Here is a 113,518-nt window from a genome sequence, read left to right on the forward strand (position 1 = left end):
CTGAGCTCGATGCTCTTCACTTCCTTGCGGTCCACGTTCACGCGCTGGTTCGGGTCGGTGAGGTCGGTGTTGAGGGTCACGCCGTCGCCGCTCAGGTTCACCACCACGCCGCTCATCACGCTGCCGTCGTTCTTGGTGACAATGATCGGAGCAAACTGCTCGTTGATGACCTTGCTGGGGTTGATGATGTTGTCGAGCAAGTCGTGCGGGCTGTAGCGGCCGCCAGCGCCGGTGAGGTCCGGGCCGGTCATGCCGCCGGCATTGCCAAAGCGGTGGCAGGTGTAGCAGGCGGCGGCAGTGAACATTTTGCGGCCGTTTTCAAAGCTGCGGCCCTTCATGCCTGTCTTGGCGGCGGCGCTGAGTTCGTCCAGCGTCCACATCGTGGGTGTGCGGCCCACGAACATGGCACCGACGTTTTCGATGGCGGATTTGCGTTCGGGCTTCTTAGCGATCAGCTCCGCCAGCTCCGCGTTTTCTTCCGGCGTGAAGGTGGTCAGGCTGTCATTGCGGATGAACTCGATGAATTTGTCAAAGCTGGCGCCGCCTTTGTAGTTCGCCGCTTTCAGGAACCACTCAAGCTGCTGTGTGCGCAACTCCTTGGTCCAGCCGGTCTTCAGAAAGCGCAGGCTGCGTGCATATTCCATCTGCGGCTCCTGGCTCTCTGCTGCGGCAATGAGGGCCATGCCCTTCGCCGCAGCCTTCGGGTCCTGCAGGTAGCCCAGTGTTTCCGTGAGCAGCCAGTTGAGCTCAAAGTTGTCCGCCGGATACGCAGGGTCGAGCTTGGCGATGATCGCCGCCACCGTGGCATCGTCCGGATTGCCAAAGCGGTGCAGCACGATCTCGGTCAGGCGCACATAGGCCATGCGCTGCTCGTTATTCAGCTTTTTAAAGTCGCGCTTGAGCAGCGCGGCGAGGATTTCATCCCTCTTCGCCGTGTTCACCACGTAGCCTTCGGTGCGGTGAGTGGGGCACACGCCCGTCACGCGCGCCAGCGCCAGCAGCGCTTCAAGCTGCGCGGTGGCATTCTTTTCATTCAGCGCCTTGGTCTCCCATTCAGAGACAGGGTTGTGCTCCAGCACCGTGCGGGCGGCGGCGCGGATGTAGCGGTCCTTATGGCTCAGATGTGGCCAGGCGAATGCAACGGCTTTTGTATCCGCCTTGCCATGGAACGCCTCCAACTGCTGACGCAGTTTGGCACCTGCCGTGATCTGCGGTTCGTGTATCGCGGGTGCGGTCGATTCCTGGCCTGTGTATGTTACACGATACAGACCGCTCTGCACACGACGGCCGCCAATCGTGAAATACATCGCTCCGTCTGGGCCGATGATCGCATCGCTCACCGGAAGCGGACCTCCAGTCACAAACTCTTCCTTCGTGGCGGTGTAGCTCGCGCCGTCTGGCTTGAGATGCACGGCGTAGATTTTGCCCCAGCTCCAGTCCAGCGCGTAAAAGGCATCTTGGTATTTGGCAGGGAATTTGGCACCGTAACCAAAGGTGCAGCCGGTGGGCGATCCCGGACCGATGTTCAGCGTGGCGGGCAGGTTGTCATAGTAGAACTCGGGATACTTGCCCGCGCCGTTGCGCCAGCCGTACTCTCCGCCGCTGACGACGTGGTTGATACGCGTGGGGCGGTACCAGGAGGTGTTGAAGTCATACTCCATGTCTGCGTCGTACACGAAGAGCTCGCCCTCGCGGTTCACACCGCCGTCGTAGATGTTGCGGAAGCCGGAGGCAAAGATCTCGAACTGTTTGCCATCCGGTGAGAAACGGTAAACGATGCCGCCAGGAGCCATCACATGGCGGTTGTGGCCGCGGCCGTCCGGCATGCGCGGCAGCAGGTGGTCATCGCCCCAGAGCTTGGCCACAGGAGAGGTGTCCAGCGTGCCAGCCTTCGGCCCTTCCTTGAGCACGGCATTGTTTCCGCTGATGAGGTAGAGCCCCTTGCCGTCCGGCGTTTTCAAAATGGCATGCACGCCGTGGTCGCTGCCGGCGTCAAATTCGCGCAGCATCTCCACCTTGTCTGGCATGTCATCGTTGTTGCTGTCAGTGATGCGGTACACGCCGCTGGGGATCTTCTTTTCGTAATCGTTCACGCCGATGTAAAGAGCGCCAAAGGCGAAGAGCATGCCGTTCACTCCGCGAATTTCCGCAGCCACTTTCTGCACATCGGCAGCCTTCAGCGGCTGACCTGCGGCAGGCGGGTTGAAGCGGTACAGGCAGCCATACTGGTCGCTGGCATAGATGCGGCCTTTGTCGTCCGCGCAAAGATTCACCCAGGAGCCCTGCTCACCGCCGGGCACGGAGTAGAGCAGCTCCACTTTGAAATCTGGCAGCGTCTTGATGTTGCTGACCGGTGTGGCCACATTCGCGCCGATAGCCGGACCGACCGCATCCGGGCGCTTCGGCTTCCCCTTGGCGGCAGCATTCTTGCCCTTGGCATCACCCTTGGCCGGAGCAGGAGCTGGCGCAGGTGCCTTGCCTTTGCCCTTGGCAGGTGCCTTGGCTTCGATGATCTGCGCATCGCTGGGGATCGCGGACTTCTCAAACGAGATCACGCCTCCATCCGGCAGCTCCTTGAGCATTACGTCTTTGATCTGCACCCTCATGGCAGGGCCGCGATGAATCTGGAACGCGATCAGCCCTTCGAGTGCGCGCTTCGATTCCTCAAAGTCGAGCAGGTCGATCGTCACCTTGCCATCGATCTTGTGAATCAGGTGGTTTCCCTGCGCGATGACGGTGTACTCATGCCATTCGGCGATGTCCACCTTCACCGGCTCGTGCTCGGAGGCCAGCCAGCGTTTGCCCTCGGGATCGATCACCACCCCCTGCCCGTTTTGCACGATGATGCCTCGCCCGCGCTCTTCATACACCATCGCGTTGTTGGGATGGGCTGGATGAATGTCGCATTGATAGCCACCGATGGACCACTTGCCATTCTCCGGCAGCTCCTTGCTGCGGTACTGAATGCCCGTGTTGTTGCCGCTTTCCTTGATCTTCGCATGCAGCTCAAAGTTCTTCACCTTGCCGCCGCGCCAGATCAGAAACTGGTTGTACGTGAGCTGCTCCGGCCCGGTGGTCTTGCCCGTGATGCAGCCGTCCTCCACGCTCCACAGCTCCGGATTGCCATCCCAGCCGGTGAGGTCCTTGCCGTTGAACAAAGGCTTGAAGCCCTCCTGGGCGGAGGCAGAACCCAGGGCGGCGAGCAGGAGAGGTAGAAGAAGACGTTTCATGGTTGAGCGCGTGGATAAACGCACCCGTCTGTCAAAACCTACCGGCAAAGGATGTGTCGGATTCGGCAAAAGAGCATGAGGATCTTCTTTGAAATGGACAGTCTCATGGCAAAATGGTTCCCATGACCGCCGTCGTCACCCTCGACAAAAATGGCCGCTTCGTGATCCCCAAGGCCATGCGCGATCATTTGCACTTGAGTGCGGGTGACAAACTGCGCCTCGATGTCGTCGGCGGACGCATGGAGCTTAGCCAGGAGACACTGGAAGCCAAAATTGTCCGGAAGGAGAATGGATTGCGCGTGGTTGTGGGCTGGGAGGGCTTTGATGCAGCCAAGGCCGTGCGTAAAATGCGTGCGGACCAGGTGGCGAGACTGGAATCGCCTTTCCGCAGAAAATGACGGCATGTTCAGGCGTTCAAGCCTGCCTGCCATTTCTCTTCAAGTTCCACAATCCTCTGCCACATCGCCAGGCGAGGCACTCCCGCATAACCGGACTCCTGAGCGTCATTGATTTCGATGACGATCCAGCGGCCGTCGATGCACTGGGCCATGTCAACGACCACGAATGGCAAAGCTGCCCGCTGAGCGGCCTCTCCGGCCATTTTCATGGCATCTGCTTTTTCAGTTTCGGTCCACTGGTATTTGGCGAACTCCGCAAAATAAGGCCCGACTCCGACCAGATGGCCATGCCACCAGAATGAGCGAAACTCGAAGGATGCGGGAATGCGATGCCCCATGTCTGCCTGGATGGGGCGAAGACGTTCGAAGCGACGTATGACCACCTGCTGCCAGTGCAGCATGCGGTCTATGGCAAATGCTTCAACAGCAGCACGGTATTCGTCCGCATTGTGAATGATGGAGAGCTTGAACTGATGGCGGCTGGTCTGGCGGCTGCCTTTGATGAACAGCGGCCATCCGGCCAGCTCACCGGCAGTTTCTGCATCCGGGGCTTTGTCGAACCACCAGCTTTCCGGAGTCAGTCCCTCCAGCAGCGGATACCACTGGGGCAACTCACTGCAGAGCTGATGCTGTGCAGGCGAGTGGATGAGTTTGACGCCGTGCTCCAACAGTTCGTTGTAGAGGGCATCATAATCAACGACAGCGCCAAAGCGACCCACAGCGGTTACTTCATCGAGGCCGAAACGCGTGTGCGAGCAGGCCATGAGCTGGCCGAAGGCGAAGTCGTAGTTGGGGGATTGAATTTTAGCTTCTGCGATCCAGACGCTGCGCTCGATCTGGAAGACATCGATGTCGTCTGGAGTGTGCTGCATAAGGGTGAATGATCGGATGGCTGTGTGCAGCGAATCAATGCGTGCAGCGGGTCAGGCGCAACGTTGCTTTTGCGGGCCGGGCGCGGGGTGAGGATTGAGGACGCCACATACCCCGCGAAAGCGGTAGCTACGATGCAGGCTTGCGCCTTGCATCTTCGCGACCGCACTCCAAAACGCTGACGCGCTGCTAGTATATCTGCCCCTACTTCATCGGATGCAGCTTCAGCAGCTCATCCGTCGTGAACAGCATCATGCGGCCGGCGCTGGCGTCGCGGACGGCTTTGACTTCGGCGGCGGTCACAGGGTCTGCCTTGTTGCCGAAGTGATTGCGCACAAAGGTGAGCACGCTGGCGATTTCCTCGTCCTTGAGCATGCCGCCGAAGGGCGTCATGGGCACCTGGCCGTTGTATTCCTTGCCACCGACCTTGATGGGGCCCATCAGGCCGTACATGACGATCTTGATGAGGCGGTCGCGATCCGTGGTGACCCAGGGGCTGTTGACGATGCTGGGGAAGGCGGGATCGAGACCGGCACCATTCGGCTGATGGCAGGTGACGCAGTGGCCTTCGCGGTTGTAGATCTCCTGGCCCAGCTTGAACTGCTTCTTGGCCGCGTCGCTCAGGTAGGCGGGGGCGGGCACCACGGGGTGCTCGGGCTTCACGGTTTCCGCCACGCCAGCGAGGCGGTCGGCAGCAGTTTTGATGGCGGCCTTGTTCCAGTCATCCTGCGGCAGCTTGGCTGCGATGGCGACGATGTTCTTGGCGGCAGGAATGTTCGGCAGCCACGAGGCGGCCACGACGGCTTCGAGGCGCACGCGGCCATGCTCATCGGCGGCGGCTTTCTCCAGCAGCGCGACGTGATCGGCGATGCGGTGGGTATTGTAGCGCAGCACGCGCACGGCGGCGGCACGGGCATGGAAGTCGGAGGAGGCCAGCATCTCACGCAGCAGCCCCTCATCGGCCTCATTGAGACCCCAGGTGACCCACAGAGCTTCGAGCTTGGCGTGCGTTTCCTTCTGGTCAGCGGCCCAGGTTTTGATGGCAGGCAGCACTTCCTTGGCATCGCGGGCGCGCAGCTCGCGGCGGGCGCGGTAGCGGGTGCGCAGCTCGGGTTCCTTGAGGTCTTCTAAGAGCGTCTTAAGCGGCGCTCCAGCCACAGGCACGGGCTTCACCAGCGGGCGGCCGGGGTAGGTGATGCGATAGATGCGGCCGTGCACATGGTCGCGCAGCGGATCACGCGCATTGTGCTGCATGTGGCCGATGAGCACATTGTGCCAGTCGATGACGTAGAGCGAGCCATCCGGCGCGAATTCCAGATCCACCGGGCGGAAGTTGCCATCCTTGCTGGTCAGCAGGTCGTGGCGGTGAGCGGTCTTCCAGCCGGTGCCGTTGTCTTCGATTTTGACCTGCTTGATGCCGAGGAAGCCGATGGCATTGCAGTAAATCAGATCGCCCTGCACTTCATCGGGGAAGTGGCGGGAGGAGACAATTTCCAGGCCGCTGGTAGGGCGCACCTTGTGGCCATCTGGTACCAGGTCGGGGGCGGAGGGCGTCTTGCTGCCAAAGGTGGGCTTCACCTCTACTGGCAGGGCCCAGTTCATGGTGGTGCCGGAGGTGTGCAGCAGGAAGTCCTGGCCCCACTGGTCAAACACAAAGCCCCAGGGATTGGGGATGCTCATCTGGATGGTGCGCTCCAGCATGCCACGCTGCGGGCTGTAGCGGAAGAAGCCGCCGTCCACGCAGCGCACCGGCCCGTAGGGCGTCTCGACATTGGAGTGCAGGAAGACACCTTCGCACAGGATGAAGGCACCGCTGGGGTCTGCCGTGAAGGCGCTGATGGCGTGGTGCGTGTCATGCGTGTCAAAGCCGCCGAGCACGATCTCCATGCTGTCAGCCTTGTCGTCGCCGTTGGTATCACGCAGCAGCACGAGGTTCGGCTCCTGTGTCACATACACGCCTTCGGGGGTGAACTCAAAACCGATGGGCAGGTGCAGCTTGTCGGCAAAGACGGTTTCCTTGTCCGCCTTGCCGTCGCCGTTGGTGTCTTCGTAGATGAGGATCTTGTCGTCCGGCATCGCATCTCCGGGGCGGTAGTGCGGGTAGGTGGGCATGGTGGCCACCCAGAGACGGCCCTTGTTATCAAAGGACATCTGCATCGGGTTCGCCAGATTGGGGAACTCCTTCTCGCTGGCAAACAGCTCCACCTTGTAGCCTTCGGGCACCGTGAGGGACTTCAGGGCTTCCTCGCCGTAGAGATACTTCTCGCTGCCGTTCTTCACGCTCGGCACGTAGTTGGTCGGCACCGGAGGCAGCACGTGGGTCTTGCTGTCGTCCACCTTGAGGCTGGTGGTCTTGCTGGTGGCTACGGCGTGAATCAGGCCATCGCGCAGCACGGTCATCTCGCGGCTCTTCTGTACTTCATCCGGGTAGTTCTGCGGGCCATACGGATTGTAGCGGCGGCCATGCGCATGCACGCCATTGAGGATGTTGTAGTCTGTGTTCCAGAACCAGTCTTTCTCCTTCACCGCCTCACGCACCAGCTTGGGGTCGGCTTTGGACTCATGGCTGGCGTGGCCATAGAGGCCGGTGGCCAGCAGCTTGCCGATCTCTTCATAGCCCTTTTCCGTCGGGATGAATCCGCCGGTGGTGAAGAACTCGCCGCCCTTCGCCTCGATCTCCTTCGTCGGCGTGAAGAGGTCGACATAGGTCAGGCCGTGTTTCTTGGCCACTTTTTCGATCGCTCCTGCATACAGCAGCAGGTTGGCGTTTTCCACATCGCCCTTCGGCAGGTCACGCTTGGCGCTCTGGTTTTCGTAGGCGATGGGGCTCACGAGCACCACGCGCGGGGCGGCCTTGCCGTTGTAGGCCTTGCTCAAGGTGTGGACGACCCAGGCGTCCAGCTCGGCTTCGAAATTGCCCACCTTGCTGGGGCCGTCGAAGGACTCGTTGTAGCCAAAGAAAGCCACAATCGTGTCCGCCTTGAGATGAGTGAGCCACTGGTCCGGCGTGGAGAAAAAGCCCTGGCCGTTGTGGATGGTCTTGTCCGGATGGAATTTTTCAGCGCCGGGGAAGGCCCACTGCGAAGCGCGGGAAGGATGCGGGCGGAAGCCGGGGGTGTCACCCACATGGCCCATGTTGCGGAAGAAGAGCTCGCGGTCCGGGTAGCGCAGCTGCAGCTCGGTCTCGATCTGGCTGTACCAGGTGTCGCGTTCGGCGAGTCCGTTGCCAATGAGCACGATGTGCTCGCCTTTTTCCGGCGGAGCCACGGCCTGCGCCCGGGCGGTGGTGGCGGCGGCAGGTTCAGCGGTGGGCTGGTGCGGGGCCTTTACTTCCTCAGTCTTCTTGGCGGTGGCCTGCTTGGATTTCTCATCCGGCGTGCCCATGCTGGGGCTGCTGCCCGTGGCGAAGTCGCCGGGCTTCAGATTGCGCTGCTTGAAGTAAGCGGAGTCCTTGATGAAGCCGTAGGCGCTGGGCTTGAAGGGGTCGATGAAGGCCACGTCCGCCTTGGCAGGCACCGGCAGCTTCAGCAGGGAGTGCACCGCATTCACAATGAGGCGGCGCAGATTTTCGTCCGTGTAGTCCATCGAGGCACCCATGGTGGTGCAGAAGGAGCGGCCCTTGGCCTTGCCATCTGGGGAGGTGTAGTCATGCAGCCAGGCAATGGGCTGCATCGGCTCGTTCTTCGCGCCTGCGACCGCCTTGGACTTTGGGTCCAGAGACTCAGTCACCGCGCCGCGCAGCAGGATGGTGTCGCTCTCCGGCTTCACATCGGGTGCGCCGTACACATCCGTGGTGCAGAAGATCTCGCCCACACCGCTCAGGATTTCATTCTTGCCGTTGGCCTCCACCACCACGCTGCGGGTGCCTTCCTTTTTATGCTGTCCATGGTGGCTCACCCACTTCTCCCCGAGGATCTTCAGGCCAAACTCGCTCCACTTGAAGTCGCCCGTTTTCGCATTGCCGGTAAAGGCATGCGTGGCCGTGCGGAAGCCGATCACCGGCTTGCCCGCGTTCAGGAATTTCGCAAAATGCGCCAGGCTCTCGTCCGGAAGCTGGCGGAAGCGTGTGCCGATGATGAGCAGGTCCGCATCGTCGATCACCTCGGTGCCGCGGATGTTCTTCTGGTTGTTCGGATCAATGAAGCCGCCCTTTTCATCCGTGGAGAAAAGCACGATGCAGTTGAAGCCGTGCGTCTTGGCCAGGATCTTGGCCAGCATGGGCATGCTCTCCTCCGTGCGGTACTCCTCGTCACCGGCCACCAGGACGATCTTTTTGCCTTTGCCGGCGCCGACCGGATTGGCCGCGACTTCGAGATATTCCTGCGCGTGCGCGGACAGGGCCGAGCCGAGGAGTGCGAGGGTGAATAGGAGCTGCTTCATGGATTGGGGAAAAAACGAGCGGGAAAGCTAGTACCGCACAGGGCGGCGAAACCGGACAAGAAAAAATCGCAAGAGTTCGTACAAACCCACCACGGGGAGGCCCATGGTTAACTGTTTCGACTGTTATGAGATCAAGATACGCAGCTTCTGCGTCACTTCATCACGACTCAGCACGCCCGCAGCCACTCCAAGCGTGAGGCTTTCCCACGCATCCACATCCAGCTCCTCATTTTTCAGCAGACCATTCTCGCACAGAAACACAAGGCATGTGGCCAGCGCGACACGCTTGTTACCATCCACAAAAGGGTGATTGCTGCAAAGGTAGAAAAAGTAGGCCGCTGCGATTTCGATGGGATCAGACATCATGGTCTCACCCATCATCGTGGCCTGCGGAGCTGCGATCGCGGATTCCAGCAGCTCACGAGAACGCAGCCCTGGGCTGCCGCCATGCGCGGCGAGCACCTCGGCATGGATCGCCAGCACGGCATCAATAGTTGGGTGCAGGACTGGGCCGCTCATGAAAGTCGCCGGAACAGCTCGCTATTCTTTCCAATCAGGCGTTTGGCTGTTTCAGCGGCATTCGCTGCCTCGATCACTGGAGGCATTAAAGGCACGATGGTGATGGTGCCACCAGCATGCACTTCGACATTCACCTCATCTCCGACTTTCAGTCGTGCAAGCTGGAGCAGGGCGGAATCAAAAATGATCCCCTGGGAGTTGCCGATTTTGCTGATGGTTTTAACCATGCGTAAAACTATGTATTACATGGCGGGTTGTCAAACGTCACAATGCGCTCCTGGAAGCACTCCGTGTTCTTCACCTCGCCAGAACCGCGATCTCCTCATCGCTCAGCGCGCGATCCCAGAGGGCAAACTCGTCCATCGCCCCGCTTAGGAGGCGGATGGCCACGCCGCCGGAGCTGCGGCGGTCATTCCAGTTGCCGAGCTCGGCGATGCCGATCTTCAGTGGGGCGGTGTCCTTGAGCGCGGCGCGGGTCAGCAGCTCGCCATTGGCATAGTGGCGCACCTCCTTTGAGGCGGGGTCATACACCACGGCGAGGTGAGTCCAGCGGCCAAAGCGCTCCGGGGTAAAAAGCACAGGGGTATCATGATCCACATGCGCCGCGCCACCGCCGCCGGCAATGCCGAGGCGCACTCTCCCATCTCTCATGATCTGCCAGTGCGTCTTGCGGTCGCCCCAGCCTTCGGACATGAAAAGGGAATTGAAGGTGCGGTCCAGACCGTTCACGCGCACCCACACGGCCATGGTCAGCGCCTTGGTCTCGCCGGGAATGTTCAGCCGCACGCGGTCGCTCACATTGCGAAATTCCAGGGCGCGCTTGCCCGGCCAGCGGCCTGTCGTCCACGATGCACCGACAATGCTGCCATCGGCAATTTGAGCGCCGTTCACCGCATGGTTGCGCAGGGAGCGTGCCCCTTCGTCATCTTGGAAATCAAAGCGCAGGCGCAGCCCGGCATCGGCATTCAGCTTGGCGCTGGAGGCCAGCCATTTCTCAAACTGAAAGCGCTGGGACATCGCACTGCGCGCATCGATCTCATTCAGCGAGGCAAAGCTGGACGCATTCGCCGGAAGCACCGCCGTGTTCCCCGCGATGGCCATGGCCTGCCCCTCTTTCAGCGACTTCATCGTCACCGCAGGCTGGTGCAGCTCCACCTCGCCCTTGAACACATGCACCTCCGCATTCTGCGCGCCCACATCCAGGCCAAACTCGGTGCCGAGATCCACGATGGTGCCCTTGGGCGTGTTGATACGAAAGCCCTTGGCCTGTGGCGGCACCTGCGCGCTGAGCTTGCCACGCGTGCAGGTGGCCTCTCCGGAAGACACGAGCTGCAGCTCCGCAGGTCCTTCAATGAGCACACGCGCCCCTTGATAAAACTCGATCTGCGCGATGCCCGACTTCAGCCTCAGCCAGCCCGGCGACAGCGGCGTTCCGGGTGTGACGGCGGCAGATTCCCACTCCAGATTCACCCCACGTGTCAGCACCGCCACGGAGGCCGTGGTTTCCTCTTCAGCCTCGGGTTGTGGACTCAGGGTTTCATTGATCAACCACGCACCCATCAGCGCGATGCAGGCCGCCATGGCCGCCACACTGGTCACCGTGGCAAAGGTGAAGCGCCGCTTGGGCAGTAGCGCAGGGCGGGTTCCCATGCTCTCCACCACCAGTGGTTTGGTGGCACGCAGCATGGCGTCCATCTCAAAGTGCTGCAGCAGCCGCTCGCCTAGATCTGGGTACGTTTGCAGCAGCGCGTGCAGTTCCTCGGCCTCGCCGGTCGTCAGCGTGCCTTCGAGATAGCGTTGGATGAGGGTGTCCGTGTCAGGCATGCGCGTGTCCTCCCTGGCTGGCGGTGGTGCGCTCGATGCACTCGCGCAGTTTTTCCCGCACGCGGGAAAGAGCGCGGCAGACCGTGTCCGCCTTCATGTTGATCTGATCGGCGATCTGCGGAGTGCCGATGTCGTTGTAATAGTACAGCTCCACCAGCTCGCGGCTTTTTTCCGGCAGCTTTTGCAGGCAGCTGCGCAGCACGCTGATCTCCTCCTCGTAGCGTGGCGGTGCCTCGCGCTCCTCCGCCAGCAGGCGGATGTGATCGGCCAGCTTTTGCACCACCTCGGGCTGCTGTTTGGTGCGCTCGCGCCACTGCCGCAGCGCGATGTGCCGTGTCATCGTGGCCAGCAGCGGCCGGGCATCCGTGCTCAGATCCCACTGTGACTCCTTCGCCATGAACTCCAGAAACACCTGCTGCGCGATGTCCTCCATCAGCCCCGGCCACGGTGCATACTTCAGCGCCACCCCTCTCACAAAATCGTGATGGGCCAGGAAAACCTGCGCAGCCTGAGTCTCGTGCGTGTTCATGCGTCTGGCATTATCTCACACCGGCAGGGGAAACCGGACAGGATTTTTTGTGGAGGGCCGGGTTAAGGGAGAGCCATGTTGACCGCTGGGTTGGTTTCCGCTTTCTTAAAAGATAATATGCGGATGGCTCGATACATCGCTTCAGGAATTGTTTGTGCGTTGGGCATCGGCGTTCTCACGTTTCTTTTTACTGGAGCAGGTCATGGTTGGACATCAGGCGTCTATTCTGCATTTCCCAGTTTTGTTGGTGCACCGTTAGCAGCAGTGGCCTGGGCCAGTTCGCAAAAAGCCGTGACTCTGGCATGTTCCTCGATTGCGATATTAATTGGATTAGGCACCGATCTCTTTCTCTTCTTCAGCACCCTGGAAGAGGGCTCAAATTATCTTGGTCGAGTATGGGAAGCCATGCCGTTCTTGCTGGCTGTTTGGGTCTTGCTGTTTGCTGGCTGGCAGATGGTTGCTATTTCAGCCGCCTTCAAAAGGAGCTAGATTCACAACGTTCAGTTCAACACGATGTCCAACCGCACCTTTGTTTGCCTCGAATGCAGGACTTTGAAGGCTGGCGGGACCTTAGAACCTATTTGGCTGAATTAAAAGTCGGTGTTATCCCGCTGAGAAAGCCAAGACCTGCACTGAAGCCCAAAGGCATTCGCTCTCTGTTCCAACTGCCTGCCCGAAAACGAAAGTAGCCAGAGGCTTGGAACATTTAGAGAGCGTTGGCACCTCGGAGAAACTTACGATTTCTCAAGCCGGTTGCGGTCTTGCATGTGAAGCTCTCGTGCCGAAGGTCCAGCGGGAGCAAGAGAGACCGCCTCGTCCGCCGAGCGGAACCAATCTTCCAGCCAATGCCCATCCGCAGGCTGTTCTGCCGTCGGAAATGATGCATGAATTTCGATCACGGCAGTCATGGGCCAAAGATTCTTCACCGACACACCCATGTCAACCTTGCCTGGCAGTAGGCTGCTGCCAGGTGCATAGCCACTACACCTTCACAAAATCCCGCATCGTATTCAGCATCACCATCACGGAGCACGCACCGGCATCCGGGAATCCCAGGCACGCTTCACCCAGCGTCTTGGCGCGGCCAAACTGGGCGATCATGTTTTTGCTGGCTTCCTTGCCACCTTCAGCAGCAGCGGCCACGGCGGCGAGTGAGTCTGTCAGTGAGAGGCCGGCGGACTCGCGCGCTTTCTCAGCAGCGGGAGCGAGGGCGTCGATCATCGTCTTGTCGCCGGGCTTGGCACCGCCGCGCTTCATCACACCTTCGAGGGCGGCGGAGAGCAGGAGGGAGAGGCCTTCAGCGTCGAAGGTCGGGCGGCCGGCGAGGGCCTTGCCACCCGCGCGATAAACGGTACCAAAGATGGCTCCCGAGGCTCCGCCCATGCTCGTCATCATCGCGGTTCCGGTGGCCACAAAGACCTGCTCCACACTGGCAGGGTCCATGGGCTCCAGCTGGGCCTTCACCGCCTCCATGCCGCGCTTCATGCCGAGGCCGTGGTCGCCATCGCCGAGATCGCGGTCGGCCTGGGAGAGCATGGGTTCGGCGGCGATGATGGCGTCGGCCACCTGCAGCATCATGAGGCGCACTTGGTTGGGTTTGAGTTCCATGGTTTTGACGAGAAGGGAAGGGAGTGGGTGGGGTGGATGGAAGAAGGGGGATCAAGATGATCCCCCTCCTGTGAATGCGTTCAGACTGCTGGCGCTTACTTCTTCTTCAGCTCCTTCTTCTTGAGGTCGTTGTAGAGTTCGAAGGCCTTGTTGGCATTCAGACCGCCGTGCACCACGCCGTGCACTGCCTGCATCATGGAAACAGGGGCGTCGCTCTGGAAGATGTTGCGGCCCATGTCCACGCCGCTGGCGCCCTGTTTGATGGCGTTGGCGCACATCTTGAGAGCATCGAGCTCGGGCAGCTTCTTGCCACCGGCGATCACGATCGGCACCGGACAGCAGCTCGTCACCGTGTCGAATTCCTTCTCGGTGTAGTAGCACTTCACGATGTTGGCGCCGAGTTCCGCCATGATGCGGGTGGCCAGGCGGAAATACTGCGGCGTGCGGGCCATCGCACGACCCACGGCGGTCACGCCCATGACGGCGATGCCATAGCGGCTGGCGGCATCGACGAGGTCGGTGAGGTTCTTGAGGCTCTGGCGCTCGTAGGCGCTGCCGATGAAGACCTGCACGGCCAGCACGGCGGCATTGAGGCGGATGGCTTCTTCGATGTTGAGCGCGGTGCTCTCATTGGAGAGGGGCTCAAAGCCGGGGCGGCCAAACTTGATCTTCTTGCCGTCGAGCTCGCCTTCCCACTCTTCCATGGGGCTGATCATCGAGGTGCCGCCGGAGGCACGCAGGGCGATGGCCTTGGTGGTGGAGGCGGGGATCACAGAGCGCTGGATGCCGCGGGTGAGCATGAGGCAGTCGGCCCAGGGGGCGAGGGGGAGAATGGTCTGGTCCACGCGCTCCAGACCGGTGGTGGGGCCCTGGAAGTAGCCGTGGTCAAAGGCGAGCATCACAGTGCGGCCGTCCTTGGGGTTGAAGACCTTGGAAAGGCGGTTCTTGAGACCCCAGTCATACTGGTGGCAGCCCTTGAGGAAGAAGCCGGGGGCCTCCTGGGGGACGTCGGTGAAGAATTCCTTTTCCTTCTTGTCTGCTGCGCTGGTTTGGATGTCGGCCATGGTGTGTGTGTCTGTGGGTTGAGAGCGTGAACCCTTAGTCACTCCCCGCTTGCCGTCCATGCACGGGCTCGCCAGATTTGTGTCGGATTTTGCAATCGCATGCAGACGAAGAAAAGCATCCTCAGTCTCGTGCCCGCCGGTTCTGCGCATCGCGTGCAGGGCCAGCGGACGGTGGCGCTGCCCGGCGTCACAGTGGACATCCTGACCACGCGCAAGATCGAACTGCAGCAGTGGGAGCTGCGGCGGCTGAATGATCCCTACTGGCGGCTCTACTGGCCGGTGAGCGCGGGCGGCGTGGTGGAAATCGGCGGCGAGCAGACCCCGCTGGAGCCCGGCTTCATGTATCTGATTCCGCCACACACCACTTTCAGCACCACCACCACGCGGCCTTTCAGCAAGTGGTACGCGCACTTCAATCTGGGCCCGCTGGCAGACCGCGCCGCGCCGGGCATCCACCGCTTTCCCACCACCGCGCCGCTGCGCAGCCTGATCCCCAGCCTGATGGAGATGAGCCGGCAGGAGGAGGCGGTGAAGTTCCCATGGCCCACCATCCAGCTCGTCATCGCCGCCGTGCAGTGCCTGCCGGACACCGTGTGGGAAAAGCAGCACCTCGATGCCCGCGTGCAGCGTGCCATGGAGTTCATGCACCAGCACCTGGGTCTGAAGCTCACGGCCGAGCAGGTGGCCCGGCATGCCGGGCTGAGCCTGCGAAATCTGAACCACCTCTTTCAGCAGGAGCTGCAGCAGCCACCCATGCGCGTGCTGCTGGACTACCGGCTGGACGAGGCCTGCCGCCGCCTCAGGCATACCAAGGAGAGCATCGAGACCATCGCCGAGCAGTGCGGCCTCACAAATCGCTACTACTTCAGCCGCATGCTGCGCCAGTACCGCAATACCTCGCCGGCGATGCACCGGGACGAGAGCTGGGGCTGAGACGCGAAACCGCAGCAGTCAGTGGAATCACAAGCCGCAGCTGCCCATGACACCGAACGATTGAGAGTGGCATCATAGAGTGACGCAGCACTTGATTAAGGCAGGTCATCGTCGCCAGGTTTTAGCACCAAAGGTGCGGCCTAGCGTAGCCCAGGGCTAGCGAGCCTCGGCGAGCGCCGCCCTGGGTATCTGCACCAGCAGATGGACAGCAAACCCAGCGCCATCTTCACACGCCGCGTCCCCCAGCAGCGTCCTCCCGCCACGCCGCAGCAGGCCGCCTGTGTCTCCGTCACACACCACGCTCCGGCTCCAGCTTGCACAGGTACACCATTCGCATCAGTCCATCCCGCAAGCCTCAACAAAGACTGTGGAGGGAAGACAGACTTTCCCCTCCAGCTCATTTCTTCGGCCCGATCTCCAGCCCCGCCAGCCACGGTGCTGTGATCTGCGGCGGCATGCCACCAAACGGCTGGTACGCAGGGAGCTGGATCACGCTCATGCTGTGCGCCTGGGAGGCGATGAAAAAGAGCGCATCGGCGCAGTCCTCCGTCTGGATCATCGCGCTGCGATGCTCGGCGGTGGGCTTCACCGGGCGCTTTTCCACCAGCGGCGTCAGCGCCTCGCCAGGGGCGTATTCAGAGAGCACGATGCCATGCGCATTGAGCTGCATGCGCGCGGCAAAGAGCATGCCGTGCACCGCCCACTTGCTGGCGGTGTAGGGCACGCCGGCGTAGGAGTCATAGCCATGACCGGCGGTGGAGGAGACCACGACGATCTTGCCGCCGCCGCTCTCGGCCATCGGCTTGGACACCGCCTGGATCATGTTCACCACGCCCATCACGTTCACGTCCATCACGCTGCGCCAGCTCGCCTCGCTCGCCAGTTTGGCGGGGTCGGCATGCGCCATGAAGCGGTCCGGTGTGTTGATGCCCGCAGTGTGGATCAGCGCGGCGATGGGCCCGTGCTGCAGCACCTGCGCCACGGCGGTGGCCACGCTGGCGGAATCCGCCACGTCACACACGATGGAGATGATGTTGGGCGAGAGCGCAGCCGTGGCCTGCAGAGATTCCAGCGTTCTGCCAAAAATAAACGTCTTCGCACCAGCATCTGCAAACCGCTTCGCCGCGCTCTGTCCCATGCCGCCGCCACCTCCGGTGACGATGACGATCTTGTCTGTCCATTGTGTGTCCATCCGCCGACCCTAGCGGCACTTCGCGGGGCGTCGAATGAAGCGTGCGTTTTTGTGCAAAATTTTCAGCCGCGGGTGTTGCAAGGTTCTGATTGGAAACCACGCCGCCACCCGCCAAGATGCGCGTCATGATCCGCCGCCTCTCCGCCCTCCTGCTCGCCTTGCTCTGCCTGACCGCTGCTGCCGATGAGCCGAAATGGATCCCGCTCTTCAATGGCAAAGACCTCACCGGCTGGACCATCAAGATCGCCAAGCGCCCGCTGGGGGAAAATTATGCGAACACCTTCCGCGTCGAAGACGGCATCCTGAAAGTCAGTTACGACGGCTACGACAAGTTTGACCAGCAGTACGGCCACCTCTTCACCAATCTGGCCTACTCCCACTACATCCTGCGCATGGAGTACCGCTTCACCGGCACCATGATGGCAGACGCCCCAAAGTATGTGAACCTCAACAGCGGCGTCATGCTCCATGCGCAGCCGCCGCAGAGCATGCGCTTTGACCAGGGCTTCCCCTCCAGCCTGGAGATGCAGTTTCTAGCCGACGAAGGCAAAGGCCCGCGCTCCACTGGCAATCTTTGCACGCCCGGCACGCATGTGGAGATGGGCGGCGAGCTGATCACCAAACACATCGTCAAATCCAGCGCGCCGACCTTCCCCGCCGAGGAATGGGTGCGTGCGGAGGTCGAGGTGCGCGGCAATGACGAAATCATCCACCGCATCAATGGCGTGGAGGTCCTGCGCTACCAGCGCCCCCAGCTCGATGCCGCCTGCAAGATCGCCCCCGCCAGCGACATCGTCGAAGCGGGCGGCGATGTCATGCTAGGCTACGGCCACATCGCCCTTCAGGCCGAGGGCCAGCCCGTCTGGTTCCGCAAGATCGAGCTCATGTCGCTGGAGAAGAAGTAAGCTTGCGACCCGGAAGTACGATGGGCACTCCTGCCCGTCGGTCAGCGTTACCGCTGGCATGTGGGTTCACACTCGACATGCAGCGGGCACAGGCTCGATGCTTCTTTGGCAACCTGATCACAGTGCGGTTGGCGAAAGCGCTCATCGACGGACAGGAGTGTCCATCGTACTTTTGGCCTCACACCCCATCAATCGCCAGCGCCACCCGCCTTGCCGACCGCGTCGCCGCATCCTGTCCCCACGGCAGATTGTCATACGCAGCTCCCGCAAAGTGCACACGCCCCACCGGCTGGATGAGGTGCGGCCAGATTCGCGCCAGCTTGCCCAGCGCAAAGGCATGCCGCTCACAGCCAAAGGCCAGCGGCTCCTCCTTCCACCACTCATGCACGATGGCGCGCTCGATGCTGTCCTTGTTGTGGCCAGGATAAAACTTCCGGAAGGCGGCCAGCGCATCCTCCGCCGAGAGCACGGGTGGGCCGCTGCCCATCAGCACGCAGCTCTCTCCAGGCACCTCGCCTGCGCATTCATACACCAGCCCCATGGTGCTGTTCCCCGTTTCCAGGTTGATGCTTGGCAGCGTGTCGCCCTCCCAGAAGCGTGTCTTCGCCTGCAGTACGATGCGCGACTGCATGCCCATCGGCGTGTGCTCCAGCGCAAACTTCTTCGCCTCCGGCCAGCCTGGCGTCACCTGGATGCCCGCGATCATCAGCGGCGACACACACATCACCGCATAGTCCCCTTTCAGCGTCTGCTCCTTCTTGTCCGGCCCTTCGGTGAAGGTGACTGCGACTCCGCCCGCATCATGCGTCAGCGTGGTCACCTTGCAGTTCTTCCGCACGCGCTCACCGAGCAGCCTGGCAAAGGTGTCCGGCAGCAGCTGGTTGCCGCCCTTGAGCCGGAACACCTCGCGCTTAGACCTGTTCTCGAAAAGAATGTCCGATTGAACCGGCGAGCGCAGCGGCCCCAGTGGCAAGGCGGGAGCGCCGCCTGCTATTTGAAAATAACAGGCAAGCGACCAACGCAGCCAATGGGGCCGCTCCGCCGCCCGGGCAATGTGACAGGCTTTTCGAGAACTGGTATAAACACCGGCAGCCCGCGCATCTTCACAATGGATTCCTGCCAGATGCGGTACAGCGCCGAGACATCGCTCTCTGTGGCGGGCTTCTCCTTGCTGCTCAGCCGCGAGCCGCCGCAGAAGCCGCGCGCCGTTTCAGATGCGCCCTGCTCCGCCAGCCAGTCGCCCAGCACCACGTGGTCCAGCTCGTCCAGCCCCACGCCAAAGGGCTGGTACTCGTCCTTAAATTTCTCCGCCATCGGCCCAAAGAACAGGCGGGACAGGTTCTTCCACCCATGCTCCTGCATGTAGGCCACCTCGCGCTCGTTAAAGCCAAATTCCCGCTGCGTCTTCGCATCCGCCAGCTCTTCCTCCGTGCGCCATTTTCCGCGCACGTTGGAGTACATCTTCCGCCGCCGCTCATAGGTCAGCACGGGCAGGTCAAACTTTCGCACCCACTCGCGGTAGGTGTCATAGCCGGGATCGGTGAACTGCTCCGCCCCCACATCCGCATACAGGCCGTCTGGCAGCGGATCATAGATCGTCTTCACATGCCCGCCCGTGCGTCGTGCTGCCTCCAGCACCGTCACGTCATGCCCGCGCTCCATCAGGTCATACGCACAGCTCAGCCCGCCAATGCCTCCGCCGATGACGACGACCTTTTTCTTCGCAGGCACCGCTTGAGCCGCAGCACCCGCGAGCAGCGCCCCCGTGGTGGTTGCCGACGGGAGAGGACAGGGGGACAGGCGCGCATCCTCAAGATACGCGTGCAGACACGCGCATCTTGAAAAGCTGCCAGGGCCAATGTCAGAAAGCCTACGCGCCGATCAGCTTCCGCGCTTCAGCCAGTGCCGCATCCACCTTCGACACATCCTTGCCGCCGCCGCGTGCAAAGTCCGGCTTGCCGCCGCCCTTGCCGCCCACGATCGGCGCGATGCCCTGGATGATCTTCCCGGCCTGCACCTTGCCCTGATGCTCCTTCGCCACGCTCGCGATCAGCGCCACGCTGCCGCCGCCCGTGGCTCCCAGCACCACGATGCCGTTGAACGAGGCCTTCAGCGCCTCAGCCACGCCCACCGCGTAGTCCGCATCCACATCGCCCAGGTGCACCACGATGGCGTTGTTGATGACGGCTTTGGCCATCAGTTCCCGGGCCTTCGTGGAGGCTTCGCGCTGCTGCGCCGCCTTCAGAGCTTTTTCGAGTTCCTTCTGCTGGGTCAGAATCTGCTCCAGCTTCTTCTCCAAATCCGCAGCACCCTGCGCGCTCACCTTGCCGGCCAGCAGCTTCAGCAGCTCCGCATCAGCACGGGCGGCATTGTAGGCTTCCAGTCCGGCGATCGCTTCGATACGGCGCACCCCGGCGGCCACGGCGCTTTCTCCCACGAGGCGGAAGAGGCCGATCTCGCCCGTGCTGCGCGTGTGCGTACCACCGCACAGCTCCATGCTCCAGCCGTCCAGCTTGTTGCGCTGGCCGCCGATCTGCACCACGCGCACGAGGTCGCCGTACTTCTCGCCGAAGAGGGCCATGATGCCCTTGTTGGCCTTCGCTTCCACATACGGCACTTCCGTCCAGGAAACCGGTTCGTTGGCCACGATGCGCTCGTTCACCAGACGCTCGATGTCGGCGATCTGCTGCGCAGTCAGCGCGCCGCTGTTGAAGTCAAAGGTCAGCTTGTCCGGAGTGACGCTGGACCCCTTCTGCGTGGCGTCCTTGCTCACCACTTCATGCAGCGCCCAGTGCAGGATGTGCGTCACCGTGTGGTGGCGCTCGATGGCATGACGGCGTGGCGCATCGACGATGAGCTTCACGGTGCTGTCCACAGCGGGAGCTTCGTCACCATCCAGGAAGTGCAGCCAGGTGTTGCCCACCTTCGTCGTGGCATTGATCGGGTACGTGTTGGCTCCGAGAATGAGCTGCCCCGCATCGCCGATCTGCCCGCCCATCTCGGCATAGCAGGTGGAGACATCGAGCACGACGGCGGTCTTGTCTTTCATCGACACGACTTCGAGGACTTTGACGTCGGCTTCGAGAGCGTCGTAACCGATGAACTTCGTCGGAGCCTTGGTTTCGATTTCAGAGACGGAGACGACTTGCTTGTTTTTCTCGCCAGCTTTGCGAGCGCGTTCGCGCTGCTCTTCCATGAGTTCGTTGAAAGTGGCTCTATCAATGCCCAGACCTTGTTCTCGTGCCATCAGCTCGGTCAGATCGAAAGGGAAGCCTTCCTGGTCATAGAGTCGGAATGCGAGTTCACCAGAAATCATCTTGGTGGTGGAACCATCAGCGTTCTTTTTCGAGACGATCAGTTCGCCATCCTTGGTGCTATAAGTCAGGCCGTCAGAACCTTTTGATGGGGTGGTGTCGTTTGAACTTGCCAGCGAAACTGCTTTTTCAAACAGCGCGATACCTTTGTCCAAAGTCCGGTTAAAGCTCTCCTCCTCCAGCTTCAGCACGCTCTTGATCTGTTCCTTCTTCGTGCGCACTTCGGGGAACACATCCCCCATCTGCGCGGCCAGCACATCGACCAGCTTGTAGAAGAACGGCTCCTTAAACTCCAGTGTGCGGCCATACTTCACCGCGCGGCGCAGGATGCGGCGCAGCGTGTAGTTGCGGTCGCTGTTCCCGGGCTGGATGCCATCGGCAATCGCAAACGAAAGCGTGCGCAGGTGGTCGGCGATCACGCGGAAGGCCACGTCGATTTTTTCCTGTTCGCTCACTGGCACCACATGGCCCTGCTCATTCGCCTTCGGCAGCGTGCTCTTGTATTCCTTGCCGCTTAGCTTCGTCAGCTCGTCAAAGATCGGCTTGAACACGTCGGTGTCGTAGTTGCTGATCTTCGCGTTTTCAAAGTCGGTGAAGCCTTTGGTACCCTGGATGATCGAGCACACACGCTCAAAGCCCATGCCCGTGTCCACGTGCTTGGCGGGCAGCGGCTCGAAGGTGCCTTCGGGCGTCGCGTTGTACTGAATGAAGACGTTGTTCCAGATCTCGATGCAGCTCGCGTCGCTGCCGTTCACCAGCTTGGCTCCGGCGCGCTGGCGCTCTTCGTCCAGGTCACGCGGGCCGGGGGTCAGGTCGATGTGGATCTCCGTGCACGGGCCGCAGGGGCCGGTGTCGCCCATCATCCAGAAGTTGTCCTTCTTGTTCCCGTTCACGATGTGGATCTCGGGATCCAGACCGATGCTGCGGAACTTCTCCGCCCAGATGTCCCAGGCTTCCTGGTCGCGCTCGGCGGGGTCGTTCTTGGACTTGTCCGGCTGGTAGATGGTCGCAAACACGCGGGTCGGCGGGAACTTCCAGCGCTCAATCACCAGCTCCCAAGCCCAGGAGATGGCTTCTTTTTTGAAATAATCGCCAAAGCTCCAGTTCCCCAGCATCTCAAAGAGCGTGTGGTGGTAGGTGTCCAGTCCCACATCCTCCAGGTCGTTGTGCTTGCCGCCGGCGCGGATGCATTTTTGAGTGTCCGCCGCACGGGTGGGCAGTCCTTTGTGCAGCACGCCGGGCCAGGTGTCCACGTCCGCGCTGCGCTCGCCTAGGAAGATCGGCACAAACTGGTTCATCCCCGCATTGGTAAAGATGCGTGCGCCGTCGCGGCTGGTGTAGCCCACATTGTCACTGGGTACGATGGTGTGCTGCTTCTCCTTGAAGAAATCGAGGAAGCTCTGGCGGATCTGGGCGGCGGTGGGGACGGCGGACATGATTTGGCTGGGGAAAAGGGCGCGCATGGTAGCGGGCGCTGGCCGAAGGTAAAGCCGGGGTTTGCACAGCTCCTAAAAGCCTAGGTCAGCCCCTCGCCAAAACCCACGGAATAGGCCTGCGGACAGCCTGGTGTCCCGGCGAGCATGACAGAAAACAATTTGTAAAATTACTGTAACTAAGATAATATTTATAAAAGAATATGACTTTTGGCCATCGAAAACTCAAAAAAACCAGCTCTTCCGCACACGGATTCAGCTTGGTTGAGCTTTTGGTCACCCTCATGGTCCTGGGTCTCATGGCCGCCATCGCCATGATTTCCTTCGGGGGAGCCCGCCAGGGCGCCGAAGATCAAAAAGACCGCCGCAATGCCCAGGAGATCACCAGCGTGGCAGGCATGGCCAGCGCCGCAGGTGCCGCGTTCATCGTGCCTGGAGACGAAAAGGCTTCCATCGTCAATCTCCGCGATGGCGTCAGCCCCACCAAAGGCGCCTTCCGCGGCCGCCTTTTCAAGATCGGTGCCATGGGCGATGCCGAGATCACCGGGGCCATGCGCTTTATCGTCATGTCCGGCGACGAGTTGCGGTACAACACCACCCTCAGCCAGTAAGGGCGTCCTGCCTCCGCTCCCTGCATGGAGAATGCCGCTGTGCATCAAGAATGGCGCTTCTCCGGCGTATGACACAGCGTGACCCGCGTTCCCCTCATCGTTCTTCTCGCCGCCGCAGCCACCGCTTCTGCGCAGCAGGCCCCGCGTCCCATCCATTTCTCCCGGGAGATCCGTCCCATCCTGAGTGAGAACTGCTTCTTCTGCCACGGCCCCGATGAAAAGAAGCGCGAGGCCGGCCTGCGTCTCGATGACGAATCCAGTGCCAAAAAGAACAACGACGGCACCATCGCCGTCGTCCCCGGCAAGCCCGAGCAGAGCGCCCTCCTCCAGCGCATCATCAGCAAGGATCCCGACGAGGTCATGCCTCCGCCCAAGCAGCACAAGACCATCCCGCCCCAGCAGATCGCGCTGCTTACCGAGTGGATCAAGCAGGGCGCGCCCTGGGGAAATCACTGGAGCTACGAAAAGGTGGTCAAACCGGCCGCGCCCAAGATGGCTGCCTCTGGCATTCAGAATGCCGAATGGAAAGCCTCCTCCAATCCGGTCGATGCTTTCCTGGCTCAGCGCCTGAATCAGGAAAAGCTGCAGCCCTCCCCGCAGGCAGACAAGGCCACCCTCATCCGCCGCACCGCGCTGGACCTCACCGGCCTGCCACCCACACCCGCAGAGCTGGAGGCTCTGGAAAAGCAGCCCCATGACAAGGTGGTAGAGCATTACTTAGCCACACCCGCCTACGGCGAGCACTGGGCCCGCCAGTGGCTCGATCTCGCCCGCTATGCCGACAGCTCCGGCTACCCCAGCGACCAGCCCCGCGAGATCTGGGCCTACCGCGACTGGGTCATCCGCGCCCTGAACGCGAACATGCCCTTCGATCAGTTCACCATCGAGCAGCTCGCCGGCGATCTCCTGCCCAAGCCGACCGACGACCAGCTCATCGCCACCGCCTTCCACCGCAATACGATGACACAGAACGAAGGCGGCACGGACGACGAGGAGTTTCGCAATGCCGCCATCATCGACCGCGTCAACACCACCTTCGCCGTCTGGATGGGCACCACCATGGCCTGCGCCCAGTGCCACACGCACAAGTACGACCCCATCACCATCAAGGAGTACTTCCAGTTCTACGCCTTCCTCAATCAAAGCGCCGACAGCGACAAGAAAGACGAGGTGCCTCTGCACAGCTTTGACACCGCCGAACTCATTCAAAAACGCGCGAACCTGAAACGCGAGATCGACACCTTGGAGAAACAGTTTTCCTCCCCCGCCCCCGCATGGCTCGCCGGTCTCGATGCCTGGGACCAGGGCTTTGCCCGCGATCTCGGCTGGCAGACACCGCCGCCCGCGAAGGTGAGTACGCAGTCAAAACAGACCGCCGCCATCGCTGCCGACGGCACCGTCTCCATCCCCAAAAACACCGACACCGACACCTACACCGTCGAACTCCCCGCCACCGGCGACAAGCTCAGCGCCCTGCGCCTGGAGACGATACCAGCCGCTGGTTTCGGCAACTTCGTCCTCACTGACCTCAAGGCGGAAATCGTGCGTGCCGATGCCGCACCTCCGCCGCAGGCACGCTACGTCCGCGTCGAGCTTCCCGGGGACAAAAAGATGCTCCAGCTCGCCGAGGTGCAGGTCTTCAGCGGCAGTCAAAACATCGCCCCCTCCGGCAAGGCCTCCCAGAGCAGCACCTACACCGATGCCGCCGCCCGCCGCGCCAACGACGGCGGCACCGAAGGCGACTACGCCAAAGGCAGCGTCTCCCACACCGCCGACGGTGACAAAGATCCCTGGTGGGAGGTCGATCTCAAAGAATCCAAACCCGTGGACCGCGTCGTCGTCTGGAACCGCACCGACGGCGGCACCGGCAAGCGCCTCGATGGCTTCCGCGTGCTCCTGCTCGATGAAAAACGCCAGACCCTCTGGAAGAGCGACCCCACCCCCGCACCGGACAAAGACAAAACCTTTGCCACCAGCGGCCCCGTGGCGGTCACCTTCACCACCGCTCTGGCCGACTACGAGCAGAGCGGCTTCACCGCCAGCTCCATCCTCAAGCCCAAGGACAAAAAGCAGCAGGGCTGGGCCGTCTCCGGAGCCACTGACAAGCCGCACACCCTCACCCTCCTCGCCGCCACTCCGGTCATGATACCCCAGGGCGCGCGCCTGCGCATCACCCTTGCCCAAAAGAGCGAGCACAAGCAGCACACCCTCGGCAGCTTCCGCCTCAGCTACACTGGGGACGCCCGCGTGCAGCAGGCCGCCAAGGTCCTGCAGGAGGTCGTCGCCGCGCTCGCCCAGCCCAAGGACAAGCGCACGCCCGCGCAGCAGCACACCGTGGTGGATTACTTTGTGCGCAATGTGTCCAAAGCCTCCGCCTCACAGCGCACCCGCCTTGCCGCCGCACAGAAAGAGCTCGCCGCTATCAAGCCCGTTACCGTGCCCATCATGCGCGATCTCGACCCCAAGCAGCGCCGCATCACCAAGATCCAGCTTCGTGGCAACTGGCAGGCCCTCGGTGACGAAGTCACCGAGGCCACCCCCGCTGCCTTCAATCCTTTGCCCAAGGACGCTCCGCGCAACCGCCTCACCATGGCCCGCTGGATCGTCAGCCGCGACAATCCCCTCACCGCCCGCGTTACCGTAAACCGCCTCTGGGAAAGCATCTTCGGCACCGGCATCGTCCGCAGCAGCGAGGAGTTCGGCAGCCAGGGAGACCTGCCCGTGCACCCCGAGCTGCTCGACTGGCTCGCCGCCGAGCTCATGGACAGCGGCTGGGACATCAAGCACATCCTCAAGCTCCTCCTCACCACCGCCGCCTACCAGCAGACCTCCAAGAGCACGCCCGAGCTCAACGAGCGCGACCCCGACAACCGCTTCCTTGCTCGCGGCCCGCGCTTCCGCCCCACCGGCGAGCTGCTGCGCGATCAAGCCCTCGCTGTCAGCGGCCTCCTCAGCCCCAAGATGTACGGCCCGCCCGTCCGCCCCATGACGCCCAATCTCGGCCTCACCACCGCTTTTGGCCGCAGCAATGACTGGACCGTGAGCCCCGGAGAGGACGCCCACCGCCGCAGCCTCTACACCGAAGTCCGCCGCAACAGCCCCTATGCCAGCTTCACCACCTTCGACGCCGGCAACCGCGAAGTCTGCATGATCCGCCGCAGCCGCACCAACACTCCGCTGCAGGCCTTCGTCACCCTGAACGATCCCGTCTTCATCGAGACGAATCAGGCCATGGCCCGCCGCCTCGTCGCCGAAGCCAAGACCACCCCCGAGCGCCTCGCGCTCCTCTTCAAGCTCTGCCTCTCCCGCGCTCCCGCCGCTCATGAGTCCGCAGCACTCACCAAGCTCTACGACGACTCCCTCACCACCTACCGCGCCGACCTCCCCGACGCCACCAAGATGGCCACCGAACCCCTCGGCCCCGCCCCCAAAGACGCCAACATCCCCGAACTCGCCGCCTGGACCGCCGTGGCAAACGTCATCATGAACCTCGACGAGTTCCTGATGCGCCGCTGATTCGCAGGGCCAAATCGTCGATTGCTCTTTGCCACTGGGAGATCATCTTTCACCATGACCATCGCACTCGAACAGATTCGTCAGATGCCAGTGGTGCAGCGCATCCAGCTGGTGGAGGACATCTGGGACTCCATGGTGGCGGAAGACGTGGACTTCCCGCTTAGCAGTGCCCAGCTTGCCGAGCTTGATGAGCGGCGTGCTGCCATGGCGGCCGATTCGTCCATTGGTATCCCATGGGCCGAGGCCAAGGCACGGCTGCTGGCAGGACAGTGACCCATGAAAAAATCCGTCCTCTCGCCATGCGCGCTCTGTGATGCAGATGACGCGCGTCGATGGTACGAAAACTGCGAGCCAGGCCTGGGTTCCGAGTTTGTCCGGGCGCTGGAAGAATGTCTGTCACGCATCGAGGCCAGTCCTGAAATGCATCGGGTCGTGCTGGCCCCTTATCGCAAAGTGCTCATGCGCCGTTTCCCGTTTCAGGTCATTTACGAGATCCGTGAAGACAGCCTTTGGATCCTCGCCGTTTATCACGCCAAACGTGATTCCGCCCTGCTGCGCAAAAGGATGACCGGACCATGAAAGGGGCTTTCTCTGCATGAACCTCGACGAGTTCCTGATGCGCCGCTGACACACCGCCCCCCTTTGGTGGGGGGTGCCTGACTAGGGCTTGAAGCGGGCGGACCGCTGGAAGTACAAGGCTGAAACATTTCAGCCTCCTCCCCCTTTCCATGCTGTCTGCCCGCATCTCCGCACTCGTTGCCCTCGTCTTCCTCATCCTGGCCGGTGCCAGCCATGCGCAGGTGCCATTCGACACGCTGATCTCAAACTACGGCCAGCCCAACCAGCTGACCAATTTCAACCTGTATGACCAGTCGCAGCGGGTTGCCTGGGACTTCACCACCGGCGCGGACGCTTACTCAGACCTCTTCCTGACGGTGCAGGCGAGCAACAATGACGGCGGCGGCCGCTATCTGACCGCAGAATTTTTCACCTCCGCCAGCTCCGCGCCGGACACGCTCGTGGGCAGCGTGCAGATCCGGGTGGGATTCACCGAGGGCAGCTTTCAGGACTTCAGCAATGACCTTCCCGCCGCTGTCGCGCTGGCTGCCAACACCACCTATTGGGTGGTCCTTTCCCTCACCGATCCGCTGAGCCATGGAGGCCCTCCAGGCATCCGGTTTCGAAACATCGCGGACGGCACCACCGACGCGGGCGGCATCTACTCCAGTGTGAGCGGCACCTCTCTTCTCACCTCGTCAAACAACGGCAGCACCTGGACCGCCCAAAGCGGCACCGACGCCCTGAAATACCTGCTCGAAGGCACCAAGGTGGTCGTGGTGGTGCCCGTGGTGCCGCCAGATGCAGTGCTCACCGCGCAGAGCCTTCAAAGCCTCGCACTCCAAAGCACCAGCGCCTTGCTGGAAGACTTCGCCATGCGCCTCTTCCGTGTGCGCTCCGGCCAGGGGGGCACCGCCAATCAAAACACCGTGCTGGTGGATCTCGCTGCGGAGGATGAGCAGGTGGTGCTCGGCGAAGGCGACGGCCCCGGCTCGCCGCCCCGCCTTGTCGGTCTCACCACCGGTGCCCGCGCAGGTCAGCTCCGCATCTTTTCTTCATTCGACTACGGCTACGCCGGCCTCACCAGCGCGTCAGCCCTCCGCAGCAACACCTACGGCGGTACCCTGGGCATGGAGCTGACGCTCACCGATCATCTCGCCTTCGGGGTCGGGATGGGCGCACTGACAGCACAGACTCGCGTGGCTGGCGGCATCGCCTCGGTCAATACCGACGGCCTCACCCTCGCCAGCTATGCCACCTATCAGCGCGGCGGCACCTATCTGGACCTCCTCTACGCCGCCACCATGCTCGACCACAGCGTCATCCGTGGCGCGGCCATCTCCAGCCCGTACAGCACCGTGCACACCGTGCAGTTCAATACAGGCCACAACTTCATCTCCGGTCGCTTCACGCACGGCCCCTTTGTCGGTGTGAACTACGCCCACGCCACCACCAATCCCTACACCGAGACCGGCCCCGGTGCCGTGACGGTGGACCGCCAGCGCTCAGACACCATCCAGGGCCGGGTGGGCTGGCAGGGCAGCGCACAGTTTGATCGCGGCTGGGGCGTCATCATTCCTCAGGTGCGCCTCTCCTGGGACAAACAATATCTCAATGACAGAAGCGTCTCCAATGTGGCCCTCGCCGGCGTGCCGGGCGTCGTCACTCGCACCAGCACAGGCGGCGCGTCGCAAAACGGCCTCGGTCTCGGCGCAGGTGTCATGGTCAGCCTGAACAGCGGCTGGGCCTTCGGCCTGAACTACCAGGGACACCTGCTCGACGGAGCCGCCAACCTGCACAATGCCATGGCCTACGTCTCCTGGCGCTGGTAGGCATGGTAAATCCTGCTTGGCTGGCAAAGGAGCTGCGTCTCCGTGCGTATCTTTGACACGCACGCATGAACCCCATTCTCCACGACTCTCTCCAGCTCAAAACCCGCCGCCAGTTCCTCGGCCATGCGGGCCAGTTCAGCCTCGGAGCCATCGCCATGCATGCCATGCAGCAGAAGGCTGGGGCCGCCATGGTCGCGGACAATCCGCTCATCCCCAAGAAGACCCACTTCGCCCCCAAGGCCAAGCGCGTCATCTACCTCCACATGTCGGGCGCGCCGCCCCACCTCGACCTCTTTGACTACAAGCCCGAGCTCGTAAAACGCAGCGGCCAGGACTGCCCCGACTCCATTCTCAAAGGCCGGCGCTTCGCCTTTACCACCGGCGTCCCCAAGCTCATGGGCACCCCGCGCACCTTCGCCCGATACGGCAAGGCCGGCATGTGGATGAGCGACGCCTGCCCCAATTTCCACACCATCGCCGACGAGATCTGCATGGTCCGCTCCATGAACACGGACCAGTTCAATCACGCCCCCGCAGAGCTGCTCCTCTTCACCGGCCACGCACGCCAGGGTCGCCCCTCCATGGGCGCCTGGGCCACCTATGGCCTCGGCACAGAAAATCAGGACCTCCCCGGCTTCGTCGCTCTCATCTCCAGCGGCACCCAGCCCAGCGGCGGCCAGGGCTGCTGGGGCAGCGGCTTCATCCCCAGCGTCTATCAGGGCGTGCAGTGCCGCAGCAAGGGAGACCCCGTCCTCTTCGTCAGCGACCCCGCCGGCATGAACCGCGCCATGCGCCGCAAGACTCTCGACGCGCTGCAAGATCTTAATCAGCAGCAGGTCGCTGAGTTCGGCCATCCGGAAACCGTCACCCGCATCGCCCAGTACGAGCTCGCCTTCCGCATGCAGACCAGCGTGCCCGAGGTCATGGACATCTCCCAGGAGCCGCAGCATGTCATCGAGGCCTACGGCGCCAAGCCTGGCGAATCCAGCTTCGCCAACAACTGCCTCCTCGCCCGCCGCCTCGTGGAAAAAGGCGTCCGCTTTGTGAACCTCTTCGACTGGGGCTGGGACTTCCACGGCACCAGCGAGGGCAGCGGCATCACCACCGGCCTCACCGCCAAGATGGCTGCGACTGACAAGCCCGTCTCCGCCCTCATCAAAGACCTCAAGCAGCGCGGCCTGCTGGAGGACACCCTCGTCATCTGGGGCGGCGAATTTGGCCGCACCCCCTTCCGCGAAGGCCGCACCGCCGCCAGCGCCGTCCTGGGTCGCGACCACTACCCCGACTGCTACACCCTCTTCATGGCCGGCGGCGGCGTAAAGGCCGGATTCGACTACGGCAGCACCGACGAGCTCGGCTTCAGCGTCGCTGAAAACAAAGTCCACGTGCACGACTTCCAGGCCACCGTCATGCACCTCCTCGGCTTCGACCACGAGCGCCTCACCTACCGCTTCCAAGGCCGCGACTACCGCCTCACCGACATCCACGGCCACGTGGTCAAAGACCTGCTGGCGTGAAATCCCAACGCGTGAAAAAGCTAAGATAGCGCCCGCAATCGCAGCGCTTTAGGAGCGCGGAATTCATTCCGCAGCAGGTCGTCTGCATGCCTCGCGTGAGACAGGGTTTGGCACGTCGCAAACACACTGGTTCCGGGACGCCGAGGAGATGCAAATGATGCGTAAAGCGCGGTGATCTGTACAACTCACTTCCCCTTCCCCCTTACCCCCCCTGCACCGGCGGCATGATCGCCACCTCACCGCCGTCATGCAGCGGCTCATCTCGCTTCACATAGGTCTGGTCCAGCGCCAGCAGCAGGCTTCCCTGCCATTCAGCGATCTTTGGCCACCGCGCTTCTACCTGTGCCAGCAGCTCGCCCATCGTAGCACCGGCAGGCACTTCCACAGAGATCTCGTCCGTGCCGGTGATGTCCCGCAGGACGGAGAAAAACAGCACGCGCAGCTTCATGATGCTGGGTCCAGGTTCAGGATTCCGATGCACGGCAGATTCCGGAAGCGGCCCCGGAAGTCCATGCCGTAGCCCACCACAAACTCATCATCGATCTCAAAGCCCGCGTCAGCCACCACTTCGCGCAGGCGTGGCCGGCGCTTGCTCAGCAGCACGCAGGTGCGCAGGCTCGCAGGTTCCTGCTCCAGGATGCGCTCGGTGATCGCCCCCAGCGTCAACCCCGTGTCCAGAATGTCATCCAGCAGCAGCACATCCTGCCCGTGCAGGTTCAGCGTGGCGGGCCAGTTCACCTTCACCTCGCCCGTCGTCGCCGTGCCGCCTTGGTAGCTGCTCGCGCTCAGCGTGTGCAGGCGCACCGGCATCTCCAGCTTGCGCAGCAGATCCGCCACAAAAAACAGCCCGCCGTCCATCAGCGCCACCACCGTCACCACACGCCCTGCCAGCTCCACATTCAGCCGCGCCGCCATCTCAGCCACCCGCGCCGCGATCTGCTCCGGGCTGAGCAGCACGCGTTCAAGATCTTGAATGACGCCGGTGACGTTGGAGGGCATGGATGGCAAAAGAGTGCGTAAAAGGCCAAAGCTGACGTAGCGCAGGCCGGTTGGTGTGCGTTTCTTTTAACCCGAATGAACCCGACTGACAAACCGAACCTGCCTGACCTCCGCGTGAGCTACAATCAGGGCGAGCTCGACGAGCACACCGCCCCCGCCGATCCCGTGGAGCTCTTCACCCTCTGGATCAATGACGCCCTTGAGCACAAGCTCCCCGAGCCCAACGCCATGAGCCTCGCCACCAACGGCCTCGACGGCACCCCCACCGTCCGCACCGTCCTCCTCAAAGGCATCGACGAGCGCGGCTTCCACTTCTACACCAACTACGAGAGCCGCAAGGGACACGAGATCGCCGCCGACTCCCGCGGTGCCGCCTGCTTCCTCTGGGCCAGCCGCCACCACCAGGTCTGCCTCAAGGGCCGCATCTCCAAGCTCGACCGCGCCGATGCCGAGCAGTACTTCGCCGTCCGCCCCTACGGCCACCAGATCGGTGCCTGGGCCTCCAGCCAGAGCCAGGTCATCCCCGGCCGCGAATGGCTGGAGCAGCGCGATGCCGAGATCAAAGCCCAATACCCCGAAGGCCAGGTCCCATGCCCTCCCCACTGGGGCGGCTACACCCTCCTCGCCGATGAGATCGAGTTCTGGCAGGGCCGCGTCAGCCGCCTCCACGACCGCATCCGCTACCGCAAGGAAAACGGCGTCTGGGTCAAAGCGCGCCTCAGCCCGTGAGATCTATTTGGAGTGCGGCTGCGCAACGAGGAACGAGTGGAGCTGCCGCTTTCGAGCGTCTCGTCGTGGGCTGAGGTGGAAGAGCCTGCGGACACCCACTGGCACTCCCGCCTTTGGACATCCCACGTTTGCGTAAATTGACCAGCACGTCGTTCAGGGAAGCAATTTGGGGAACCACAATAGCCCTTGGCAAAAAACTCAACTCCTCACTTGCCTTTCGGAATTTTCAGTTTTCATTGAAAACGTGAGCAAGGAACTGCCAGAATGGGAAAAAGCCCGCGAGGAATTCGTCATCCAGTGGGGCTCGCTCGGTACCCAGTGGGGCATCAATCGCACGATGGCCCAGATCCATGCCCTGCTCATGACCGCCCCGGAGCCCATGTGCACAGACGAGGTCATGGAGCGACTGGAGATCAGCCGCGGCAATGCCCACACCAATCTCAAAGACCTCGTCAGCTGGAACCTCGTCCGCATCATCACCAAGAAAGGCGACCGCAAAGAGTACTTCGAGGCTGAAAAAGACGTCTGGAAAATCTTCATCACCATCTCCAAGGAGCGCAAGCGCCGCGAGATCGAGCCCGCCATCCACCTCCTGCGCGACTGCGCCGCCCGCACCAAGGACGAAACCGTCGGCCCCGGCAAGGAGTTCCACCAGCAGATGAAGGACCTCGACGAGTTCCTCAGCTTCGGCGTCAAGGTGGCAGACACCGTCATCTCCATGAAGCACGCCTCCGCCCTCCAGTGGGCCATGCGCCTCCTCGGCTAATTTTTTCATGCCTTTATGTTTCAGAAAATACTGAAACTACCGAACAAACAAAACGCAAACCGACACACCGCCATGAACCACACCGTCATCACCTACAGCCTCTACCTCATCCTCGCCGTCAGCATGACGGTCTGGGTCGCGCGCACCCTCCACAAAAACGGTCGCATCTTCCTTGTGGACTGCTTTCACGGAAACACGGAGCTGGCAGACAGCGTCAACCACCTGCTCGTCGTCGGCTTTTACCTCATCAATATCGGTTTCGTCTCGCTCTACCTCAAGACCACCGAGGAGATCGAGGCCGCACGCGGCGTCTTTGAGGCGCTCAGCGGCAAGATGGGCGTCGTGCTCCTCATGCTCGGCGGCATGCACTTCTTCAATCTCTACGTCTTCACCCGCATGCGCCGCCGCGCCACCCTCGCCCACCTGCCTCCTCCCGTGCCTGCCATGAACCGCGTCAGCAAAGCCCACGACATCCTGGACACCCTGTAATGAAAACGTTTCTCCGCAAAATGAAGCTCTCGTTCCTCGCGATGTTGTGCGGCTGGATTGCGTGCAACATCGCCTGGTGGGCGGGTGCAGTGCTTGCAGCAAGGGCTGTCATGCCACCGCACACAGATGACATCGTGTTAATCACAGCGTGGACCGCCATTGTCGTGTTGGCAGCATGGCTGGCGGTTTTTCTGCCGGTGGATCTCTGCGTCAATGACCGCTCAAAGCTGCGCAGACCACTTACTGCGGCACTGTGCGGATTCCTGTCTGCATTCATCATTGTGGCCGGGGTTTTCGCCATCGCTGTTTCTTCTTTATTCGAGTATCAAAGCCTCATGGAAAGTATCTGGCGGGCGCTGGACAAGGCTGCTCTGCCCTACGCACTGGGCACCTGCGCCACCGGAACAGTCGCCGCATGGACTCGGGCCTTGATGGACAAACCAAACCGCAACCAAATACCATGAACACCCTCATCATCTTCTACGATGCCCGCTGCGGCCTCTGCTCGCGCTTCCGCCGCTGGATGCTCGAACAGGCCGCGTATGTGCGGCTGCACTTTCTGCCCTACGACTCACCCCAGGCACTCCGCCTCTGCCCCGATCTTCCCAGCCTGCGCGCCGATCAGGAAATCGTCGTCATGGGAGACGACGGCTCTCTCTGGCAGGGCGCAGGTGCCTGGGTCACCTGCCTCTGGGCGCTGTGCGAATTCCGCGAGTGGTCACTCCGCCTCGCCAGCCCCGCATTGCAGCCCATCGCCCGCAAAGTCGTGCACTGGATCTCGACCAACCGCATCACCCTCTCACGCCTCCTCCGCCTGCGCAGCGACGACCACATCAAACGCCAGATCACCGACGTCACCTGCGACACCGGCGCATGCTCTCTCTAGCCCATTTGAATGAACTCTATTTGCACCTCTGCGCGGCATTAGCACACGGCACTCCGCGAAAGGCGCCAGCATAGTGGTCCGCACAGTCCCCTGTGCGGCTTCCTTCACACCCAACCAACCACGCGCTTCCCCAACGCATATTTCCCCCAGCGCCATTTCAATCAATTCGCGGATATTCGCGGCTCATTCGCGTTGCATCCCCCTTTCATCCCATCCTCCCCCGAATCCCTTCTTGAACGAACCCTCGCGCCTGCGCTGTAATGCCTTCATGCCATTCCTCCGCAGCCTGCTCATCCTCGGCACCCTCGCCGCCAGCCTCCACGCCGCCGAGGACAAAATGCGTCTCGTTCGTGAAACAGACGCACTAACCCCCGATCAGGAACGCTCAGGACTCCACGTGCCGCCGGGTTTCACCGTGCAGCTCTTCGCCAGCGAGCCCCTGATCAACAAGCCCATCAACATGGCCTTCGACGCACGCGGCCGCTTGTGGGTTTCCTCCACCGTCGAGTACCCCTACGCCGCAGACAAGGCCCGCTGGTCAGACCCCCAGGGTACCCGCGTCAAACACAGTCGCGATGCCATCAAGATCCTCGAAGACACCAACGGTGACGGCCGCGCAGACAAAGTCACCGACTTCGCCGACGGCCTCAACATCCCCACCGGCGTCCTCCCCTGGCACAAGCCCGAGCACAAAGCCGGATGCATTGCCTGGAGCATCCCCAACATCTGGTACTTCGCCGACACTGATGGCGATGACAAAGCCGACCACCGCGAAATTCTCTTCGGCCCCCTCGGCTATGAAAAAGACACCCACGGCATGTGCAGCAGCTTCCGCATGGGCCTCGACGGCTGGGTGTACGCCACCCACGGCTTCAACAACACCAGCAAGTTGAAGGTGAGACAGCCTACGGAACACACAGAAGACACAGAAAAAAAGAAATCCGGTTCCGTGTCTTCCGTGCTTTCCGTAGGCACCTCTGAATTGGAGCTGCACAGCGGCAATGTCTTCCGCTTCCGCCCCGACGGCTCACGCGTGGAAATCTGGACGCATGGCCAGGTCAATCCCTTCGGCCTCTGCTGGGACCGCTTCGGCAATCTCTACAGCGCCGACTGCCACAGCTCGCCCATCTACCAGCTCATCCGCGGCGCCTGCTACCCCAGCTTTGGCAAGCCGCACGACGGCCTCGGCTTCGCCCCCGTCATGTGCCAGCACAGCCACGGCTCCACCGGCATCTGCGGTATCGTCTATATCGACGGCGGCGTCTGGGGCCCCGAGTGGGACGACCACATGCTCGTCGGCAACTGCGTCACCTCCCGCGTGAACCACGACACTGTCACTTTCACCGGCTCCACACCCAAGGCCAACGAGCAGCCCGACTTCATCACCAGCGACGACCCCTGGTTCCGCCCCGTCGATCTCCAGCTCGGCCCCGACAACGCCCTCTACATCGCCGACTTCTACAACAAGATCATCGGCCACTACGAAGTGCCGCTGGATCATCCGGGAAGAGACAAGGAGAGAGGGAGGATCTGGCGGGTGGTGAATTTGAAGCACACAGTGAGTTCAACGGAGTGGGCCGAGTACGCGAGCAGTTCCCAAAAGATGAGGCTTGTTCTGGAAAAAGGCAGTCCTCCGCAGCGCAAGATTGCCACGGATTGGTTTGCGCAGTCACCGGAACTTTGGAAGACAGAAAACTTTGCCTGGTGTGGCAATTGCTACGAAGCGCTGCATCCACAGACCACAGACCGGCGAGCCATAGAGGCCAATACCTGGGTCGGACTTCGCACAGGCAATGAAGGTGACCGCGCAAGAGTGGCCATGGGAGCCGCCAACTTTCTTGAAGAACGGGACTTCACCTGGAGGCATGCGAGCGTGAGGTTCCTTGCGGCTCTGGATTACTGGCCAGATGAGGCGAAGGCAGCAATGGTGCTGACCGCACGCGAAATCACGACAACACAGACCGCTACGTTGCGCATTTTGTCTCAGGCGATCGCCTCTCATCCAGCACCGGAATTTGTGGCTCCCATGTTGATGCATCTCGGGCGTGTTCCGCATGAAGATCCCTCGCTGCGTCTCGCCATCATGATCGCTCTGCGGAGCTGCCTGGAAGTTCCGAACGGCTGTCTGGCACTGCAGGGTGTCAAGATTCCAGCCAGCCAGAATGCAGACATGGTGCAGCTTGTCAGTAGCGCCCGTTCAGCAGAAGCCTCCCAGTTTCTCTGGGATCAGTTTGCATCATCCAAGGATGTAGAACAGCAGCAGGCCATGTTTCTTCACGTGGCTCGTTATGGCGAGTCCAAGCTCGTCGAGCAGGCGATTGCACTCGCCCGCAAATCATCGGAATCATCCGACACCCACTCGGCCATTCAAAAGCTCACCGCCATCCACAACGGCCTCACCGAGCGCGGCGCTCCCGCCAATCCCGAGCTGCTCCAATGGGCTCAACAACTCGCCACCCAGCTCCTCGATTCCGCACAGCAACAACCCGCCCCCGCCTGGACCTCCTCTGGCGAGGCCCAATGGTCCCTGCAGCCCCGCAAATGCACCGACGGCACCGAGGCGCAGGTGCTCCAAAGCATGGCCAAAGGAGGCGGCGATGAAGAAAAGCGCACAGGCATTCTCAAATCCAAAGACTTCACCGCACCCGCCAAACTCACCGTGTGGATCAACGGTCATCGCGGACCACCCACCAGCAAACCTCATGACAAAAACCTCGTGCGAGTCGTCGATGCACAAAGCGGCACCACACTCGCCAGCGTGTTCCCACGCCGCCACAACGACTGCCGCCGCGAAGAGCTGGACCTTTCCAAACACACCGGCAAAACCGTGCACCTTGAGATCGTTGATGGCGATGACGGCAAAGCCTACGCCTGGCTCGGCATCACCCGCATCGAGCCCGCCGTCGTCAGCGTGAACGACTTCCAGAGCGAGGACAGCACCCGCACCGCGCTCAAGACTCTCGCCATGCTGCTCCAGCACACCGCACCCGCTGTGCTGCGGGAAAAGCTCTCCGCCTACCTGCCACCACGTCCCGCACCACCACCGCTGCCCGTTTCACCCGAGCAGCGTCAGCAGCTCGATACACTCATCGCCACACGCTCTGCCGCCTACGCCAAAGCTAGGCCGGACATCGCCGCAGGAAAGACTGTCTTCACCGCGAACTGCGCCGTCTGCCATCAGATCCGCGGCACCGGCGGCCTCATCGGCCCGCAGCTCGATGGCATCGGCGCACGCGGCCCCGAGCGCCTCTGCGAGGACATCCTCGACCCCAACCGCAACGTGGACGCCCACTTTCACCTCCACACCCTCATCCTCAAAGACGGCACCACCCTCAGCGGCTTCCTCAAAGGCGAAGCCGGCCAGGTCCTCATCCTCGCCGACGCCGCCGGCCAGGAACACCGCATCTCAAAAAACGATCTCTCCAAAGACACCACCACCCCCATGTCCCTCATGCCCCCCGTCTTCGGCCAGACGCTCGATGAGAAAAACTTCATCAACCTTCTTGGCTACCTAGTCCATGAGAAGACCGGGCAATAAGACGACCTCGTGCACCACCGTTATGATTGACCCGATTTACAAGTTCCTCCCACCGAGTCGTGATTCTTATATAGAAGATGGCAAATTGAGGTTCAGCCAGCCTCGTTCACTCAACGACCCATTTGAGTTGGTTAACTTTAACGTGCTCAAGGGGTACGAACAGCATTTAATTTCATCATTTCAGTCAGAGCTCCAGAGAATCGAAAAGATCAGTGATCCATCAATTAGAGAGATTGAAAGGCAAGGAGTTCAGTCTGCTATCGACGAAGAGCTAGCGTGCGTGGGCAGAAAGGGTTCAAAGGAGCTAACCAAGTTTACTCAGGATATTATAGATAAATTTGGCAAAAAACTTGGAGTTCTAAGTTTATCCGATCGCTGGAACAGCTCTTTGATGTGGTCTCATTATGCCCAGAGACACACTGGGTTCTGTGTTGGATTTGACAGGAGCCATCCTTTCTTTGCTGATGAGACACTCCAAAAGACAAAGCTTAGGCCTGTTGTTTATGGTCTCGCCAGAATCGATTTTGAAGAGGAAATTCAGGGGCTTGGGCCAAGGATACCTTTCTATAAATCGCCTGAATGGGCTTACGAAGAAGAGTCACGAATCACATTTTATTGGGAACGTAACGGGCCAATCAATTTCACCGAATTGAAAGCAGAGAACCCTCCAGGAACCCCAGTTCGGCTACTTCATGTCCCGCACGAATCCATATGCGAACTATTGATTGGAATGGAAACACCAGCTGACTTGAAAGAGAAGATCATTAAATTCGCAGCTAGACTGAGAGTGCCTGTCTTTGAAACTTTCCAGTCCGTTACAAAACTAACCTTAGAACGTGGAGAATTGATTTTGTAAAAATGATAGAACTTCGGTTGCATACTTTGTCGGCAGTAATGCTCCTCAGCGCCGCCCTCGCCGCCGAAGCCCTCAAGCCCCACCCCAAGGCCCTCGCCAACATCCACCCTCCCGGCGAAGTGGACCGCCCCGAGATGGTCCAATACATCGTGGTAGATCCTGCCACACTGCCGGGCATCGTCGTTGACGAAACCAGCGCCGACCTCGTCGGCGATTGGCAGTATTCCACCCACACCCCGCCCTACGTCGGCCTCGGTTACATTCACGACATGAAAGCCGGGAAGGGAACCAAGTCCGTCACCTTCACTCCCACGCTGCCCGCAGCAGGCTGGTATGAGGTACGTCTGTCCCATTGCTACAACATCCGCCGCTCCACCCAAACCCCCGTCACCATTCACCACGCCGATGGCGACACCAAAGTCGTCATCAATCAGCAGCAGGAGCCCGAGCACGCCCATCTCTTCCGCACCCTCGGCACCTTCCGCTTCCAAGCCGGCCGCACCGGCTGGGTCCGCATCTCCAACGAAGCCACCGAACCCGGCAAAGTCGTCATCGCCGACGCCGTCCAGTTTCTGCCGGTCAAAAAGTAGCCTTGTTCCTGCGGAACAAGGATCCGCTCCGCCATACCCTCATTTCACCTCTTCCACACAGCTCTCTACGTTTTAAATATTGATATAACCCCATCAGTCGCGATACCTTCCATGGCCTTCGCGAAGGCGGCAGCATAGTGGTCCGCACAGTCCCCTGTGCGGCTTCTGGGCAGTCGCGCAAGCTGGGTGGCACACAGAGGACTATGTGGACTTCATCGTGCGCCAGCCTTCAGCCTACGCATGCGCGGCACAGGTAGGGCTGGCTGTCCCCAGCCAGCCGTCGTCGGAGCCCATCACTTTCTCGTAAGTCGTGCGCAGAGAGCAAAAAGAGCATGACATTCAAATACTCCGCTGCCTCCGCGGCAAAGCCGAGCCGCCCTGCCGCCATCCCACCCCACAAAAAAGCCGGGCATCTCTCGACACCCGGCTTTCACATTCGTTAAATCTTAATCCTCCTCGGCTTCCGCAGCAGCAGCGGCCTTCTTCCGCTTCTTCTTGCCACCAGCGTTGCGCAGCGCCTTCGGGATCGGGTCTTCCTTCTTCTGCAGCGCACGGCGCAGCTTGCGCAGCGCGATGTTCTGCAGCTGGCGGATACGCTCGCGCGTCACGCCAAATTCCTGGCCCACCTCTTCCAGCGTGCGCGGCTTCTGGCCGGCCAGGCCAAAGCGGGCGTCGATGATCTTGCGCTCACGCTCATCCAGCACCGTCAGCAGGCCGTCCAGCTGGCTGTGCATGTTCTTGTGAGAGAGCAGGTCAAACGGCGTCTGCGCGTTTTCGTCGCCCACGATTTCACCGAATTCCGTGCTGTCGTCGTCACTGATCGGCGCATCCAGGGAGGCCGGACGCATGCTGGCCACCTTCAGCTGGCTCAGCTTCGCGCGGTCGATGCCGATTTCCTCGGAAAGTTCGTCATCCGTCGGCTCGCGGCCCAGTTCTTCGGACATCGCCATCGCCACACGGCGCATCTTGCTGATCTTGTCCACCATGTGGACCGGCAGACGAATCGTCTTGGACTGATTGGCGAGAGCGCGCTTGATGGACTGCTTGATCCACCACGCGGCGTAGGTTGAAAGTTTGCCACCCTTGTTCGGGTCAAATCGTTCCACAGCCTTCATTAGGCCGATGTTTCCTTCAGAAATGAGGTCGAGAAGTGGCAGACCGTAGTTGGCGTAATCCTGGGCGATCTTCACCACGAGGCGGAGGTTCGCACGGATCATGTGCGAACGGGCCTCGGGATCGCCCCGCTTGATGCGTTCGGCAAGCTCGACTTCCTGGTCGGGAGTCAGCAAGTCAGTCTTGCCGATCTCTCGCAGGTAAATCTTGATGCCTCCGTCGAGTTCCATATTGAGCGTTCTAGGTTGGTAATACGATGCAAGGACCCTCGTCCTTGCCCCCGGCTGCGACGCAGGGGGTGTTCATTATAAAGGCGAATTTCCACTTCGCTCGTGTTTTTTGAGCAAGTTTACGGCCAGTATCAGAAAATGGACCGGTGATAAGGTGCACGAGTGAAGATTTGACAACCTACGTTCAACTAAACTTTCGGCACGTCGTCAACATCATTTCTAAAAAAAGTTAAGTTTTATTAATATTTTCGCCTGCAAATCGGCACTTTTTCAGCTTTGAAACTCCATAGGCAAAATTTCCGCCCTATCCCAGGCCCGGCAGTTTGTCTCCTCCCAATGCAGCCGACCGCTTGACACCGCCCCGCCCCGCCCCGACTTACTGCCCCTCAAAATCCGCCATGCCCCGCCGAATCACCTACCGCGACGCCGTCCGTGAAGCCCTCGATGAAGAAATCGCCCGCGACCCCATGGTCGTCGTCATGGGAGAAGAAGTCGCCCAGTACAACGGCGCCTACAAAGTGACCCAGGGTCTCTGGGACAAATGGGGCGACAAGCGCCTCGTCGACACCCCCATCAGCGAGGCCGGATTCATCGGCATGGGCATCGGTGCCAGCATGCTCGGCGTCCGCCCCGTCATGGAGCTCATGTTCTGGAGCTTCTACACCGTCGCTTGGGACCAGATCGTGAACAACGGCGCCATGGTCCGCTACATGAGCGGTGGCAAGATCAATTGCCCCATCGTCATCCGCGGTCCTGCCAATGGCGGCACCAGCGTGGGTGCCACCCACTCCCACACCCCGGAAAACATCATGGCCAATTTCCCCGGCATGAAGTGCGTCTGCCCCAGCAACGCCTACGATGCCAAAGGCCTCATGAAAGCCGCCATCCGCGACAATGACCCCGTCATGTTCATGGAGAGCACCAAGCTCTACGGCGAAGAGTGGGAAGTCCCCTCCAACGACGAACTCCCCAACGGCGAACTCTTCATCCCCCTCGGCCTCGCCGATGTGAAGCGCGTCGGCACAGACATCTCCCTCATCGCCCATGGCAAGGCCGTCATCACCTGCCTTGAAGCCGCCCGCATCCTCGAGGAAGAGCACGGCATCAATGCCGAAGTCGTTGACCTCCGCAGCATCCGCCCGCTGGACGAAGATACCATCCTCGAATCCGTCGCCAAGACCCACCGCGCCGTCTACGTCGAGGAAAACAAGCCCTACTGCGGCATCGGCGCCCAGATCGCCTACATGATCCAGGAGCGCATCTTCGATGAGCTCGACGCCCCAGTGCAGCGCGTCTGCAGCCTCGACTCCCCCGCCATCTACAGCCCTCCCCTTGAGGCCATCCAGCTCCCCACCGCCGACGTCGTCGTCGCCAAGGCGCTTGGCATTTGCTAAACTGGAGCTGCCATGAAATTCACCCAGGTCTTCAAAAAAGTGCCGGAAGGCTACGTCGGCTTTGTCGAGGAGCTGCCCGGTGCCAACACCCAGGGTGCCACACTTGAAGAAACCCGGGCCAACCTGCTCGAAGCCATTGAGCTGGTCATGGAGGCCAACCGCGTTCTTGCCGAAGAGGAGATCGGCAATGATGAGGTTTATCGTGAAACCATGCTCCTGGCCGCCGCTTGAAATTCCGTGACCTCATCCGACACTTGCATGACCACGGCTGTGAACTCTTGCGTGAAGGCGGCAATCACTCGATATACGTCAATCGCACCACTCGCAAAAGCTCCTCTGTCCCGCGCCATCGCGAGATCAATGACTTCCTTGTGAACAAAATCTGCAAAGACCTCGAAATCCCCCGCCCTTAAACCCTTTTCCCCGCCATGCCCAAATTCATCGAAATGCCCAAGCTCAGTGACACCATGACCGAGGGTACCCTCGCCAAGTGGACCGTCAAGGAAGGGGACAAAGTCTCCGTTGGCAAAGCCATCGCCGACATCGAGACCGACAAGGCCACCATGGAATACGCCAGCCCGTTTGAAGGCGTCCTGCACAAGTACATTGCCACCCCCGGCGGCAAGGTCCCCCTCGGCGCTCCGCTCGCTGTCATCTTGGAAGAAGACGAAGCCGCTCCGGCCAATCTCGACGAGCTCATCGCCAAGGCCCAGGCCGCCGCCGTTCCTGCTCCTGCTGCCGAGAAAAAGCCAGCTGCCTCCGCCACCAAGGCCGCATCCGCCGGTCCTCGCCTTCCCCTGGCACCCCAGCACAAGAGCCGCGCCGCCTCCGCGGGTGCCGCCCTCCGCGTCAAAGCTTCCCCGCTTGCCAAGAAAATCGCCGCTGAGCGTGGTGTGGACCTGAATTCCCTCATCGGCAGCGGCCCTGGCGGCCGTGTCGTTCGCGCCGATGTCGAAAACGCCCCCGTTGGCGGTGCCTCCGCTGGCCGCGTCGCCGCCACCCCCGCCATCCGTCCCGTCGTCGGTCCGGAAGACGAGCGCGTGCCCACCAGCACCATGCGCAACATCATCGCCGAGCGCCTCCTCGCCTCCAAGACGCAGATCCCCCACTTCTACCTGCAGATGGAGATCGACGCCGGCCCGCTCATGGCCTTCCGCGCTCACCTGAACGCCTCCGCCGAAAAGACCGGCGGCAACAAATACACCGTCAACGACTTCATCCTCAAGGCCGTCATCCGCGCCGCCGAGGCCCAGCCCGCCATCAATGCCGCCTGGGATGGCGATGCCATCGTCAAGTTCAAGTCCGTCGGCCTCAGCGTCGCCATCGCCATCGATGACGGCCTCGTCACCCCCGTCATCAAGCAGGCCGAAAAGAAAACCCTGCTCGAGATCAGCCAGAGCGTCAAAGACCTTGCCGGCAAGGCCAAGAACAAGAAGCTCAGCCCCGACGACTTCGCAGGCGGCACCATCACCGTCTCCAACCTCGGCGCTTACGGCATCGACCAGTTCTCCGCCATCATCAATCCTCCCCAGGCCGCCATCGTCGCCATCGGCAGCATCCGCTCCGCCCCTGTCGTCAATGACAAGGGTCAGATCGTCGTCGGCCAGCGCATGTGGGTCGGCCTCAGTGGCGACCACCGCGTCGTGGACGGCGCCGTCGCCGCCGTCTTCCTCGCCGAGATGCGCAAGCTCCTCGAAAACCCCGCCCTCATGCTGGTGTAATCACACCACACTCAAGCGAATCCATCCCCATACGCGCCTGCGGCCTCAAACCCAGGCGCGTTTTTTTTGCGAACAGCAGTCCACAGCCTCAGAATGCTTGCTGACGCAGCACCATCATATGGGCCTGCTGGCCCGGCGTTTCATGCCCTGTCGTAGGATGGGTGTGGCGACAGCCCGCCCGTCCCTCAGCGGATGGCAAACATCACCACATACCAGGCCGCCTAATACCACTGGCAGTTGAAAACGAGTCTGTTCTCTTTTCGTCACTCAGCCCCTCTTTACGCCAACCCCAAAGGGGTTGCGTAATTGAGCCCAGGGTCAGCCGAGCCTCAGCGAGGCGACCCTGGGTCTGCAAGCCACCGGCTGGGAAGCAAACCCAAGACTTTCTACATCACACCGCGTTCACCAGCAGCGTCTGCCTTGCGCTCCGCCGCACATCGGCCCCCGCTTTCAGAACGCGCTTCAATACGACTCCGCCCCCCCAAGTATTCCGCAGCAAACTCTCCCTCTGAGACAGACCCGTTTTCAACAGATGGCGGTATAAGGCCATCCGCACCTATCCCCTGCGCCCCAGCTTCCGCTCCAGCCAGTCCATGTCCTCCTTTTGCAGAAAGCTCAGATACAGCGTCATCATCGAAAGGAAAAACAGCATCAAATTGTACGCCATCAGGGAGATCCCCGCATGCAGCAGAAACCCCGCCGCAAAGCCCCACCACCGCCAGCGCCGCACCACCAGCAGCACCGGTATCGCCAGCTCCACCAGCAGCACCAGGTAGGTCACCCCTTTCAGCAGCGTGCCGTAGTTCAGCACCCACAGCCCCGGCCAGCGCGCATTGTGGGACAGCAGGAAAAAGCTCATGAAATCCCCGCCCATCCAGTACTCATCCCCCAGCCTCGCCAGCACGGCATGGATGTAGATCGTGGCCAGCTGCACCTGCATCAGCGTCAGGCCGTAGCGTAGTGGCGGCGGCGCTGAGGCCGCCTTTTTCCGCGCCTCACGCGACTGCAGGCACCAGCACGCAGGCATGGGGGACACCAGCACCAGAAAGGCCGTGCAGCGCAGCACCTCGTCCCAGCCCACCAGCACCAGCGGCGCTCGCATCGCGTAGGAAAACTGCCACACATACACCACCGCCGCCGCCGCCCGCGGCCACACCCCCAGCATCAGCGCCACCATCGCAGCACCGCTGAAGAGCATGTACGTGCTCACTGCGCTCAGGTCCGTGCAGAAATAAAACACCGACCTGTAAAACCCCACCGTAAACTTCCGCACCGTCTCGTGGTCCACCATCCCGGCATCGGTAAAAAAGATCTCCCGGTCAGGCCAGATCTGCATCAGGTTCAGCAGCGCCACAAACGCAAAGCCGATCCGCACCGCCGCATACACACGCGCATCCGCCGGCGCTAGAAACAGGCCCTTCAGCCGCTCAGAGAGGTTCTGGGTTGGGGTTGCCTGCGTCATGGGTTCGAGGGAGCCGGGGTGTTTTTGGAGACCAGTGCCTTCAGCTCAAACGGCCCCAGCACAGACGGCTTCTCCACCGCGATCTCCTTCAGCGACCGCACCCCCACCAGGCTGCGTGTATAGGCCGGGATCACCTCCAGCGTCACCTTCGCTCGCGGGGTGTAGCGTCCGGATCTCAGCAGTGCCTCCGCCGCACGGTGCATATATGCCTCACGGAAGACCCCGCGTGTCGCGTTGAAGATCACGCTCATCATCCAGTTGTTCAGCCTCACCTGGTCATGCTGGGAAAAGCGCCGCAGCCCCGGCAGCACCACGCCCTCCTCCCGTGCCCTGCGTCCCTCTTCCTGCACCACCAGCCGTGCCTCCAGCCGGTTCATGTTGGGGATCGTCTCAAACATGTTCCACTCCTGATGGCACCGCGTCAGGCGCTCATACGCGTTAAAGGCCGGAGAGAGCGCTATCTTGTCCCGCCACGGCACAGGCAGCATGCCCAGCAGCAGAAATAGCAGATGTACCGTGGCCAGGGCCACGATCCATTTTTCTCGCCTGGTCAGTGAGGAGGTTCGCATGAAAGAAAGTGCCGCCAAAAAAGCAGCGGTATGCCTCATTCATCAAATGATTAGACCTGTTCTCGAAAAGAATGTCCGATTGAACCGGCGAGCGCAGCGGCCCCAGTGGCAAGGCGGGAGAGCCGCCTGCTATTTGAAGATAACAGGCAAGCGACTAACGCAGCCAATGGGGCCGCTCCGCCGCCCGGGCAATGTGACAGGCTTTTCGAGAACAGGTCTGGGGTGGTATTCCTCACTTACCCCTCGTTCATTCCGCATCGTTTGCGCAGCCATCGCTCAATTTTTGCGCGCCCGTGGCGGTCATCTGTCATTTGCACCGTACCCCATGCCCGGCCTATCGTTCCCGCATGGAGCTCCCAGACGTCATTGCCCAGTGCCTCAGCCTCCCCGGCGCCGAGGAGACCCAGCCCTTCGGCCCCGAGGCCCTCGTCTATAAGGTCGCCGGCAAGATGTTCGCCGTCACCTCCCCCGATGACTTCCCTGCCCGCATCAATCTCAAGTGCGACCCCCAGCGCGCCATCGAGCTGCGCGATGAATACCAAGGCATCCTCCCCGGCTGGCACATGAACAAGAAACATTGGAACACCGTCATGCTCGACGGCACCGTTCCCCCCTCCCTCATCCGCGATCTGGTAAAACACTCCTACCAGCTCGTGGTGGACGCCCTGCCCAAAAAAGCCCGCGAGACCCTCAAAAAGTAGCCCAGTAGCGCCGCAACTGGATCAAAGCGCTGGCAACCTGTCACCAGATCAGCGGGATGCCGTAAGAGGGAAACTCACTGTCTGAAGAAACAAGCTGGCAGTTATCGATCTGCGCCTGCGCGAGAATCACACGGTCAAAAGGGTCTTTGTGATGTTTGGGCAGCTCGCTGCTGGCCAAGAGGGCTTCTGCCGAAATAGGAAGCTCTACAAGCCCCCATCTGGCGACTTGGTTGCTCCACCATGTTCGTGGTGGCTCGGGAAGCGCCAGTTTGCCGATGCTATGCTTCAGGGCAATCTCCCACAAGCTGGCGTGGCTGACGCAAAGAACCGCTGCTGGATCGTTGATGGCTTTTGTAGCATTCGCACTGAGCAGGTCCGGCTCACTGGTCAGCCAGATCAGAGCGCAGGTGTCCAGCAGCAGTTTCACAGCAGCCCAAGCTCCTGCATGCCAGCTTCATCCAAAGCTTCAAAAGATTTGGAGTCCCAGCGAACAGGCGCTGAAGTGCGCTCACCAACACGGGGGCGCGATAGTGAAGGCGGCGATTTCACTGGCACAATACGAGCCACTGCCACGGCTCCCTGGCGCAGCAGCACCTCCTCGCCCATGGCCACCTGTTGCAGCAATTGGGAGAAGTGTGTCTCGGCGTAGTCGAGAGTCGCTTCCATGGCAGGAATGTCGCGTTCCAAAATCAGTGCGTCAAGATGACAAAAGGGCGGTTTCAGAGCCCTCACCCCACCACCAGCTCCACCGGACAATGATCGCTCCCATGCACATCGTCCCGGATCGTGCATGACTTCAGCGCTGGCTTCAGCTTCTCAGACGCCAGCCAGTAGTCCAGCCGCCACCCGATGTTCTTCGCCCGCGCATCCGGTGTGCGTTGCGTCCACCACGTGTAGCGGCCGGGGCTCGGATCAAACTGACGAAACACGTCGAGAAATCCCGCCTCCAGGTGCTTCGTAAAGCTCGCGCGTTCCTCATCGCTGAAGCCCGGATTCATCCGGTTGCTCTTCGGATTCGCCAGATCAATCTCCTGATGCGCGCAGTTCAGGTCCCCGCAGGCGATCACCGGCTTCTTCTTCTCCAGCTTCTTCAGGTGCGCACGGTACGCATCATCCCACGACAGGCGGTAGTCCAGCCGCGCCAGTTCGGCCTGCGAGTTCGGCGTGTATACATTCACCACATAGAAATCCGGAAACTCCACCGTGATCAGCCGCCCCTCACGGTCATGCTCGTCGATGCCCAGGCCCAGCGTGCTCGTCTTGAACGGCACACGGCTCAGAATCAGCGTTCCCGAGTACCCCTTCTTCTGCGCACTGTTCCACACCGCGCTGTACCCAGGGAACCATGCCAGGTCCACCTGCTCCTGCTGCGCCTTCGTCTCCTGCAGGCAGATCACATCCGCATCCCCTTCCAGCATGTATTCGCGAAGACCTTTGTTGAGGGAGGCACGGATGCCATTGACGTTCCAGGTGGTGAGTTTCATTTGAAAAAGGAGGTATCAGATAGAAGCCGGAAACCGCACGCAGGAAAGGAGGGAATCAGACAAGCTTGCACACCTCGGCGCTTCGCGTTCACTCTCCCATGAGCTTCGACCTCCTCGCCCCGCACTATCGCTGGATGGAGGCGCTCTGCGCAGCTGGCAGGCTCCAGCGCTGCCGCACCGCCCTTCTCCCATTCATTCAGCCTCCGCGGCGCGTCCTCATTTATGGGGAGGGAAACGGCCGCTTCCTCACCGAGCTCTGCCGCCGCTTTCCCGCCGCTGAGATCACGGTCGTGGAGGCCAGCTCCGTCATGATCTCACTCGCCCGCGCGCGCTTGCAGCGCGCAGGGCTCGCCGCCACACACGTGGACTTCATTCATGCCGATGCGCTCACCTGGCAGCCCCCTGCGGCCACGTATGACCTCATCGTCACCTGCTTCTTTCTCGACTGTTTCCGCGCAGACCAGCTCCAGCACCTCGTCCCTCTCATCGCCTCTGCCGCCACCGCAGATGCCCAGTGGCTCCTGGCCGACTTCCAGATCGCACCCTCAGGCCTGCGCCGTTTGTGCAGCCGCATCATCGTCGCCTTCTTGTATGCCTTCTTTCGGCGTGTCACAAAACTCGCCGCGCATGAACTGGTCGATGTTTCACCGCTGCTGACAGCCGCAGGCTTCACCCGCTGCGAGCGCAGCACCTTCGCGCTTGGCCTTTTGTACTGCGAGCGCTGGCAGCGCTGAGAGATTGCGTCTCAGGCTCGTCGCATAACTTGATCAATGGATGCCAATCCACGCGGATCATTGCAGGCGCATTCATGCTTTTATACTGGCATGGACCTTAAACCACACTCCCAAAATCGGTGGTTGCTTGCGCTGGGTGTCAGCGCCATGGCAGCCGTGTCATTTTCCACCGCCAGCGCAGGCACTGCCGCTCCGGCCAAAGCTCCCGTCGCAGATGTTTTTGACTGGAAGGAGAACACCATCTCCCCTGTCACAAACCCGATCTACTTCGAAGATCCGGTCATCCGCTCCGAGATCCGCCCCATCTTCATCTACCACAACTTTGACAACCAGTTCGTGACAGGTCGTGGCAGTGCACGCGTCGGTGCCATCCAGTTCCGCTACGCCATCACCGACCGCCTGGCCTTCATCGCCACCGAAGACGGCTACATGAACATCAACGGCACGGGCGTGAAGGGGAACGGCTGGCTCGACCTCGCCGCTGGTTTCAAATATGCGCTCGTCAATGACGTGCAGAACCAGTTCATCCTCACCCCCGGCTTCACCTTCCAGCTTCCCACCGGAGACAACAAAGTCTTCAACGGACGCGGCAGCGGCCAGATCAATCCCTTCGTCTCCTTCGCCAAGGGCTTCGGCAACCTGCACTTCACTGGCAACGTTGGCGTGCTCATCCCGCTGCTGCGCCAGGAGCAGAATACCATGGCCCACTACAGCGCCATGGTGGACTACCACGTCAGCAACTGGTTCATCCCATTCGCCACCGCGAACTTCTGGACCTCGCTGAACAGCGCCTCCAACATCCCCGGCCTCCGCACCAATGGCTATGACGTCATCAACTTCGGTTCTGGCAATGCCACCGGCGTCACCCAGGGCATGCTCGGCATCGGTTTCCGTTCCAACATCCAGAAAAACCTTTCACTCGGTTTTGCCTATGAAATGGCTGTTGTGAAGCCCTACGGCCTCTCCAACACCCGTTTCACCATGGACATGTGCATCCGCTTCTGATCTTCGAATTTCTGTTAGGTTGAGTCAGAGGTTAAGTTGAGTCGCGCACGGGGACGCAAGTCCCCGTGCGTTTTTTTGTTTGCCCGTCGCTCGCGATTTCAGAGGGGTTCCCATACGGAGGACATCGCCCTCTCAACCACTGCTCCCGCCCCGTATCTGCGCCAGCATAGTGGTCCGCACAACGCGAAGCTAGCCGAAGGCAATCCTCTGTGCGGCTCGCAAGCCCCCTGGCCCACGATCCACCACACCCCCTGTGCAGAACCCACCACTCCATACCTTTCGCTGCACCCACCCTCGGAAGATAGCCTCCCCGGCTTTCAGTAGAAGACAGCGCCTCCGGCCCGTCCTTTCCACCCACGACTCCTCTTCGCCCACCCTCAGCCCCAGAATTTCAAGAACCAGCCTAAGTTGCCACGACTCCGCTTCGTTGCATCTTATCCCCATACAACCATGACCCGCCACCCCCTTTCTCATGCTGCCGGCGCCCTCGCGCTGCTTCTCGCGCTCAACTCCTGCGGCAAGCAAGAGCAGCCCCCCGCCGCTTCGGCTCCTGCCGCACCGGCCCCGGCTCCCGTGGCAGCCAAACCCGCCGCCCCAGCAGCGACGCCTGCACCGGCTCCTACGCCTGCCCCTGCTCCGGCCAAATCTCTGGAAGCCATGTTCTCCTCTGCCCCCGTGGATCTCAATGGCTTCGGCAGCGACGAGCCTGTCCTCCGCGCCGATGAGCCCAAGCGCGGCGTCATCGTCATCAGCCCAAAGGACCTCAAGCACTCCACCCAGCAGCACTGGGACCAGTACGACTGCAACAGCTTCAACCCCAAGCGCTGGGGCCGCTACGAGGTCCGCGTCACCTACACCCTCCGAAACACCACCCTCGGCACCCAGTTCCGCTTCGCCCAGCAGCCGCTCAAAAAGACCCTCATGGCCACCAGCCAGCCCAAGTGCGCCATCTACGGCACCGTCTATGTGGAAAAGCCCATGACCTACCCCTTCTCCATCTTCACCGCCGCCACCGGCACCGAGCCCGGCTTTGAAGTGCACGAGGTCGCCTTCGTCCCCGCTCCCGAAGGCCCCGCTCCCGTCCAGGCCGCCGATGGCAGCATCGTGCTCGAAGCCTCCAGCGCCACCACCTGGGCCGAAAACATGCGCTACGAGCCCAAGTCCGAAAAGAACTGCCTCGGCTTCTGGACCAGCGAGGACGACTTCGCCGAGTGGGATTTCGAAGTCACCAAGCCTGGTCGCTACAAAGTCACCGTCGTGCACGGCTGCGGCACCGGCAACGAAGGCAGCCAGGTGGCCGTCAAAGTCGGCGGCCAGGAGCTCAACTTCACCGTCAAAGACACCGGCGGCTTCCAGAAATGGTCCGAAGAATCCGTGGGCGAGGTGGACATCAAGGCCCCCGGCAAGATGCGCCTCGTCATCGACCCCGTCTCCAAGGCCAAGAGCGCCGTCCTCGATGTCAGCAAGGTCGTGCTCAAGCCCGTAAGCTGAGACCGCATGGACGTAGCGCGCACCTCCACCCGCGACCCCGAGGCCTGGCTCGACCTCGCGCCGGACTTCTCTCAGCGCATGGTCCGGCAGGTGCGCACTTGGATTCAGCACTGGGAGCCCGACCTCACTGAATCCATGAAGTGGAACATGCTCTGCTTCAGCGGCCGGAAAAACATCTGCGCCCTCAGCGCCTGCCAGAAGCACCTCGGCATCACCTTCTTTCGCGGCACCGAGCTGCGGGGCATCACCGACCTCTTTGACGGCGGCGAGTCCAACACCAGCATCCAGACCATCCGCGTCACCAAGTTGGAGAAGCTCAACGTGAAGGCCCTTCAGCGCCTCGTTCACGCCGCTGTCGCGCTCGACTCCGACGAATCCTCCAAACCCCCGCCTCCAAAAAAGCGCGCCGAATGGCCCATGCCGCCCGCCCTCGCCAAGGCGCTCAAGCAAGACAAAGCCGCCGCCGCCGGCTTCGCGGCCATGAGCATCTCCTGCCAGCGCGAATACAAAGTCTGGATCAGCTCCGCCAAGCAGGAGGAAACCATCCAGCGCCGCCTCGCCGAAACCCTCCGCGCCCTCGCCTCCGGCAAAAAATGGGCCCAGCGCAAAGAGGCCTGATCCACCGGTCTAAACAATCACATAGCCAAACCAGCTCCAAGGGCTTCGCCAATGCGCCAGCATAGTGGTCCGCACAGTCCCCTGTGCGGCAAACGCAGTTCTCCCTCTCCCCGTCGAGGACTGGTTTGGCCCAGCATGTCTTCGGGGAGAGGGCTGGGGTGAGGGGGGCACCCCACGCTGGACAAGAAAGGGCGTTTCTTCACTCGGATTTCATACCACAATCTATTGCAAACTGGTCTGTTCATTTTTCGCCACAAACGCTTCTATTCGCACCAACCCCAAAGGGGTTGTGTAATTGAGCCCAGGGTCAGCCGAGCCTCGGCGAGGCAGACCCTGGGTTGCTGCAGATCATACAGAGAAGCAAACCCATCGCCTTCTTCACGCGCCCCGTTCACCAGCAGCGCCTGCCTTGCGCTCCGCTGCACGTTGGCCTCGCTGTCACAACGCGCTTCAAGACGACCAGCCTCTTTTTAAACAGATGAGGTGCCCCCCCCTCACTTCACAAACTCCAGCCTGTCCGGCACCCCGTTGTTATTCCCATCAAACGGCAGCGCATCATCCAGATCCATCCTCCCGTCTTCATCATGGTCATGATCCTTCTGCAGCCACGCATCATCCCCGCACAGCCACTCGCCCTGCTTCTGCAGCGCATGCCATAGCTGCACCACCGCATCCGCACGTGTCAGCGCCCGCTGCGCCACATCCTTGCCAAACAGCCCCGCATCCACCTTGAGCTGAAGCGCCGTGCACCAGCGGTACAGCGTTGCCCAGTCCGCCCGCTCTTCAGGATGGAAGTTCTTGTCCGTGGTGGCCAGTCCCCACGCACACACAGACTCGATCGCCGCACGATCCCCATCATCCAGACCCACATCCGCAAAACGCGCCGCATCAGCCACCTTCCATTCTGCCGCATGCGGTCTGGCGCGCAGCATCCTGGCCAGCACGCGCGCCAGCTCCCGGCGCGTCATTACATGCTCTGCATCAAACAACACGCTGCCCGCCTCCACAGGCCACACGCCGCGTACGGCCAGCATGTTGGCCGCTTCAAAATAGCCCGCCTCCAGCGGCAGATCCTGCCACGGCCAGATCAGCATTCCCGGCCCTCCAGCACCACGCACCAGCCGTAGCTGAATCTCCCGCCAGCTCTTCTGCGATGCCGCCGCCGCTCGCGGCTGCACACCATCCCGCAGGCACAGCCACGCCAGCGTCGCGCTCGCCTGCCCCACATGCATCATCTGCCCATGCAGCCGCAGCGCACTTTGCACCACGCTGCTGACACCAATGTTTTTTGAGCACCCCAGCAGCCCGTCCATCTCCACCGGCACCAGCCCACGCAGCGGAAACATCGCGCGGTCCGTGTCCGTGTGCCATCCACGCGATGGCGTCTGCACAAACTGCCACGCCCCATTGCGGTCATCTCCCAAAAACTTCCTCCGTGTCGGATGGAAATCGATGTTGAACTGAAACCCGAACACACCATCCGGCACCATCACCTTCGCCCATTTCGGCTCCCGTGTTTCCGCGCGGATGTCCTGCTCCCGCAGCATGTACAGCGCTTCCAGCCGCAGCCCCTCGCGCACATACGGCTTCGGTGGCAGCCGGTCCGCCGTGCCAAACTCATCCGTCAGCTTCATGTGCCGAAAGCTCTGCGGAAAGTCCCCCACCCGCTCATGCACCGCCGTCTGCAGATGATGCAGCATCCCCAGCGTGTGCTGCTTCGCATCATCGAAAATGATCTGCCTCTGCGCCGGTGTCAGATCCACGATGTTCTTCTTCGACGCACCCGCCTCCGTCTTCTCAAGCGCATCCACCACCCGCTGCGGCAGCTGGCACAGCGGATAATCCTGTACCGGCCAGTTCAGAAACGTCGCCTCGGTTCCCGCTGCCAGCCCGTTGTGCCAGCGGTCCACAAGCCTCCGGTGCGTATACACACTCCAGCCCGACTGGCTGTACGGCCCCGTGCTCATGTCGCTGTCCACCCATGGCGGCGTCTTGTCCAGCTGAGCAAACGACCTCGCATCATACGTCGCCGGTTTGGCCACCACCTCGTCCTTGCCCGTCTCCCGCAGCACAACACACCACGACAGCGGATTCATCTCCTGCCGGCCCGCTTCATCATACGCCTCAGGCGCGCTGGCCTCGCCAAACCGCTCCTTCAGGTCCGCGCCCGCGCCATACTTCGCACCGCTCAGCTTCACCACATCACCCCAGTCCGAGGAATCCAGCGTCAGCTTCGCCCGAATGTTAAGCGTGCTTGAGGAATTGCGGAAAAAGACACAACCCGCGACCTTTTTGCCCTCCAAAATCACCTTCTGTAGTTGCCACCCCCGCTCAATTCTTAGCACTCCCGAATCCACATACGGCTTCAGCAGCTCCTCAAAAATCCGCGCTGCCGCTGACGGCTCAATCGTCTCCGTGCCACAGTACGCATTGCCAGGATTCGGGATGCCATACACCTGCGAATTGTGCGCGCGGATGCGTTGAATGACCTCGCTGTAAATCCCGCTGCGCGGAAAGTTCACCCTTCGCCCATTCACCGCCGTCCATTCATCCGGACACCCCACCCCCTCCGCGCTGAACTGCCCTCCCAGCCACTCAATGTCATTCACCAGCACAATCTTCCTCACCCCCAGCCTCGCCGCCTGCACCGCCGCTGCACACCCCGACTCATTTCCTCCTACGATAAGAAGTTCAGTTTCAATATCTTCGGCAAACGCAGGCGCGAGAAAACCTGCGAACAAGAGCATGATGATTCGCCTCATGGAAGTCGTGATGTTGCGTCGTTGCCGACTGGTTTGCAGTGCTGTTACACCTCCGCTCTCACCGTCGCATAGCTCTTCTTGCCTTTGCGTAGGATGCAGAGCTTGCCGCCGAGGAAGTGCTCCGCACCCAGCACGGGCACCTCACCGGCAGGCACCTGTACATTGTTGATATAGAAGCCACCACCCTTCATCAGGCGTCCGGCATCACCCTTCGAGGTGGCCAGGCCAAGAGTCACAAGCAGATCAGCGATTCCTGGGATGGTGCCCAGATCCACCGTGGTGCTCGGTGCCGAGGCGGTGGCCTCGATCAGCGTGTACACGTCAGCGGTGGCCAGATCGGCTCCACCAAAAAGTGCCTGAGAGGCCAGGATGACCTTCTGCAGCTCTTCCTCGCCGTGCACCATCCGGGTCACTTCTGCCGCCAGGCGTTTGTGGCCGCTGCGCTGTCCAGGGTTCGCATTGTGCTCAGCCTCAATGGCTTCGATCTCTTCATGCGAAAGCAGCGTGAACTGCCGCAGGAAGCGCGGCACGTCCGGGTCTTCGGAGTTCACCCAGAACTGGTAGAAGGCATACGGGCTGGTCTTCTTCGCGTCCATCCAGATGGCGCCTGCTTCGGACTTGCCGAACTTCTTGCCGGAGCTGGTCGTGATCAGCGGGAAGGTGACCACGAATGTCCTCTGTTCGGGCAGCTGCCGCTGCTCGCGCATTTTCCTCACCAGGTCGATTCCTGCCGTCATATTTCCCCATTGGTCACTGCCGCCGATCTGCACGGTGCAGCCATGGCGCTCATTGAGCACCACAAAGTCGTAGGCCTGCAGGATCATGTAGGTGAACTCAGTGAACGAGATGCCGCTTTCCAGGCGGGCGCTTACAGACTCCTTGGCTAGCATCCAGGCGATGGTGAAGTTTTTGCCCACATCGCGCAGCAGTTCCACGGCGCTCATCTTGCAGATCCAGTCCGCATTGTTTTCCACAATCGTCTGTTCTGGGACAAGAATGCTGCGGATCTGCACTTCGATGCGCTTCACAAACTCCGCCACGGTCTCCGGCGTGTTGAGCGTGCGCTCATTGGCCTTGCCGCTCGGATCGCCGATCAGGCCGGTGCCGCCGCCGACGATGGCGATGGCCTTGTGTCCATGCTCCTGCACGCGACGCAGTGCCATCAGGGGCAGCAGGTTGCCGATGTGCAGGCTGTCGGCCGTGGGGTCAAAGCCGCAATAAAAGGTCTGCTGGGTCTTGAGGGCTTCCTTGAGGGCATCGAGGTCGCTGCACTGCTTCAGCAGGCCGCGCCATTCCAGGTCGGCGATCAGGTCGGTCGTGGGCATGAGATAAAAGGATGAGAGTGGAGACGGCAGTCGGAAATGACGAGTTTTTGCTTCGTCATTCGCCGTTGGGTTGTGTCATTCCACCGTTACGGCGTGGTTCCAGGCTCGGCACGGAAGAGCTGTGAGCCGTTGAATTTTTCGTTGGGTTTGAAGAGCCAGCCTGGGCTCTCATTGCGGACTTCCCAGCGGCGCAGCTCAAATTCCGGCAGCACCAGGTTGCTGTTCGGGTCAAACACCCGGCGGCCCGTGTAGCGGCCCCAGATGGTGTACTCCGTGTTATGGTCATCACCGTAGGCATAGCCGCCGTCCGTGGGAGATTCAGGCAGGCGGTAGGGGATCTTCTGGTAGCGCTCATTCATGATCACGAGCTTGGAGCTCTCCCAGCTCTGGCCCGGGCTGCGCAGGTAGCCCCAGAAATGCGTGTGGTTGATGTAAAACCGGCGGCCAATGTAGTAGTCCCCTCGTGGCTCCATGGCGATCTGGCGACGGCGTGCCTCCATGGCAGCAGCCTGCTGGGGAGAGAGGCTGGCGGTCTCGCAACCGGTGATAACGAGGCTGAGAGTGCAGAGCAGGATGGAAAAAAAGGCGCGGCTAGGCATGGCTGCCTGCATTGTGAATGCGCGCCGGGGCCGTCGCAATGGGAAAGGCGCAACTTGATGAAAGTCCGCCCACGCCCTTTTCGTGAAGGGGGCCATGCGTCTCCTCCTCGCTTTCGCTCTCCTGCTCTCCGCTGCCTCTTCGTTCGCTGCGGACACGCCCAATATCGTCATCATCCTGGCAGACGACTACGGCTACGGCAGCGCTGGCTGCTATGGGGCGGACGGCAGCCTGGTGCAGACGCCGAACATCGACCGCCTGGCGCGGGAGGGACGGCGGTTTACAGATGCCAACACCACTTCCTCTGTATGCTCCCCCACGCGCTATTCGGTGATGACGGGCCGCTACTGCTGGCGCACCTCGCTTACCCACGAGGTGCTGGGCACTTTCTCTCCGCTGCACATTGAGACGACGCGGCTGAACATGGCCTCGCTGCTGAAAAAGCATGGCTATCAGACCGCCGCCATCGGCAAATGGCACCTCGGCTACGGCACGGACGATGGCTCCTTAAAGTGGCGCACGGACTACACCGCCGAGCTCTCCCCAGGCCCGCTGGACATCGGTTTTGACTACCACTTCGGTGTGCCCAGCAACCATGGCGACCTCACGGGCGTGTTTGTGGAGAACCGTTTTGTCTATGGCCTGCGCAGCGGGAAGATCCCGGCAGGCATGAAGCTGAAAGGCCCGGATTCCGACGATCCGAACTTCAAGGCCACTTATGGACCCGAAGACACGGAAAACGGCAAGGTGACCATTTTGGATCTGGATGCGCCACGGCGCGTCAATCAGCGCGTGATGCCACTGCTGACCACCAAGGCGGCCGAATGGATCACGCAGCAGAAAAAGGGCACGCCTTTCTTCCTCTATTACACGCCCGTGGCCGTTCACAATCCGGTGACTCCGGACAAGGACATGGCCGGCAAGAGCAAGGCCGGGCCCTACGGCGACTGGATCCAGGAGCTGGACCGCAGTGTGGGCGGCGTGCTCAAGGCGCTGGATGAAAAAGGCGTGGCACAGGACACGCTGGTTATTCTCAGCAGCGACAATGGCGGTGTCTTCACGCCCACTCGCGACAGCGTGCAGACGCAGGCTTACAAGGCCGGGCTGAAGGTGAACGCCAGCCTGCGCGGCGGCAAACACGACGTGTGGGAGGGCGGGTTCAAGGTGCCCTTCATCACCCGCTGGCCTGCAAAGATCCCCGCCGGTACGGTCTGCGACGACATGATCAGCCTGGCCGACATCCTGGCCACCACGGCGGCGATTGTGGGCGAGCCGCTCCCAGCCGCCGCCACGGCTGCGGAGGACAGCTTCAATGCCCTTCCCGCCTTCCTCGGAACGAAGGGCGCTGCGCCCACGCGCGATCACATGTTCATCCACAGCGCGGACGGCGTCTTTGCCATCCGCAAAGGTCCATGGAAATGGATCGAAGGCGTGCCAGTCAGCGAGATCAAGCTCGGCGCCCGCAAGTCGCGCGCCAGCCAGTTCAAGGCTCAGCTTTACAATATGAAGGAAGACCCCGCTGAAACGGTGGATGTCAGCGCGCAGCATCCGGAGGTGGTCAAAGAACTCAGCGCGCTGGTGAACCGCTACCGCGACGGTGGCTACAGCCGTGAAATGCCGCCCATCGTGGAAAAGAAGCCTCCGCCAGCATTGCCTGCGCTGCAGGGCAAAGAAGTGCTGGCGCAGGATTTTAAGGCTCTGCCCGCCAAGCCTTGGACCCTGACGCGCGGCACCTGGCAGGTGCACGATGAGGCTATTTGGAACCCAATGCCGAAAACCGAGGAACAAGGTGCCACATTGACCGGACCGCTGCCCATCACCGATGGCACGCTGCAGTATGAGATGAAGCTGCACAGCGCAGGGCGTGTCTCGCTGCGCATTCACACGGCAGGAAAGCACTCCTTCCGCATTGTCGTCAGCAGCACGCAGATCGAGATCACCAAGAACCCCGACCCCGGTCAGGACAAGACCCAGACCGAACCTCTGGCACGGCAGAAGCTGAAACTGAACGCCGAGGAATGGCAGACCGTGCGTGTCAGCTTCAAGGGAGACGAAGTCACTGCACAGGTGGCAGGAGTGACCGCAAAGGGCAGGCATGCGGTGATCGCCGAGGCCAAGGAACAGCAGAATCTGATCGTCTTCGATGGCGAGGCCGGGTTCAAAAATCTGCGCGTGGTGCAGTAGCGGCACCACGCGCCAGCGCCACGGTGAGAGGCAGCCAGAAAAGCAGCCCCTCAAAGCGCGGCGCGGTGGCCAGCGAGGCCAGGGACTCGCCATCAAACAGCAGCCCGCCGCAGCCAAAGGCCAGCAGCGAGAGCCACGTGGCATCTCCTGCTTTTGCCAGATGATGAGCGCAAAGGATACCACGACCTAGCACCACCAGCAGCAAGGCTGCACCGATGACGCCGCCATGCACGAAAGTGGCAAAGAAGGCGCTGTGCAGGTGGGACATCATCATGATGCTCGTCTTGGACTGCAGCTCGCACTGCCATAGCCCGCGCACGCCCCACTGGCCGGTGCCCAGCCAGACATTGTCCACTGCATGCCATCCGGCGCGGTAGATGTCCAGACGGCAGTTGTCACCACGTTCCACCACCTTTTGAAGCGGGTGTGGGATGCTTTGAGTTGATGCTAGGGCAGCCGTCGGCCCGGCACGCCACTGCTGGATGCGTGCAAACAATGGTGTGCTGGTGAAATACAGCGCAGCGGTGATCAAAAACACACAAGCCGCAGCACCACCGCGCCGCCAGCCTCGCGTCACCAGCAGCACCAGATGGCCGCAGGCCAGCGCCAGCATGGCTCCACGGCTGCCGGAAAGAAATGCCGCAAAATGCAGTAAACCCGCAGCGGCCCATCCCAGCCAGAGCGGCTGCGGCGTTGCCTTGGTCTCCATCAAAGACGCTAGCCACAGAGCGGAGAAGCCGAAGATCAAACCGGTGCACACAGGGTTGAGGCCTCCATGCACCAGCAGGTTCATGAGCCGTTCTCCCGCCTGATGGCCAGGCAGCACGAAATAGGACAGCACGATGCTGATCAGCGCAGCTAGAGCGGACGTCAGTCCCATGAACCAGCCCATGGTATGCAGGGATAGGCCATTGTGCGCCTGCTGCCAGACAAGCATGCAAAACATCACCAGCAGCAGCATTCCGAGAATGCCGGAGATCACTTCATCCGGTGCACGCTCGGCCATGAAGGGAATCTGCACGCAGGAGCGGATGAGCATCCACGAAAGAAAGAAGACAATGGAATGCACGCCCGCATCTGCCTGCCAGCTTCTGAGCAGCGGCGGCCAGTCTGTCCAGGCCAGCGCGCACGCGCCTGCGACGAGGAGCCATCCGAGATGCAGCCAGTGATTGGGCAGAAAGGAATGCCCGGCCACAAAGCCCGTCAATGCAATCTGGCCTGCCCATGTTCCGCCCGCCAGTCGGCGCAGCTCAGGTGCTGCGAACCCGTTTGCGAAAGCTGGCGTCAGGCTTTTCACGTGGTCCAGAGTGTGGCTGCCAAAACGACCATCAGCAACGCGCAGGAGAGCGCCGCCATGGCCGGACTCTGCCAGGCTGGCGGCTGCACCACAGCCTCGGCGGGATTGCGCGGGTGGTAGTACACCGGCAGCTCCGCTCCTTGCGCCAGCCGGGCGATGAACTGCGTGGTACGGCCTGCGTCCTTGCCTGCTGCATGGTGCGTGTAGCGGCTGCCCTCAAAGGTGCGGCCATCCACGCTGTAAGAGTAGCGCAGCACCGGATCGTAGAGCAGGCAGCCGTCATGGGTCTTCTGCTTGCTGCGCCGCATTTCCGCCGTGACCACCGTGCCCTGGGTGCGCTGCCAGCGGCGCATGGCCCATGCGGTGCTGAAACGACGAAGGAAGTAGATGAATGCGAACAGCGCGAGCACCGCGCCCAGAAGCAGAAGGTGTGTCATGAGGAATGAAATGCCGGACGGCAGCCCCATGATGAAGGCGGGTTCACATCACTGCACGAAACAGTATCGCCACACACTCTCAGGACTGTTTGCGTCCGAGAAAGATGCCATACTGCCACACGCCGCCGTAGGCGGAAAAGCGCTCATCCAGCAGGGGCGAAAACTTTTGACTCAGATATGGCCACAAATGGCCTTCCATGTGCACGTGGTTGACACCCATCCAGTTGCGGAACCAGGCGAAGCGCGTGTGGGAAAAATCCACCACGGCAATGATGCCGCCTTCTTCAAGATCTTCCCATGCAGCATCAATGGCCTGCTCCCAGCCGGGATTGAACATGCTCAAAGCGTATGAAAACAGCACGAGGTCGAAACGGCTGCCGCGTTCATGCACTGGCGCGCTGTAGGAGCGGCGCAGGAGATTGACCCGGTCGTCTTTCACTTTGGTGGCTGCGATGGACAGCATCTGCTCGGAGAGATCCACGCCGGTGATGTGGGCCTGGGCGAAGCGGCGGCGCAGGCCGGGCAGATTGCGCCCGGTGCCGCAGCCCACTTCCAGGATGCGCTGCGGCTTGCTCACGCATGCAGCGCGCATCAGCACTTCCTCACGGCCAAAGAGAAAGCTCCAGCGCGTGGCATCGTAGATGCGCGAGTGAAACTGGTAGTAGCGCTCCAGCGCAGTGCCCGTGCCCTGTGCGGAGGCTGTGGATGCGTGGGCCGTGCTCATCACAGCACCTCCGCAAAGTGAAGGCTGCCATAGGTGCCCACGCGGTCCAGCTGGTGCAGGGCTTCGGTGCGTTCGGGGAAGAAGCGCAGACGTGCACGCACGGACTCAGGCACAAAGTCGAGATTCACTCCCGCGGAGCGCATCAGCACCTTGGCCCCTGGGGCACTGTTGGCCAGGATGAGCTCCCACTCGTCCAACAGCGCTGCAGTGTCGTGCGCGGCCAGCCAGTCCTGGTGGTCAAGCAGCACAAAGTGCGTGTACTTGCCGGGATATTCCCGCAGGAAGCCGGAAAGCGTGGTGGTGTAGCTTTTCAGGCGGTCCACACGCTGCTGCAGCGTGGCCAGATTTTCCTGCTTCAGGTAGTTCGGGCAGCAGCCGAGCGTGTAGGAGCCGGTCATGTACACACGCCAGAAATAGTTGTCCGCGATGGGCAGCTCGGTGAACACATGGCGCAGCTTGTCCTTCACGTAGTCGGTGAGGCCGCCGGGGTAGGAGTCCTGGATGAGCTTGATCTGCGGGCGCGGCACGCCGAGCAGCGTCATCAGCGTGGGCTGGCGCAGCAGCCAGTTGCTGAAGGGGCCCCAGATCTCGCGTTCAAAGAGCTCATAGGCATGGCGCTGCTCCTCAAGCGAGCGCGCATCCAGCAGGCAGGTGGCGAAGTTCTTGACGTTAGGGCGCAGCTTGAAGAGCGCATTGCCCATCACATACGCGGCGATGCCCGAGGTGCCGTGGTAGTAGAAAGACTTTTTGAGGCTGGTGGGATTGAAGAAGCCGATGCGCTTGTCCCAGAACTTCCGTGCAGGATCAGACAGCGAGCCGCGCACGCGGTGGTACACTGCGCTGTATTCCGCGTGGGAGCCAAAGCCGAACATCTCGAAAAGCTCCTCGAAATCTCCACGGCGGATGAGCGCCTGCTTGAACTCCAGCAGTGCGTTCTGACGGTAGTTCATGTCCACTGCGTGGATGGCGGCGGGATTGTCGAGCAGGTAGTCGAGCGCGTTGCAGCCTGCGCTGGTGATCATGACCACGCGGCTGTCGGAGTTCAGCTGCATGAGCTCGCGGTCGAGGCGCGGATCCTCCCACGCTGTGTTGTAGATGAGGTTGGAATTGTGAACATGGCGGAAAACCATGTCGTGGGCCGATTTCAACATCTGAACCGGACGGCGGGGGGAGGACTCTTTGAGCATGATCGCAGGAGGAGTGCGTGAGTCTTCCTTCCAATGTGACACAGAGCCAGCAGACGAGTGTGTTTGTTTCGTCACAATGTCAGGAGACGAAACAAATTCGTTTCAATGCACGCCATGGCATTTTGACGATCTTGTTTTGATTGCCGCTGATGAATGACAAACACGGCCTGCTGCCGCCCTATGCGGCATCCTGGAATGAGCTGGCAACGGAGGACGCGGCTGCGTGGCTGCCCGCTGGTCTGGATCATCGCGCACGGCCCATGCTGGCCTGCTGGTGGGCGGATGTGCTGTGCCTCTGCCGCAGTGCGTGGGCCATGCTGAGGGCCAACCGGCTGAAACTGCTGTGCTTCATGACGGCAGGTGCTGCGCTGGTCTGCTGGCTCATGCCGCAGGATCTCGCGCTGCTGGCACGGCTGCGCTGGGCGGAGGACGCTCCGGACAATGCAGCCATTCATGGTCTGGCACGCTGGCTTAGCTACTGGGGAGATCTGGCGGGTTTTAACATGTTCGTGTTTGTCACACTCACCTGTTTCGCGTTCGTGCGGCGCTCATCCTTCTTTCGCAGGCTGGTGCTCGCCGCCGTGGTGGGAACTGTTCTCACAGGAGGCGTGGCAAATTTGGTGCGCGTGAGCACCGGTCGTGCGCGGCCCGGCAGCAACGTGCCCGCAGGATTCTACGGCCCCACCTTGAGCGCGCGCAAGCAGTCCTTTCCCAGCGCGCACACGGCCACATCGTTCGGTGCCTGCGTGCCGCTGGCGGTGGCCTTTCCTCCAGCGGGTGTGCCGCTGCTGGCCGTGTCTGGAGGCGTGGCGTGGTCGCGTCTGCAGAACAACTGCCACCACCCCAGCGATGTGCTCACTTCGGTGCTGCTGGCGTGTGTTTTTGGCGTGCCGCTGGGACTGACGGTGCGCCGCATGCGCCGTGCAGCGGCTAGCGTTTGATGAAAAGCTGCACCTCCGCCCAGCTGAAGCGCGCCATATTGAAGCCTTCAATGGTTTGCGTCTTCGTGCCGCTGGATTCCGATTTCAGCGTATCCGCAAGCGCCATGTTGTCTTTCGCAGTCTGGCCTTTGGGTGCGGTGCCAAGCAGTGCTTTGAACCAGCGGTCCAGCGTCCACTCGCGCCTCAGCATCACCACTGCATGCGGGCCGGGCTTTTGCAGTACAGTTTTGGCGGAGCTGAGGTCATCGGTGAAGAGCCACTGATGATCGGTGTAGAAAACAAGGCTGGGCTCTGTGTAGCCGCAGCCGTGCAGTGCCGTGTCTGGCGATGTAGGGCCTATTTCTGCTGCCACCTGCACGGGGATCGAAGTGGCGCGCAGCTGGCTGCCCAGATGGGACAGGCTCGCGCTGGTGAGCAGCAGCGTGAGGCATGTCAGCGCGAGGTTTCGGTGTGTCAGTCCCTGTTTCCATACGGCAGCTGCCACAAAGCCACCCAGCACGAGCACGCAGGTGAGCAGCAGCAGCGCGCTGCAGAGCAAGGTGCGGACGCCTGCATTTGAAATCGGCATTGCCACCAGAAAACCCCAGCCCGCGAGAAGGAGCGCTGAAAGAGCAAACGGCAGCCACTTGGCCGCGCCGGGCAGTTTTGCAGCATCTTCAGGAGTACGATGCCGCCAGGCCAGCGCCAGCAGCACGATGAAGGCGGGATAGCCTGGCATGACGTAATGCGGCAGCTGCGTGGCGTAGAAAAAGAAGATGATCTGCGGCGCGAGGAACCATGCGGCGAGGAAGGAGGTCTGCGCCGTCCAGTTTGCACGCAGACTGCACCACACCGGCAGCGCAAAGCCCATCCACGGGAAGAGGCTGAGCCAGGTGGTGAGGAGGTAGTAGCCGGGCACGAATTTGCGGCCGTTGAACACATCCGTGCCACGTTTCACCACATGCTCGCCCATGCCGGTTTTCCAGAAAGCACCGTTTGTTTCCATCAAAGCGGGCACGCCCCAAGCGGCCACCATGGCCAGAGCGATGCAAAAGCCGGGCAGCAGCTGCAGCCGCGCCCAGGGCAGGGGCTTTCTCCAAAAGACCCAGCGCCACAGGATCAAGGCCAACAAAGGCACGAACCACGCGATGGGGCCCTTGGCCAAAAAGCCTGCGCCCAGCGAAAGCCACAGGCACCAGAACCAACCGCCCCAGCGCTGCGATGACGGCTCTGTCAGCAGCTCCACCAGCGCCCTACAGGCCAGCGCCACCAGCAGGATCATGGGCATGTCCGCCACACAAAGCCGCCCGTGCACCAGTGACTGCAGGCTGGTGAGCCAGGCTGCACCGGCGAGCAGTCCGGCACGTGAGTCCTGCACCAGCCTGCACGCCATGCCCGCCATGACCAGCGCCGTGAGGTACACGGCCACCACGCTGTGCAGGCGTGCCGCCAGCTCGTTCACGCCCAGCAGGGCGTAGTGCAGACGCATCCACCAGTAGGTGAGCGGCGGCTTGTCAAAACGGTAGTCGCCATTGAAGTAGGGTATGGTCCAGGTGCCGCGCTGCATCATCTCCACCGTGGCGTGGGCAAAGCGCGGCTCGTCGCGGTCCATCAGCGGGATGGTGGCCGTGCCCGGCAGATACAGCAGCAGCGCGAGCACGAGCAGCAGCCACCAGCTGTGGCGCTGACAGCGCGGATCATTCCAGAAGGAAGAGGCAGACAAACCCATCACGCCATTTGGCATGAGGGCATGGTTCGTCCGTCAGGAAGTACCGACGTTTTCGTCACACGGCAGGCTCAGTAGAGCAGGAAGCCGATCTCGCTGTCCGTTAGCTGGGAGGTGTCGTCCATCGCCAGCAGGGCCTGGGTGTCGAAGGTGGCCTCCCATGGAGTCTCAGCCGCTGCGTGGAGCAGGGGCATGTCAGGAGCGGATGCTTCAGGCACCGGTTTGCTGGCCACCTGGACCTGAGCGGCGGGCTGGGTCTGGAAAATCACCAAGGCCAGCACCATGGCGGCCACGCTGACGGAGGCAAAAGCCCATTTGCCAGCAGGGGAGGCAAAGGACACATCCTCCCACCAGATGCGCAGAGATGCCAGCCATCCGCGATCCTGCGGTGTCTGGCGTGCGGCGCGGACCACGTTTTGGGCAAAATTGGAACGAGCCTCGATCGCGCGGGCCTGAGCCAGCAGCTTGGCGACGGGGTCTTGAGGTGAAAGCGGTTCCATGATGGCAAAAAAACAGCCGGATCGGCCCAAAGTTGCAAAAAATATCAGCCTGGGGGCCAGTCGAGGCTGCGGCCCGCCAGCAGGTGTACGTGCATGTGGGGCACGGATTCACCGGCGTCTTTGCCGTGATTGATCACGAGACGGAAGCCCTTGCTGCGGTCTGAGATGCCCAGCTTTTCAGCGATCTTGCCTGCGGCCAGGAGCAGCGCGCCGAGTGTGGCCTGATCCGCTGCTAAGGCCTCTCCCACACGGGGGATGAGCTTTTTGGGCACGATGAGCACATGGATGGGAGCCTGGGGGCTGATGTCGTTGAAAGCAGCCACGAGGTCGTCTTCATAGACGAGCGGGGCGGGGATTTCGCGGTCGATGATCTTCTGAAAAATGGTCTTCTCGCTCATGGGGGAAATTAACGGAAAAGCTCCGGCTGCCGCCCGTCGCGCGGGCTGCGCTCTCCGAGACTCTTGATCTCGTCGATGAACTCGCCCACGTCCTCAAACTGGCGGTACACGGAGGCATAGCGGACGTAGGCCACGTGGTCGATGGCCTCAAGGCGGCGCATCACCTTGGCACCGATGACGGTGCTGGGGATCTCGCGGTAGCCTTCCTCCTCCAGCTCGTTGGCGATGTCGTCCACCAGCTGCTCCAGCTGCTCCATCTTGACGGGGCGTTTTTCGCAGGATTTGCGCACACCGCCGAGGAGCTTGTCGCGGTTGAAGTTTTCGCGGGCGCCGTTGCGCTTCACCACGCGGAGCTCCTCGCGCTCCACGATCTCGTAGGTGGTGAAGCGGAAATCGCACTTCATGCACTCCCGGCGGCGGCGGATGGCGTGCCCCTCCCGCGCCTCGCGGGAGTCGATCACTTTATCCTGGGAGCTTCCACATTTGGGGCAGCGCATTCTAGCAGGGGGTTACGCCTGGGAATGTGCTTTCGCGAGGGCAGAATGGCAAGCAGCTTCGTAGTTCGGGCTTTTCGGGCGGATTTTCGCGCCTATGGTCCATTTATGTCCCGCATCATCCTCGGCGTCACCGGTTCCATCGCGGCCTACAAGGCGGCGGACCTCGCCAGCCAGCTCACCAAGGCCGGCCACAAGGTGACCTGCGTGCTGACCAAATCCGCCCTGGAATTTGTCACTCCGTTGACGCTGAGCACGCTGTCCAAGAACCCTGTCATCAGCGACCTGTTTGCCGAAAAGGAGGGCTGGCAGCCCGGGCACATCCAGCTGGCGGACGAGGCCGACCTGCTGCTGATCGCCCCGGCCACGGCCAACATCCTCGCGGCCATGGCCAATGGCTTCGCGCATGACGCCCTCACCGCTATCGCCCTGGCCACCCGCGCGCCCATCCTGATCGCCCCTGCCATGAACGGCAAGATGTGGCAGCACCCCGCCACGCAGAAGAATGTGGAGACCCTGCGCGGCTACGGGGCGCAGTTTGTCGAGCCCGCGTCCGGGATGCTGGCCTGCGGGTATGAGGGTGTGGGAAGGCTGGCCGAGGTAGAGACCATCCTGCAGGCGGTGGCGGCGGTGCTGGCTGCCCCGCGCTAAAACGCCCCTTGGCAGCCCGCCTCGCGTCCATTAACTTGCGACACTCCCATGCACGAACACGACGACACTGGCGACAAGCTGGAGCACGCGTACTTCTGCTACCTCGCCGACAAGTTTGAGCGGGAGCCGGAGCTGCTGCGCCGGGCACAGGCGACTGTTCAGCGCTGGCTTTCCATCGACCATCATGGGGCTAAACAGCTTCTTTCCTGGCAGGAACTCATTATAAGTGCTCTAGAGACACAGGCCGGTATGTCGAGGCTTTGTAAAGTACTGCGTGCAGATGATGAAGAAACACGCTTTTTGAAAGGTTTCGCCCCCTTTCCTGGTCTGCTTAGTCGAGCAGAGAAAAAACAGTTTTTATGCGCTTCTCGTCATTGAAGCATCTGGCTGCGTCTGTCTCTGCCATCGCGCCTGAGGCCCATATTGTCGTTTTTGGTTCCTCTTCCGCTCTATGCACGCATCCAAATTTGCCAGAAGTGACCAACAGCTATGAGCAAACGTTGGATGCGGACTTCATTCTAGATCCATGGGATGAATCGTTGGGAAACTTGCTTAGTGAAACACTTGGCAAGGACAGCGGCTTTTTCGAGCATTACAAGTATTACGCCGACATCGTGCGCCCTGCCGCCTTCGACAACTTCCCGCCCGATTTCCGAGACAGGCTCGTGCCCCTTGAAGGCTGCCCGCGGGTGTTTGCCCTCGATCCGCACTACATGGCCGTGGCCAAGCTCTTTGCCGGAAGGCCCAAGGCATCCGGCTGCTGGCTTTTCTCCTGGCCACCAACCGGCTGGATTAAGCCAAGGTGCGCAAGCTGCTATGGGACACGCCGATGGAGGAGAAATGGATCGTGAAAACCCATGCCGTGCTTGAGCAAGTGGTGGCTGAGGCGGCGCAGCAACGTGAGCCTTAAATTACGGAGCCTTGGGATTGGTGATACGCATCAGCCATTTCCGTGCTTGCTCGCGCGCAGGGCTCGGCCTCAGGGTCCAGGCGTCGTTGTGATTGAGGAAGCCGGTGCTGAGGAAGGTGAGGTCGGCATCTGGCAGGAGTGGGCGGAGGTAGGCTTCGGTTTCCTGGGCATTGAAGCCTTCGCCGCAGATGAACTGGGGCCGTTTGCCAAGGCGTTGCAGGCGCGTCAGGGCGGAGTTGCGGTCTGAGTTTGGATAGGGCCATTTGCGGACGCCGTCGTAGTGGCTGTAGGCGAAGAAGCCGCACCAAAGACGGGCGGTTTCGTCGTCGTGGAGGCCGAGGTAGTTGCAGGCGATGGCTCCGCGCGAGAAGCCGCATAAGAGGACTTTGGATGGATCGCCGCCGAATTGGCTGCACACCGTCTGCACGGCGGCGCGCAGGTGCTTCAGTGTGGGCTGCGGATCATAGGTGGGACGGGTGCCCCACCAGAGGGTGGCGATTTCATCGCCGTTGTCGTTCAAGTAAGGCACGCAGAGCCAGATGAAGCCTTTGCCGGCAGTGAGGCCGTAGCCGAGATTGCTGCCCTCGGGCACGCCGTGGCTCACATCGCCCTGCTTGCTGGTGAAGCCGCCGTTGCCTGCGAGTTCCACGATCACCGGCATCTTTACACCCGGTTTCCAATCGGTGGGCAGGTAGAGAACGTTATAGACGCCTGTGCCTTTTTTGGACTCCAGGGTGAGCTTTACGCGTTTGCCGGGTGAGGGAGCGCCCTCGCTTAATGCAGGCACGGTCAGATCCGGCTCCACGCTGCGGATGTCTGGCAGTTCTGCCAGACACGACGAGGCCAGCAGCGCAGAAAAGACAATCGTCGTTCTGAAAGCGAGGACTGTCATAAAAAGTCGGCCCGGATTCGATCCAGATCATACGGGGTGATGCCTGCATCCTGCGCAAAGATGGTATCGGCTCCAGCGCGTTCTGCCACCACACTGCCGCGTGCTTTGGCATGCAATGAAAACAAGGTGTGCAGGTCCGGCTTGATTCCGTAAATCAGAGAACGCAGCATCAATGTGATGGGGGGCAGATTGACGTGTACGTTGTTGGGAAGGCGCGGATACGCTGTCAGGGCTAGGTCTGCCCAGATGACTTCGCGCTCCACAAGATCAAACACGGCCGGGATGCAAATGCGGGTATTGGCGGCCACGTCCAGTTTATCCACGACGGTGCGAGCTTCGAAGACTTCGCCGGAATCCGGGGCCTGGCGTGCCATCCAGCCAGCAAAGCATTCGGGCAGATCGCAGTAAGGCTGCTGGGTATAGCTGGACAATGTCATCACGATGTAGCGCACGTTTGCTGCCAGCAGTCGTGCTGGCTCCACATCAATGAACTCGGCGGCACCCTCCGGAGCGTCCACAATGTCACCGCTATGGCAGCCGCCGAAGTTTTTGAGGTTGTAGTAGGACAACACATCCAGATAGCGCTGTTCTGCATCGAACAAGGAGGCCGAGAGATCGATGTCCGTTCTGCCGCGGCCATTTTTCCACCAGATGAAGAACCGCAGCACGGTGGCGTCCGCCAGCGGCAGGCGGCTGCCTCGCGTGAGAGTGCGCAAGGCTTTGGAGGCAGACCGCTGCGCCAGAGGCACCATGAACTTCTCCATGCCGGGTTCGACCCAGCAGCGGCCCAGAGGCGGCAGCATGGCGAAGCGCTCTACTAATGCACACTCACAGACAGTGGCTGCCTGCGCAGCGACTCCGGTCGGAAGGGACGGCATTTTTTTGGATACGGCAAAGACTTTGCCCACATCGCCTTTGGGGAAAAAGACGCGCAGTGGCAGCGGCTGGTCGCGATGCTGAAAATGGCTCAGCATCTGCAGCAGCACCGGCGTAGAAACCTTTCGGACGCATTCCTGAAACAATGACAGCACTGACTCTGATCGCGCCGCCAGACGCAGCAAATGGTCCATCCTGCGTGCAAGATCTCCAGGTCGTGACCGAAGCATTCCCAACACCTCATCCACCTGCCGTTTCTCCAGGGCGGCCTCCAGGCGGCTGTTGAAAGTGGTGATTTTTTCATCGGCACGCAAGGCTTTGAAGGCAGCAAAAATTTTGGGAACCTTCTCCGCGTGCTCGCCAGGATGTAGGCGCTCACCTAAGCGAATCCAGCGGCCCTTCCACCGCAGCATGTCTTCCAGGGCATTGTCGCAGCGCTCCATCCACGACAGCAGTAGGCGGCGTTCGGCGCGCGTGAACTTGCCAAATTTCACCGACGCGGCCAGCGATACATCTCCGCCGGACAAAGCCACAGCGAGGCGAAGCACATCGGTGACAATTTTAAAATGTGGCGCGAGCAGTTCGACAGCTTCCGGCGCATGTTTGAGCACTGCTGCCGAGAGCACGGCCAGATTTTCCTTGGAGGCAATCGTCTGCGGCAGCAAGGCAGGGAACTGCTCACGGCGCTCTTTGACGAACCAGATAAGATCCTCCTTGTCCTGTGGAGAAAGAGAGGTCTTTGCCCCGGCAAGCTGGGTGAAGATGGCGCGGAAGTCTGCCTCATGCCCGAGATCGATCACACGGAGCGGTGTCTTGTCGGTGAGTTCCGGACGCAGGCTTTTTGGATAAACCGGCAGCTTATTGGTCAGGTAGTGAACCAGAGCATTCAGGTAGAGCAACAGTTCGGGCGTCTCTTTCACCTGGCGGGGAAAGTCCGGGTACATCGGCGCGAAGGGACGGTGCGCGCCCACCATCTGCCGGATGTCTTGGATAAGGGACGTGTAGAAAGCCGCCAGCTCGCGGTCACTGAGAGTTTGCACACGCTCCATCAGCGTCGGACTCATGACAAAACCCAATGCCTCCAAATTTTGCTGCATCATGGCCAGCATGGTTCCCGACTGGCTGCCGGTCCCGGGTGGGAGCAGCACCTTCTTACGTCTGCGGAGGTAGAGAGTGTTCATGCTTATGAGAAACCGCGTCTGCCAACGCGGTTGTCGGCAGACGCGGTTAACGTGGAGAGCGAGGACTCTAGGTTTGAACAAGAGAAGGAAGAACCCTCATAGCCACGAATCCACTCTAAGATGAATGTCGCTGATTAGGCAACGTAAATTCCTCGCATGAGTGCAAAGAATGAGGTGTCTGAATCAGAAAGTTCCGGCTGCAACTCATCACGCCAGCTCCAGGCCGCGCATGGTGCCGGTGCTGCTGGCGAAGGGGTTTTCTTCGAGGCCGAGACGTTCGAGCATGGAGACGAAGAGATTGGGCAGCGGGTAGTTGCGCGTGGTGTCGAAGACGAGGTGCTGGCCGTGCTTGAAGCCGCCGCCGGCGAAGAGCACGGGCAGGTTCGTGGTGACGTGGGTGCTGGCGTTGCCGAGATTGCTGCCGTAGAGGATCATGGAGCGGTCCAGTACGGTGGCGCCGCCTTCCTTGGTGGACTTGAGCCCGGTGAAGAGCTGGCCCAGCAGGCGCATGTGCTCGCGGTCGATGCTTTCGAGCTGTGCGAGTTTTTTCGGTGACTTACCATGATGTGACAGGCTGTGGTAGCCGTCGCTGATCTCGGCACCCTCCACCTCGATGGTGGGGGAGTTCACGCTGTCCAGCATGAGGGTGATCATGCGGGTGCTGTCGGTCTCAAAGGCCAGGCGCGCCATGTCGTACATGAGCCGGGTCTTCTCCATGTAGTCTACCGGGCTGGCGGGGTCGGCGGGCTGCTTGGTTTTCACGGCGGGCTTGGGCTTGTGCTCCCACTCGCGGGATTTGCCGAGGCGCTGCTCCAGATCGCGCACGCCGGTGAAATATTGATCGAGGCGCTCGCGGTCATGCGCACCGAGATCGCGCTCCAGGCTCTTGGCCTGACCGGCCACGGCGTCCATGATGCTCTGCCCGAGCGCGAGGCGGCGCTCCTGCTCGGCGATCTCCTTGGGCGAGCCCTGCAGGAAGAGACGGCGGAAGACCTCGGAGGGTTTTTCTTCGCAGGGAATCAGCGCGCCGCTGCCTGTCCAGGAGAGGCTGCGGCTGCCCTGCGAGACATTGACGCCCAGCGTGAGCGAGGGGAAGCGCGTGAGGTGGCCGATGCGCTCTGCGGCGAACTGGTCGAAGGAGATGGTGTTGCGAAAGCCGCCGCTGCCCGGATGCGGTGCGGCGGTGAGGAAGCAGTTGTCCGCAGGATGGCCACCATCCACATCCGGATGCGAGACGCCGCTGAAGACGGTGAAGTCATTGCGATGCGCCTTGAGCACCTCCAGGTAAGGCGAGAGCTGGTAGTCGCGCCCGGTGGAGGTCAGGGCAGGAAAGAACTTTTCCGGCAGCAGGCCGAGGTTGTTGCAGACGCCGAGAAAGCGGCGCGGGGGCTCCTGCTTGGCCGCAGCGCGGGAAAACGCGGGCTGCATGGCTTCCAGAAACGGCAGCGCCATGCCGATGCCGGAGGCGCGCAGAAACTGCCGGCGTGAAACACCACGCTGCGTGGAGATGAAAACCGAGGGAGTGGGGCTGCTCATGGAGATTACTTGCTTTGGAACAACGTGCTCTGGACGATCTGATGTATCAGGGATTTCACGCCATGGCCTTCGGCCTTGGTAGCGGCCAGCATCTGCTCGATGGCCGGGCGGTCGCCAAACTGGACGGGCGCGCCGGTGGCGTAGGTGACAAGCTGGCGCAGCAGATTGCGGGCGATTTGATCTTCATCGGCGAGCAGCAGCTTTTTCAATTCGCGGATGTCTTTGAAGTCGCGTCCATCCGGCAGCGTGCCGCTGGCATCCACCGGCTGTGCGGGATGGAAGGTGAAGGGCTGGCCGTTCTTGCCGTAGCCGGGCGGAGGAGTGCCGCCTTCGCCGAGGGCGCGGTAGTTATCCCGCCAGCCGCCCATGACGTCGAAATTCTCCAGTGCAAATCCGGCGGGGTCGATCTTGGCATGGCAGGCGGCGCAGGTCTCCAGCTTGCGATGAGCGGCGAGCTGCTCGCGAATGGTGTGGGCACCGCGTGTGTCGGGCTCGATGGCAGGCACGCTCGCAGGCGGTGGAGGCGGGGGCTTGCCCAGCAGGCGCTCCATGATCCACGCACCGCGCTGCACGGGGCTGGTGGTGGTGCCGTTGGCAGTGACCTTGAGCACGCTGGCCTGAGTCATGAGTCCGCCGCGCGGGCTGTCTTTGGGCAGCGAGACGCGCTGCAGCTTCACACCGTCCACCGCTGGCAGGCCGTAGTGCGCGGCCAGGCGCTCATTGAGCATGGCAAAGTCTGAGGCCACGAGATGGCGTGCAGGCAGATTGTTTTTTAGCAGCTCGGCAAAGAAGAGCTGCGTCTCCTGGGTGGCGGATTCCACCAGCAGATCGTCCAGGTAGTAGTCGGGGTACAGCGTGGCGTCGGGGGAGGTGGCGTTGGCTTTGCGCAGGTCCAGCCAGTAGTCGAGAAAGGCATCTACAAAGCGGCGCGCACGTGCATCGGCCAGCAGACGCTCTGTCTGCGCGCGCAGCACCTCGGGCTTGCTCAGGTCAGCGGCGCGCAGCTCGTCATCCGGGCCGGAGTTCCAGAGGAAGCAGGAGAGGCGGGTGGCCACGGCGGCATTGTCCAGACGGCCGGGTTTTTCTTCGAGGCAGACAAACTTGGGCGAGCACAGCACGGCAGTGTAGCCGGCGATCATGGAGTCGGCAAAATCGCTGCCTGCTTTGCGTGCGGCTTCGATGACGTGGAGGAAGCGCTGCACATCCTCGTCGGCGAAGGGCTCGCGATAGGCGCGCTGCATGAAGCGGCGCAGCAGGCGCTCGGCATCGGCGGGATTTTTGGAGATGACCTCGACCTTGGCGTTTTTGTCTTTGCGGAAGACGGGCAGGTCATCAAACAGCACGCGATGGCCGGGCAATGGCCAGCTTTCGAGGATGGGGCCCTGGACTTCCATCCACTGCATGGCCAGACCAGGCTGGCCCTCGTGAGTGGCGAGGGGATTGTGAAACGCAGGCGGGCGCGAGCGGAAAAGACGCACCGCGTCGTAGCGGATCAGCTCGCCTTTGAGCAGGTAGGTGTCGATCTCCTGCACGGTGGGCTCCACCCCCACATCAAAGCTGCCCAGCAAGCGAAGCTGACGCGGTGGCAGCTCGGAGTAGATCGTTACGGGCTCCGGACGGCGGCCTTTGGAGACCATGTCCAGATTGGGCCGCCACCAGCTTTTGGCCGGGCCTGGCCCCACCCACAGGGAGTAGCCGCTGAAGCGCAGCTTGTAGTGCCCGGACATGGGGGCTTTGAAAACGGTGAACTTCAGCTCGATGGGTTCGTAGCTGCTGGCCACGGTGCCGATGGCCTCCTGCTCGCGTGCTTTGGGGTCCTTGGCTCCGACCGTGGGCGGCGCGGTGCCTGCGCGGACGTCTGGCTGCGCCTGGGTGCCCAGTACAGGAAAGGTGGCGCGCTCGGGGCTGCGGTTGAACTCGCTGAACTTCATCTTGCGTACCAGCGAGGAGTCGGAGCGTGTGTAGTAGCGTTTGGTCTTCGACTCCGGGCGCGAGAGCTGCGAGGCCATGACCTCGCGCAGCGCGTAATCCGCCGCGCCGAGATAGCGCGCCATCTGCACGTGGGAGACATCCAGCGCATCGCCGATCTTGTTGAAGCGGCTGGCCTCGCCGTCCTCAGGCAGCTTGTCCTTGATCTGCAGCCACGGAGCGGAGAGGAGATCGCGCAGCGTGTTTTCATACTCCAGGCGGTTCATGCGCCGCCAGGTGGTGCGGCCTTCCTTGGCGGTGCGCTCCTGATCTGCCGCGATCATCGGCTGCTCGAGGTCTTTGAGAAACGCCGTCACCTCTGACGGTGCAGGCTGCGTTTTCTTTTTTTTCGGCGGCATCTCGCCATCGCGCACGCGATCATGCACCTTGACCCATTCCGCGAAGGCCTTGGGATTCTTGAGGTCAAACTTCAGCGCCGTGAGGTCGAGGTTTCCTTTCTTGGTGTCTGCGTCGTGGCATTCGATGCAGTACTGGTCCAGAAAGGACTGACGGCCTTTGTCAGCCGCCGAGGCGGGTGGTGCAGAGACAAGCGCCAGGCACAGGCCAGCGGCCTGTGGCAGCAGCGGAGAATGGCGACACAAAAACAGACGAGAGACAAAAGGCATTGGGGGGATGTAGGAAACGTCCTGGATCGGCCAAAGTACCGCAAATTTGATGCGGGATCATCTGGTTCCTGCCCCCTCGGCCTCAGCGCAGCGGTACGCTCCAGAGATGGCTGCCGGAGGTGATGAAGAGGGTCTTGCCGTCCTTGCCACCAAAGGCGCAGTTGCAGCATTCGTCCGGAGCCACGGGGATGAAGTCGAGCAGGTGGCCGGAGGGAGAGAGAATGTAACAGCCTGCCTTGAAGCTGGTGTTTTCGAACTCGGTGGCTTTGTTGGTGCCAGCAGCCACATAGATGCGGCCTGCGCTGTCCATCTTCATGCCATCGGGGCCACGGCCGTCTTTCCAATCGAAGAGGACTTTTTGTGTGCCGGGTTTCAAATCGCCGTTTTTATCCAGGGTATAGCGCAGGAGTTTGCGCGAGCCGCCGTGGGTGCTGTTGTTGTTGTCGGCGATGTAGAGGTAGTGGTTGTCTGGGGAGATGAGGATGCCGTTGGGGCGTTCCGCTCCGTCGCAATAGATGCGGGTGACGTTCGGGACATCGTAGACTAATCCACAAACGCCATGTGGAAATTTGGCTGGCCGATTGATCCGATACACACCTTCGACAAAGGGAACAAATGACTTCAAAGAATCTCCAATGTCTAAAAGGGCATCCAGTGTTTTGCTCTTCGATTTCTTTTCACTGCAGTGATGATAAAAATCGGCTGTATCTTGTGGGTTGGAGAATCCGCCAGGTAGACTAAAAATACCTAAACCCAGACGACTCTGGATCTCCATCCCCGCCCGCGACCCATACCTCGGGTCCGTGAAATAAATCCGGCCCTTCGAGTCCGTGCACAGATCGTTCGGCGAGTTGAAGCGTTTCCCTTCAAACCGATCCGCCAGCACGGTGATGCTTCCATCCTTCTCCGTCCGTGTGACGCGGCGCATCTTCGTCTCGCAGGCCACCAGTCGACCCTCTTTGTCAAACAGCAGCCCGTTCGACGAATTATGGCGAAACACCGTCGTCTTCCCATCCGGTCCCATGCGGTTGATGTGCTGGCCGTCGGTAAAGTAGAGGGAGCCGTCTTTCCATGCGGGGCCTTCCGTCGCGCCGATGGCACCGTGGTCCTTGGGCTTGGCCCCAGGAACGATGGGCGAGCGCATGGAGGTGCAGGAGGCCAGGGCAAGGCCGAGGGCGAGGGCGAGGAAGGGAAGGGCAGTAGTGTGCATGCGCGGTAGGCGGAATGATGACGCAGGAATACGGCGGGGGGCGGAAAATTTCAGCGACACATCGCCGTAGCAGCGTTTTCTAACAGCACATGCGTTTGACCCTTCTGCTGCCCTTTCTCCTGCTCTCCGCCGCCATGCTGCACGCCCAGACCGGTGTGAGTGTGCCGCCGCCTGCGCGTGAACTGCGGGGTTCGTGGATCGCGACGGTGCGGAATATCAACTGGCCCTCCGAGCCGGGCCTGCCGGTGGCGAAGCAGAAGGCACAGCTGCTGGCATTGATCGACTCCGCAGCCAAGATCGGGCTGAATGCACTCATCTTCCAGGTGCGGCCCGCCGGAGACGCCATGTATGAGTCAAAGCTGGAGCCGTGGTCGCCGTTTCTCACCGGAGAGATGGGCAAATCCCCCGGCTGGGATCCGCTGGAGTTTGCGGTGACGGAGGCGCACAAGCGCGGCATGGAACTGCATGCGTGGTTCAACCCCTTCCGTGCGCTGGCGGGGGAGAAGCATGCGCCGAGCGCTGATCATATCCGACGCGAGAATCCGCAGTGGACGATGAAGTACAACATCGACTGGTGGATGGACCCGGGCGTGCCCGAAGTGCGGAAGCAGGCGGTGGACGTGATGCTGGATGTGACTCGCCGCTACGATGTGGATGGCATCCACATCGATGATTACTTCTACCCCTATCCCATCATGGACGCGGCAAAGAAGAAGATCCCGTTTCCTGATGAGGCCCGGTATGCGCTCTACCGCGCCAATGGCGGCACGCTGGAGCTCACCGCATGGCGGCGGCAGAATGTGGACGAGGTGGTGCGCACCACATACGAGGGCATCAAGGGGATCAAGCGGCACGTGAAGTTTGGAATCAGCCCCTTCGGCCTGTGGCGGCCCAACTACCCCGAAGGCACCGGTGGCGGGCTGGACCCGTATGAGGATCTGGCGGCAGACTCGCTCAAGTGGCTGCAGCAGGGCTGGGTGGACTACTTCACGCCGCAGCTGTACTGGACGATCGACCGGCCCAAGCTGGGCTTCATCACCTACTACGACTGGTGGCTGCAGCAGAACACGCAGGGCCGCCACATCTGGCCTGGGATGAACACCTCAAAAATTGGCGATGACCGCAACGCGGGCGAGATCCTGCACGAGATGAGCGTGCTGCGGGAGCGCGGCCTGAAGATGACGCCCGGCCACTTTCACTGGAATTTTGGCGCGCTGCACAAGGACATCGGCAAGATTGGCACGTATTTGAAGCAGCGCGCCTACACGCCGCACGCACTGCCGCCCGCCAGCCCCTGGCTGAGCAATACGCCGCTGCCCGCCCCGCTGGTGGGCAAGACGATGCCCGGCGGCCGCAAGACGGTGGCGTGGCGTTTTGACGATCCGCGCTGGATGGCCTCCACCCGCTGGTGGGTGATGCAGGCGCAGATCGGCGGCAAGTGGCAGACGTGGAAGGCTTTTTACAAGGACCAGCAGAGCGCCGAGTGGCCCGAAGGCGCCACCGCCGTGGCCATCCGCGCCGGAGGTCTGGGCTGGGAAGTGGGCGAGGCAGGAGTGGCCAACTGAGACTGGGGGCAAGGTCTGGCCTTGTAGCAAGCTTGCATGCTCCATGGCCGATCCTGCAACAAGAAAGAAGCGATCATTTAGGCGACTAGTGATTTGTCATGCAGCAGCTTTTAATTGAATGGAACTCAAAGCCATAGATCCCGCCTTTCTGGCACTCCGGGCGATCAATCAGATATCCGCCATGGTGGCGTACTGGGATTCTGAGCAGCGCTGCCGCTTCTCCAATGATGCGTATCGGGAATGGTTTGGTCGCAGCCCTGCGGAAATGGTGGGCATGCACATGAAGGAGCTGCTGGGCCCGCTTTATGAAATGAATCTGGCCTACATCGAGGCGGCGCTGCGGGGCGAGCCGCAGCAATTTGAGAGGCACATCCCGCTGCCGCAGGGCGGAGCGAGGGACAGCATCGCCACCTACACACCGGATATCGAGGACGGGGTGGTGCGGGGCTTCTGGGCGCACGTGGCGGATGTGACCCCGCTGCGCATGCGCGAGGCAGCGCTGCGGCGGGCCATCTCCGAGCGCGACGAGGCGCTGGCGGAGGTGCGCACCCTTCGCGGTCTGCTGCCCATCTGTGCCGCATGCAAAAACATCCGCGACGAGCAGGGGGAATGGCATGGGATGGAGATGTACGTCTCCGCACATACGGAGGTGAGCTTTACGCATTCATTGTGCCCCACCTGCATGCCCATTTACTTTCCAGAGTCCGAATCGCCGCCTCCCGATCCGGCTACAAACTAGCCAGCATTGTGGAGCCAGATGCGGGTTGTCATCTCGCATGCCGGCCGCATGTTCTTCCCATGAGACCGAGGACATTTGAAATCCGGGGACTGCCCGCCATGCTTTTCATGGGCATGCTGGCGGTGGCTGCCGTGGCCTTGCTGGCGCTGCTGCTGATGGTGGGTGCCGCCGTGGCCGTGACCGGTCTGGCTATTTCCGCCGTTGCCGCGCTCTTCTACACCCTGCGCCGCAAGCTCAGCTCCGGCAGCAAAAGCACCCCCTGGCTGGAGCCTGCTCAGACTTCTACGCCTACCACGACGAGCCTGGAAGTGCGTGAGATCGAGGTGGAGGTGCTGCCGCGCAGAGACTAGTCACGCGCAGTATTCCCAGAACAGCCCGCCCATCATGCAGCCGAGTTCATTGCGCGGGGCGAAGTTGCCACGCGTGTAGAGCACGATGGCGTAGGGAGTGTTGCGGTAGTAGAAGAACAGGGACTCGTGGTCCCACTCGCCGTAGTTGCCGGTCTTGCCGCCGATGTAGGTGATGCTGGCAGGCATGACCCAGCGGCCGAGGCCGTACTGATCCCGCCGCATGGCCTCCAGCAGCAGCTCGCAGCCATATTCCAGGCGGTAGTTCACACAGCGCTCGTAAAATTCCGCGTAAAAGCGCGGCGACTGCCAGTTGTTGAGGATCTGTACATTCGGGAGGCTGTACTTCCATTCAAAGGCCTGCTCGTCTGCAGAATTGAGCCGGGCCATGAGATAGTACCACGATTCATTCTGGCTGAGGTCGCAGGCATAGACGACGTTTTGGAATTCCTCGCGCGTCAGGTTGCCGCGTCGTTTTTCCAGCAATAGGGCGGCCACGGCGGGCTTGGGCATGGAGCCGCCCACAAAGAGCTGGTCTGCCTGAAACTCTGCCAGGTAGTGCCCCGTGGCGAGGTTTTTGACCGCGTAGCCGATGCGGGGATCCCGCTTGTGTGTGCGGTACACATACTCCATGCCGGAGGTGAAGGGGCGGCCATGCGCGCTGTGGGGGCGGAAGCGCAGGCTGGCACCGGAGGCAAGAAAGCGGTTGTGGTATTCCCACTGCGCCCGCGTGCGGCGCGCCGAGACCCCGAGCACCGAGGTGGAGGCGCAGCCAGCAAGCGCTGCGGGAAGCGCCAGCAGCCCGCGCTGCAGCCAGCGGCGGCGTGTTTCCGGGGGCCCCGGCATGGGGAATGGACTCTCGGGCGGCATGCGCTCCATTTTATCCCCTCATTTGAGGGTGCCAGAGGGAAAGTGTCAGAAGATTGTTTCAGCTCCGTAGAGCGCCGATGGGGGCTCATCTCATCTTCCTTCCGCGATAGACCCTCAACATTCCAATCCAAGGGAGGAGGAGTATGAGTAAGAGGAGGAGAAAGATGACGTGGGATTTACTGGCAGTCTCACACGCGTCCCAAAAAAAGGGGACGCCCTGCGGCGTCCCCTCGTGGTTGATTGGATGTTGAATCTCAGATCGCGGATTACTGGCCGCCCGGACGCCACTCTTCGGTGGCGAACTTGAAGGCCTGCTCCAGACCGACGAGGTCGGTGCTTGGGCGCAGAGCTTCGAAAGCCTGGCTTTCCTTCTGGATGTCGGCGTCGCTGTAGTTCATGGCCTTGATGGAGAGGCCGATGCGGCGCTCCACCTTGTCCACCTTGATCACGCGGGCTTCCACTTCGTCGCCCACGTTCAGCTTGTCCTTCACCTTCTCGATGCGGTCTTCGCTGATCTGGGAGATGTGCACCAGACCGTCGATGTCGTCTTCCAGCTCCACAAAGGCGCCGAAGGAGGCGATCTTGGCCACGCGGCCCTTCACCACATCGCCCACCTTGAAGCGGGTGTCGATGATGGACCATGGGTCGGTGTCCAGCTGCTTCATGCCGAGGCTGATGCGCTGGTTGGCCTTGTCGATGCCGAGCACGACGGCGTCCACTTCCTGGCCCTTCTTGAGGAGCTCGGAAGGATGATTGATCTTGCGGGTCCAGCTGAGGTCGGACACGTGGATCATGCCATCGATGCCTTCTTCCAGCTCCACAAACGCACCGTAAGCGGTGAGGTTGCGGACGGCGCGCTTGAGCTGCGTGCCGATCGGATAGCGGGTGTCGATGTCGTCCCACGGATTGGCTTCCAGCTGACGCACGCCAAGGCTGATCTTGCGCTCTTCCTTGTTGATGCCAAGGACGGAGGCTTCGATCTCCTGACCGACGGTAAGGACGTCGGAAGGACGGGCGATGCGCTTGGTCCAGGAAAGCTCGGAGACGTGGACGAGGCCTTCGACGCCTTCTTCCACTTCCACGAATGCGCCGTAAGCCACCAGCTTGGTGACCTTGCCGCGCACGCGCTGGCCCACGGGGTAGCGGGCTTCGATGTTTTCCCAGGGGTTGTTCTGGAGCTGCTTGAGGCCCAGGGAGACACGCTCCTTCTCGCGGTTGACTTCGAGAATCTGGACTTCGATCTTCTGCCCGATTCCGAGCATTTCGGAAGGATGGTTGAGGCGGCCCCAGGACATGTCCGTGATGTGGAGCAGTCCGTCCATGCCGTTGAGGTCCACGAACGCACCGAAGTCGGTGATGTTCTTGACGATACCGATGACCTTGTCGCCAGGGGTGACGCCGTCGAGGAACTTCTGGCGCTGTTCGGCGCGCTCGGCCTCGATGACTTCGCGGCGGGAAAGGACGATGTTTTTGCGCTCGTCGTTGATCTTGACGATCTTGAATTCGAACACCTTGCCGACGTACTCGTTGAGGTCTTTCGGCGGGATAATGTCGATCTGGCTGCCGGGCAGGAAGGCTTCCACGCCCACATTGACCATGAGGCCGCCTTTGACGACGCTCTTGACCTTGCCTTTGACGAGACCGCCGTCCTTGAAGACGTTGTAGATCTTCTCCCAGTTCTGGCGGTGTGCGGCCTTCTCCTTGGAGAGGACGACCATGCCTTCGTCGTTTTCGAGGCGCTCGAGGAGGACTTCCACCTCATCGCCTACCTGGATGTCTTCATCTTCAAACTCGTTGGCCGGGATGGCACCTTCGGACTTGTAGCCGATATCGACGAGGATGACCTGGGGTTTGATTTCGAGGATCTTGCCTTTGACGATGGATCCTTCGGAAAGCTCGCGGAAAGAACCTGCGATCAGGTCTGCGAGTGTCGCTGTTGCGCTCATTATCAGTTGTTTACGGGTTGCGAGTGTTTAGTGGGTAAACCGCGCACGCGCCTCCACTCCTGAGGCACCCGGCGGGCTGTCGTCCCGCAAAGCCAAAAGGCCTCCGGACAAGAGGGGCGGGATTGTCGGGGAAGAAACGCGTTTGGCAAGGGGGAAATGCGGGGGAAAGCGCCCCTCGGCTCCCTCCTCAAGGTCCAGTCCGCAAGTCTAACTTCTTACCGTCTGGCAACTCCACCTCCAAAGTCGAATATTCCCAGGCGGCAGCTTTGGACGCTTTGTGCGCCTTGACCCTGAGGGTGCCCTCTGCCTTGGGGCCACGTACCGGGAGGGTGAAGTCTGCATTCCCTACACCGTTGTTGTAGTTCGCCGAACCTGAGAACGACCAGCCGGGTGCCATGGGCGTCCCCAGCTCCTTCCGCACTTCGGAGGAGTTTTCCACGCGCTTGAGAGCCTCCGTATACACATCCGACTTCTGGATGAACCCCATGGCCAGGAAGTAAACACCAAAGGAGATGACCACGCTGACAAGGATGAGGCCAAGGCAGCCTCCACAGCCCAGCAGCACCCATTTACCACCACTGGCTTTCCCTGCTGGTGTCAGGGCAGGAGGTGGGGCCGGGAAAGGCGAGGGAGGCGGCGGCGGATGCGGGAGAGAGTCCATGGCCGGGATCGGTTTCCAGCATTCAAGCGGAAAGCTGCCTGAATGTCGAGAGTTCTCAGGGGGCACTGGCAATAACAAACTGCCAGCAGCAGGCTGCCATCTCATGCCAGCAGCTCGCTCAGCACCCGGCCGTGCACATCCGTCAGCCGCTGGTCGCGCCCGCCGTGGCGGTAGGTCAGCCTTTCGTGGTCCACCCCCATCTGGTGCAGCAGCGTGGCGTGGATGTCGTGGATGCTGACGGGATCCCGTGTCACAGAGTTGCCAAACTCGTCCGTCTCTCCGTATGCCATGCCTCCGCGCATGCCGCCGCCTGCCATAAAAAGGCTGTAGCCGTTTACGTGGTGGTCGCGCCCGCAGCTCTCCGTGACCTTGGGCGTGTGCGGGGTGCGCCCCATCTCCCCGGCCCAAAGCACGATCGTTTCGTCCAGCAGCCCGCGTTGCTCCAGGTCCAGGATCAGCGCCGCCACGCTCTGGTCCGTGATGCGGGCGTTTTTTTCGTGATTGATCTTCAGCAGCCCGTGCTGGTCCCAGGGCGAGTTGTTTCCGTCAAAGCTCGGGCAGGTGATCTCCACAAAGCGCACGCCTGCCTCCACCAGTCGGCGCGCCCGCAGCGCCTGCGTGGCATAAAAACGCTGGTGCTCGTCCGTCGCGTCCACGCCATACATCCGGCGCACGTGCTCCGGCTCCGCGCTGATGTCCGCGATCTGCGGCACCGCGCTCTGCATTCGGAAGGCCGTTTCGTAGTTTGCTATCGCCGCCTCGATCGCGTTCGCGTCCGAGGCCCGGGCCGCAAAGTCCGCATCCTGCGCCGCCAGCAGCGCCAGCTTCCGCCGCTGCACGGCCGCCGCGTCCCGGGGCGCGATGTTGTCCACCGGCACGCCGCGTGCGCGCACCATTGTGGCCTGGTGGCTCGCAGGGAGGAAGGAGCTGCCAAAATTCTCCAGTCCTCCGTTGGGCACCCAGTCATTGTTCAGAACGACATAGCCGGGCAGGCTGGTGTTCTCCGTGCCCAGTCCGTAGGACACCCACGCGCCAAAGCTCGGTGCCTGGCCCAGGATGCGCCCGGTGTGCAGCAGCAGGTTCTGCTGACCGTGCAGCGGCAGCTCACCCACCATGCTGCGCACCACGCACAGATGGTCCGCCACCCGTGCCGTGTGCGGCAGCAGGCTGCTCACCCACAGCCCGCTCTCCCCATGCTGGCGGAACTCCCACGGGCTGCCCAGCCATACACGCCCCGCGCCCGACTGCGCCCTTTTCGTCACCGCGCTCTCGCCGATGGGTTTGCCCTCGTGCTTTTTCAGCATCGGCTTCGGGTCAAAGGTGTCCACATGGCTCGGCCCGCCGTCCATGAAGCAGAAAATGATGTTCTTTGCCCTCGCCCGCGTGGTGCGGTGCTGCGGCAGTGCTCCACCTGCCAGCGCCTGCAGAGCCAGCATGCCAAAACCCGCCGACGCGCCCGCCAGCACCTCCCGTCTTCCGCAGCAGCGGACCGGCAGTCCGGGGGAGTGACATATGTGAGGCTTTTTCATGGTGCGAAGCGGCAGATGATTTCAGCGGTAATAAATAAACTCCTTCGTATTGAAAAGCGCATGTGCCAGCGCGGCCCAGCCTTCCGGGGTGTCTCCGCCCAGACCTGCCAGTGCAGTGCACCAGCGCTCCGTCTCCACAGTGGCGGGCTCCCGCGCCAGCGCCTGCTCAAACATGTGGCGCACCCGGGCCTGGATGTCCTCCGCCGTGCCGCGCTCCGCCACCTGCCGACCCCAGCGCTGCGCCATCTCGTGCACCAGCGGATCATTCAGCAGGATGAGAGCCTGCGCTGGCACGTTTGTCACATCCCGTCTCCCCGTCGGCAGCTTGAGGTCTGGGAGGTTAAACCCCGTCAGAAACCTTGGCGGGTCCATGATCGACATCTGCAGATACACCGACCTCCGGCCGCCGCCGTCCAGAGGCCCGGAGAAAAGGCGCTTTTTGTCATCCTCCGCCGTGCGGTAGGGGGCCACAGGGCGGCCGTAGAGCTGAGGCTCCAGCCGGCCAGCAACCGCCAGCAGCGCATCGCGGATGCCCTCTGCCTCGAGCCTTCTTGTGGGCATGTAGGAGAGCAGCCGGTTGGCGGGATCGCGCTCGCGTGCCGCCTCCGTGCTCGTGCCGCTCTGGCGGAAGGTCTGGCTCAGCACCAGACGGCGCACCAGTTTCTTAGTGCTCCAGCCCTCGCGGATAAACTCCCGCGCCAGCCAGTCCAGCAGCTCCGGGTGCATGGGCCTTTCCCCCAGCCGCCCAAAGTCATCCGGCGTGGCCACCAGCCCGGTGCCAAAGACCCACTGCCACACACGGTTCACATATACCCGCGCCGTCAGCGGGTGCTCCGGCTGCAGCAGAGACTCCGCCAGCGCCAGCCGGTCCGCCACTTTGCGCGTGCCTGCGCCCAGCATGCGCAGAGACCCCGGCGCTATGAGCTCGCCCGTGGCATCCACATTTCCACGTACATTTAGCGGGTACTTCACCGCAGGCGCGTGGCGTTCGTCCATGCTGACCACGCTGCGTGGGAAGGGGATGCCCCCCTCCACGCGGCGGTACTCCGCCACCAGCTCTGCCAGCCTGCTGCCCGGAGCGGCCTCGTTGCGCAGCAGGCCCTGCTGCAGCATCCAGTCCAGCAGCTCGCAGTCGCCGCTGTGGGTTTCGTTCCGGCCCCAGCGGCGCACCGCCGCATTCATCCAAGCCGCCGCACGCGCCCACACCTCTGCGGGTGGAGCGGCCGCAGCAGCGCCTTCTTCTCCATACAGCCCGCTGAAAACCTCCTGCGCATCCGGCGGCGCGGCGGCACGGTCATGCGTCACGATCTCTGTGATGCTGATCCAGCTCCGCTTGTCATAGCCCAGGTCATGGTTCTTCATCCCCTTCGCCAGACCTGTGCGCGGCGGGAAGTTCGGGTTCAGCGGCGCGGTGCAGAACTCCACTGCCACCTGCTGCGCGCCGTTCTTCAGCACTGCATCCGCAAACGTGCGCCACTCCGGCCGTGCATTCGTGTAAAAGGCCACCGTCTCGTTTTGAAAGGCGTGGTCATCCACCACCAGATGCCCGCCAAACTCCCCGCCAGCCACCCGCAGGCTCACGTGCGTGCCCGGCACCCGATGCTCCGGCGGCATGCGCAGGCTGCCTGGCAGGCGCGAGCTCAGCGCATGCGTGTGCCACCCCGCAGGCAGCAGCCGCGCCACCACCCCCGGGCCCTCCAGCGCCACCAGCGGCGTCCCTTCCTCCGTCCGTCCATGCACCAGCCCGTCTCCCTCAAACACCCACTCATCCAGCCTGGCCGGCGTGTAGTCCGCGCGCGCCTTCACCGCTGCCGCATTCAGCTTCCGCCACTCCGCAGCACGTTTGGCAAACTCCGCCGGCACCACCGCCGCAGCCGCCAGTGCTGATCCCGGTCCGGGGCCCTTCAGCGCCTCCCCATGGGTCCCCGCCCAGGCCTGCAGCCCAGCAGCCTCCAGCGGCGGCTGCCCGCCCCACAGCGACGCCAGCTCCTTGCGGATGCCTCTGCGCAGCTCCTTCAGCCGTGAGACAGCCGCTTCATTCCGCCCCGGCGCATCCACCACCCGTGTCGTCCAGCGCGGCTGGGTAAACAGCGCCGCCAGCGCGTAGTAGTCCCGCTGCGCCACCGCCTCCAGTTTGTGATCATGACAGCGCGCGCATGCCACCGTCGTTGCCAGAAAAGCCTTCGAAAACGCATCGATCTTGTTGTTCACCATCTCCTGGTGGATGCCGTTGAACATCAGGCTGCTCCCGTGCCTGTGCTCCCCCATGTGGTAAAACATCGGCCCGATCAGGCTCTCGTTTGTGTCCGCCGCCGCATGAATGCGCGGCTGCTTCAGCAGATCTCCAGCCAGCTGCTCGCGCACCATCTGGTCATAGCCCGTGTCGTCATTAAACGCGCGGATCAGGTAGTCGCGGTATTCATATGCGCCCTTCGCTGGATTATCCCACTCGTAGCCGTACGTGTCCGTGTAGCGCACCACATCCATCCAGTGCCGCGCCAAGTGCTCGCCAAAGCGCGGACTCGCCAGCAGCGCATCCACCCAAGCCTCCATTCTCTGCTCCACCGATGGCGCAGCAGAGGCCACGCCACGGCCGCCCGTCGCCGCTGCCACAGGCGGAAGGCCCGTCAGCACCAGCGCCAGACGCCGCCGCAGCGTGGCCTCATCCGCAGGCGGGGCAGGGGAGAGCCCCGCTTTCTCCAGCCCTGCTTTGATAAAACAGTCCACCGGCTCGCGAGCCCAAGCCGCATCCTGCACACGTGGAGGTGTGGAGTGGCGCATCGGTTTCAGGCTCCACCAGTCCAGCCGCTTCTGAAACTCCGCCTCCCATGCATCCGCCGTCTTCAACTCTGCGCCCGCGTCTGCACCCGCGCTACGTGGGTCCGGCGCACCCTCGCGCACCCAGTCCTTAAGCAGCTCGATCTCCGCCTGTGGCAGCCGCAGCTTCGGCGGCATTTTCAGATCCTTCTCCACATGGCTCACCGCCTGGATGAGCAGGCTCGCCTCCGGTCTGCCCGGCACCACCGCCGGGCCGCTCTCCCCGCCTTTTTCCCAGCCGCTGCGGGAGTCCAGCGCCAGCCCGCCCTTGATCTTGTGCGCATGCGAGTGGCACTCAAAGCACCGTCTCTCCAGCAGAGGCCCGATCTTTTGGGCAAAGACATTCTCCGTCTGTTTCGCCTCAGGTGCTGAGGCAGCAGCCTCGTCTCCGGCAGCCTTCGCAGCGGGCCGCGCCTTCCCGGCCGCATGCCCCAGGCCACAAACGTGCAGCATGACAAAGAGCGCCAGTGCAGGTGGCATGAAGATGCTGGAACTGTGGGGGGGGGCGCTCATGGTTTTTCCTGGCCCAGCCACTGCAGGCCCACGATGCGCTGTTCGATGTTGCCAGTCTTTGGTTCCAGAGACCCCGGTTTCTTCCCTGCAAAAGCCTCCACGCCCAGCCGCCACACCACCTTCTTCTCCCGCGTGACCTCAAAGAGTTGCACCGCCGTCTCCTTTGCGTCATGGTAGTGCCAGTCGGAGTTGGCCACCAACGTGTTCCCGTTCTCAAAACGGTGAAACCCGCCAAAGATCACCACTGGAAACTCCCGGATGTCCTCCGGCCTCAGCTCCCACACCACTGCATGCTCCGGCGTAACCTCCAGCAGTCCGCCGCGCCAGGCCATCAGCGTGTGTCCGTTGGCCAGCCGCTCCGCCACCACCGGCAGGTCTGGCACCGCATGCCGCCACAGCTCCCGTCCCGCGCCGTCCACCTCTACAAAAGCCTTCTCCGCCCGCAGCGCCAGCAGATAGGTGCCCGCAGCGGTGCGGCGCAGCAGGTTGTATCGTGCATGCGGCCCCGCCTTCGCCGCAGCCTCCGTGGCGGGGGGCGGCAGCGCCACGCGCTCCGCCACGCCACCCTGCGGCGTCAGCCGCACCAGCTCCCGCGTGCCGGCATCCGTCGTCAGCGCACCACCATCCGGCAGCGGCACGCATGTCTTCAGCTCCGCAGGCGCCTTCACCGCATGCTCCCATATGATGCGCCCGTCTGGCGCCACCTCCCGCACCCAGCGGTGCGCCGAGCACAGGTAGTTCCCCGTTGGCAGCCGCCACCCGTCGTATACGATGTCTCCGTACGCCGTCTCTCCACCACGCCCGTTTTTCACCGGCACAAAAAAGCGCCCAAACTCCATCGCACCGCCGCGGTCAAACACGCAGATCCCTTCGCCAGACGCTATCAGGACTCTTCCAGCCGCCACCGGGGCGGCGGCCTGTGATTCCTTCGACTCAGATTCCTGACCCTCTGCCAGCGGTGCTGCCGCAAACATCATCGTCAGCAGCAGCGCCACCACGGCCGCCGCCGTCACCGCAGCCTGCATGGAGGAGGAGCAGGGCATGATCATTTCAGTGTGCATGGATGGCATGCCCAAACCTACGCCCTGCTTCTGTGCTCTCTGTGTGGCGGGATCATCAAAAAATGGTAAAATCCTCTCATGCCAGTCCCCGACACCAGACCCTCCGCCCGTCGGCCCAAATCCTCCCGTGCCTCCGCCCTGCAGCCTCGTCGGCAGCAACCGCAGCCTTCCGCACCAGACCAGCTTCTGCCAGACCCTGCCACACCGCAGCAGTTCTTCGCCTCGCTGGGAGATGGCCGCCAGATCCTCGACGCCCTGGAGCGTGTACCTGGTGCCATGTTCATGGTCAAAGACCTCCACTCCCGCTACCTCTTCATGAGCCGCTCCCTCAAGGAGGCCATCCACCTCCCAGCGCATTTTGACGTCACCGGCCGTACCGACTTTGACCTCTTCCCCCGCATCATCGCCGAGAACTTCCGCCAGAATGATCGTCGCGTCTTCCAGACGAGCCAGCCCCTCGTGCAGGAAATCCACGCCACAGGCTTTTTCGATCATCCCACCTCCTGGTGCTACTCCAGCAAATACCCTCTCCACGACCAGTGCGGCCGCGTCATCGGCCTCATCACCATCAACGAAAAGCACACCGACGTGATGGGGGCCGGCTCCGAGCTCGACCGCCTCCTTCCAGCCATCGACCACATCTCCCGCCACTATGCCATGCGAATCACCATCGCCGCGCTCGCGCGGCTCTGTGGCTTCTCCTCCAGCCACTTCATGCGTATTTTCCGCCAGCGACTGCTTATGACGCCGCGTGCCTACATCGAGCAGGTGCGCCTGTTTCATGCCAGCGACTCCCTGCGCCGCACTGCCGCCTCCGTGGCCGAGATCGCCCTCGCCGCCGGCTTCTACGATCCCAGCTCCTTCGTCAAACGCTTCAAGCGCTTCACCGGCCTGACTCCTCTGCACTACCGCCGCCAGCAGCAGCACCGCACTCGTGCTGCTCTGGCCATTCCTGCAGTGCCCTGACGTCTTGTGCTTTGCACGCCTTCCGCGCCCCCAGCTCAAGAATGGCGCAGCATGGGCAATTGCAGGCTGCAAGGTTATGCGCAAAGGGTAGATTGGGTGGCATTTTTAACCGATTTTGGGCCCTCCCATGATCTTCTTTGCTTTCGCATGACAGCTTTCATCCGAGCGCGCATCTTCAGCGTGTTGCTGGGTGTGTTTTTGTGTCTTGGCTGCTCCGCCTTCGCTGCGCAGCCAAATTACCTTCAGGTGTATGACGGCGTGCTGCAGGGCACCTGGTCAAAGTTTGTGTGGGATCTCGGAGGGGCGGTCAATGTGAATCTGGCGGCCTCGGCTCCCGGGCGCACTGGAAACGCCATCGAGGTGTGGCCGGCACCCGGAAACGGCTACTGGGCCTTTGGGCTGCAGGATGTGAAGCCGGGCAATGACCACCAGTGGAAGTACATGAACGAGATGAGAACCATCGAGTTCGACATTTACCTGGAGGCGGACTCCACCGGCGTGGAGGACATTTTGATCTGGCCCACGGGCAACTACAATGTGCCCAGCTCCCCGCACCTGATCGATCTCATACCCGGCTGGGCCTCCATGACGGCGGAGCAGCGCTACGGGCACTGGTTTCACATCACGGTCGATATGACGCAGTGGCAGCCGGGATTGAAAGCCTTTTCCGGGTTTCTGATCGCCAGCTGGGGCACTGGCGCACCGCACTACCGTGTGGCGGATGTGAAGCTCGGCTGGGCGGATGATGCCACAGCTCCCGTGCTGACCACGGGCACCACCGCCTATGACAGCACTGCGCACAGCCTCACGCTGAATTTCGCCACCGATGAGCCCACCGTCTGCGCCATCGAGTACGGCATTGGCAACTACAACACCCGCACCTGGTCCGACGACGCGCGCAACTGGGACAGCTTTGACCCCGGCAATCACCCCAACCTCACGCACAGCGTGGTGCTGCCATACCTCATCCCGGGCGCGACTTATCAATACAGGATCATCGCGATGGATCACCGCACTGATGCCGCCGCAGTGCCCAATCGCGTGATCTCCACCGGCAGCTACACCGTGCCAGGGCCGCCCTACACACCGCCTGCGCCGCCCTCGCTGACCTATGTATGGGCCTATCAAAATGCGCTGGTGGGGTACTGGCTGCGCTCCGCCTGGGAGCAGAATGGCCCGCTCTACACGGATCTGAACGCCACCGCACCGGGCCGCAGCGGCCATGCCATCGAGGTGCGCTTTGATCCCAGCAATCTGTATGAAGCCGTGGGCCTGGGCGAGCGGCGCGATGGCTGGGACAACCAATGGAAGTTTTTCAACGAGTTCCGCACCGTCGAGTTTGATGTGTACTTCGAGCCTGACTCGGTGGGGCAGGACGGCTTCATGGTTTACATGGATGACGCCGGACTGGCGGACAATGCGCCCTACCTCACGGACTTGATCCCCGGCTGGCTGGACATGACACCCGCGCAGAAGTTTGGGCAGTGGATTCACATCACGGTGGATCTGCAGCAGATGAAACCCAAGTGGCCCGCCTTTGCCGGATTCCTGCTCTACAACAATGCTGGCGCGGTGACCACGCACTTCCGCCTGGCTGACATCAAGGCAGGCTGGGCGCCCGACACCACGCCTCCGGCCATTACGCTCACCACCAACTCGCTCAGCTACGACTACCAGCAGTACACGCTGAACTTCATCACGGATGAATCCGCCATCACCCAGGTGGACTACGGCATCGGCAGCTACGCCAGCACCGTGCAGTGCGAGCCGAACGGCTGGGCGGGCTTTTCGCCTGCCACGAGCCCGCTCACCTCTCACGGCGCCGTGCTCACCGGGCTCACGCCAAACACGACGTATCAGTACCGCATCGTGGCCAAAGATCACCGCACGGGTACGAATGCCACTCCAAATCAGGGCGTATACACCGGCAGCTTCACCGTGCCGCCAGCGCCCACCACAGCGCCCACGCTCTCGCCCATCACGGTCACAGACATCACGGGAAACCGCGCCACTCTCTCCTGGACGGTGGAGCGGCCATCCACGGCGGTGGTCACGTATCAAAAGACAGGCGGGCAGGTGGTCACGCGCACGCTCAGCACCTTTCAGAGCAGCCAGAGCATCGTGCTGGATCTCATCGAGCCGCTCACGGCTTACACCGTTTCCGTCGCGGTCACAGACTCCTTCCACTTCACCACCACGGCCAGCACCAGTTTCACCACCACGGCCGCTGCCGCACCCACGGTCACCATCACGGCCGACACCGCGCACACGCTGCCCATTTCCAAATGGATCTATGGCATCAATGACGGCCCCGGCTTTGATCCGCAGGGAAACTGGAACCGACTGCTGCAGCGCTCCTATGTGCCGCGCAATCTCACCTTTGGCCGCTATGGCGGCAACCGCTGGACCGCCTACAACTGGGAGAATAACGCCTCCAATGCGGGCTTCGACTACTATTACGAGAGCGACGACTACCTCGGCGGCGGCACCGTGCCGGCAGAGGCGGTGCGGGATCCCCTGGCAGACCTGCGCTCTCACGGCATGGCCACCCTCATCACCGTGCCCATGCTTGGCTATGTGTCGGCAGACAAAAGCGGCCCGGTGGATCTGAATGATCCCAACCACCTCGCCGCTCGCTTCAAACAGCTCGTCTATCGCAAGGGCTCCGCCTTCACCGCCACGCCCTCCACCACGGATGACTATGTGTATGCGGATGAGTTTGTGTGGGCGCTGCGCAATCTCTTCTCCGGGGACATCTACGGCGACTCCCAGCTCCCCACCTACATCAGCCTCGACAACGAGCCCGACCTCTGGCCCAGCACCCATGCGGAGATCACCCGCACCGCGATCAATTCAGACACCTTCATCCAGAAGACCATCGACCTCAGCAGCGCCATCAAGGACGTGGCGCCCAACTCCGTGATCTTCGGCCCGGTGAACTATGGATTCCTCGGCATGTACAACTGGCAGATCGAGCCCGGATTCCCGAACACGATGTGGTTCACCGACAAGTTTCTGCTCGCACTCAAAGCCGCCTCGCAGACAGCGGGGCGCAGGCTGGTGGACGTCTATGACATGCACTGGTATGTGGACGCCGTGGTGCCCGGCACCAGCAAGGGCATCGGCAGCCTGCGCGGTGCCACGCTGAGCAATGCGGAGATCGACGCCATCGTGCAGAATCCGCGCAGCCTGTGGGACACGACCTATCAAGAAGACTCCTGGATCACCAACGGTGTGCTGGGAGGGCCCATCGCCATCCTGAACCGCATCCAGGCGAAAATTGACGCCGACTGGCCCGGCACCAAGCTGGCGGTGACGGAATACAACACCTCCGGCGACAACCACATCGCGGGCACCCTCGCTCAGTGCGACTACCTCGGCATCTTCGGTCAGAAGGGCATCTTTGCCGCCAACTTCTGGCCCATGAGCCCCAGCTATCCCTTCCTGCTGGCGGGCTTCAAAATGTACCGCGACTACGACGGCAACCTCGGCTCTTTCGGCGACATCTGCGTGCCCACGACCTCCAGCGACACCTCCAAGGTCTCCTCCTACATCAGCAAAGACAGCACCAATCCCAACCGCCATGTCATTGTGGCCATCAACCGCTCCTTCACCAGCCAGGACGTGGCATTCGCTGGTATTGCGGCCTCCGGCACCGCCAGAGTCTATCGCCTGCAGGGCACCTCCACCACGCCTGTCTTTGTGGGCGAGGTGCCGGCGGATCTTTCAAACTGGGTGGTCACACTCCCCGCGCTCAGCGTCTCCACCATCGAGATCACCGCCCCAGCGCTCTCTCCCATCGAGACCTGGCGGCTGGCCAAATTTGGCAGCAGTGCCAACAGCGGCAGCGGTGCAGACATGGCCATGCCTGCGCATGATGGCATCCCCAACCTGATGAAATATGCGCTGAACCTGGAGCCCTTCACGCCATCCAGGCATCCCATCACCACGGATATGAGTGCAGGCTGCCTGCGCCTCACCGTGACGCGCAATCCTGCGGCCACAGACGTCACCTATACGGTGGAGATCACCACCGACCTGAGCAATCCCGACAGCTGGACCACCGTGGGCACCACCGTGGAGCTGAACAACAGCACCACGCTGCAGGTGCGTGACAGCCAGCCCATCGGCACCGGCGGGCAGCGCCGCTTCATGCGCGTCAAGGTCACGCGGCCTTAGACCTGTCCTCGAAGAACCGCCGCGCACGTGGCGTACCTTCAGCCTGCCTATGCGGGGGGCCAGGTGCCCGGCCGTATCTCATCCACCACTCACCCGCCCGCTTCATGCTCCTGCGCTCCTGCCTTGCTCTCGCATCTGCCTCGGCACTTCTGGGCCTGCATGCTCATGCCGAGATCCCCCAGCCCGCCGATGCCCCGCAGCCGCTCTCGCCGCAGGAAAGCGCGCGCGCCTTTGTGGTGCCGGAGGGCATGCAGATACGCCTGCTGGCCGCAGAGCCCCTCATCCACGAGCCCTCCGGCATCTGCTGGGACGAGCGCGGCCGTGTCTTTGTCTGCGAGCTGCACGGCTACAATGTGGAGGGGCAGATCGACATTGATGAGCTCAACAAATCCGGCCAGCTCGACACCACGGTGCGCCGCATCGCCGCCTCAGAAAGTGCCAAGACCAAGGCTGAAGCGGAAACCTACGGAACCGTGAAGCTCCTGCGCGATACCGATGGCGATGGTGTCATGGACAAAGCCACCGTCTGGGCAGACCGCCTTCCGCCTTGCTATGGACTCACCGCAGCCAATGGCGGCCTCATCGTCGCCTGCGCCCCGCATATCGTCTTTCTCAAAGACACCGATGGCGATGACCTGCCTGACGTGAACGAGCGCCTCTTCACCGGCTTTGGCACGGGCATGCTGGAGCGCGGCATCAATGCGCCCACGCATGGCCCCGATGGCTGGATCTACTTTGGCAGGGGCTGGCCCGGCAGCGGTGCCATCACCGGCCCGCATCTCAAAGAGCCGGTGAAGCTCCCCGGCACTCACTTTCGCATCCGCGCCGATGGCAGCGCCATCGAGCCCGTGGGCGGCAGCACCCGCACCATCGGCACCACCTTCACGGCAGGTGGAGACCGCTTTGTCACCACCACCACCTCGCCGGGGCTCTTGGTCACGCCCCTTGAGTGGCGCTACCTCACGCGCAATCCGGACGATGTCGCCCCGCCGCTGGATGCACCTGCCACCACCGAGACGCGCGTCTTCCCCATCGCTCCGGTGCATCCCTGGCGCACCAAGCGCGAGCAGCACGCCGAGTACTTTGCTTTCTACAAAAAGATCAGCCTCAGCGATGCCGCCGCCTCCGGCTACTTCACCTCCGCCTGCAGCCCGCTCGTTTATCAGCACGATGCCCTTCCTGGTCTAAACGGCCACTATCTGGTATGCGAGCCCGCCGCCAGCCTCATTCACCGCAGCGAGATCGTGCGCGATGGCACCGCCCTCCGCCTCCAGCGTGTGAAAGGGGAGGAGCAGCGCGAGTTCCTCGCCTCACGCGATTCATGGTTCCACCCCGTCAGTCTCACGCAGACACCGCAGGGCGGCATCGCCATCTGCGACTTCTACCGCGAGATCATCGAGGACTACTCCGCCATCCCGCGTCATCTCCAGCAGCAGTACGGAGTCACGCATGGGCAGGATCGCGGCCGCATCTGGCTGCTGCTGCCGCAGGATGAGTCCCGGCTGCAACGCCCGGCCCCGCCGCCCACTGCCACCGAGGCCCGAGCCCTCGCGCTGCGAACTGCGGATGCCGATCACTTTCAATCCCACTCCGAGCTGGAGAAAGAGCTGCTCGCCATGGATTTCGAAGACGCCTCTGCACCGCCCCAGCTCGTGCTGCAGGCCACGCTGAGTCTCGGCCAGAGCCGGTCACCACAGGTCTTCGACTGCCTGCGCCGCATCGCCCGCACGCACGGCACACGCCTGCAGTGGATCGACTGCGCCATCACCAGCGCACTCTACAAGCGCGAGCGGGAAATGCTCCTCGCCCTGGCGCGAGATCCCGGTGCCTCCGCTCCGGTCATGGCGCGGCTCGCCTCGGTCATCGCCGCGCGTGGAGATGTGGCGGAGATTCAGTCCTGCCTCAAAGAAGCCGCGCTCATCACCGGCCAGCCACGCCAGATTCTCACCCTCGGGCTGGAGGATGCCCAGCCCCTTGCCAAAGGCGCAGCCGTTCCGGAAGTCCCGCCGCCAGCACCGCCCACCGCAGAGCAGACCGCCGCGTGGGAGTCGCGCATGCCCGCCATCCTCGCCGCGCTCCAGGACAAGCCCGACCTCGCCGCTGGCCGTACGCTTTTCACCGGCGTATGCGCCTCCTGCCATCGCAGCCACGGCATCGGCACCAGTGTGGGCCCGGATCTCGATGCCGAGTTTCAGCGCGCGCCGGAGACCATCGTGCGGGACGTCGTTTTCCCCGCCGAAGCCGCGCGCCCCGGCTTTGAGACGACTTTCATCAAGACCCGCCGTGGCGAAAGCCTCCTCGGCATCACGGCTTCAGACGGGCCCGGCAGCCTCACCCTCCGCCTGCCCGGTGGCGCCGAGCGCACCGTGCTCAAAAAGCACGCCACCATCCGCACCCTGCGCAACACCTCCCTCATGCCCTCCGGCCTCTCTGAAGCCCTCACACCACGCCAGCTTGCCGACATCATCGCCTTTCTGCGTTCTCGGTGAGGCAGGGTCGCTCAGCATGAGAGCCCATGCCTGAAACAAGAGCTAGATTTTAACAGGCTGGCGTGATGGTTCCGCCACACTCCCGCCGTACTTCAGCCATGGATCGTCTGCCTCATGAGAGAAACCGGCCAGCCAGGAAGCGGGTGCACGCAGGTGCGCTCCCGCTCCTCCTGGGCTGCTGCCTTGCCACCACGCTGCCCGCCGCAGAGGCCATGCCGCAGGCGCAGCAGGCCGAAGATGATGGTGCCATCCCGCGTGCGGTGCACATGGAGGACTTTGACGCCCTCGTGACCAATTCCCCCTTCACCCGCTCCCTTGGTGTCTCGGATTCGCTCATCCTCACCGGAGTCGCGCAGTTTGAGCAGGATGTGTACGCCACGCTGCTCGACACGAAGACCTTCGAATCCCACATCGTCTCCCGTGCGCCCAACTACCTGGGCTGGCAGCTCGTCGGTGTGGGCGGCCGCAGCGAGGAGATGCAGACCTGGTCCGCCAAAATTCAAGTGCCCGGTGGCGAAGTCATCTCTGTGCGCTACCAGAAGCCCCCGCCCCGGCCCGCGAAGTCAAAGGCAGGCAGCAGCTCGGGTGGCGGCAGCGCTCCGGCTATCAGCTCCGCTCAGATGAACGAGGCCAAATCCGCCGCCGTGAACTACAAGGAAGGCTTCTCCTCCGACGGCTACCCCAAGGCCCCGCCGCCCGAAATGGTCGCCAAGCTCTCCCGCCTCAGCACCTCCCAGCGCGAGGACATCAACCGCCAGATGTTCAACTACCGCAACCAAGGCCTCGGCCTGGATGAGCGCCGCAAGATTTATGAGGGGCTGGTGGAGAAGTCACTGCAGAGGCGGTAGCGGGGCAGGACTCGGTTGCATGTCGGAAGCCAGAGGTTAACTTTGCTAACCATGAGCACCAAAGAGCAAACCCTGTCCTTGCTGGCCGAGCTGCCAGAGGATTCGTTGGCCTGGCGCGAACTGCATGATGACGCCCGGCTGCTGCGGGATATTGCCGCTGCGGAAGAGGATGTGCGGAACGGACGTGAACGCCCGCTGGCCGCAGCCAGGGAACTGCTGGAACAAAAATGGCGACACAAAGCTGCAAACGGCTTTGATCAGCTGGATCAGGGGGATTCCGTTGAGTTGGATCGTGACGCTTTCATGAACCATTTCCGCAGTCGCAGGCAGGTTGCATGACCTTGTGACTGGCTCACGCCTGAATGATCGTCATCAGATCGGCTAGGGCGATTTCGAGGGCCTCGCCTTCTTCACCAGAGAGGCAGCCCGAGGTGGCATCGATCATTTGAGCGCGGCGTACCCGACGTTCTGCAATCATGGCATGGATGTACTCGGCCGTTTCCTTCAACTGGTCGGCTGGCATGCGCCGCAGTTCATCAATGAACGGTGATGAAGTCGTCATGGCTCAAGATTACGCGCTTTGTCCGGACTTGTCGAAGTGCTTCAAGGCGCATGGCCAGGAGCTTGGTTGAGTGGTCGTTGCAGCAGCGGTGAGCCCCCGTCACTTCCCCAGCGCTTTCGCCGCCGCGTTTTGAAACGCTTCGCGCACCGGGCTGGCATCGCTGTTGGGGAAGTTGGCGCGTTGCACGATCAGGACGTAGATGACTTCCTTCTTTGGGTCGATCCAGGCCTGCGTGCCCCAGGCGCCGCCGTGGCCGAAGGTGCCGGGAGAGAGCATGGCGGCCAGGCCTTCATGCGGCGCCTTCAGCACGCAGGTGCCGATGCCCCAGCCGTAGTTTTTGCCGTGGCTGCCAAACTCGGGCTTCTGGAAGAAGCCGCAGGGCAGATCGCCCGTGTGCGCGGACGAGAGAATCTTCACCGCCTCGGGGCTCAGGATGCGTTTGCCTTCCAGCGTGCCGCCATTCAGCAGCATCTGGCAGAAGCGGGTGTAATCTTTCGCACAGGAATACAGGCCGCCATTGCCCTGCGGCGGGCGGCCGCGTTTGCCGAAGTCGGCGCGTGGCTGCACGGCTTCCAGCTTGCCGGTTTCCTTGTTCTTCGCGTAGCCGGTGGCAACGGTGCTCCACTGCGCATCCGTGGGGTAAAAGGTGGTGTTCTTCATGCCCAGCGGATCAAACAGGCGCTCCTGCAAAAACTCGTCGAACGTCATCCCGCTGATCACCTCCACGATGCGTGATGCGGCGTTGATGCCGGACTGGCAGTACTGCCATTTTTGACCGGGCTCAAACTGCATCGGCGTCGCCAGCCAGATGGGCACCAGATCGGCCAGCGTGTGTGCTTCCTGTGCCTTCGCACCGCCCGCCTCTCCGAGGCCCGAGGTATGCGTCAGAATCTGTGTGATGGTGAGATTCGCCGGCTTGCCCGAAGGCGTCTTCAGCGCGGCAAACTCCGGCAGATACTTCGCCACCGGGTCCGCGATGTTCAGCTTCCCCTCATCCTGCAGCATCATGATCGCCGTGCCCGTGATCGGCTTCGTCATCGAGGCGATCCAGCCCATCGAGTCCACGCTCATGACCTTCTGCTTCTCGATGTCCGCCATGCCGTTCGCTTCCAGATGCACTACCCCATCCTTCTTCGCCACCACCGTCACCGCCCCAGCCACCTCACCCTTGGCGATCATCTCCTGCATCGCCTCGCCAATACCGGGAAGCTTGGGTGTGTCTGCGAAGGTGATAGACGATAGGAGGAAAGGAAGGAGGAGGGGGCGCATGGTGGTGGGCTGTTAAACGGAGCTATTACACTTTTGTTGCTCCGCGTTTCTACCCTGTTCCGACTTTCCCAGGGCGAGAACATCAGCTGCCAGATGTTCAACCACCACAAACCAAAGCCATAACTTCTTCTGCCGCTTTTAGCAATCCATAGCAGTCCGCGCGACCAGTATGATCCTCATGAAGCGGAAGATTCTTTTTCGTGAAGGTTGGGAGGGCAATCTTTTGGGAAATGCCAGACCCTTAGACCTTCATTTCTTGCCGCATGTGCCAAACCTTCATCCGCTGTCACCAGCACTGTTTTACAGTCTTGGGCACCATGCCTGCGCCTCCCATTTAAAATTGTATAGATCTGCAAGACATCGGAATAGTCGATTTTATGTTTTTTCACCATCTGACCTAGTTCGTAAATCAGGTGTCTATCGTGAGGCTTGAATTCCGCATCAATTTGGATGAGCCCTTCGCTCAAAAAACCTTCCAGCTTAGCGATCGCAAAAGTATAGGCATTGTCGTCCAATTCACCTCGGTTCCATTTTCGCTTTAGAGCACTCAATATCTCGTATAAAGCAAACTCAGTGATGTAGCATATGGCCGTAGTGTTGCCGACTATGTAATCCGTGATGGTCTCGCTTCCTTTCTCTTTGCAAAAGATTTTAATGGCAACCGATGCATCCAAATAGTGAGATACTATGTAGCTCATAAGAAATCGCGAATGTTGTGCAGTGGATAATGTTTGGTAGAGGATAATCCCTACCCAAACAACACCATCTGCCCCTTGTCCTCATCACTCACCACCTTCTTCCTCGTCTTCGCGGGAACGCTGGTGGCGACTGGGACTTCTTTGACGCTCTCCGCTGGCTGATGGCCGGCTTCGAGTTGTTGTAGCACCTCCTTGGCGCGGTCGATGACGTTCTCGGGCAATCCCGCGAGTCTGGCGACCTGGATGCCGTAGCTCTTTTCGGCGGAGCCGGGGAGGATCTTGTGGAGGAAGATGATCTGGTGGTTCCACTCCTTGACGGCCACGTTGTAGTTCTTCACGGCGCTGCGGCTTTGGGCCAGGGCGGTGATCTCGTGGTAGTGGGTGGCGAAGAGGGTGCGGGCGCCCACCTTGTCATGCAGGTGCTCGGCCACGCTCCAGGCGATGCTGAGGCCGTCGAAGGTGGAGGTGCCGCGTCCGATCTCGTCGAGGATGACGAGGCTGCGCTCGGTGGCGTTGTTGAGGATGAGCGCGGTCTCGTTCATCTCCACCATGAAGGTGCTCTGCCCGCGCGCGATGTCGTCGCTGGCACCGATGCGCGTAAAGATGCGGTCCACCAAGCCCACCTCGGCGCTGTGCACCGGCAGGTAGCTGCCGATTTGCGCCATGAGCGTGAGCAGCGCGGTCATGCGCAGGTAGGTGCTCTTACCGGCCATGTTCGGCCCGGTGATGAGGATGAGGCGGCTCTCCTCGGGCTCGAGCGTGATGTCATTCGGCACGAAGCGCTCGCCGCTGGTGAGGTTCTGGTCCAGCACCGGGTGGCGGCCCTCACGGATGAAGAGGTTGCGCGTCTCGTTGAGGACGGGGCGGGTGTAGTTGAAAAGGCGCGCGGTTTCCGCCAGCGATCCCAGCGCATCCAGAATGGCGATGGTCTCGGCGGTTTCCTGAATCTGCGCCAGGTGCTCCAGCACACGGCCGCGCAGCGCCAGGAACTCCTCGTACTCCAGCGCCTTGCTGCGCTCCTCGCTGCCGAGGATCTTGTCCTCCATGCGCTTGAGCTCGTCGGTGATGTAGCGCTCGCCATTCACCGTCGTCTGCTTGCGGTGGTAGTCCGGCGGCACGCTGCCCACGTTCGCCTTGGTGATCTCGATGAAGTAGCCGAAGACAGCGTTGTATTTGATCTTGAGGCTCTTGATGCCGGTGCGTTCGATCTCGCGGTTTTGCAGGTCGGCGATCCACTGGCGGCCGAGGGTGGAGGCATTGCGCAGCTCATCCAGCGCAGGCAGCCAGCCCTCGCGGAAGACGCCGCCTTCCTTGATCTGCATGGGCGGCTCATCCGCAATGGCGCGTTGAATTTCCTGGGAGATGGCGGTGAGATCGTGCAGTCTTTCCAGCAGGAGGTTGAAGCCGGGGCTGCCAAAGGTCTCCAGCGCCGTGCGCAGGGCGGGCACGACTTCCAGTGAAGAGGCCAGCATGAGGAGATCGCGCCCATTGCCGCTGCCCTGGCTGAGGCGGGAGCTGGTGCGCTCGAGGTCGCGCACTTCTTTGAGCAGGGTGCGGATCTGGCTGAAGATCACGGCCTCATCCAGCAGCGCGGCGATCATGTCCTGCCGCTGCGTCAGGGTATCGAGATCCCGCAGCGGATGCAGCACCCAGTGGCGGAGCTTGCGTGCGCCCATGGGCGTGCAGGTGCGGTCCAGTGCGCTGAGGAGCGTGTGCGAGCTGCCACCGCGTGCCGTGACAAGCTCCAGATGGCTCTGGCTGGCGGCATCGATCAGCACCACATCGCTGGTCTGCGCATGGCGCATGCGCTGGATGTGCTCCACGCTGCGGCGCAGCTGAAACTGCAGATACTGCAGGATGCAACCCGCCGCGCTGATGGCGGCGCTGAGGCCCTGGCAGCCGAAGCCGTCGAGAGACTGCACCTTGAAATGCTGCGTGAGGCTGTGCTGTGCCTGATCCAAGAGGAAAAGATAACCTTCCACGGATTGCGCGCAGGCCGGGCTGCCGAGAGCGTCGATGAGTTCACGCTGGTCCTCGCTGTAGAGCAGCTCGCTGGCCTGCAGGCGCTCCAGCTCATCCACGAGCTCCGCCGTGTCCTTGAACTCCGCCACCTCAAACTCGCCCGTGGTGTGGTCCACATAGGCGAGACCGAGTTTTTTCCCATCTCGAAACACCGCCGCGAGGTAGTTCGCGCGATTGGAGTCGAGCAGGTTGAGGTCGTTGATGGTGCCTGCGCTGAGGATCTGCGAGACGGCGCGCTCCACGATCTTTCCGGGCACCGGGTCGGTGGTCTGCTCGGCGATGGCCACGCGCTTGCCCGCTTTGATGAGCTTGGCGATGTAGCCCTGGGAGGAATGATGCGGCACGCCGCACATGGGCACGCCGTTGCGCTTCGTCAGCGCCACATTGAGCAGCGGGGAGGCGGTCTTGGCGTCTTCAAAGAAGAGCTCGTAAAAGTCCCCCAGGCGGAAGAAAAGCAGCACATCCTCCGGCAGCTCGCGCCGGATGGCGAGGTACTGCTTCATCATGGGAGTGGTGCTGGCGTCAGACATGGGCGGTGGCTAGGAGTCGAGAGGTTGGACGGGAGGTCAAGATGGAGCAATGACGAATGATGATTTCAGCAGGACGAAAGGCCGTGGCGACGTTTGATGGGGCATGACCACCCGCCGCCGATTTCTCCAAGGCTGCAGCGCTGCTGCCCTGCCTGCCTCCCTTTTGCCAGCCGCGCAGGCTGCGCGCCCGTTTTCCTTCATCCTCCTGGGGGATCTGCACTACGACAGCCTTTCTCATCATGACCTGAAATGGCTGGACGAGCATCACGCAGGCGATCTGAGCCAGATCCAAAACTACTCCCGCCTCACCACCGAGACGATGCCGGGCCTGTTTGCTGCGGTGAAGCAGCGCATCGCCGCGCTGAAGGACAGCGCCGCACCGCCTGCCTTTGTGCTGCAGGTGGGAGATCTGGTGGAGGGCCTGTGCGGCAGTGCGGAGCTCTCTGTGCGGCAAAACCGCGAGGCGCTGGCCTTTGTGGCGCAGCAGCAGCTCGGCGTGCCGTTTGTCTTCACCAAAGGAAACCACGATGTGACTGGCGACGGCGCGGTCGAGGCCTTCGATGAAGTGCTGCGCCCGTTCATGGAACAGGAGACGCACAAGGTGGACACCGCCGCCGCACGCACCCAGGCCAGCCACACGATGACCTGCGGCGAGGCGCAGTTCGCCTTCTTTGATGCGTATGACAAAACCAGCCTGGAATGGCTGGAGGCCGTGGCAGCCCGGCGCACGGCACGGCATTTCTTTGTGATCATCCATCCGCCCGTGGTGCCGTATGGCGCGCGTGCCTCATGGCATCTCTATGCCGGGGAAAAGCTCAAGGCGCAGCGCGAGAAACTGCTGGAGCTGCTGGGCCGCCAGGAGGCCATGGTGCTGGGTGGTCACTTGCACAAATACAGCGCGCTCACCCGCATGGCCGGTGGCCATAGCTTCACGCAGCTCGCCGTCAGCAGCGTGGTGTCCGCCTTGAACCAAAAGCCGAAGGATGTGCTGCATGGCATGGACTCCTACACCGGAGATCAGGTGAACCTGGAGCCCAAGCACGCACCCGATACCGCACAGGCACGCCGGGACATCTATGCCGCCGAGCGCAAGGTCGTGACTGCCTTTGATTACGCAGACACAGCGGGCTATGCCGTCGTCACCGTGAATGGCGCGCAGGTGGAGGCAGCCGTGCATGCAGGCACGCAGGCCGAGGCCTTTCAGACGCTGAAGATTTCTGTGTGAGGAAGTGTGTGCTTGATCCACCGCCGCATGCTTGCCAACATTGAAACACCATGACTCAACCACAACGCGAAGCCCTTTTCGACCTGCTCACTCTCTCCATCTACGCGGACGCCCACATCTCGCTGACCGAGGAGCGCCTGCTGGAGTCCGCCTTCATCGCCGAAGGCTGGGACTCCGAGTACCCCAAAAGCCTCTTCATCGACGAATCCTTTGCCCGTGCCCGTGAGATGGCCGAGAGCGACGACTCGATATTTGATTACATCAATGAACGCGCCCAGGTCTTCACCACCAAGACCGCACAAAAGGAAGTGCTCGGCGTGGTGAAAGGCATCCTCAAGAGCGACGGCGAGACACCCGAGGAAAACGAATTCTACAGCCTCCTGGTCCAGGCGCTGCCGAAGGCCAAGTAGTCTTGCTGAGCATTCCTCAAAGCTGAATGAGCAAGCCCGGCGGCCAGCACCGCTGGGCTTTTTTGTACCTCAGAAGATAGCCGGCGGCTCATGCCTGCTGCGGCACACTCAAATCCAAGTCCCAGTGCGGCGGGTAGGTGGTCTTCGGAAAGACCTGCCTGGCCTCCTTCAGCATCTCCAGCCAGTCGGCACGCGGGTAGCGGTCAGACAAATGGAAGAGCACCAGTTCCTCGACCCGCGCCCTCTCTGCCAGAGTCGCTGCGAGCACGGTGGTCATGTGAAAGTTTCTCCTGGCCAGCTCGATGTCCGCGTGGCGGTACTGCCCTTCGCAGACCATCACCCGGCAGCCTTGCAAAGCATCGGTCAGGCGCTCCATCGCTGGTTCATCCAGCAGGAAATCGGTCAGATAGGCAATCGAGTCCCCGGGCGTCTCGACGATCAACCGCTCTCGCAGCTCATTCATTGAGTGCATCACGCCGTCGATGTCCACCATGTCGGTGCTGCCCGATGCCTCCTTCAGCTGCTTCAGCCAAGGTCCCGGCTTCAGGCCCAATGGCGACAGCCGGGAGGTGTCCACATTCCGCCGTGCCTTCTCACGGACGATGTAGGCCAGCGTCGGGGTCCGATGGTCCATCGTGATGGCCTCCACCACGCACCCTTCTCCCTCCCACAGCTTCCGCACATACGGCTGCGCCCCTTCATCATGGGCGGTTGCAAAGGCCTCGCGCAGCTCAAATCGCGCCGTGTGAATCTCCTGCGGATGCACGTCAGAGACCCGCCAGGTCGCCGCCATCTCCTCATGCAGGTTCCACAGGAATCCTTGGAAGCGGTGTTGCAGGATGCGCATGGTTCCCGGCGGCCCCCAGATCCGGTTGGGTTTCGCCTGCCGGTTGAAGGTGCTGCGAAAGAACGCATCAAATCCCCCCACATGATCCATGTGCAGGTGCGAAAAGAAGAGCTGGTCAATGGCCTGGATCTCGGCAAACGGCAGGTCAGAAAGGCACGCGTCGCCACAGTCGAACAAAAGGCGTTCGACCGCCTGACCGCTGTCCACCTGCACCAGCAGGGCGTTGTCGCTGCCAGCAGTGCCCAGAATACGAAACGAAAGGCTCATCGGCTCCTGCTACCGGCTGCGTGCCGCACGTCAAGCAGCAGGCGCAGCTCTACTTCAGCACCGGCTCACCCAGGTGCTTCTTGAAAAACGCCGTGGCGATGTCCACCGTCTCGGCGCACCAGGGGTCGCTCATCCAAAAGGGATGCGGCGCTTCCTTGAGGGTGTGCACAGCAGTCTCAATGCCCAGGGCCTTGAGCTTTTCCATCATCTCGGCACGGCCGATTTTCAGCGTGTCTTTTTCACCCTCGATGTAGATCGTCGGCGGCACGCCGGCGCGCACGTGGTTGATGGGGGAGGCCTGCTTGTAGATTTCCGGTTTCTCCATGGCATTGCCGCCAAAGAAGAGGATCGCGCTCTCGTTCTTCTGAAAGTAGTTCGAGTCCACCAGGTTCTGCGTGGCCGCCATGACGATGCAGGCCTTCACCGCGCTGGATTGTTCCTTGAAGGGCCCCTCGCCTTCAAACTCCGCCAGCCCGGTGGTCATCGCTGTCAGGCCGGAGAGATGCCCGCCGGCTGAGCCGCCCATGCAGCCGATGCGCTCGGGGTCGATCTTCAGCTCCGCTGCGTGTGCGCGCAGGCAGCGCAGGGCGGCCTTGCAGTCATGCAGTGCGGCCGGGTATTTCGCTTCGGTGGAGAGTCGGTAGCTCACCAGCGCGGTGACAAAGCCCCGCTGCGCCAGGCGCTCCATCATCGGCTTGTCAGCCTCCACCTGGCGTGCCTTCCAGCCGCCGCCATGGATGTCCAGGATGCAGGGCCACGTGCCCTGGGCGTCCGGCACATACACGTACAGCTCCACGGTGTGCTCCGGGTGCTTTGCCACTTCCAGCGTCTTCAGCGTATAGCCCGCAGGTGTCTGCGGTTTCAGGGCTTTCCACTTGGGGCCGTTGCGGTTCGGCTTGGCTGCGGGTTTGGGAGCAGGCTGCGCATCAGCCGCATGAAGGACGCCGGTCGCAAGACCAAGGGCAAGGCAGAGGAAAAGACGAAGATGCACGGGCGTGGATAAACGCCCCCAGCGCGTCCGGTCCTTGCGTTAATTCTTTTCTTTCGGCACCAGGCCCAGGTCCTTGGGGCGGTCTGAGGCCTTGCGCATGGCCTTCTTCTTCGGCGGCGGAGCGGTGGGGTCAAAGAATTCGCCGCCCACGACTTGCGCGCCTGTCTGGGTCATCACCATGGAGGGGCGGTTGCCATCCGTATCACGGTAGTAGTTGCGCTTGCTGATCTTGCCATCCGGGTTCACCACCGCGTGGCAGAAAATATGTGGCTGCGCCAGGAAGAGGATGTGCAGCTTGTTGTGCACGTCGATGCTGATCTGCGGCTGCACCGCCATCATGGCAGGCCCCAGCAGGGAGGTGCCCAGGTAGGCGCCGGTGCGGTCGTCCGTGAGGCGGAAGTAAAGCTGCAGATCATCCAGCTCGCGGAAGAGGATCACCTGGTAGCGGCGCTGCCTTCCCGCGCCGGGAAAGCCCTGCGGCACGCCAAAGGGCTGGTCAAACATGTTCGGCTTGGAGTCGGTGATGGTCATGCGGGCGCGGTTGGACGCGTAATACTGCCCGCTGATCGGGTGCAGCACATTGGCCACGATCCCAAAGGTGCCGAGGCTGGAGGTGGAGTAGCCGCCGGAGATCTCCACCTTGTGCTTCGTCGTGCCGCCAGCCTTCATGGTGATCGCTGTTTCCGAGCCGATGGTGACGGGCGAGAGCATGCGGCCGTCGCTGTCGCTGATCTCAAACTGCAGCCAGTCACGGGAGCCATGGCCGCCCACAATGACATCAGCGCCGGAGCGGTTGGTGATCGTGACCTCCGCCACCACAGGCTCTCCGGTGAGAAACTGGTTTTTCAACAGCGTAAGGTTGGTGACATACTGCGCACGCGCCTGGGCGCAGCACAGGCAGAGGATCAGCAGGAGCAGATGGCGGTTCATAAACTTCATGGGTTGGATTTGGCTGGATCGGTGCTGGAGGCGATGCGGAAGCCGCGTGCTAGAGTAGCTTCGTTTGCGGATTCTGGAAAGCGTCTGTCTGTCAGGAGCTGGTCGTTGCTCTTGAGGCCAAAGTGGCCGCCACGTACGACGGGCACTTTGATGTCCACATAGTCAGGGTGCGCGGGCCACTCGCCGGACTGGGTTTCGCTGGCGGTCCACTCGCTTACGTTGCCGGCCATGTCGCACACGCCGTAGGGGCTGACATCCTGCGTCACGCGGGTGATGGGGGCCCAGAGATTGTAGCCGTCGGTCCTGCCGCCCTTGCCTTTCGGGGATGCGTCATAGTCATCCCCCAGATTGGCGGCCTTGGCATTGGGCTTGTTGCCCCAGGGGAAGATGTAGCCGTGCTCACCACGCGCCGCCTTCTCCCATTCCTGCTCGGTCGGCAGCCGTCTGCCGCTCCATTTGGCAAAGGCGTACGCATCCCACCAGTCCACCTGGAAGACCGGCGTGTTCAGAGTGATGCTTTCGCCATTGAAAGTGGTGCCTGCTTTGGCGGCCGTGTAGTACTGCCCCCACTTGGCAGGTTCATGGCTTGTCTTGGTCTTGGGCTGCAGCGGGTGGTCGTAGCCTCCCTTGCCGGCGGTTTTCAGCGCCTTCAGGAAGTCCGCATACTGGCCGATCGTCACCTCATGCTTGCTGATCCAGAATTCCGGAAGTTTCACCTTCTCGTTCTTCTGATAGACAAAGGTCCCGGCAGGGATGTGCACCATCTCGACGGGCAGCACCGAGGCATTGGCGCCGCCGGCAGAGTTCTTGCCGTTCATCAGCGCGCCCAGCGCCGCCACCACCACGAGGATGAAGAAGATCGCCAGCCACACCCACCACGGCTTGGTGCCATGCACGTCCACGGGCAGCGTTTCCGCCTCGATCTTGCGCACGATGCTGCGCTCTCGCATGTCGTCGCGCAGGTCGTCCAGCGCATTCAGCAGGCCGTTCCAGTCATGATGCGCGTCCGCCAGGGACTGCAGCAGGCCGCGCGCCTTGCCCTCGGCGGTCACGGGGCGTATGAGCTCGAGAAAGGCCTTCACATCAGCCTGCGGGTCACGCTTGGTGGCTGCGGGAGGTCGGAAGAAATTGACGATGCTGGCCTGATGGTCGGCATCCACATAGATGTCCTTCGATGAAATGCTGCGGTGGTGGTAGCCGCGCTCCGTGGCAAACTGCATGGCCTCCGCCACGCCAAAGAGCACTTCAGTCAGGCGGCGCTCGCTGAGCATCTCGTCCGTCAGCTCGATCTCCGCCAGGCTGCGGCCGCGCGGCAGTTCGCGCGTGTAGAAGAGCCAGCCGTTGGCCTCGCCCGCCTCATAAAGAGGCGCGATGCGCGGATGCGTGAGCGATGCCTTCACGCGTTCGCGCTCCTTGAACTTCGCCACCACCTCCGGCTGCTTCAGATACTCCGGCTTCAGCAGCACCAGCGCCACCGGCCGCTGCACCGTGATCTGCAGTGCGCGGTACGTTTCCGCTTCCTTCTCGATGTACAGTCGCTCCAGCACCTGGTAGTTTCCCAGCACGGTGCCCGGGGCCATCACCGGCGGCGGTTCATTGGTCTCCTCCTGCAGCGTGAGCAGATCTCGCACCCGGCTCAGCAGCTTCTCGGGCGTGTAGGGCGCGTCCTTCAGCACCAGGCCGTCGTCGATCTGTTCCTCAAATCCGGTCAGGTCATAGCGGGTGGTGAAGAGCACACGCGTCTGCGGGAAGCGCGCGCGCACCTTGTCCCTCAGCGTAAAGCCGCTCTCCTGCGTGGGAAAGATGGCCTCCGTCACCAGGATGGCCAGGGAGTCAGCCTTGGCCACCCAGGCGGCTGCCTGGGCTGGGCTGGGAAAATCCACTACCGTATAGCCGGGGAGATTATCCCTCAGCCACGCGGCTCGTGTGCCGCGCAGTGCGGCATTGGAATCGACAAACAAAAGAATCATGCAGGCGCGTTGGTGGCGATCATTTTCCCATCAGCGGGAGCAGCGGATTGGCACCGCCGGGCGCGGCGCCCGGGGTGGATCCGTACTCCAGGAGATCGCGGGGCTCGGAGGCCACATCCTGGAGCTTGTTGTTGTAGTAGAGCCGGAGCATGTACCCGTAGTAGGTGCGGCGTCCATGCTGCTGGATCTCGGCGGCGGACAGTGCTGGCAGATGGTAAACGACATCCAGCACCTCCTCGCCCGTGCCCTGCCAGTCCACCGGGGCGGACTGCCAGGCTTCGACCGGCTCTGGCGCGATGGTCTGCGCCACTTTCTCGTTGTTCACGCGGTCAAAGAAAAACACCTCCAGGTTCATCTCCTGGCTGTTGATGGGGCGGTTGCCAGCACGCACGATGGGCACCCGCAGCACGTAGCGCTCGCCGGAGCTCACGCTGAAATCCCGCGCCACCTGGCAGGCGCCGAGGCGCAGAAACTTCTCGCTCTCAGGCGCGCCGCTGGCAGACCCTGAGCCCAGCCTGCGGGAGGCCAGCTCAAAGAAGCTGCCCGCCTTGGTGGCCCCCAGCAGCTGGATGCGCCGCCACGCATCCGTGGCCTTCGCGGTGATTCCCATCTGCTCGTAGGTCTGCGCCATCTCGGCAATGATCGCCGGGTGGTCAGGATTCACCTCGTCGGCACGGCGCAGCAGCTCCAGTGCGCCCTGCATGTCGCTCATGCCACGGATTTCCTTGGCCGAGCTGATCACGAAATTCACATCGCGTAGCAGACCGGCATTCGGGTCAGGTTTGTTGCTCGGCTTGGCTGCGGCCAGAGCTGCAGGGTCCTGCCCTGAAAGCGACTTGATCGGTGGGACTGTGGCCGGAAAGCCTGGAGGCACACCGGCTGCGGTGGGGGCGGCGGGCGCAGGGGCTGGCGTTGCTGCCATGGGGGTCGTTGGTACGGGTGCCGGAGTGGCAGCCATGGGGGTCGCCGGGGCAGGAGCCGGCGTTGCAGCCATCGGCACAGCGGTGGGTGCAGCCGGGCGTGCGGAGGTCACCGCAGCAGGCGGTGCCTTGGGCATGCCGGGGGTGGCCTTGGGTACGACAGGGGGCGGCATCACGGCAGGTGCCGGAGCAGCAGTCACGGGAGACACGGGCGGAAGCTGAGCCGGAGTGGCTGGGGCGGCAGGTGCCTGCGATACCACGCCCGGCCGTGTAAAGGAGCCGATCGGAGGCGGTCCGCTGGAGACAGGTGCCGTCGGCACCGCCACCAGAGATCCGGGCAGGGGAGGGGCGCTCGCCACAGGAGGCAGCGCTATCTGGCCCACCTCCGGCACCACGCTGGGCACCGTCTTTGGCACGGAAATCACCGGCGTCGGGCTCGCAACAGGCGCGCTCTTGGGCGCCGCGTCTGAGCTCAGAAGCTTCAGCGCGATGACCGTCTGCACCGTGGCCAGCACGCACAGCGTTCCCCACGCGACCATGGAAGAGCGGTCACGTTCGGAAGTCAGGATGGTGGAAGGAGGAGTCACGAGTTGCTGAAAAAGACACGCATGGTACGATTTAGGCCTCCTAGTGTCAATGCTGCAGGGTTCTTCGTTCAAAATGCCGGAAGGGCACTCCCTTCCGATGTTTTCTCATGCCATTGAAACGTCACCGCACTACCGCCTGTGCGAATTTTCCTCCACCCCTGCCGAAATAGCGGCACAACTGTGTCAGCGGGAGGGCTTCATCTGGATGGATTCCTCCCTCGTCACCCCGGGGGCCATTTCCCTGCTCACAGCAGAGCCCGTGGCGGTGCTGCAGGGCCACATCGACCAGGACTGGGAACTCGTGCGCAGCGCCCTGCGCACCCCACGCGCATCGGCTGGCGGCCTATACGGCTGGGTGGGCTACGACGGCCACTTTGTTCTCGGCATCTATCCGCATGGCCTCGTGTATCGGCATGACACCGGCCTCTGGTACGAATTTGGCGACTTTAAGCTCCAAAACGCGCCCACGGCAGCGCAGGCACTCCTGCCCGCATCCTCCGCCCCGCCCCTGCATTTCCAGCCCCAGGTCACCAGCGCAGACTTCATTCACATGGTCCAGCGTGCGCAGGACTACATCACCGCCGGAGACATCTACCAGGTCAATCTCTCCTACCCCTGGCGCGCGCAGTGGCCGCAGGAGGCCGATGCCCTGGCCCTCTATCTCAAACTCCGCGCCATCTCCCCCGCACCACACGCCGCCTTCATGCGGCTCGCTGGCACCACCGTCCTCTCTGCCTCCCCCGAGCTCTTCCTCCGCATGCAGGGCTCCCGCATCGCCACCCGTCCCATCAAAGGCACCCGTCCACGCTTCACCACCGACCCCGCCCGCGACACCGCCGCCGTGCGCGAGCTGACCTCCTCGGTGAAGGAACGCGCCGAGCTGCTCATGATCACTGATCTTGAGCGCAACGACCTCGGCCAGGTCTGCGAATTTGGCAGCGTCTCCGTCCCCGAGCTCTGGCGGGTGGAAAGCTACGCCCAAGTCTTCCACCTCGTCTCCACCGTCACCGGCACTCTGCGCCCGCACGTGGATCATGTCGATGCCTTCCGCGCCTGCTTCCCCGGCGGCAGCATCACCGGCGCACCGAAAAAGCGTGCCAGCGAAATCATCGCCGAGCTCGAACCCCACGCCCGCGGCCTCTACACCGGCGCCATCGGCTGGTTCGGCTTTGATGGTCGCAGCCAGTGGAACATCGCCATCCGCACCGCCGTCCAAAAAGACCACCACATCACCTTCCACGTCGGCTCCGGCATCGTCGCCGACTCCGTGCCGCAGCACGAATACGAAGAAACCCTCCACAAAGCAGCGGGGATTCTGGCAGCGGCAGGGTAGGGACGCAAAGCTTGCGATCGACCGCAATAAGTGGCAGAGTTAATCGCATGACCGCGACATTGACCATCGATGAAACCGGGCAGATCAATCTGCCGGAATCCCTCCGTCGCGTCTTCGGTGCGCAGCCAGGCCTGCGCCTGCGCGCAGAGGTCACCAAAGATCGCATCGAAATTGTGAAGGATGTTCCAGTGGTCACCGAAACCATGCGTTCAGCCAGTGGGCGGCCCACCGGCGACGGTGTTCCTGTGGTGACGGCGGGGGAGCTTAAAGATGGTGTTCTCCTGTTGCCCAAGCTTGGCATCAAAATGGATGCTGGTGCCGCTGTTCGTGCTGATCGTGATGAACATGCAGTCCGTGCGTTGCGCCGATGAGTATCTTGCTGGATAGTTCGGTTCTGATCGCCGCACTTGCACCCGACGAAGACAGGCATGAAGAGTGTCTTGCGCTGCTGATGAAAGGTGACTGTGTGATTTGTGCACATGCCCTGTTGGAGACATTTTCCACGCTCACCGGAGGCAAGCTTGGCATGAAGGTCGATGCGGACGTTGTAGCACAACTTCTCAGCCTGACAGTCATACCGCGTGTTCATCTTGTCGAATTGAGTGCGGAAGATATCCTGAAAGCGCTAAGGGTGGCGAGAAAACACGGCGTGCGTGGCGGAGCTGTTTATGATTATGTTCATCTTGTGGCGGCAAGGAAAGCCGAGGTCACGGAACTTTACACCGTAAACCTCACCGACTTCCAAGCTCTCCGCCGACAAGGCGATCCCGAGATCCGACGTCCCTGATCATCTTTCTGTCCCTAGCTCCTCACCACATCTTCTCCAACGGGGCTGCGAAGGGTTGCCGAAAAAATGTCGGACATACGTCCCCGAACTCTGGCGTGTCGAAAGCTTCGCCCAGGTCTTCCACCTCGTCTCCACCGTCACCGGCACCCTCCGCCCCCACATCGACCACGTCGATGCCTTCCGCGCCTGCTTCCCCGGCGGCAGCATCACCGGCGCTCCCAAAAAGCGTGCCAGCGAAATCATCGCCGAGCTCGAACCCCACGCCCGCGGCCTTTACACCGGCGCCATCGGCTGGTTCGGCTTCGACGGCCGCAGCCAGTGGAACATCGCCATCCGCACCGCCGTCCAAAAAGACAACCATATCACCTTCCACGTCGGCTCCGGCATCGTCGCAGACTCTGTTCCGCAGCATGAGTACGAGGAGACACTGCACAAGGCGGCGGGAATACTCGCTGCGGCAGGCTAGCACTCCCGCGAACGCGCCAGCGTTTTGATTTGGAGTGCGGTCGCGCAGATGCAAGGCGCAAGCCTGCATCGTAGCTACCGCTTTCGCGGGGTGCAGCACGTTCGTCGTCCTGAGCCCGCTCTGCGAATGCCAGGTGCCCGGCATGAATGCCCTCGCCTCGTTCTTGTCTCCAGCACGCACATGCGCCCCATTCGCGTCAGTCTGCTGCGCAAGACTCCATAGTTGCGGCTCAAGGCTTGCATCGGCTAATCCATGCCACCCTTGCTATTCGGAGCTTAAAAATTACCGAAATGAGGAAGCGAGCGTTTGAGCCTCATCATCGGTTTCAGTCACATAGCCAGCAACGGGCCACACCGCAGATTCCTCGTTGAAAATTGTCTTTGTATCGAACGCTTCAGGCACTGATCCGGAGCAAGCAATCTGCAAAAACATCAGAGCAGCGTGGAGATAAGCTTCTCTCGATCCGATCAGAACAGACTCAGAATAACTGGATTCCGCTTCTAGGCGCAATTCATCATGCTGAGAAAGGCGCGGCCTGATCTGCTCCTCAAGTTGTTGAATGATGTTATGTAAATCGGCTTTCTCCATTTGCCCATCTACTCGTTGTTTTTCCCCACTGGTCGAGAGTTTCCCCTCATTTTCTGGCATTGCCCGTGCAGATTTGTCAGTCCTCTAGGATGAATGGGGGCCGGGTGCAAAAAACGAGGATGGAGTCAGCGCGCAAATAATTCACCAATTCCATGAGGCTTTCACATGAAGATTAAAGCTCATTACTTCTCGCCAACCTGAACATCCCTCCGCACCTTCAGCCGCCCCAGCCGGTGCTCCCCAATCAGCCACACCTGCACTTTCCCTGGCTTCTTCAGCAGCCCCGCCGGAATGCTCACACTCCCGGCACGACGCTCCTCCTCGCTTAAAACGATGGGATGCCGCCCATAGCTGTCCTCCTCATTAAAAAGGTAAACCGCCGCGATCGGAATGTTCTCGCCCTTGAACTGCACGCGCCATTCCTTGGCCAGCGAAACGCTTCCCTCCGGCAGCTGCAACTCGAGATCACACACCGCAAATTCACAGGCGGAACTCGCCGAACCATCCGGCCGCAGCACATGCGCCGTGTAGTCGCCGCAGTCCTTGAAGGTCCGCTCCACCACGCCAG

General features: G+C 61.8%; 101 protein-coding genes (2 of these 101 only partly in view). 46 read left to right on the plus strand and 55 right to left on the minus strand.

The features are described 5' to 3' along the window. Positions 1-3,230 carry the 5' portion of a family 16 glycoside hydrolase gene (locus HNQ65_RS10560; RefSeq protein WP_184339495.1) on the minus strand. 118 nt of this gene lie to the left of the window's left edge, so 3,230 of the gene's 3,348 nt are visible here — the first part of the coding sequence; its start codon is at positions 3,228-3,230; the stop codon falls past the left edge of the window. 122 nt (positions 3,231-3,352) lie between these two features. Here HNQ65_RS10560 and HNQ65_RS10565 point away from each other — a divergent pair, with 122 nt between their 5' ends. After that, positions 3,353-3,628 (plus strand): AbrB/MazE/SpoVT family DNA-binding domain-containing protein, encoded by a 276-nt coding sequence (locus HNQ65_RS10565; RefSeq protein ID WP_184339496.1) that lies wholly within the window; start codon positions 3,353-3,355, stop codon positions 3,626-3,628. A gap of 8 nt (positions 3,629-3,636) precedes the next feature. Here HNQ65_RS10565 and HNQ65_RS10570 read toward each other — a convergent pair whose 3' ends face one another. From HNQ65_RS10570 to HNQ65_RS10595, 6 genes are all read right to left on the minus strand, one after another. After that, a complete protein-coding gene (locus HNQ65_RS10570; protein ID WP_184339497.1) occupies positions 3,637-4,500 on the minus strand; it encodes an ATP-grasp domain-containing protein in 864 nt (287 codons plus the stop codon). A gap of 202 nt (positions 4,501-4,702) precedes the next feature. After that, positions 4,703-8,878: a PVC-type heme-binding CxxCH protein gene (locus tag HNQ65_RS10575; RefSeq protein ID WP_184339498.1), complete on the minus strand. Its 4,176-nt coding sequence runs from the start codon at positions 8,876-8,878 to the stop codon at positions 4,703-4,705. Between the two features lie 123 nt (positions 8,879-9,001). Further along, positions 9,002-9,397, minus strand: coding sequence for a type II toxin-antitoxin system death-on-curing family toxin (locus HNQ65_RS10580; RefSeq protein ID WP_184339499.1), 396 nt, complete (start codon positions 9,395-9,397; stop codon positions 9,002-9,004). Further along, entirely contained in the window at positions 9,394-9,624 is a 231-nt protein-coding gene (locus HNQ65_RS10585) for an AbrB/MazE/SpoVT family DNA-binding domain-containing protein (protein ID WP_184339500.1), read from the minus strand. Before HNQ65_RS10585 ends, HNQ65_RS10580 begins: the two co-directional genes overlap by 4 nt. Positions 9,625-9,694: 70 nt before the next feature. Next, entirely contained in the window at positions 9,695-11,221 is a 1,527-nt protein-coding gene (locus HNQ65_RS10590; protein ID WP_184339501.1) for a LamG-like jellyroll fold domain-containing protein, read from the minus strand. Further along, the gene (locus HNQ65_RS10595; protein ID WP_184339502.1) at positions 11,214-11,750 is read right to left on the minus strand and encodes an RNA polymerase sigma factor; all 537 of its coding nucleotides are present in this window, start codon (positions 11,748-11,750) and stop codon (positions 11,214-11,216) included. The genes HNQ65_RS10590 and HNQ65_RS10595 overlap by 8 nt, the downstream gene beginning before the upstream one ends. Before the next feature lie 75 nt (positions 11,751-11,825). On the opposite strand from HNQ65_RS10595, the gene HNQ65_RS10600 reads away from it, so the two are divergent. Beyond that, positions 11,826-12,239 (plus strand): hypothetical protein, encoded by a 414-nt coding sequence (locus HNQ65_RS10600; RefSeq protein WP_184339503.1) that lies wholly within the window; start codon positions 11,826-11,828, stop codon positions 12,237-12,239. Positions 12,240-12,484: 245 nt separating this feature from the next. Here the strand turns inward: HNQ65_RS10600 and HNQ65_RS10605 are convergent, their stop codons facing one another. The 3 genes from HNQ65_RS10605 to HNQ65_RS10615 all read right to left on the minus strand — a co-directional run bounded on the left by HNQ65_RS10605 (position 12,485) and on the right by HNQ65_RS10615 (position 14,422). Further along, the gene (locus HNQ65_RS10605; protein ID WP_184339504.1) at positions 12,485-12,658 is read right to left on the minus strand and encodes a hypothetical protein; all 174 of its coding nucleotides are present in this window, start codon (positions 12,656-12,658) and stop codon (positions 12,485-12,487) included. Positions 12,659-12,731: 73 nt separating this feature from the next. Beyond that, positions 12,732-13,358, minus strand: coding sequence for a dihydroxyacetone kinase subunit DhaL (gene dhaL / locus HNQ65_RS10610; RefSeq protein ID WP_184339505.1), 627 nt, complete (start codon positions 13,356-13,358; stop codon positions 12,732-12,734). A gap of 95 nt (positions 13,359-13,453) precedes the next feature. Next, positions 13,454-14,422 (minus strand): 3-hydroxy-5-phosphonooxypentane-2,4-dione thiolase, encoded by a 969-nt coding sequence (locus HNQ65_RS10615; protein ID WP_184339506.1) that lies wholly within the window; start codon positions 14,420-14,422, stop codon positions 13,454-13,456. Positions 14,423-14,521: 99 nt separating this feature from the next. Here HNQ65_RS10615 and HNQ65_RS10620 point away from each other — a divergent pair, with 99 nt between their 5' ends. After that, positions 14,522-15,355: an AraC family transcriptional regulator gene (locus HNQ65_RS10620; RefSeq protein ID WP_184339507.1), complete on the plus strand. Its 834-nt coding sequence runs from the start codon at positions 14,522-14,524 to the stop codon at positions 15,353-15,355. Positions 15,356-15,752: 397 nt separating this feature from the next. Here HNQ65_RS10620 and HNQ65_RS10625 read toward each other — a convergent pair whose 3' ends face one another. Further along, positions 15,753-16,547 (minus strand): SDR family oxidoreductase, encoded by a 795-nt coding sequence (locus HNQ65_RS10625; protein ID WP_184339508.1) that lies wholly within the window; start codon positions 16,545-16,547, stop codon positions 15,753-15,755. Between the two features lie 125 nt (positions 16,548-16,672). On the opposite strand from HNQ65_RS10625, the gene HNQ65_RS10630 reads away from it, so the two are divergent. Next, positions 16,673-17,452: a 3-keto-disaccharide hydrolase gene (locus tag HNQ65_RS10630; RefSeq protein ID WP_184339509.1), complete on the plus strand. Its 780-nt coding sequence runs from the start codon at positions 16,673-16,675 to the stop codon at positions 17,450-17,452. Between the two features lie 178 nt (positions 17,453-17,630). Here the strand turns inward: HNQ65_RS10630 and HNQ65_RS10635 are convergent, their stop codons facing one another. The 3 genes from HNQ65_RS10635 to alaS form a co-directional block, all read right to left on the minus strand. Continuing rightward, positions 17,631-18,425: a flavin monoamine oxidase family protein gene (locus HNQ65_RS10635; protein WP_246438096.1), complete on the minus strand. Its 795-nt coding sequence runs from the start codon at positions 18,423-18,425 to the stop codon at positions 17,631-17,633. A gap of 17 nt (positions 18,426-18,442) precedes the next feature. After that, complete coding sequence (locus HNQ65_RS10640) at positions 18,443-19,183, minus strand: FAD-dependent oxidoreductase (RefSeq protein ID WP_221306121.1); 741 nt, start codon at positions 19,181-19,183, stop codon at positions 18,443-18,445. 139 nt (positions 19,184-19,322) lie between these two features. Then, entirely contained in the window at positions 19,323-22,202 is a 2,880-nt protein-coding gene (alaS, locus tag HNQ65_RS10645) for an alanine--tRNA ligase (RefSeq protein ID WP_184339511.1), read from the minus strand. A 200-nt stretch (positions 22,203-22,402) separates the two neighbouring features. Between alaS and HNQ65_RS10650 the strand changes: the two genes are divergently transcribed. The 6 genes from HNQ65_RS10650 (at position 22,403) to HNQ65_RS10675 (ending at position 30,233) form a co-directional block, all read left to right on the plus strand. Further along, positions 22,403-22,810, plus strand: coding sequence for a type II secretion system protein (locus tag HNQ65_RS10650; protein WP_281382079.1), 408 nt, complete (start codon positions 22,403-22,405; stop codon positions 22,808-22,810). Between the two features lie 78 nt (positions 22,811-22,888). Next, positions 22,889-26,326 carry a DUF1553 domain-containing protein gene (locus HNQ65_RS26665; protein ID WP_343076557.1) on the plus strand — a complete coding sequence of 1,146 codons (3,438 nt, stop codon included), beginning with the start codon at positions 22,889-22,891 and terminating at the stop codon, positions 26,324-26,326. A 54-nt stretch (positions 26,327-26,380) separates the two neighbouring features. Then, positions 26,381-26,599 carry an addiction module protein gene (locus HNQ65_RS10660; RefSeq protein ID WP_184339513.1) on the plus strand — a complete coding sequence of 73 codons (219 nt, stop codon included), beginning with the start codon at positions 26,381-26,383 and terminating at the stop codon, positions 26,597-26,599. A gap of 3 nt (positions 26,600-26,602) precedes the next feature. Beyond that, positions 26,603-26,905 carry a type II toxin-antitoxin system RelE/ParE family toxin gene (locus tag HNQ65_RS10665; protein WP_184339514.1) on the plus strand — a complete coding sequence of 101 codons (303 nt, stop codon included), beginning with the start codon at positions 26,603-26,605 and terminating at the stop codon, positions 26,903-26,905. A 149-nt stretch (positions 26,906-27,054) separates the two neighbouring features. After that, on the plus strand, positions 27,055-28,716 hold the full coding sequence (locus tag HNQ65_RS10670) for an autotransporter outer membrane beta-barrel domain-containing protein (protein ID WP_184339515.1): 1,662 nt from the start codon (positions 27,055-27,057) through the stop codon (positions 28,714-28,716). A gap of 65 nt (positions 28,717-28,781) precedes the next feature. After that, positions 28,782-30,233 (plus strand): DUF1501 domain-containing protein, encoded by a 1,452-nt coding sequence (locus HNQ65_RS10675; protein ID WP_184339516.1) that lies wholly within the window; start codon positions 28,782-28,784, stop codon positions 30,231-30,233. Between the two features lie 202 nt (positions 30,234-30,435). Here the strand turns inward: HNQ65_RS10675 and moaD are convergent, their stop codons facing one another. Both moaD and HNQ65_RS10685 read right to left on the minus strand, forming a co-directional pair. Continuing rightward, complete coding sequence (gene moaD, locus HNQ65_RS10680; protein WP_184339517.1) at positions 30,436-30,681, minus strand: molybdopterin converting factor subunit 1; 246 nt, start codon at positions 30,679-30,681, stop codon at positions 30,436-30,438. After that, entirely contained in the window at positions 30,678-31,232 is a 555-nt protein-coding gene (locus HNQ65_RS10685) for a phosphoribosyltransferase (protein WP_184339518.1), read from the minus strand. Before HNQ65_RS10685 ends, moaD begins: the two co-directional genes overlap by 4 nt. Before the next feature lie 75 nt (positions 31,233-31,307). On the opposite strand from HNQ65_RS10685, the gene pdxH reads away from it, so the two are divergent. From pdxH to HNQ65_RS10725, 8 genes are all read left to right on the plus strand, one after another. Beyond that, positions 31,308-31,961: a pyridoxamine 5'-phosphate oxidase gene (gene pdxH, locus HNQ65_RS10690; protein WP_184339519.1), complete on the plus strand. Its 654-nt coding sequence runs from the start codon at positions 31,308-31,310 to the stop codon at positions 31,959-31,961. Between the two features lie 244 nt (positions 31,962-32,205). Continuing rightward, positions 32,206-32,727: a GbsR/MarR family transcriptional regulator gene (locus HNQ65_RS10695; protein ID WP_343076558.1), complete on the plus strand. Its 522-nt coding sequence runs from the start codon at positions 32,206-32,208 to the stop codon at positions 32,725-32,727. A 72-nt stretch (positions 32,728-32,799) separates the two neighbouring features. Beyond that, positions 32,800-33,216, plus strand: a complete 417-nt coding sequence (locus tag HNQ65_RS10700) for a hypothetical protein (protein WP_184339520.1) — start codon at positions 32,800-32,802, stop codon at positions 33,214-33,216. Then, positions 33,216-33,680, plus strand: a complete 465-nt coding sequence (locus tag HNQ65_RS10705) for a hypothetical protein (protein ID WP_184339521.1) — start codon at positions 33,216-33,218, stop codon at positions 33,678-33,680. The genes HNQ65_RS10700 and HNQ65_RS10705 overlap by 1 nt, the downstream gene beginning before the upstream one ends. Beyond that, positions 33,677-34,102 carry a thiol-disulfide oxidoreductase DCC family protein gene (locus tag HNQ65_RS10710; RefSeq protein ID WP_184339522.1) on the plus strand — a complete coding sequence of 142 codons (426 nt, stop codon included), beginning with the start codon at positions 33,677-33,679 and terminating at the stop codon, positions 34,100-34,102. The genes HNQ65_RS10705 and HNQ65_RS10710 overlap by 4 nt, the downstream gene beginning before the upstream one ends. A gap of 268 nt (positions 34,103-34,370) precedes the next feature. Beyond that, complete coding sequence (locus tag HNQ65_RS10715; protein WP_184339523.1) at positions 34,371-37,640, plus strand: PVC-type heme-binding CxxCH protein; 3,270 nt, start codon at positions 34,371-34,373, stop codon at positions 37,638-37,640. A gap of 22 nt (positions 37,641-37,662) precedes the next feature. Beyond that, entirely contained in the window at positions 37,663-38,496 is an 834-nt protein-coding gene (locus HNQ65_RS10720) for a DUF2971 domain-containing protein (protein ID WP_184339524.1), read from the plus strand. Positions 38,497-38,534: 38 nt separating this feature from the next. Continuing rightward, complete coding sequence (locus HNQ65_RS10725) at positions 38,535-39,086, plus strand: golvesin C-terminal-like domain-containing protein (protein ID WP_221306122.1); 552 nt, start codon at positions 38,535-38,537, stop codon at positions 39,084-39,086. 446 nt (positions 39,087-39,532) lie between these two features. Here HNQ65_RS10725 and HNQ65_RS10730 read toward each other — a convergent pair whose 3' ends face one another. Then, positions 39,533-40,429: a sigma-70 family RNA polymerase sigma factor gene (locus HNQ65_RS10730; RefSeq protein ID WP_184339525.1), complete on the minus strand. Its 897-nt coding sequence runs from the start codon at positions 40,427-40,429 to the stop codon at positions 39,533-39,535. 398 nt (positions 40,430-40,827) lie between these two features. Here HNQ65_RS10730 and HNQ65_RS10735 point away from each other — a divergent pair, with 398 nt between their 5' ends. From HNQ65_RS10735 to HNQ65_RS10750, 4 genes are read left to right on the plus strand one after another with little or no spacing between them, the layout of a single operon-like run. Beyond that, a complete protein-coding gene (locus HNQ65_RS10735; protein ID WP_184339526.1) occupies positions 40,828-41,823 on the plus strand; it encodes an alpha-ketoacid dehydrogenase subunit beta in 996 nt (331 codons plus the stop codon). Between the two features lie 12 nt (positions 41,824-41,835). Continuing rightward, positions 41,836-42,054, plus strand: a complete 219-nt coding sequence (locus HNQ65_RS10740) for a type II toxin-antitoxin system HicB family antitoxin (RefSeq protein WP_184339527.1) — start codon at positions 41,836-41,838, stop codon at positions 42,052-42,054. After that, a complete protein-coding gene (locus HNQ65_RS26955) occupies positions 42,051-42,236 on the plus strand; it encodes a type II toxin-antitoxin system HicA family toxin (protein ID WP_184339528.1) in 186 nt (61 codons plus the stop codon). The genes HNQ65_RS10740 and HNQ65_RS26955 overlap by 4 nt, the downstream gene beginning before the upstream one ends. 15 nt (positions 42,237-42,251) lie before the next feature. After that, positions 42,252-43,544, plus strand: a complete 1,293-nt coding sequence (locus HNQ65_RS10750; RefSeq protein ID WP_184339529.1) for a dihydrolipoamide acetyltransferase family protein — start codon at positions 42,252-42,254, stop codon at positions 43,542-43,544. 556 nt (positions 43,545-44,100) lie between these two features. On the opposite strand, the gene HNQ65_RS10755 is transcribed toward HNQ65_RS10750, so the two are convergent. Beyond that, complete coding sequence (locus HNQ65_RS10755; protein WP_184339530.1) at positions 44,101-45,006, minus strand: hypothetical protein; 906 nt, start codon at positions 45,004-45,006, stop codon at positions 44,101-44,103. Next, a complete protein-coding gene (locus HNQ65_RS10760) occupies positions 45,003-45,575 on the minus strand; it encodes a hypothetical protein (protein WP_184339531.1) in 573 nt (190 codons plus the stop codon). The genes HNQ65_RS10755 and HNQ65_RS10760 overlap by 4 nt, the downstream gene beginning before the upstream one ends. A gap of 347 nt (positions 45,576-45,922) precedes the next feature. Here HNQ65_RS10760 and HNQ65_RS10765 point away from each other — a divergent pair, with 347 nt between their 5' ends. After that, positions 45,923-46,276 carry an MmcQ/YjbR family DNA-binding protein gene (locus HNQ65_RS10765; protein ID WP_184339532.1) on the plus strand — a complete coding sequence of 118 codons (354 nt, stop codon included), beginning with the start codon at positions 45,923-45,925 and terminating at the stop codon, positions 46,274-46,276. Positions 46,277-46,316: 40 nt separating this feature from the next. On the opposite strand, the gene HNQ65_RS10770 is transcribed toward HNQ65_RS10765, so the two are convergent. The 3 genes from HNQ65_RS10770 to HNQ65_RS10780 all read right to left on the minus strand — a co-directional run bounded on the left by HNQ65_RS10770 (position 46,317) and on the right by HNQ65_RS10780 (position 47,760). Continuing rightward, positions 46,317-46,703, minus strand: coding sequence for a PIN domain-containing protein (locus HNQ65_RS10770; protein ID WP_184339533.1), 387 nt, complete (start codon positions 46,701-46,703; stop codon positions 46,317-46,319). Next, on the minus strand, positions 46,700-46,942 hold the full coding sequence (locus HNQ65_RS10775; protein ID WP_184339534.1) for a type II toxin-antitoxin system Phd/YefM family antitoxin: 243 nt from the start codon (positions 46,940-46,942) through the stop codon (positions 46,700-46,702). The genes HNQ65_RS10770 and HNQ65_RS10775 overlap by 4 nt, the downstream gene beginning before the upstream one ends. Before the next feature lie 62 nt (positions 46,943-47,004). After that, entirely contained in the window at positions 47,005-47,760 is a 756-nt protein-coding gene (locus HNQ65_RS10780) for an exodeoxyribonuclease III (protein ID WP_184339535.1), read from the minus strand. Positions 47,761-47,858: 98 nt separating this feature from the next. Here HNQ65_RS10780 and HNQ65_RS10785 point away from each other — a divergent pair, with 98 nt between their 5' ends. From HNQ65_RS10785 to HNQ65_RS10800, 4 genes are all read left to right on the plus strand, one after another. After that, positions 47,859-48,494 (plus strand): class I SAM-dependent methyltransferase, encoded by a 636-nt coding sequence (locus tag HNQ65_RS10785; RefSeq protein ID WP_184339536.1) that lies wholly within the window; start codon positions 47,859-47,861, stop codon positions 48,492-48,494. Between the two features lie 156 nt (positions 48,495-48,650). Continuing rightward, positions 48,651-49,499 carry a hypothetical protein gene (locus tag HNQ65_RS10790; protein WP_221306123.1) on the plus strand — a complete coding sequence of 283 codons (849 nt, stop codon included), beginning with the start codon at positions 48,651-48,653 and terminating at the stop codon, positions 49,497-49,499. Positions 49,500-49,949: 450 nt separating this feature from the next. Next, positions 49,950-50,990: a DUF5077 domain-containing protein gene (locus tag HNQ65_RS10795; RefSeq protein WP_184339538.1), complete on the plus strand. Its 1,041-nt coding sequence runs from the start codon at positions 49,950-49,952 to the stop codon at positions 50,988-50,990. Between the two features lie 6 nt (positions 50,991-50,996). Further along, positions 50,997-51,608, plus strand: a complete 612-nt coding sequence (locus HNQ65_RS10800) for a YdeI/OmpD-associated family protein (protein WP_184339539.1) — start codon at positions 50,997-50,999, stop codon at positions 51,606-51,608. Between the two features lie 494 nt (positions 51,609-52,102). On the opposite strand, the gene HNQ65_RS10805 is transcribed toward HNQ65_RS10800, so the two are convergent. The 3 genes from HNQ65_RS10805 to HNQ65_RS10815 form a co-directional block, all read right to left on the minus strand. Further along, positions 52,103-54,370, minus strand: coding sequence for an FAD-dependent oxidoreductase (locus tag HNQ65_RS10805; RefSeq protein WP_184339540.1), 2,268 nt, complete (start codon positions 54,368-54,370; stop codon positions 52,103-52,105). Between the two features lie 44 nt (positions 54,371-54,414). Continuing rightward, entirely contained in the window at positions 54,415-55,695 is a 1,281-nt protein-coding gene (tyrS, locus tag HNQ65_RS10810; RefSeq protein ID WP_184339541.1) for a tyrosine--tRNA ligase, read from the minus strand. A gap of 86 nt (positions 55,696-55,781) precedes the next feature. Continuing rightward, a complete protein-coding gene (locus tag HNQ65_RS10815; RefSeq protein ID WP_184339542.1) occupies positions 55,782-56,294 on the minus strand; it encodes a hypothetical protein in 513 nt (170 codons plus the stop codon). Positions 56,295-56,388: 94 nt separating this feature from the next. On the opposite strand from HNQ65_RS10815, the gene HNQ65_RS10820 reads away from it, so the two are divergent. Continuing rightward, positions 56,389-58,476 carry a sulfatase family protein gene (locus tag HNQ65_RS10820; RefSeq protein ID WP_184339543.1) on the plus strand — a complete coding sequence of 696 codons (2,088 nt, stop codon included), beginning with the start codon at positions 56,389-56,391 and terminating at the stop codon, positions 58,474-58,476. Here the strand turns inward: HNQ65_RS10820 and HNQ65_RS10825 are convergent. From HNQ65_RS10825 to HNQ65_RS10840, 4 genes are all read right to left on the minus strand, one after another. After that, positions 58,451-59,773, minus strand: coding sequence for an O-antigen ligase family protein (locus HNQ65_RS10825; RefSeq protein ID WP_184339544.1), 1,323 nt, complete (start codon positions 59,771-59,773; stop codon positions 58,451-58,453). The genes HNQ65_RS10820 and HNQ65_RS10825 overlap by 26 nt on opposite strands. Next, positions 59,770-60,210: a DUF3592 domain-containing protein gene (locus HNQ65_RS10830; protein ID WP_184339545.1), complete on the minus strand. Its 441-nt coding sequence runs from the start codon at positions 60,208-60,210 to the stop codon at positions 59,770-59,772. The genes HNQ65_RS10825 and HNQ65_RS10830 overlap by 4 nt, the downstream gene beginning before the upstream one ends. A gap of 79 nt (positions 60,211-60,289) precedes the next feature. After that, the gene (locus HNQ65_RS10835) at positions 60,290-60,934 is read right to left on the minus strand and encodes a class I SAM-dependent methyltransferase (protein ID WP_184339546.1); all 645 of its coding nucleotides are present in this window, start codon (positions 60,932-60,934) and stop codon (positions 60,290-60,292) included. Further along, a complete protein-coding gene (locus tag HNQ65_RS10840; protein WP_221306124.1) occupies positions 60,934-62,064 on the minus strand; it encodes a DUF3419 family protein in 1,131 nt (376 codons plus the stop codon). The genes HNQ65_RS10835 and HNQ65_RS10840 overlap by 1 nt, the downstream gene beginning before the upstream one ends. Positions 62,065-62,270: 206 nt before the next feature. Here HNQ65_RS10840 and HNQ65_RS10845 point away from each other — a divergent pair, with 206 nt between their 5' ends. Continuing rightward, positions 62,271-63,062, plus strand: coding sequence for a phosphatase PAP2 family protein (locus HNQ65_RS10845; protein WP_184339547.1), 792 nt, complete (start codon positions 62,271-62,273; stop codon positions 63,060-63,062). On the opposite strand, the gene HNQ65_RS10850 is transcribed toward HNQ65_RS10845, so the two are convergent. The 4 genes from HNQ65_RS10850 to nrdR form a co-directional block, all read right to left on the minus strand. Beyond that, complete coding sequence (locus HNQ65_RS10850) at positions 63,052-64,764, minus strand: ArnT family glycosyltransferase (protein ID WP_221306125.1); 1,713 nt, start codon at positions 64,762-64,764, stop codon at positions 63,052-63,054. The genes HNQ65_RS10845 and HNQ65_RS10850 overlap by 11 nt on opposite strands. Before the next feature lie 74 nt (positions 64,765-64,838). Beyond that, entirely contained in the window at positions 64,839-65,267 is a 429-nt protein-coding gene (locus HNQ65_RS10855; RefSeq protein ID WP_184339549.1) for a hypothetical protein, read from the minus strand. Between the two features lie 44 nt (positions 65,268-65,311). Beyond that, positions 65,312-65,665, minus strand: a complete 354-nt coding sequence (locus HNQ65_RS10860) for an HIT domain-containing protein (RefSeq protein ID WP_184339550.1) — start codon at positions 65,663-65,665, stop codon at positions 65,312-65,314. An 8-nt stretch (positions 65,666-65,673) separates the two neighbouring features. Continuing rightward, positions 65,674-66,162 carry a transcriptional regulator NrdR gene (nrdR, locus tag HNQ65_RS10865; protein WP_184339551.1) on the minus strand — a complete coding sequence of 163 codons (489 nt, stop codon included), beginning with the start codon at positions 66,160-66,162 and terminating at the stop codon, positions 65,674-65,676. Positions 66,163-66,267: 105 nt separating this feature from the next. Between nrdR and HNQ65_RS10870 the strand changes: the two genes are divergently transcribed. From HNQ65_RS10870 to HNQ65_RS10880, 3 genes are read left to right on the plus strand one after another with little or no spacing between them, the layout of a single operon-like run. Continuing rightward, positions 66,268-66,810, plus strand: coding sequence for a flavoprotein (locus tag HNQ65_RS10870; protein WP_184339552.1), 543 nt, complete (start codon positions 66,268-66,270; stop codon positions 66,808-66,810). A 48-nt stretch (positions 66,811-66,858) separates the two neighbouring features. Continuing rightward, positions 66,859-67,188 carry a hypothetical protein gene (locus HNQ65_RS10875; protein WP_184339553.1) on the plus strand — a complete coding sequence of 110 codons (330 nt, stop codon included), beginning with the start codon at positions 66,859-66,861 and terminating at the stop codon, positions 67,186-67,188. Beyond that, positions 67,170-67,661, plus strand: coding sequence for a DUF6036 family nucleotidyltransferase (locus HNQ65_RS10880; protein WP_184339554.1), 492 nt, complete (start codon positions 67,170-67,172; stop codon positions 67,659-67,661). Before HNQ65_RS10875 ends, HNQ65_RS10880 begins: the two co-directional genes overlap by 19 nt. Positions 67,662-67,721: 60 nt before the next feature. Here HNQ65_RS10880 and HNQ65_RS10885 read toward each other — a convergent pair whose 3' ends face one another. From HNQ65_RS10885 to HNQ65_RS10905, 5 genes are all read right to left on the minus strand, one after another. Beyond that, entirely contained in the window at positions 67,722-68,612 is an 891-nt protein-coding gene (locus HNQ65_RS10885) for an alpha/beta hydrolase family protein (protein WP_184339555.1), read from the minus strand. Next, positions 68,609-70,669: a TerD family protein gene (locus HNQ65_RS10890; RefSeq protein WP_184339556.1), complete on the minus strand. Its 2,061-nt coding sequence runs from the start codon at positions 70,667-70,669 to the stop codon at positions 68,609-68,611. The genes HNQ65_RS10885 and HNQ65_RS10890 overlap by 4 nt, the downstream gene beginning before the upstream one ends. A 207-nt stretch (positions 70,670-70,876) precedes the next feature. Then, entirely contained in the window at positions 70,877-72,205 is a 1,329-nt protein-coding gene (locus HNQ65_RS10895; RefSeq protein ID WP_184339557.1) for a DUF1552 domain-containing protein, read from the minus strand. Positions 72,206-72,210: 5 nt separating this feature from the next. After that, a complete protein-coding gene (locus HNQ65_RS10900) occupies positions 72,211-74,799 on the minus strand; it encodes a DUF1588 domain-containing protein (RefSeq protein ID WP_184339558.1) in 2,589 nt (862 codons plus the stop codon). 82 nt (positions 74,800-74,881) lie between these two features. Next, entirely contained in the window at positions 74,882-76,009 is a 1,128-nt protein-coding gene (locus HNQ65_RS10905; RefSeq protein WP_184339559.1) for an SMP-30/gluconolactonase/LRE family protein, read from the minus strand. An 89-nt stretch (positions 76,010-76,098) separates the two neighbouring features. Here HNQ65_RS10905 and HNQ65_RS10910 point away from each other — a divergent pair, with 89 nt between their 5' ends. From HNQ65_RS10910 to HNQ65_RS10920, 3 genes are all read left to right on the plus strand, one after another. Next, the gene (locus HNQ65_RS10910) at positions 76,099-77,574 is read left to right on the plus strand and encodes a glycoside hydrolase family 10 protein (RefSeq protein ID WP_184339560.1); all 1,476 of its coding nucleotides are present in this window, start codon (positions 76,099-76,101) and stop codon (positions 77,572-77,574) included. Between the two features lie 118 nt (positions 77,575-77,692). Continuing rightward, on the plus strand, positions 77,693-78,313 hold the full coding sequence (locus HNQ65_RS10915) for a PAS domain-containing protein (protein ID WP_184339561.1): 621 nt from the start codon (positions 77,693-77,695) through the stop codon (positions 78,311-78,313). 59 nt (positions 78,314-78,372) lie between these two features. Continuing rightward, the gene (locus HNQ65_RS10920) at positions 78,373-78,663 is read left to right on the plus strand and encodes a hypothetical protein (protein ID WP_184339562.1); all 291 of its coding nucleotides are present in this window, start codon (positions 78,373-78,375) and stop codon (positions 78,661-78,663) included. Here HNQ65_RS10920 and HNQ65_RS10925 read toward each other — a convergent pair whose 3' ends face one another. The 6 genes from HNQ65_RS10925 to HNQ65_RS10950 all read right to left on the minus strand — a co-directional run bounded on the left by HNQ65_RS10925 (position 78,664) and on the right by HNQ65_RS10950 (position 88,039). After that, positions 78,664-79,506, minus strand: a complete 843-nt coding sequence (locus tag HNQ65_RS10925; protein WP_184339563.1) for a hypothetical protein — start codon at positions 79,504-79,506, stop codon at positions 78,664-78,666. Positions 79,507-79,796: 290 nt separating this feature from the next. Further along, the gene (gene rpsA / locus HNQ65_RS10930; protein ID WP_184339564.1) at positions 79,797-81,476 is read right to left on the minus strand and encodes a 30S ribosomal protein S1; all 1,680 of its coding nucleotides are present in this window, start codon (positions 81,474-81,476) and stop codon (positions 79,797-79,799) included. A 187-nt stretch (positions 81,477-81,663) separates the two neighbouring features. Continuing rightward, positions 81,664-82,137, minus strand: coding sequence for a cytochrome c oxidase assembly factor Coa1 family protein (locus HNQ65_RS10935; RefSeq protein ID WP_184339565.1), 474 nt, complete (start codon positions 82,135-82,137; stop codon positions 81,664-81,666). A gap of 101 nt (positions 82,138-82,238) precedes the next feature. Continuing rightward, positions 82,239-83,666, minus strand: coding sequence for a DUF1501 domain-containing protein (locus tag HNQ65_RS10940; RefSeq protein ID WP_184339566.1), 1,428 nt, complete (start codon positions 83,664-83,666; stop codon positions 82,239-82,241). 21 nt (positions 83,667-83,687) lie between these two features. Beyond that, entirely contained in the window at positions 83,688-86,996 is a 3,309-nt protein-coding gene (locus HNQ65_RS10945) for a PSD1 and planctomycete cytochrome C domain-containing protein (RefSeq protein WP_184339567.1), read from the minus strand. Next, positions 86,993-88,039, minus strand: coding sequence for a hypothetical protein (locus tag HNQ65_RS10950; RefSeq protein ID WP_184339568.1), 1,047 nt, complete (start codon positions 88,037-88,039; stop codon positions 86,993-86,995). The genes HNQ65_RS10945 and HNQ65_RS10950 overlap by 4 nt, the downstream gene beginning before the upstream one ends. Before the next feature lie 96 nt (positions 88,040-88,135). On the opposite strand from HNQ65_RS10950, the gene HNQ65_RS10955 reads away from it, so the two are divergent. The 5 genes from HNQ65_RS10955 to HNQ65_RS10975 all read left to right on the plus strand — a co-directional run bounded on the left by HNQ65_RS10955 (position 88,136) and on the right by HNQ65_RS10975 (position 96,878). Then, entirely contained in the window at positions 88,136-89,023 is an 888-nt protein-coding gene (locus HNQ65_RS10955; protein ID WP_184339569.1) for an AraC family transcriptional regulator, read from the plus strand. 147 nt (positions 89,024-89,170) lie between these two features. Beyond that, entirely contained in the window at positions 89,171-93,202 is a 4,032-nt protein-coding gene (locus HNQ65_RS10960) for a glycoside hydrolase family 44 protein (protein WP_184339570.1), read from the plus strand. 104 nt (positions 93,203-93,306) lie between these two features. Continuing rightward, positions 93,307-95,691, plus strand: a complete 2,385-nt coding sequence (locus HNQ65_RS10965) for a PVC-type heme-binding CxxCH protein (RefSeq protein ID WP_184339571.1) — start codon at positions 93,307-93,309, stop codon at positions 95,689-95,691. Positions 95,692-95,789: 98 nt separating this feature from the next. Beyond that, a complete protein-coding gene (locus tag HNQ65_RS10970; protein ID WP_184339572.1) occupies positions 95,790-96,539 on the plus strand; it encodes a hypothetical protein in 750 nt (249 codons plus the stop codon). A gap of 51 nt (positions 96,540-96,590) precedes the next feature. Next, a complete protein-coding gene (locus HNQ65_RS10975) occupies positions 96,591-96,878 on the plus strand; it encodes a hypothetical protein (RefSeq protein WP_184339573.1) in 288 nt (95 codons plus the stop codon). Positions 96,879-96,891: 13 nt separating this feature from the next. Here HNQ65_RS10975 and HNQ65_RS10980 read toward each other — a convergent pair whose 3' ends face one another. The 4 genes from HNQ65_RS10980 to mutS form a co-directional block, all read right to left on the minus strand. Continuing rightward, complete coding sequence (locus HNQ65_RS10980) at positions 96,892-97,101, minus strand: hypothetical protein (protein WP_184339574.1); 210 nt, start codon at positions 97,099-97,101, stop codon at positions 96,892-96,894. 99 nt (positions 97,102-97,200) lie between these two features. Then, entirely contained in the window at positions 97,201-98,370 is a 1,170-nt protein-coding gene (locus HNQ65_RS10985) for a serine hydrolase domain-containing protein (protein WP_184339575.1), read from the minus strand. Between the two features lie 176 nt (positions 98,371-98,546). Then, entirely contained in the window at positions 98,547-99,068 is a 522-nt protein-coding gene (locus HNQ65_RS10990; RefSeq protein ID WP_184339576.1) for a type II toxin-antitoxin system VapC family toxin, read from the minus strand. Positions 99,069-99,118: 50 nt separating this feature from the next. Next, on the minus strand, positions 99,119-101,620 hold the full coding sequence (gene mutS / locus HNQ65_RS10995; RefSeq protein WP_246438110.1) for a DNA mismatch repair protein MutS: 2,502 nt from the start codon (positions 101,618-101,620) through the stop codon (positions 99,119-99,121). A 103-nt stretch (positions 101,621-101,723) separates the two neighbouring features. Here mutS and HNQ65_RS11000 point away from each other — a divergent pair, with 103 nt between their 5' ends. Further along, positions 101,724-102,845 carry a metallophosphoesterase family protein gene (locus HNQ65_RS11000; protein WP_184339577.1) on the plus strand — a complete coding sequence of 374 codons (1,122 nt, stop codon included), beginning with the start codon at positions 101,724-101,726 and terminating at the stop codon, positions 102,843-102,845. Positions 102,846-102,895: 50 nt separating this feature from the next. Then, positions 102,896-103,255, plus strand: coding sequence for a hypothetical protein (locus HNQ65_RS11005; protein WP_184339578.1), 360 nt, complete (start codon positions 102,896-102,898; stop codon positions 103,253-103,255). 88 nt (positions 103,256-103,343) lie between these two features. Here the strand turns inward: HNQ65_RS11005 and HNQ65_RS11010 are convergent, their stop codons facing one another. From HNQ65_RS11010 to HNQ65_RS11030, 5 genes are read right to left on the minus strand one after another with little or no spacing between them, the layout of a single operon-like run. Then, positions 103,344-104,369, minus strand: coding sequence for an MBL fold metallo-hydrolase (locus HNQ65_RS11010; RefSeq protein ID WP_184339579.1), 1,026 nt, complete (start codon positions 104,367-104,369; stop codon positions 103,344-103,346). Positions 104,370-104,418: 49 nt separating this feature from the next. Continuing rightward, positions 104,419-105,360 carry an alpha/beta hydrolase fold domain-containing protein gene (locus HNQ65_RS11015; protein WP_184339580.1) on the minus strand — a complete coding sequence of 314 codons (942 nt, stop codon included), beginning with the start codon at positions 105,358-105,360 and terminating at the stop codon, positions 104,419-104,421. A gap of 39 nt (positions 105,361-105,399) precedes the next feature. Beyond that, positions 105,400-106,290, minus strand: a complete 891-nt coding sequence (locus tag HNQ65_RS11020) for a hypothetical protein (protein WP_184339581.1) — start codon at positions 106,288-106,290, stop codon at positions 105,400-105,402. Between the two features lie 5 nt (positions 106,291-106,295). Then, complete coding sequence (locus HNQ65_RS11025) at positions 106,296-108,269, minus strand: SUMF1/EgtB/PvdO family nonheme iron enzyme (RefSeq protein ID WP_184339582.1); 1,974 nt, start codon at positions 108,267-108,269, stop codon at positions 106,296-106,298. 19 nt (positions 108,270-108,288) lie between these two features. Then, positions 108,289-109,776, minus strand: a complete 1,488-nt coding sequence (locus HNQ65_RS11030; protein ID WP_184339583.1) for a tetratricopeptide repeat protein — start codon at positions 109,774-109,776, stop codon at positions 108,289-108,291. Positions 109,777-109,873: 97 nt separating this feature from the next. Here HNQ65_RS11030 and pabB point away from each other — a divergent pair, with 97 nt between their 5' ends. From pabB to HNQ65_RS11050, 4 genes are read left to right on the plus strand one after another with little or no spacing between them, the layout of a single operon-like run. Next, positions 109,874-111,109, plus strand: coding sequence for an aminodeoxychorismate synthase component I (pabB, locus tag HNQ65_RS11035; RefSeq protein WP_246438122.1), 1,236 nt, complete (start codon positions 109,874-109,876; stop codon positions 111,107-111,109). 47 nt (positions 111,110-111,156) lie between these two features. Further along, positions 111,157-111,480: an AbrB/MazE/SpoVT family DNA-binding domain-containing protein gene (locus HNQ65_RS11040; RefSeq protein ID WP_184339585.1), complete on the plus strand. Its 324-nt coding sequence runs from the start codon at positions 111,157-111,159 to the stop codon at positions 111,478-111,480. Next, on the plus strand, positions 111,477-111,896 hold the full coding sequence (locus HNQ65_RS11045; protein WP_184339586.1) for a type II toxin-antitoxin system VapC family toxin: 420 nt from the start codon (positions 111,477-111,479) through the stop codon (positions 111,894-111,896). The genes HNQ65_RS11040 and HNQ65_RS11045 overlap by 4 nt, the downstream gene beginning before the upstream one ends. Before the next feature lie 55 nt (positions 111,897-111,951). Continuing rightward, complete coding sequence (locus HNQ65_RS11050) at positions 111,952-112,362, plus strand: chorismate-binding protein (protein WP_221306126.1); 411 nt, start codon at positions 111,952-111,954, stop codon at positions 112,360-112,362. Positions 112,363-112,644: 282 nt separating this feature from the next. Here HNQ65_RS11050 and HNQ65_RS11055 read toward each other — a convergent pair whose 3' ends face one another. Both HNQ65_RS11055 and HNQ65_RS11060 read right to left on the minus strand, forming a co-directional pair. Further along, positions 112,645-113,010, minus strand: a complete 366-nt coding sequence (locus HNQ65_RS11055; protein WP_184339587.1) for a hypothetical protein — start codon at positions 113,008-113,010, stop codon at positions 112,645-112,647. 122 nt (positions 113,011-113,132) lie between these two features. Further along, positions 113,133-113,518 carry the 3' end of a hypothetical protein gene (locus tag HNQ65_RS11060; RefSeq protein ID WP_221306127.1) on the minus strand. The gene runs 955 nt beyond the window's last position, so the window shows 386 of its 1,341 coding nt (coding positions 956-1,341); its start codon lies beyond the right edge, outside the window; it ends in the stop codon at positions 113,133-113,135.

The sequence above is a fragment of the Prosthecobacter vanneervenii genome (assembly GCF_014203095.1).
Classification (GTDB): domain Bacteria; phylum Verrucomicrobiota; class Verrucomicrobiia; order Verrucomicrobiales; family Verrucomicrobiaceae; genus Prosthecobacter; species Prosthecobacter vanneervenii.

What these genes read in the sequence shown, in the direction of transcription:
- HNQ65_RS10710 (WP_184339522.1), top strand. Translation starts at nt 33,677, where the DNA reads ATGAACACCCTCATCATCTTCTACGATGCCCGCTGCGGCCTCTGCTCG.
- tyrS (WP_184339541.1), bottom strand. Translation starts at nt 55,695, where the DNA reads ATGCCCACGACCGACCTGATCGCCGACCTGGAATGGCGCGGCCTGCTG.
- HNQ65_RS11040 (WP_184339585.1), top strand. Translation starts at nt 111,157, where the DNA reads ATGACCGCGACATTGACCATCGATGAAACCGGGCAGATCAATCTGCCG.
- HNQ65_RS10840 (WP_221306124.1), bottom strand. Translation starts at nt 62,064, where the DNA reads ATGGTTTTCCGCCATGTTCACAATTCCAACCTCATCTACAACACAGCG.
- HNQ65_RS10785 (WP_184339536.1), top strand. Translation starts at nt 47,859, where the DNA reads ATGAGCTTCGACCTCCTCGCCCCGCACTATCGCTGGATGGAGGCGCTC.
- HNQ65_RS10815 (WP_184339542.1), bottom strand. Translation starts at nt 56,294, where the DNA reads ATGCCTAGCCGCGCCTTTTTTTCCATCCTGCTCTGCACTCTCAGCCTC.
- HNQ65_RS10965 (WP_184339571.1), top strand. Translation starts at nt 93,307, where the DNA reads ATGCTCCTGCGCTCCTGCCTTGCTCTCGCATCTGCCTCGGCACTTCTG.
- HNQ65_RS10800 (WP_184339539.1), top strand. Translation starts at nt 50,997, where the DNA reads ATGGACGTAGCGCGCACCTCCACCCGCGACCCCGAGGCCTGGCTCGAC.
- HNQ65_RS10890 (WP_184339556.1), bottom strand. Translation starts at nt 70,669, where the DNA reads ATGAACACTCTCTACCTCCGCAGACGTAAGAAGGTGCTGCTCCCACCC.
- HNQ65_RS10940 (WP_184339566.1), bottom strand. Translation starts at nt 83,666, where the DNA reads ATGAAAAAGCCTCACATATGTCACTCCCCCGGACTGCCGGTCCGCTGC.
- HNQ65_RS10685 (WP_184339518.1), bottom strand. Translation starts at nt 31,232, where the DNA reads ATGCCCTCCAACGTCACCGGCGTCATTCAAGATCTTGAACGCGTGCTG.
- HNQ65_RS10775 (WP_184339534.1), bottom strand. Translation starts at nt 46,942, where the DNA reads ATGGAAGCGACTCTCGACTACGCCGAGACACACTTCTCCCAATTGCTG.
- HNQ65_RS10780 (WP_184339535.1), bottom strand. Translation starts at nt 47,760, where the DNA reads ATGAAACTCACCACCTGGAACGTCAATGGCATCCGTGCCTCCCTCAAC.
- HNQ65_RS10820 (WP_184339543.1), top strand. Translation starts at nt 56,389, where the DNA reads ATGCGTCTCCTCCTCGCTTTCGCTCTCCTGCTCTCCGCTGCCTCTTCG.
- HNQ65_RS10975 (WP_184339573.1), top strand. Translation starts at nt 96,591, where the DNA reads ATGAGCACCAAAGAGCAAACCCTGTCCTTGCTGGCCGAGCTGCCAGAG.
- HNQ65_RS10845 (WP_184339547.1), top strand. Translation starts at nt 62,271, where the DNA reads ATGAATGACAAACACGGCCTGCTGCCGCCCTATGCGGCATCCTGGAAT.
- HNQ65_RS10660 (WP_184339513.1), top strand. Translation starts at nt 26,381, where the DNA reads ATGACCATCGCACTCGAACAGATTCGTCAGATGCCAGTGGTGCAGCGC.
- HNQ65_RS10935 (WP_184339565.1), bottom strand. Translation starts at nt 82,137, where the DNA reads ATGGACTCTCTCCCGCATCCGCCGCCGCCTCCCTCGCCTTTCCCGGCC.
- HNQ65_RS10590 (WP_184339501.1), bottom strand. Translation starts at nt 11,221, where the DNA reads ATGCCTGACACGGACACCCTCATCCAACGCTATCTCGAAGGCACGCTG.
- HNQ65_RS10950 (WP_184339568.1), bottom strand. Translation starts at nt 88,039, where the DNA reads ATGCCCTGCTCCTCCTCCATGCAGGCTGCGGTGACGGCGGCGGCCGTG.
- HNQ65_RS11045 (WP_184339586.1), top strand. Translation starts at nt 111,477, where the DNA reads ATGAGTATCTTGCTGGATAGTTCGGTTCTGATCGCCGCACTTGCACCC.
- HNQ65_RS11010 (WP_184339579.1), bottom strand. Translation starts at nt 104,369, where the DNA reads ATGAGCCTTTCGTTTCGTATTCTGGGCACTGCTGGCAGCGACAACGCC.
- HNQ65_RS10700 (WP_184339520.1), top strand. Translation starts at nt 32,800, where the DNA reads ATGAACCACACCGTCATCACCTACAGCCTCTACCTCATCCTCGCCGTC.
- HNQ65_RS10720 (WP_184339524.1), top strand. Translation starts at nt 37,663, where the DNA reads ATGATTGACCCGATTTACAAGTTCCTCCCACCGAGTCGTGATTCTTAT.
- HNQ65_RS10875 (WP_184339553.1), top strand. Translation starts at nt 66,859, where the DNA reads ATGCACGAACACGACGACACTGGCGACAAGCTGGAGCACGCGTACTTC.
- HNQ65_RS10605 (WP_184339504.1), bottom strand. Translation starts at nt 12,658, where the DNA reads ATGACTGCCGTGATCGAAATTCATGCATCATTTCCGACGGCAGAACAG.
- HNQ65_RS10585 (WP_184339500.1), bottom strand. Translation starts at nt 9,624, where the DNA reads ATGGTTAAAACCATCAGCAAAATCGGCAACTCCCAGGGGATCATTTTT.
- HNQ65_RS10765 (WP_184339532.1), top strand. Translation starts at nt 45,923, where the DNA reads ATGGAGCTCCCAGACGTCATTGCCCAGTGCCTCAGCCTCCCCGGCGCC.
- HNQ65_RS10575 (WP_184339498.1), bottom strand. Translation starts at nt 8,878, where the DNA reads ATGAAGCAGCTCCTATTCACCCTCGCACTCCTCGGCTCGGCCCTGTCC.
- HNQ65_RS10925 (WP_184339563.1), bottom strand. Translation starts at nt 79,506, where the DNA reads ATGCCGGGGCCCCCGGAAACACGCCGCCGCTGGCTGCAGCGCGGGCTG.
- HNQ65_RS11000 (WP_184339577.1), top strand. Translation starts at nt 101,724, where the DNA reads ATGACCACCCGCCGCCGATTTCTCCAAGGCTGCAGCGCTGCTGCCCTG.
- HNQ65_RS10625 (WP_184339508.1), bottom strand. Translation starts at nt 16,547, where the DNA reads ATGGACACACAATGGACAGACAAGATCGTCATCGTCACCGGAGGTGGC.
- HNQ65_RS10620 (WP_184339507.1), top strand. Translation starts at nt 14,522, where the DNA reads ATGCAGACGAAGAAAAGCATCCTCAGTCTCGTGCCCGCCGGTTCTGCG.
- HNQ65_RS10860 (WP_184339550.1), bottom strand. Translation starts at nt 65,665, where the DNA reads ATGAGCGAGAAGACCATTTTTCAGAAGATCATCGACCGCGAAATCCCC.
- HNQ65_RS10795 (WP_184339538.1), top strand. Translation starts at nt 49,950, where the DNA reads ATGACCCGCCACCCCCTTTCTCATGCTGCCGGCGCCCTCGCGCTGCTT.
- HNQ65_RS11020 (WP_184339581.1), bottom strand. Translation starts at nt 106,290, where the DNA reads ATGAACCGCCATCTGCTCCTGCTGATCCTCTGCCTGTGCTGCGCCCAG.
- HNQ65_RS10740 (WP_184339527.1), top strand. Translation starts at nt 41,836, where the DNA reads ATGAAATTCACCCAGGTCTTCAAAAAAGTGCCGGAAGGCTACGTCGGC.
- HNQ65_RS10630 (WP_184339509.1), top strand. Translation starts at nt 16,673, where the DNA reads ATGATCCGCCGCCTCTCCGCCCTCCTGCTCGCCTTGCTCTGCCTGACC.
- HNQ65_RS10725 (WP_221306122.1), top strand. Translation starts at nt 38,535, where the DNA reads ATGCTCCTCAGCGCCGCCCTCGCCGCCGAAGCCCTCAAGCCCCACCCC.
- HNQ65_RS10755 (WP_184339530.1), bottom strand. Translation starts at nt 45,006, where the DNA reads ATGACGCAGGCAACCCCAACCCAGAACCTCTCTGAGCGGCTGAAGGGC.
- HNQ65_RS11025 (WP_184339582.1), bottom strand. Translation starts at nt 108,269, where the DNA reads ATGATTCTTTTGTTTGTCGATTCCAATGCCGCACTGCGCGGCACACGA.
- HNQ65_RS10900 (WP_184339558.1), bottom strand. Translation starts at nt 74,799, where the DNA reads ATGCCTTTTGTCTCTCGTCTGTTTTTGTGTCGCCATTCTCCGCTGCTG.
- HNQ65_RS10970 (WP_184339572.1), top strand. Translation starts at nt 95,790, where the DNA reads ATGGATCGTCTGCCTCATGAGAGAAACCGGCCAGCCAGGAAGCGGGTG.
- HNQ65_RS10760 (WP_184339531.1), bottom strand. Translation starts at nt 45,575, where the DNA reads ATGCGAACCTCCTCACTGACCAGGCGAGAAAAATGGATCGTGGCCCTG.
- HNQ65_RS11055 (WP_184339587.1), bottom strand. Translation starts at nt 113,010, where the DNA reads ATGCCAGAAAATGAGGGGAAACTCTCGACCAGTGGGGAAAAACAACGA.
- HNQ65_RS10750 (WP_184339529.1), top strand. Translation starts at nt 42,252, where the DNA reads ATGCCCAAATTCATCGAAATGCCCAAGCTCAGTGACACCATGACCGAG.
- pdxH (WP_184339519.1), top strand. Translation starts at nt 31,308, where the DNA reads ATGAACCCGACTGACAAACCGAACCTGCCTGACCTCCGCGTGAGCTAC.
- HNQ65_RS10955 (WP_184339569.1), top strand. Translation starts at nt 88,136, where the DNA reads ATGCCAGTCCCCGACACCAGACCCTCCGCCCGTCGGCCCAAATCCTCC.
- HNQ65_RS10650 (WP_281382079.1), top strand. Translation starts at nt 22,403, where the DNA reads ATGACTTTTGGCCATCGAAAACTCAAAAAAACCAGCTCTTCCGCACAC.
- dhaL (WP_184339505.1), bottom strand. Translation starts at nt 13,358, where the DNA reads ATGGAACTCAAACCCAACCAAGTGCGCCTCATGATGCTGCAGGTGGCC.
- HNQ65_RS10805 (WP_184339540.1), bottom strand. Translation starts at nt 54,370, where the DNA reads ATGAGGCGAATCATCATGCTCTTGTTCGCAGGTTTTCTCGCGCCTGCG.
- HNQ65_RS10960 (WP_184339570.1), top strand. Translation starts at nt 89,171, where the DNA reads ATGACAGCTTTCATCCGAGCGCGCATCTTCAGCGTGTTGCTGGGTGTG.
- HNQ65_RS10880 (WP_184339554.1), top strand. Translation starts at nt 67,170, where the DNA reads ATGCGCTTCTCGTCATTGAAGCATCTGGCTGCGTCTGTCTCTGCCATC.
- rpsA (WP_184339564.1), bottom strand. Translation starts at nt 81,476, where the DNA reads ATGAGCGCAACAGCGACACTCGCAGACCTGATCGCAGGTTCTTTCCGC.
- HNQ65_RS10600 (WP_184339503.1), top strand. Translation starts at nt 11,826, where the DNA reads ATGTTGACCGCTGGGTTGGTTTCCGCTTTCTTAAAAGATAATATGCGG.
- HNQ65_RS10715 (WP_184339523.1), top strand. Translation starts at nt 34,371, where the DNA reads ATGCCATTCCTCCGCAGCCTGCTCATCCTCGGCACCCTCGCCGCCAGC.
- moaD (WP_184339517.1), bottom strand. Translation starts at nt 30,681, where the DNA reads ATGAAGCTGCGCGTGCTGTTTTTCTCCGTCCTGCGGGACATCACCGGC.
- HNQ65_RS10595 (WP_184339502.1), bottom strand. Translation starts at nt 11,750, where the DNA reads ATGAACACGCACGAGACTCAGGCTGCGCAGGTTTTCCTGGCCCATCAC.
- HNQ65_RS10905 (WP_184339559.1), bottom strand. Translation starts at nt 76,009, where the DNA reads ATGCACACTACTGCCCTTCCCTTCCTCGCCCTCGCCCTCGGCCTTGCC.
- HNQ65_RS10920 (WP_184339562.1), top strand. Translation starts at nt 78,373, where the DNA reads ATGAGACCGAGGACATTTGAAATCCGGGGACTGCCCGCCATGCTTTTC.
- HNQ65_RS10835 (WP_184339546.1), bottom strand. Translation starts at nt 60,934, where the DNA reads ATGAGCACGGCCCACGCATCCACAGCCTCCGCACAGGGCACGGGCACT.
- HNQ65_RS10665 (WP_184339514.1), top strand. Translation starts at nt 26,603, where the DNA reads ATGAAAAAATCCGTCCTCTCGCCATGCGCGCTCTGTGATGCAGATGAC.
- pabB (WP_246438122.1), top strand. Translation starts at nt 109,874, where the DNA reads ATGTTTTCTCATGCCATTGAAACGTCACCGCACTACCGCCTGTGCGAA.
- HNQ65_RS10570 (WP_184339497.1), bottom strand. Translation starts at nt 4,500, where the DNA reads ATGCAGCACACTCCAGACGACATCGATGTCTTCCAGATCGAGCGCAGC.
- mutS (WP_246438110.1), bottom strand. Translation starts at nt 101,620, where the DNA reads ATGTCTGACGCCAGCACCACTCCCATGATGAAGCAGTACCTCGCCATC.
- alaS (WP_184339511.1), bottom strand. Translation starts at nt 22,202, where the DNA reads ATGTCCGCCGTCCCCACCGCCGCCCAGATCCGCCAGAGCTTCCTCGAT.
- HNQ65_RS10985 (WP_184339575.1), bottom strand. Translation starts at nt 98,370, where the DNA reads ATGCGCCCCCTCCTCCTTCCTTTCCTCCTATCGTCTATCACCTTCGCA.
- nrdR (WP_184339551.1), bottom strand. Translation starts at nt 66,162, where the DNA reads ATGCGCTGCCCCAAATGTGGAAGCTCCCAGGATAAAGTGATCGACTCC.
- HNQ65_RS10565 (WP_184339496.1), top strand. Translation starts at nt 3,353, where the DNA reads ATGACCGCCGTCGTCACCCTCGACAAAAATGGCCGCTTCGTGATCCCC.
- HNQ65_RS10895 (WP_184339557.1), bottom strand. Translation starts at nt 72,205, where the DNA reads ATGAGCAGCCCCACTCCCTCGGTTTTCATCTCCACGCAGCGTGGTGTT.
- HNQ65_RS10990 (WP_184339576.1), bottom strand. Translation starts at nt 99,068, where the DNA reads ATGAGCTACATAGTATCTCACTATTTGGATGCATCGGTTGCCATTAAA.
- HNQ65_RS10830 (WP_184339545.1), bottom strand. Translation starts at nt 60,210, where the DNA reads ATGACACACCTTCTGCTTCTGGGCGCGGTGCTCGCGCTGTTCGCATTC.
- HNQ65_RS10945 (WP_184339567.1), bottom strand. Translation starts at nt 86,996, where the DNA reads ATGAGCGCCCCCCCCCACAGTTCCAGCATCTTCATGCCACCTGCACTG.
- HNQ65_RS10735 (WP_184339526.1), top strand. Translation starts at nt 40,828, where the DNA reads ATGCCCCGCCGAATCACCTACCGCGACGCCGTCCGTGAAGCCCTCGAT.
- HNQ65_RS10855 (WP_184339549.1), bottom strand. Translation starts at nt 65,267, where the DNA reads ATGGAACCGCTTTCACCTCAAGACCCCGTCGCCAAGCTGCTGGCTCAG.
- HNQ65_RS10885 (WP_184339555.1), bottom strand. Translation starts at nt 68,612, where the DNA reads ATGACAGTCCTCGCTTTCAGAACGACGATTGTCTTTTCTGCGCTGCTG.
- HNQ65_RS10730 (WP_184339525.1), bottom strand. Translation starts at nt 40,429, where the DNA reads ATGGAACTCGACGGAGGCATCAAGATTTACCTGCGAGAGATCGGCAAG.
- HNQ65_RS10670 (WP_184339515.1), top strand. Translation starts at nt 27,055, where the DNA reads ATGCTGTCTGCCCGCATCTCCGCACTCGTTGCCCTCGTCTTCCTCATC.
- HNQ65_RS10980 (WP_184339574.1), bottom strand. Translation starts at nt 97,101, where the DNA reads ATGACGACTTCATCACCGTTCATTGATGAACTGCGGCGCATGCCAGCC.
- HNQ65_RS10910 (WP_184339560.1), top strand. Translation starts at nt 76,099, where the DNA reads ATGCGTTTGACCCTTCTGCTGCCCTTTCTCCTGCTCTCCGCCGCCATG.
- HNQ65_RS10615 (WP_184339506.1), bottom strand. Translation starts at nt 14,422, where the DNA reads ATGGCCGACATCCAAACCAGCGCAGCAGACAAGAAGGAAAAGGAATTC.
- HNQ65_RS10705 (WP_184339521.1), top strand. Translation starts at nt 33,216, where the DNA reads ATGAAAACGTTTCTCCGCAAAATGAAGCTCTCGTTCCTCGCGATGTTG.
- HNQ65_RS10915 (WP_184339561.1), top strand. Translation starts at nt 77,693, where the DNA reads ATGGAACTCAAAGCCATAGATCCCGCCTTTCTGGCACTCCGGGCGATC.
- HNQ65_RS10870 (WP_184339552.1), top strand. Translation starts at nt 66,268, where the DNA reads ATGTCCCGCATCATCCTCGGCGTCACCGGTTCCATCGCGGCCTACAAG.
- HNQ65_RS11005 (WP_184339578.1), top strand. Translation starts at nt 102,896, where the DNA reads ATGACTCAACCACAACGCGAAGCCCTTTTCGACCTGCTCACTCTCTCC.
- HNQ65_RS10675 (WP_184339516.1), top strand. Translation starts at nt 28,782, where the DNA reads ATGAACCCCATTCTCCACGACTCTCTCCAGCTCAAAACCCGCCGCCAG.
- HNQ65_RS10580 (WP_184339499.1), bottom strand. Translation starts at nt 9,397, where the DNA reads ATGAGCGGCCCAGTCCTGCACCCAACTATTGATGCCGTGCTGGCGATC.